Annotated in this window: 62 protein-coding genes, 3 tRNA genes and 3 pseudogenes (2 of these 68 cut by a window edge); 42 read left to right on the plus strand and 26 right to left on the minus strand. The window is 49.3% G+C overall.

What is annotated here, in order from left to right; translation table 11 throughout:
- From AAE250_RS07645 to AAE250_RS07680, 8 genes and pseudogenes are all read right to left on the minus strand, one after another.
- Positions 1-1,321, minus strand: partial view of an alpha-L-fucosidase gene (locus tag AAE250_RS07645; RefSeq protein WP_446715744.1) — the 5' portion only. 347 nt of this gene lie to the left of the window's left edge; the window shows 1,321 of its 1,668 coding nt (coding positions 1-1,321); the start codon lies at positions 1,319-1,321; the stop codon falls past the left edge of the window.
- Positions 1,322-2,878: pseudogene (locus AAE250_RS07650) on the minus strand (sulfatase family protein); the annotation flags it as partial.
- A gap of 17 nt (positions 2,879-2,895) precedes the next feature.
- On the minus strand, positions 2,896-4,359 hold the full coding sequence (locus tag AAE250_RS07655) for a RagB/SusD family nutrient uptake outer membrane protein (RefSeq protein ID WP_342288837.1): 1,464 nt from the start codon (positions 4,357-4,359) through the stop codon (positions 2,896-2,898).
- 25 nt (positions 4,360-4,384) lie between these two features.
- Positions 4,385-7,390, minus strand: a complete 3,006-nt coding sequence (locus AAE250_RS07660; RefSeq protein ID WP_446715737.1) for a SusC/RagA family TonB-linked outer membrane protein — start codon at positions 7,388-7,390, stop codon at positions 4,385-4,387.
- 310 nt (positions 7,391-7,700) lie between these two features.
- Positions 7,701-10,535 (minus strand): triple tyrosine motif-containing protein, encoded by a 2,835-nt coding sequence (locus AAE250_RS07665; protein WP_342288839.1) that lies wholly within the window; start codon positions 10,533-10,535, stop codon positions 7,701-7,703.
- A 64-nt stretch (positions 10,536-10,599) separates the two neighbouring features.
- Positions 10,600-12,006 carry a DUF5723 family protein gene (locus tag AAE250_RS07670; protein WP_342288840.1) on the minus strand — a complete coding sequence of 469 codons (1,407 nt, stop codon included), beginning with the start codon at positions 12,004-12,006 and terminating at the stop codon, positions 10,600-10,602.
- Between the two features lie 250 nt (positions 12,007-12,256).
- Entirely contained in the window at positions 12,257-13,945 is a 1,689-nt protein-coding gene (locus AAE250_RS07675; RefSeq protein WP_342288841.1) for a S41 family peptidase, read from the minus strand.
- Position 13,946: 1 nt separating this feature from the next.
- Positions 13,947-14,930 (minus strand): adenosine kinase, encoded by a 984-nt coding sequence (locus AAE250_RS07680; RefSeq protein ID WP_342288842.1) that lies wholly within the window; start codon positions 14,928-14,930, stop codon positions 13,947-13,949.
- An 81-nt stretch (positions 14,931-15,011) separates the two neighbouring features.
- Here AAE250_RS07680 and AAE250_RS07685 point away from each other — a divergent pair.
- Positions 15,012-15,085 (plus strand) — tRNA-Asn (locus tag AAE250_RS07685).
- Positions 15,086-15,109: 24 nt separating this feature from the next.
- A tRNA-Asn gene (locus AAE250_RS07690) sits at positions 15,110-15,183 on the plus strand.
- 59 nt (positions 15,184-15,242) lie between these two features.
- Here the strand turns inward: AAE250_RS07690 and AAE250_RS07695 are convergent.
- Both AAE250_RS07695 and AAE250_RS07700 read right to left on the minus strand, forming a co-directional pair.
- Complete coding sequence (locus AAE250_RS07695) at positions 15,243-15,947, minus strand: ComF family protein (RefSeq protein ID WP_342288843.1); 705 nt, start codon at positions 15,945-15,947, stop codon at positions 15,243-15,245.
- A 14-nt stretch (positions 15,948-15,961) separates the two neighbouring features.
- Entirely contained in the window at positions 15,962-16,759 is a 798-nt protein-coding gene (locus AAE250_RS07700) for an inositol monophosphatase family protein (protein WP_342288844.1), read from the minus strand.
- A 178-nt stretch (positions 16,760-16,937) separates the two neighbouring features.
- On the opposite strand from AAE250_RS07700, the gene AAE250_RS07705 reads away from it, so the two are divergent.
- Entirely contained in the window at positions 16,938-17,720 is a 783-nt protein-coding gene (locus AAE250_RS07705) for an alpha/beta hydrolase (protein ID WP_342288845.1), read from the plus strand.
- A gap of 25 nt (positions 17,721-17,745) precedes the next feature.
- Here AAE250_RS07705 and AAE250_RS07710 read toward each other — a convergent pair.
- Positions 17,746-19,487 (minus strand): annotated as a pseudogene (locus AAE250_RS07710) (ATP-binding protein).
- Between the two features lie 73 nt (positions 19,488-19,560).
- Positions 19,561-20,076 carry a 3'-5' exonuclease gene (locus AAE250_RS07715; protein WP_342288846.1) on the minus strand — a complete coding sequence of 172 codons (516 nt, stop codon included), beginning with the start codon at positions 20,074-20,076 and terminating at the stop codon, positions 19,561-19,563.
- Positions 20,077-20,146: 70 nt separating this feature from the next.
- Here AAE250_RS07715 and AAE250_RS07720 point away from each other — a divergent pair, with 70 nt between their 5' ends.
- From AAE250_RS07720 to AAE250_RS07785, 14 genes are all read left to right on the plus strand, one after another.
- Positions 20,147-20,689: an NUDIX domain-containing protein gene (locus AAE250_RS07720; protein ID WP_342288847.1), complete on the plus strand. Its 543-nt coding sequence runs from the start codon at positions 20,147-20,149 to the stop codon at positions 20,687-20,689.
- Between the two features lie 38 nt (positions 20,690-20,727).
- A complete protein-coding gene (locus AAE250_RS07725) occupies positions 20,728-23,784 on the plus strand; it encodes a tetratricopeptide repeat protein (protein WP_342288848.1) in 3,057 nt (1,018 codons plus the stop codon).
- A gap of 39 nt (positions 23,785-23,823) precedes the next feature.
- A complete protein-coding gene (locus AAE250_RS07730; protein WP_342288849.1) occupies positions 23,824-25,431 on the plus strand; it encodes a TonB-dependent receptor in 1,608 nt (535 codons plus the stop codon).
- 146 nt (positions 25,432-25,577) lie between these two features.
- Positions 25,578-27,968 (plus strand): type I DNA topoisomerase, encoded by a 2,391-nt coding sequence (gene topA, locus AAE250_RS07735; RefSeq protein ID WP_342288850.1) that lies wholly within the window; start codon positions 25,578-25,580, stop codon positions 27,966-27,968.
- 235 nt (positions 27,969-28,203) lie between these two features.
- Positions 28,204-30,129 carry an LruC domain-containing protein gene (locus tag AAE250_RS07740; RefSeq protein WP_342288851.1) on the plus strand — a complete coding sequence of 642 codons (1,926 nt, stop codon included), beginning with the start codon at positions 28,204-28,206 and terminating at the stop codon, positions 30,127-30,129.
- A gap of 366 nt (positions 30,130-30,495) precedes the next feature.
- Positions 30,496-35,007 carry a hypothetical protein gene (locus AAE250_RS07745; protein ID WP_342288852.1) on the plus strand — a complete coding sequence of 1,504 codons (4,512 nt, stop codon included), beginning with the start codon at positions 30,496-30,498 and terminating at the stop codon, positions 35,005-35,007.
- 315 nt (positions 35,008-35,322) lie between these two features.
- Positions 35,323-37,788: a fimbrillin family protein gene (locus AAE250_RS07750; protein ID WP_342288853.1), complete on the plus strand. Its 2,466-nt coding sequence runs from the start codon at positions 35,323-35,325 to the stop codon at positions 37,786-37,788.
- Between the two features lie 111 nt (positions 37,789-37,899).
- Positions 37,900-40,527: a fimbrillin family protein gene (locus AAE250_RS07755; protein WP_342288854.1), complete on the plus strand. Its 2,628-nt coding sequence runs from the start codon at positions 37,900-37,902 to the stop codon at positions 40,525-40,527.
- Positions 40,528-40,566: 39 nt separating this feature from the next.
- The gene (locus AAE250_RS07760; RefSeq protein ID WP_342288855.1) at positions 40,567-42,513 is read left to right on the plus strand and encodes a fimbrillin family protein; all 1,947 of its coding nucleotides are present in this window, start codon (positions 40,567-40,569) and stop codon (positions 42,511-42,513) included.
- Positions 42,514-42,570: 57 nt separating this feature from the next.
- Complete coding sequence (locus AAE250_RS07765) at positions 42,571-44,706, plus strand: hypothetical protein (protein ID WP_342288856.1); 2,136 nt, start codon at positions 42,571-42,573, stop codon at positions 44,704-44,706.
- A gap of 4,256 nt (positions 44,707-48,962) precedes the next feature.
- On the plus strand, positions 48,963-49,226 hold the full coding sequence (locus AAE250_RS07770) for a hypothetical protein (protein ID WP_342288857.1): 264 nt from the start codon (positions 48,963-48,965) through the stop codon (positions 49,224-49,226).
- Between the two features lie 71 nt (positions 49,227-49,297).
- Positions 49,298-50,518 (plus strand): hypothetical protein, encoded by a 1,221-nt coding sequence (locus tag AAE250_RS07775; protein ID WP_342288858.1) that lies wholly within the window; start codon positions 49,298-49,300, stop codon positions 50,516-50,518.
- Between the two features lie 92 nt (positions 50,519-50,610).
- The gene (locus AAE250_RS07780) at positions 50,611-51,654 is read left to right on the plus strand and encodes a hypothetical protein (protein ID WP_342288859.1); all 1,044 of its coding nucleotides are present in this window, start codon (positions 50,611-50,613) and stop codon (positions 51,652-51,654) included.
- A 401-nt stretch (positions 51,655-52,055) separates the two neighbouring features.
- Positions 52,056-53,918 (plus strand): helix-turn-helix transcriptional regulator, encoded by a 1,863-nt coding sequence (locus AAE250_RS07785; protein ID WP_342288860.1) that lies wholly within the window; start codon positions 52,056-52,058, stop codon positions 53,916-53,918.
- 156 nt (positions 53,919-54,074) lie between these two features.
- Here the strand turns inward: AAE250_RS07785 and argS are convergent, their stop codons facing one another.
- Together argS and AAE250_RS07795 are read right to left on the minus strand one after the other, a co-directional pair.
- The gene (gene argS / locus AAE250_RS07790; RefSeq protein WP_294602655.1) at positions 54,075-55,892 is read right to left on the minus strand and encodes an arginine--tRNA ligase; all 1,818 of its coding nucleotides are present in this window, start codon (positions 55,890-55,892) and stop codon (positions 54,075-54,077) included.
- A 122-nt stretch (positions 55,893-56,014) separates the two neighbouring features.
- Positions 56,015-56,281, minus strand: coding sequence for an HU family DNA-binding protein (locus AAE250_RS07795; RefSeq protein WP_294602658.1), 267 nt, complete (start codon positions 56,279-56,281; stop codon positions 56,015-56,017).
- Positions 56,282-56,496: 215 nt separating this feature from the next.
- Between AAE250_RS07795 and AAE250_RS07800 the strand changes: the two genes are divergently transcribed.
- The 7 genes and pseudogenes from AAE250_RS07800 (at position 56,497) to AAE250_RS07830 (ending at position 69,392) form a co-directional block, all read left to right on the plus strand.
- The gene (locus tag AAE250_RS07800) at positions 56,497-57,180 is read left to right on the plus strand and encodes a rhomboid family intramembrane serine protease (RefSeq protein WP_294602661.1); all 684 of its coding nucleotides are present in this window, start codon (positions 56,497-56,499) and stop codon (positions 57,178-57,180) included.
- A complete protein-coding gene (locus AAE250_RS07805) occupies positions 57,161-58,051 on the plus strand; it encodes a rhomboid family intramembrane serine protease (RefSeq protein ID WP_294602663.1) in 891 nt (296 codons plus the stop codon). Before AAE250_RS07800 ends, AAE250_RS07805 begins: the two co-directional genes overlap by 20 nt.
- Positions 58,052-58,076: 25 nt before the next feature.
- A complete protein-coding gene (locus tag AAE250_RS07810; protein ID WP_294602666.1) occupies positions 58,077-59,171 on the plus strand; it encodes an endonuclease/exonuclease/phosphatase family protein in 1,095 nt (364 codons plus the stop codon).
- Positions 59,172-59,200: 29 nt separating this feature from the next.
- Positions 59,201-61,285: a M3 family metallopeptidase gene (locus AAE250_RS07815; protein ID WP_294602669.1), complete on the plus strand. Its 2,085-nt coding sequence runs from the start codon at positions 59,201-59,203 to the stop codon at positions 61,283-61,285.
- A gap of 83 nt (positions 61,286-61,368) precedes the next feature.
- Entirely contained in the window at positions 61,369-64,380 is a 3,012-nt protein-coding gene (gene secDF, locus AAE250_RS07820; protein ID WP_294602671.1) for a protein translocase subunit SecDF, read from the plus strand.
- A 196-nt stretch (positions 64,381-64,576) separates the two neighbouring features.
- Positions 64,577-68,776: pseudogene (locus tag AAE250_RS07825) on the plus strand (acyl-CoA dehydratase activase-related protein).
- Positions 68,777-68,780: 4 nt separating this feature from the next.
- Positions 68,781-69,392 carry a TetR/AcrR family transcriptional regulator gene (locus AAE250_RS07830; RefSeq protein WP_294602677.1) on the plus strand — a complete coding sequence of 204 codons (612 nt, stop codon included), beginning with the start codon at positions 68,781-68,783 and terminating at the stop codon, positions 69,390-69,392.
- Positions 69,393-69,499: 107 nt separating this feature from the next.
- Here the strand turns inward: AAE250_RS07830 and AAE250_RS07835 are convergent, their stop codons facing one another.
- The 8 genes from AAE250_RS07835 to AAE250_RS07870 all read right to left on the minus strand — a co-directional run bounded on the left by AAE250_RS07835 (position 69,500) and on the right by AAE250_RS07870 (position 83,993).
- On the minus strand, positions 69,500-71,053 hold the full coding sequence (locus AAE250_RS07835; protein ID WP_294602680.1) for a Gfo/Idh/MocA family protein: 1,554 nt from the start codon (positions 71,051-71,053) through the stop codon (positions 69,500-69,502).
- Positions 71,054-71,205: 152 nt separating this feature from the next.
- The gene (locus AAE250_RS07840) at positions 71,206-73,485 is read right to left on the minus strand and encodes a beta-galactosidase (RefSeq protein WP_294602702.1); all 2,280 of its coding nucleotides are present in this window, start codon (positions 73,483-73,485) and stop codon (positions 71,206-71,208) included.
- Between the two features lie 77 nt (positions 73,486-73,562).
- A complete protein-coding gene (locus AAE250_RS07845; RefSeq protein WP_294602684.1) occupies positions 73,563-76,013 on the minus strand; it encodes a glycoside hydrolase family 2 protein in 2,451 nt (816 codons plus the stop codon).
- Positions 76,014-76,269: 256 nt separating this feature from the next.
- The gene (locus tag AAE250_RS07850; protein ID WP_294602687.1) at positions 76,270-78,282 is read right to left on the minus strand and encodes a RagB/SusD family nutrient uptake outer membrane protein; all 2,013 of its coding nucleotides are present in this window, start codon (positions 78,280-78,282) and stop codon (positions 76,270-76,272) included.
- A gap of 16 nt (positions 78,283-78,298) precedes the next feature.
- Positions 78,299-81,631 (minus strand): TonB-dependent receptor, encoded by a 3,333-nt coding sequence (locus AAE250_RS07855; protein WP_342288861.1) that lies wholly within the window; start codon positions 81,629-81,631, stop codon positions 78,299-78,301.
- Between the two features lie 358 nt (positions 81,632-81,989).
- Positions 81,990-83,006, minus strand: a complete 1,017-nt coding sequence (locus tag AAE250_RS07860) for a FecR family protein (RefSeq protein ID WP_294602693.1) — start codon at positions 83,004-83,006, stop codon at positions 81,990-81,992.
- 102 nt (positions 83,007-83,108) lie between these two features.
- Positions 83,109-83,708: an RNA polymerase sigma-70 factor gene (locus tag AAE250_RS07865; RefSeq protein ID WP_294602695.1), complete on the minus strand. Its 600-nt coding sequence runs from the start codon at positions 83,706-83,708 to the stop codon at positions 83,109-83,111.
- A gap of 213 nt (positions 83,709-83,921) precedes the next feature.
- A tRNA-Arg gene (locus AAE250_RS07870) sits at positions 83,922-83,993 on the minus strand.
- A 164-nt stretch (positions 83,994-84,157) separates the two neighbouring features.
- On the opposite strand from AAE250_RS07870, the gene AAE250_RS07875 reads away from it, so the two are divergent.
- The 4 genes from AAE250_RS07875 to AAE250_RS07890 all read left to right on the plus strand — a co-directional run bounded on the left by AAE250_RS07875 (position 84,158) and on the right by AAE250_RS07890 (position 92,367).
- Positions 84,158-86,005: a 2-oxoacid:acceptor oxidoreductase subunit alpha gene (locus AAE250_RS07875; RefSeq protein ID WP_294602697.1), complete on the plus strand. Its 1,848-nt coding sequence runs from the start codon at positions 84,158-84,160 to the stop codon at positions 86,003-86,005.
- Positions 86,006-86,029: 24 nt separating this feature from the next.
- Positions 86,030-87,034, plus strand: a complete 1,005-nt coding sequence (locus AAE250_RS07880) for a 2-oxoacid:ferredoxin oxidoreductase subunit beta (protein ID WP_294602700.1) — start codon at positions 86,030-86,032, stop codon at positions 87,032-87,034.
- A gap of 596 nt (positions 87,035-87,630) precedes the next feature.
- Positions 87,631-91,062, plus strand: coding sequence for a bifunctional proline dehydrogenase/L-glutamate gamma-semialdehyde dehydrogenase (locus AAE250_RS07885; RefSeq protein WP_294603584.1), 3,432 nt, complete (start codon positions 87,631-87,633; stop codon positions 91,060-91,062).
- 114 nt (positions 91,063-91,176) lie between these two features.
- Positions 91,177-92,367 carry an ATP-binding protein gene (locus AAE250_RS07890; RefSeq protein WP_294603588.1) on the plus strand — a complete coding sequence of 397 codons (1,191 nt, stop codon included), beginning with the start codon at positions 91,177-91,179 and terminating at the stop codon, positions 92,365-92,367.
- Positions 92,368-93,317: 950 nt separating this feature from the next.
- Here AAE250_RS07890 and AAE250_RS07895 read toward each other — a convergent pair.
- Positions 93,318-94,529: a sensor histidine kinase gene (locus AAE250_RS07895; RefSeq protein ID WP_294596015.1), complete on the minus strand. Its 1,212-nt coding sequence runs from the start codon at positions 94,527-94,529 to the stop codon at positions 93,318-93,320.
- A gap of 132 nt (positions 94,530-94,661) precedes the next feature.
- Here AAE250_RS07895 and AAE250_RS07900 point away from each other — a divergent pair, with 132 nt between their 5' ends.
- From AAE250_RS07900 to AAE250_RS07920, 5 genes are all read left to right on the plus strand, one after another.
- A complete protein-coding gene (locus AAE250_RS07900) occupies positions 94,662-95,270 on the plus strand; it encodes a hypothetical protein (RefSeq protein WP_294596017.1) in 609 nt (202 codons plus the stop codon).
- Positions 95,271-95,401: 131 nt separating this feature from the next.
- A complete protein-coding gene (locus AAE250_RS07905; protein WP_294596019.1) occupies positions 95,402-96,841 on the plus strand; it encodes an amino acid adenylation domain-containing protein in 1,440 nt (479 codons plus the stop codon).
- Between the two features lie 8 nt (positions 96,842-96,849).
- Entirely contained in the window at positions 96,850-97,092 is a 243-nt protein-coding gene (locus AAE250_RS07910) for an acyl carrier protein (RefSeq protein WP_294596022.1), read from the plus strand.
- Between the two features lie 3 nt (positions 97,093-97,095).
- Positions 97,096-98,484: an MBOAT family O-acyltransferase gene (locus AAE250_RS07915; RefSeq protein WP_294596023.1), complete on the plus strand. Its 1,389-nt coding sequence runs from the start codon at positions 97,096-97,098 to the stop codon at positions 98,482-98,484.
- Between the two features lie 13 nt (positions 98,485-98,497).
- Positions 98,498-99,532, plus strand: a complete 1,035-nt coding sequence (locus AAE250_RS07920) for a histidine kinase (protein WP_294596026.1) — start codon at positions 98,498-98,500, stop codon at positions 99,530-99,532.
- Here AAE250_RS07920 and upp read toward each other — a convergent pair.
- The gene (gene upp / locus AAE250_RS07925; RefSeq protein ID WP_294596029.1) at positions 99,529-100,188 is read right to left on the minus strand and encodes a uracil phosphoribosyltransferase; all 660 of its coding nucleotides are present in this window, start codon (positions 100,186-100,188) and stop codon (positions 99,529-99,531) included. The genes AAE250_RS07920 and upp overlap by 4 nt on opposite strands.
- Positions 100,189-100,469: 281 nt before the next feature.
- Between upp and pckA the strand changes: the two genes are divergently transcribed.
- Together pckA and AAE250_RS07935 are read left to right on the plus strand one after the other, a co-directional pair.
- Positions 100,470-102,077, plus strand: a complete 1,608-nt coding sequence (pckA, locus tag AAE250_RS07930; RefSeq protein WP_294596032.1) for a phosphoenolpyruvate carboxykinase (ATP) — start codon at positions 100,470-100,472, stop codon at positions 102,075-102,077.
- A gap of 96 nt (positions 102,078-102,173) precedes the next feature.
- The gene (locus AAE250_RS07935; protein ID WP_294596036.1) at positions 102,174-102,821 is read left to right on the plus strand and encodes a nitroreductase family protein; all 648 of its coding nucleotides are present in this window, start codon (positions 102,174-102,176) and stop codon (positions 102,819-102,821) included.
- Positions 102,822-102,922: 101 nt separating this feature from the next.
- Here AAE250_RS07935 and typA read toward each other — a convergent pair whose 3' ends face one another.
- Positions 102,923-104,722, minus strand: a complete 1,800-nt coding sequence (typA, locus tag AAE250_RS07940; protein ID WP_294596039.1) for a translational GTPase TypA — start codon at positions 104,720-104,722, stop codon at positions 102,923-102,925.
- A gap of 157 nt (positions 104,723-104,879) precedes the next feature.
- Here typA and rpsO point away from each other — a divergent pair, with 157 nt between their 5' ends.
- From rpsO to AAE250_RS07970, 6 genes are all read left to right on the plus strand, one after another.
- Entirely contained in the window at positions 104,880-105,149 is a 270-nt protein-coding gene (gene rpsO / locus AAE250_RS07945; protein WP_294596042.1) for a 30S ribosomal protein S15, read from the plus strand.
- A 75-nt stretch (positions 105,150-105,224) separates the two neighbouring features.
- Positions 105,225-106,121, plus strand: a complete 897-nt coding sequence (locus AAE250_RS07950) for a helix-turn-helix domain-containing protein (protein WP_294596044.1) — start codon at positions 105,225-105,227, stop codon at positions 106,119-106,121.
- A 316-nt stretch (positions 106,122-106,437) separates the two neighbouring features.
- Positions 106,438-108,774 carry an outer membrane beta-barrel family protein gene (locus tag AAE250_RS07955; protein WP_294596047.1) on the plus strand — a complete coding sequence of 779 codons (2,337 nt, stop codon included), beginning with the start codon at positions 106,438-106,440 and terminating at the stop codon, positions 108,772-108,774.
- A gap of 130 nt (positions 108,775-108,904) precedes the next feature.
- Positions 108,905-109,480 (plus strand): helix-turn-helix domain-containing protein, encoded by a 576-nt coding sequence (locus tag AAE250_RS07960; RefSeq protein ID WP_294596050.1) that lies wholly within the window; start codon positions 108,905-108,907, stop codon positions 109,478-109,480.
- A 13-nt stretch (positions 109,481-109,493) separates the two neighbouring features.
- Positions 109,494-111,140, plus strand: a complete 1,647-nt coding sequence (locus AAE250_RS07965; RefSeq protein WP_294596052.1) for an AMP-binding protein — start codon at positions 109,494-109,496, stop codon at positions 111,138-111,140.
- A gap of 137 nt (positions 111,141-111,277) precedes the next feature.
- Complete coding sequence (locus tag AAE250_RS07970; protein ID WP_294596055.1) at positions 111,278-112,885, plus strand: DUF5597 domain-containing protein; 1,608 nt, start codon at positions 111,278-111,280, stop codon at positions 112,883-112,885.
- 101 nt (positions 112,886-112,986) lie between these two features.
- On the opposite strand, the gene AAE250_RS07975 is transcribed toward AAE250_RS07970, so the two are convergent.
- On the minus strand, positions 112,987-113,772 hold the full coding sequence (locus tag AAE250_RS07975) for a class I SAM-dependent methyltransferase (RefSeq protein ID WP_294596058.1): 786 nt from the start codon (positions 113,770-113,772) through the stop codon (positions 112,987-112,989).
- A gap of 317 nt (positions 113,773-114,089) precedes the next feature.
- Between AAE250_RS07975 and ahcY the strand changes: the two genes are divergently transcribed.
- Positions 114,090-115,343, plus strand: the 5' portion of a protein-coding gene (gene ahcY / locus AAE250_RS07980) for an adenosylhomocysteinase (protein ID WP_294596061.1). The gene runs 165 nt beyond the window's last position; the window shows 1,254 of its 1,419 coding nt (coding positions 1-1,254); it begins with the start codon at positions 114,090-114,092; its stop codon lies beyond the right edge, outside the window.

The following is a 115,343-nucleotide window of genomic DNA, read 5'->3' on the forward strand; positions in this document are numbered from 1 at the left end:
TTTCCGTCGGAAAGGTACCATCTGCTTTTGGGCCGATATTCAGCAGATAATTACCTCCTTTACTCGTTATGTCTATGAGCTTCTGTACTACATCCTCTGTGGTCTTCCACCTCGAATCGTGTGCAGCGTACCCCCAATTGTCATTTAAGGTCATACAGGTTTCCCAGTCTGTACCATCCCCATTAGATGGCATGTCCGGTATACTTTGCTCCGGAGTTTTAAAATCACCGGTCAGTCCATCCTCCATGCGGTTATTGAATATCAAATGTTCCGTTCCGGGCATATTCTTAATAGCCTTCACCATCCGATATCTGAATTCAGGTGTACTGCTTCCTCCCATATCCCACCAGATGAGGTCTACTTTATAATCTTCAATAATGGTGCGTAAATGAGGAATTACAATCTCATCCGTATATCTCGCTTTGTCATCATAAGAAGCCTCCTTATTGGCTGTTTCATTCTGGGGAATCCACCCCATGCCACCAGGATTATTCCAGTCTAATGCCTGAGAATAATAAAAGCCTATCTTCAACCCCGCTGCTCTTGCCTCATCTACTAATTCTTTCAACAGATCTCGACGGATATCAGTATCTTTGAAGATTGTATGGCCTACGGAGGTGTTTAGAAGAGTGATGCCATCATGATGCTTCGAAGTGATAACAATATATCTCATCCCTGCATCTTTTGCCATTCTAACCCACTCTTTTGCATTGAACTTTTCGGCCTTAAAACCTTCCTTTGCACGTTTCAAGTACTCACTCCTCGGTATCTGTGCCGCAAACATTATCCATTCCGCATATTGCCCTCTCCGGTATGGTTTTCCTGTAGAAACGTCTATTTTTAGAGAACCATCAGGTGCAATCCACTCAGGACGGATACACGAATAGTAGTCTTCAATCATCCCATTCTCTTTTATCCATGGGCAGTCCGCATTCTGCTTCAACAAGGTAGGACCGCTATAGTGACCCGCTAATGCAGCATATGCTCCCCAAGTGATAAACATGCCAAAGTGAGCCTCACGCCACCAGGCCATTCGTCTATCTTTTTGTTCTTTGGTTTCAGCAGTAGTGACATAAAGTTTCTCACTTTCGCCACTATACTGCCCTTGGGCATTTCTTGCTTTAACCGAAAAAAAGTAAATATCAAATGGCTTTAAGCCCTTTATTGTCATACTGCTTTCCTTTGTTGTTTCATAGAAACAGCCCTCTTTGTAAACATCATAGTCCACAGCTCCTTCTACCGTATCCCATGAGATTTCTACGCTGTTTGTACCAATGTGATCAGTCTTTACATGGCAAGGTACCCGATCTGCAAAATCTATAGGGACCTCATATTCTTTCTGTAAGCGGGCCAATTCTGCCTTCAACTCAGCTGTAATTTTCTCCATGCCCTTCTTTCCATACAGATTATGCATTTCTGTAGGGTCCGTCTTCAAGTCATAAAGTTCCCATTTATCATCTACATAAAAATGCATCAACTTATAGCGCTCCATTTTCACGCCATAATGCGCACGTACACTATGAAAACCAGGAAATTCATAGTAATGATAGTAAAGTGACTTACGCCAATCGTGCGGCGTTTTACCTTCCTCTACCAGTTTGCGAAATGAAACTCCCTGCATATCCTCTGGTATAGCAATATTACACATATCAAGGAAAGTTGGGGCGAAATCAATATTTTGAGTCAGTCCGGTGACTTGTGTTCCCGGTTTAATGTGCCCCGGCCAACGCATCACCATTGGCATACCGAAAGATTCTTCATACATAAAGCGTTTGTCAAACCAGCCATGTTCACCCAGATAAAACCCTTGGTCGGTAGTATAAACTACAATGGTATTTTTGTCGAGTCCCGTGCGTTTCAAATAATCCAATATCTCGCCAACACTCTCGTCCACACTTGCCACAACACCCATATAGTCTTGCAGGTAACGTTGATACTTCCATTCCGCCACTTCCCTAAAAGAGCGTTTCTTTGAGTAGAATTCATTATTACGATCACGATAAGCATCGAGGAAACGACGACGCTCATCCGGCTCCATCGTACCAAGGAAGGCATGTGGCCAAGGGTCGAATAATAAACTGTCACTATCAATCCCGGCAACCATCTTCAAATCGTGACCTTCGTACATGTCACGGTATATATTCATTTTCTGCATTTGTGCAGCATAACGTCCTTCATAATCATCATAATAATTATCGGGCAGCGGGAACTTAGCGTGCTCGTACAAATGATAATGCCGTTCAGCAGGCACCCAGTTCCGATGAATAGCTTTGTGATGCATCATCAGAAAGAAAGGTTTATCCTTGTCTTTACGGGCATCAAGCCATTCTTCTGTATATTGGGTTATCAAGTCCGTCACATAACCCATATGCCGGGTAGTATCTTTCTCTGTAATGAAATGAGGATTGCAGTATTCTCCCTGATCATCCAGAATCATCCAATGATCAAAACCCGTAGGTTTGGAAACAAGATGCCACTTACCAATAACAGCCGTTTCATAGCCGTTCGCTTGCAGGATTTTGGGCAGCGTCTGTTGCGAGCCATCAAATCCTTTCGCCCAATTCCTCATAAAACCATTCTTGTGACTATGCTTGCCCGTAAGTATAGCCGCACGGCTTGGACCTGAGATAGAATTGCAGCAATAATTGTTCTGGAACACTGCACCTTCATACCCAATCCGATCAATATTAGGAGTAGGAGCAACCTGGCCAATAGGATGACCATATATACTCATTGCCTGACGAGCATGGTCATCACTCATGATAAAAATAATATTAGGACGTTCATTCTGGACTTCTCGCTTTTGATCTTGTCCTTGAATTGCAACCCAAGGCATAAAGGGAAGTGCAGCAAGTCCTAAGGAAAGTTTATGATTCATATCTTTTATTTTTATAGTTATTCATCTTTAGGATCAAGCAGCAAATCTGAGATCTGAGTATATTGGTTGAAAGGAATCGGAAAATACTGATTCTCTTCAGTCCAATTCAGGTCTTTCAGTTCTGTAGCTGCCAAACCGGTACGAAGAAGGTCAGCATATCGTTCCCCCCATTCAAAAAACAACTCCATACGACGCTCATCAAGCACTTGATCAACAGTAACCCGTGTAAGTTCCGGCATTTGAGCGCGCCTTCTCACTTCATTGAAAGGAGCGTCACCACTCTTACCGTTTCTAATTTTAGCCTCAGCATTCATAAGAAGAACATCTGCATAACGGAAAATACGGACATTGTTATTTGTTCCATATTTTGTGCGACCGGGCGTAAGTTGATTTTCCGGAGTATAAGCCTTGCCATTCCAGCAGTCCGGGTTTGCCGGATTTTCTTGCGGATTGATATAATCGCCACTCGGAGTAGTCTCACCCGCCATCAAAAATGAAGTAGTGGCACGTACAGTCTCTCCACGGTCATAGGCCCAGTCACGGAAGGACTTATAAATTCCACAATGCCCCCATCCGGAAATATTACCCGCATTGTTAGGTCCTTGACAAACAAACCATTCACCCGGTTCTATCAAATCACCGGAACCATTACCGAAATCAGTGCATTGGCATTCGAAGATTGACTCATCACAAAGTTTTCCCGGAATCTTGAACAGTTGATAAAAATCAGGATAAAGTGAGAAATTACCATTCTCAATAATATCATTCGTAAGCTCTTCCACTTTCTCATAATTCCCCATATTCATATAAATCTTGGCTGCCAAGGTAGCAGCCGAAAAAGCAGTTACCGCCCCTTTATGTTCGCTTTGATTAGGACGAACCCGCGGCATATTGTCAATACCATACTGCAAATCGTCCAATGCATACTTGTAAACAGCATCAACCGTAGAGCGCTGCAAATCTGTCTGGTTATTATCACGAAGAATCGTTACCGGTCCGAATGCCTGAACCATACGGAAATAAGCATAGGCGCGCATAAACATAACTTCACCACGATATGCTCTATAATTCTTCATATCATTATCACTCTTTATGTTCTCCGCATATAAGTCCAAGGTCTCTATGGCAGAATTGGCAACCTTTATAATATCGTAGTACTGTTTCCAAATCTCATCAATTCCCCAAAAAGAGTCATCGTATTTGTAGAAACCTACGTTCTTGAAAATATCATTCTGAACTCCATATATATCTTGTTCACGAATGACAGTAAGTTCCCAAATAACCCAATGCATACCACTGGTCCGAACTTTTGCATATACACCGGACACCGGCTGATACATATTCTCAAGGTTTGTATAATCCACTTTTTCTTCAGGCACTTTACCTTCAGGCTCTTTGTCTAAGAAATCGTTACAAGATGTTATCGAAAGCATCACTAAAGCAGACACTATATATATCAAAGGTTTTACTAGAGTTTTCATTATATCTCATTTTTAGATGTTATTTTTAGAAATCAATTCTCAAGCCGAAAGTATAAGTCGATGTCAAAGGGTATACTTCCGTATCCCAGCCTTCGTTATCTGACAATTCCGGAGTGAATGTATTGGCTTTAAACGTTGTGAATGGACGGTCAGCTGTTACGCTCAAACGTATACCCGGCAATATATAGCCGCCCATCCTGATGTTACGGAATGTATAGCCAAGAGTAATATTCTGAATGCGGAAATAATCTGCACTCTCAACAAAGTACGAACTATAGCGCTGGTCACTTACGTTCCAAGTCTTTAGTAAAGCGGCAGCCGACGGATTTGAATTTGTTGACCCGGGACCGGTCCATCGATTTTCATATTGGGCAAGATCGAAGTTATAGTTCTGAGAGGCATAACGAAGTGCCCGTTTACGATTGAACATCTGAGCGCCGGTTTGCCCATAAGTAGTCAACTCAAAATCGAGGTTCTTGTAATTAAAACCAAGATTGATGCCATAAGTGAAGTTAGGAATATAAGAACCCAAACACACGCGATCATTGCCATCAAGTACACCATTCCCGTCTATATCTGCATATTTCAAATCACCGGGTACACAGCCGTTGGCAACTGCAATAGGATCGCCGGCACATTCTTCGGCTGTCTGATAGACACCTATCATCTTAAAGCCATAAAATGAGTTCATTTCTTTTCCTACGATATTGACAGTTTTACCACCTTTAATGACGCTGTTGCCACTTAAATCCTTAATGCGGTTTCTCAAAGTAGAAATATTCACTCCAATATTATAGGTAAAATCCTTTCCTATCCGATCGTTCCAATTAGCACTTACATCTATACCCGAATTAAGAATCTTACCGTAATTACCGGCAAGTGTTGTAATACTGAATGGAAGAAGCGGAGAAATGACAGCATTCTTAGTCATTCGATGATAGTAATCAAGATCCACATTCAAATGATTGTTAAGAGTAACAAAATTCAAACCTGCATTCCACTCTTCAACAACCTCCCATTTCAGCCAGCTAAAATATGTACTATTCTGAAAACCGGCAAATGTAGTATTTCCGAACACACCGGATGCAGTATTACCAGTCGAGATAGAGGCAAAACCATCACTCGCAGCCACATGGTCATTGCCCAGTTTGCCCCAACTTGCACGCAGTTTCAGATAGTCAACCCATTTCAGGTCTTTCATAAACGGTTCTTCTGAAAGAACCCAAGCTGCACCAATAGAAGGAAAGTAGCCCCAATGTTCCTGATATTTGCTGGAACCATCGGCACGCATAGTGAACATCAATAGATACCTGTCATCATAGTTATAATTTAGACGGGCAAAATATGAAAGCCCTCTGTAGCAAGAGCCGTTGTCTGTCACTGTAGCACCCGTCGCATCACCATTTTTGATATACCAGTATTCATCCGCGCCATCGGGAACATTAGCGGCCGTACCCTTAGAATAACGCCATTGCTCCTGGCGCATCGAATATCCAAGCATGGCCCCAAACTTGTGTTTGTCCCATTGATCATTATAAGTCAATGTATTATCCCATATATAGTTGTAATATTTATTTTCAGTCTTACTTAATTGAGTAGTAGCCGATTGCTGCCAACTGCTTACATAATAAGCCGGTGTAAATTCACGGCCTTGTGTGGAAAGAAAACTATAGGAATAGTTCGTCTTAAAATTCAATTTCTGGGGAATCAAGTTAAACTGTGCATAGAAGTTACTCAGCACCTGATAATTTTCATTCTGAGAATCAAAATACTTAGCAGCTGCAACGGGATTATGAAAATTCGAGCTATAGCCGATTGCATCCGGAGAACCGAACTTGTCAGGAAATGCCTTGTCGTTATTCTCGTCATAAAGAGCTACGATTGGAGGACAGTTAAAAGCTTTTTGCCATGCCGTATTATTAGGTACTTGTTGGGTGGAGTTACTGAATACTCCATTAAAACCGACTTTCAACCAATCTGCTGCATCAAAATCGACAGAACCGCGAAAATTAAGGCGCTTGTAGTTATTGTCAACGTCCATAATGCCATCCTGATACAGATAACTTACGCCAACAGAATAAATAGCCTTATCGGAACCTCCGTTTATATTCATACTGTGATTCGTAATAAGAGCCGTGCGTAATAACCGGTCATACCAATCATTATCAGCTGCAAATGTCCAGTTATGGAAGTCAGAATCCGTATAGCTTCCACCATACCGATCAATCGATTGCTTAAAGTGTGCCTGGTAGGCATCATAATTTCCTTCAAGAAGCATTGTTGCATATTGATGCGCATCACAGAGTTCAAGTACATTCGACGCTTTCTGCATACCAATATATCCATCATACGTAATCTTTACCTTCTGGTTAGGAGTACCTTTTTTAGTAGTAATAATAACAACACCATTGGCAGCACGTACACCATAAATAGCTGCTGCCGAAGCATCTTTCAGAATCGTCATATCCTGAATATCTGCATTATTCAAGAAATTAATGTTATCATAGAACATGCCATCGACAACAAACAGCGGTTTACTATTGGAAAAAGAACCGACACCGCGAATTTGCACAGTAGGCCCTTCGCCAGGTGCACCATTATTAACGACATTGACCCCGGGGACTTTTCCTTGAAGCGCCGCCATTGGCGTTGTTGAAGGACTGGACATCAAAGCTTCCCCTTTAACCACTGTAATAGGTGCCGTCAAATCTTTAGCTTTTGCCGCCCCATAACCGATAACGACAATCTCATCCAGTTGCTGTGAGTCTTCTTTCAAGGTTACATTAATAACCGAACGCCCGTTAACCTTTACATTTTGTGACAACATACCTATGTAACTTAATGTAAGAGTTCCATTTTCCGGAACATCCTTCAGTGTATATTTACCGTCTATATCGGTAACTACACCATTACTGGTACCTTGTACGAGAATAGATACCCCGATTAAAGGATCACCTAATACATCGGTTACAATACCTGTCACTGTTTTCGTTTGGGAGAATACCGGCATTGCCGCCAGTAAACATACCATTAAGAATAAGTTCTTGAGCCATAAGCTCTTTTTTGAAGATGTGTTTTTGTTCTTCATTGTACCAAATTTTAAATAAATAATGCGAATAAACAGATGGAATCAATTACCTGTTACGCTGCAAATATATCCCGAAAACGATTTTTGAACTAAAAAGGCCTTACTACAAGAGTACCACCACCTATCAGAGTAGTACATCATAGTTACTATGGGCATTGCTAGGAGTCTGATTATCAACAATCTGAAAAAGGAATAAATAAAGAAGGAAGTACTTTTCGTAGCACTTCCTTCTTCTTATAAAACAGAATATCTATTAGCTGAAATTTATCATAAAGTCAGTCAGACTGTCTTCCGGCAGAAGATTAAACTTCTTTCGTAACCGATATCTTGCCGCATCTACTCCGCGTGTCGATATATTCAGTAACTTCGCAATCTCCTTTGTCGGCATATTCAATCGAAGCAAAGCGCAGAAACGCAAATCTCCCGAAGTTAAATCTGGGTATTTCTGTTTCAAATTACGGAAATAGTTTTCATGTATCCTGTCGAAGTTAGCCTGAAATATAGCCCAATTCTCTTCATCAGACACAATATTATTATTAACTAAAGCAAGCAACTTATCCAAATTCTTGCGGGTATATTGCCCGGAAAGCTTCTGCTTCTGTATCTCTTCTTTCAATGAATTAAGAAATTCCTGATGAGCAATATTGGTCATTACCACACTAGATAGCTCCTTGCTCTTGAAACGCAAATCAGCTTCAAGCTGTTCTTTCTCCAATTCTATGATTTTCTTCTCTTGCTGTTCAAGCTCTGCCAAGTGAGCAATACGCTGCTGCTCAATTACACGGTCTTTCTTCTTTCTCACAGAATGATAAACAATATATTGCAACAGAGCCAACAAACACAACCCTATCAGAATATAGCTTCCTATAGCCCAATATGACAAATACCAAGGACGTAATATTTCAAACGGAAATTCTGTTGACGCTAATACTCCGTTCGCATTATATATCTCTGCTTGGAAAATGTAGCGTCCATAAGGCAAGCGGGTATATTCTTTTTGTAAACTACGTCCTCCCAATGTCCATTGGCCGGAAAATCCCTCCAGTCTATACCTCACCTTATAAGTATAATCGTCATAGACCGGATACCCCAAAGTAAAACTTACCGTATTAAACTCCGGTTCTATCCTGACTCCCGGCTGCACAGCCATTACCCTAAACTCATCACTCAACTCCTTTATAGTTCTGATCTCGGAAATATACAAGGAACGTTTGACATGAGATTTATATAAAGAGGAACTATCCGATTCTATACGGGCAATCGCATTATTCAAACAAAGATAAGAACAATTATTTCTCCCGTCATAAGATATACTTCCTCGCTCTTCTATTGCCAAGCCATCGAACAAAGCATATGGAATTCTACACCGGACTTGAAAAACATTTGCCTCACACTTTACCAGATACGCCATCCTGCTACCAACGAACCAGTAACAGTTCCCACTCGCACGGGTCACTGCATTTATTTCTTTCAATTCTGATAGCTGTTCATTCATCGTTTCATAAGGAACTATCGAATCATTCATATCTTCATAAGTATAAAAAGCCTCCCCATTAGAGAAAACAACCCGTCCGTTGATTTTAAAAAGAGTGAAACTGCCACCCTTAACATCCCCCAAGTTCTCATACTTCTTCACATTCTCCACATATTTCAGATCTGAATCAATCTGAAAACGGTACAAACCGTTCCTCAAATGTTTAGCCCAGACATTACCCTGATGATCGACTTCTATATTACGAACCAAATGGCTGAATCCATCCAGCGAACGAGTGAAACGATACTTACCTGAGGCATCCTTCAGGTACAAATTCAAAAAAGTATAGGTTCCTTCCAGTATAAACGACTGCTCCTTCATTTCAATCCGTCTCATACACATTCCTCCCTCTATACCGGAAACTTTGGAAGAGTTCAACCCTGACACCAGAAAAGTACCTCTGTTATGTCCGCAGAATACTTCTCCTCCCCATTCATCGACAAACCATGCCTGCTCTTCCAAACCGGGAATCAACTCAACATTTCCAGCCTTCGATCGATAAAGTCCTTGATTAGAGGCTATATATGCTTCATCATCTTTCATTACTACATCATAGACCATGCCAATTTTGCCATACGACGGTTTATAGTAATATATCAATGAATTGCTGTGTATATAGGCAATTCCTTCATCCAATGCAGTCCAAAGATTATTATCTGTATCACAATATAACCCTAACACTGTATTATTCAGAAGTTTATTGTCTGTGTTTACTTCCCAAAGCAATTGTCCCTTTTTATTCAAAGCATAAATACCATTGGATATTGTACCAATGATATAGCAACTATCCTTAGTTGCTACTGCCCGATTGATGGTACGGTTCCTAAAAATGTCATCACATTCTGTTTGCCACTTTTTAATGATGCCGTCTTGATATAAGAAACCTCCCCGATTGCGGGTCAACAGCAAGATAGCATTCCCATAAGGAAGTACAGCCATCACATCACTATTATCAAGCAGTCTCCTGGGGATAAGCTCTTTCAGGGCTCTTCCTGTAAGAACACAAAGTGCCCCATTCCGCATTTGGGAGTAAAATGTATTTCCTACGCAAAACAGATTAAGGGGGGATTCTTTTAAACGAACACCTTCCACTGAATGCCCGTCATAAAAGAAAAGAGAAAAGAATGACTGAAATACGATTTCGCCGTGTACACAAACAATATTCCATATTTCATCATTATGAAAAGTAAAGTTCTTCACTTCACTTTTTAAAGAATGGTATTCAAGAGAGTTGAAAGGAGTACGGACAAAATACCCAAATTCTTCATAAGAACCTACGTAAATTTTCCCATCGTCACCTATATATACCGCGCGTACAATCCCTTTAGTTGGCAGTTCATATAATTGCCAATTGTTACCATCATATTCCAGTAATCCTTTACTATTACCGAAATACATCACTCCTCCTTCGTCTTGGGTAACAGACCAATTTTGAATACCGGCATTATAATCCGAAACCGAATAATTCCTCACTATAGGAGAAAACGGGATAGGCGCACTTTGCAGCAAACTACTGAAAACAAAAGACAAGAAAAACACTAATGTTATTCTCATAAGTACTATTTATAGGTATGTGCCGACAAAGATACGCCTTTGTATGATAATATACAGATTTTCTCTACAAGTTTTTAGCAGTCTTTTGTTTGGACAAAGGAATAGAAACGCCCAGATAAGCATTGACATTCTTCGTATTCTTGCCAAAGAACATATAGTCCGTTCCCACAAAGAAAGAGCCCAGTTTCACCGCCAGACCCATAGTTTTACCCGCACCTTGAAGTACAGAATAGCTGGCTGCTACATTGAAATAGTTCTTCGGACGGATGCAAGCAGAGAAAGTCAGTTCGTTCAAGGTTTTCGGCTTAGCAAAACGGCCTGTATATAAGGCACCAACTACCAGCCAGTCATTCAACAAAGCATATTCGGCACCGAGCACCAATGTAGACGTCAGGCTGCGGGTACGGCTTTTGGCATCGCTTTCCTCTGTTTTCAACTGCAACATGTCGAAATTAAGAACCTCACCACTATTTACAACATCAACAAACTCCTGCAAAGACGATGGATCGAGAAGGTCATAAGTCTGATTGGAAGTAGCTCGTGCCACGCTGGTGTTGGATTTGGACCATTTAATGAAACCCAAGTCGAGGATAGAAGCCGAAAGAGTCAATTTATCCGTCAGCTTGTAGGATGCCCCCAGGTCGATGGCACCACCATACCCGGCAAAGCCAAAGCTACCAAAATCAATATCATCAATATAGCGGTCATCACCATATTCGTTTTCAGGAAGTTCCAACAGTTTAGATGAATTCTCCAAAGTGGCATCTACTTGGATGGAAGCTTTCGTCGTGATTCCCGAAGAACTGACAGAAGGAGTTTCTACATGAATTTTATCTATATTCAACTTCAGGTTACCAATACCCAGCAACATCTTGACTTTACCACCGACAGCCAGCCGGTCGTTAATATTCCGTGCAAAGCCAAGACCTATTTCTGCATAAGAGTTAATTTCAAGTTTCTCACCATTGATAGTATGATCAATGCCCAGATAATCAGTAATATTATCGCCAAACTCCCTGCTATTCATGTCATTCAGGAACTGAAACATGGTTTTAGGTATGGAAGCTCCGATATCATTGCGCACTCCTACATTGACCGACCAAAAATTGCGCCCTTTATACCAACCGGCCGACAAGATATCAGTACTCAGATTCACATTCAAATTATTGGTAGCATCCAGCCTATTCATAAAGGCATTATTCATGAAGTAATCGCTATCGTCACTATTATCTATAATGTCCATAATGTCCTGATAGCCCAAAGAACCGGAGTTGACAGTAGCATTCAACGAACCTATCACAGGCAGGTTCACATAGCCACGTCCGGGCATCAGAGCCGGATTAAGTTGCATACGCTGGCTACTCCCTTCCATAAAATAGGAAGTACGCAAAAACTGGGCTTGTCCGGAAAGGGAGATACAAAGAAGCAGTGCGACAGACAGCCATACTTTCAGAGAGCTCAAATTTCTCATAACCTTGTCAGAATTTTGCCTATGGTTCCTTCGTTCGGCATAAAGGATAAAGAATAGAGCAGGAACCGGAGGAAAGACTATCCCCAACGCCCATTCATACTTATTACCCGCAAAAATATAAAATAAGTTAAGACCACGCAAACGGACTACCCTAAAAATTATACTAAAAAGTCCCGGATAAAGACTATCCGGGACAAATTAAGGATCAAATAAAAAATTCCTTTTAAGATCTCATTAAATATCTATGCTATCACTTCTCTTTCTTTATCGTTGAAACAGCAGGCGAGCTCAGCATTTCCTTATATTTCGGCTGGTCTCCCAACACTTTCACTGCTTCTTTCAAATCATCATCGTCCTTCAACTGCTGGATAATACTTCCGCGCTGGTAGTAGTAACGCTTGATGATTTCTACTGCAATCATGTTCTTGATATCTTTAGAGAAATGATCCAAGTCACGGTCCAGATTATGCGACAGTTTCTTTTCCAGAGCTTTAAACTCTTCGGATGAGTCCGCCAGATAACCTTCAAATTCAGCCATTTCCTTCAGGTTCTTCAATATCTTCTCCGTCTGCTGGTCGTACTTGAAGTCCGCCTTCTTCACCATCGCCTTGAAATCGGCGTAATCGGCATCTGTCACTTCAAACTGTTCGGGCGAAGGAATAGTAGGATGCTTCAGGCAATAATCGGTTGCATAATTAAAGATCAGATTGTCGTTGACAAGATAGTAAAGGATGTTCGGTAACTTGTCCTGCTTCACGCTGATGTCCGGAGTAACACCGCCACCATCACGCACTTCGCGGCCTGCTGCGGTGTGAAATACGTTTGTCAGACTGTCCGGGATGCGTTTTACGTTCCCATCCTCATTCCGGTGTTCGTAGTCAATGGCTTGTACACAACGTCCGCTGGGGATGTAGTATTTGGAAGTAGTCAGCTTCATGGTTCCTCCGTAAGGCAACGGGCGGGTAGTCTGCACCAATCCTTTGCCGAAAGTACGGCTGCCGACAATTACCGCGCGGTCAAGGTCTTGCAAGGAGCCTGCCAGAATTTCGGAAGAAGAAGCTGTTCCACCGTTTACCAAAACTGCCAAAGGAATCTCCAGATCCAACGGCTCGCGCAGAGTCTTATAGGTATTGCTGGCTTGTTGAATCTTACCTTTCGTCGTCACAAGCGTCTTGCCGCGGGGCAGGAAGAAGTTAGCAATCTCAATCGACTCTTCCAGCAGACCGCCGCCATTGTTACGCAAATCAATCACCAGCGAAGTAATTCCTTTCTTCTTCAAATCCAGAAAAGCTTGTTTGAACTCTTTGGAAGGATTTCCGGAGAAGGTACTCAGGTTGATATAACCTACATTATCGTCCAGCACCGCATAGTAAGGAATAAACGGCAACTGGATGGAACGGCGCACAATATCGAATTCCAGCGGTTTTTCCGTACCGGGACGTTGTACCTTCAGCTTGAAGCTCGTTCCCACCTGGCCGCGAAGCAACTTGCTCACATCCGTGTTTCCAAGAAGATCCTTGCCGTCAATCTCCAACAAAATATCCCCCGCCTTCAATCCTACGTTGGCAGCAGGCATATTCTCATACGGCTCGGCAATAACAGTACGTTTCAACTTCGGGTCATATCTGATAATAGAACCGATGCCACCATACGAATTCTTCAGCATCTGTTCCAATTCAGCCTGATCGTCTTCAGGGAAATACTCTGTATAGGGGTCCAGCGAATAGAGCATGGCATCGATACCTTCCCGAATCGTCTTATTGGGATCAATCGTATCCACATAAAACATATCCAGCTCTTTCACAATAGAATTGAATATATCCAAATTCTTGGCTATCTGAAAACTACGGCTGTCGCCACTCTTAAAACTCAGAAAACAGACAGCTCCTGCCACAACCAGCAAAGCAGCTATCCAGCGTATCTTAAAAAGTCGTCTCATATCATTCAATTAACATTATTTCTTCCTTTATCTTTTCCCATTGCGCCGCCGGAAGCTCCGTCCCTACCACCTGTATCACATCTCCGGCAAGGATTGAACCTATCTTGGCGCACTTCTCCAATGAATAACCACACGTCAGCCCGTACAAGAACCCGGCAGCAAAGAAATCTCCCGCCCCCGTGGTATCCACCACCTTCTCAACGGGAACTGCCTCCACCCGCACTTCCTCCGTACCTTTACGGATTAAGGAGCCGCGTGAGCCTATCTTCACAATAGCAATGCTACACATCTTGGCAATAACGTCCAGCGCCTCTTCCGGTTCCTTACCTGTGAAAGCTTTGGCTTCCTCTTCGTTGGCAAAAACAATATCCACATATTTATTGATCAACAAGGAGAAAAAGTCATGGTCTCCCTCTACGATGTTGTAACTTGCCATATCCAGGCACACCTGTAATCCGGCCTCCTTGGCCAGCTCTATGGCACGAAGAATCATATCATGGTCCTGCACCAGGTAGCCTTCAATAAACAAGTAAGCATAGCCTTTAAACATTTCCAGCGAGAGGTCTTCGGCCTTCAACGTAGAAGCTGCTCCCAGATAAGTGCCGAATGTACGCTCTCCGTCGGGAGAAATAAAAGTGGAGGCTACACCCGACGGCAATGTTGTGGAAAGCAACAAATTTGCTTCCGTGCCACGTTCCAGCAGACTGTTCCGGAAAAAGTTCCCATAAAAGTCGTTACTGACCTTTCCGATGAATCCTGTCCCCGCTCCGAGGCATGCCATGCCCCGAATGGCGTTTCCGGCAGAACCACCGGTGGCCAGATGCGTCTTCATCTGACTGAAACATTCGTTGATTTTCTGCAGTTTATCCTCATCAATGAGAGTCATACTTCCCTTCGGAAGTTGCATCTCCGTTAAAATCTCATCACTCTTTATGATTGCCAGCACATCGACCAAAGCGTTGCCCAATCCAATTATTTTGTCCATCTTTGATATTTTTTTTGCAAAGATATTGCATATTTCAAAATATCCTATTACTTTTGCACCGCATTTGAGAAAAAACAACATTCTTCCTTAGCTCAGTCGGTTAGAGCATCTGACTGTTAATCAGAGGGTCCTTGGTTCAAGTCCAAGAGGAAGAGCGAAAGAGAGACTTAAATGCATATTCTTCCTTAGCTCAGTCGGTTAGAGCATCTGACTGTTAATCAGAGGGTCCTTGGTTCAAGTCCAAGAGGAAGAGCAAAAAGGTTCGTCATTATGGCGAACCTTTTTTGTTTTCTCCCGAGGGATGCTTCTCGTTCACGAATCCGCCATCGCCAATGTCAGCACACTGATGCGTATTCCCTCTACCTCCTTAAGGGCATCAGCGCAAGCTGTGGTAGTAGCACCGGTAGTCAGCACATCATCTACGATCAGAATATGTTTTCCTGCAAAGCGCTCGGGCCGACGCAGACAAAAGATGCCATCTACATTCTCCCAACGCTCATAAGCAGATTTGCGCGTTTGCGTTTCCGTATGCTTCTTGCGGGAAATGGAAGAGACATCAAGAGGAATGCCCGTTACATCGGAAACACCGCGGGCAATGCATTCGCTCTGATTATAACCGCGCAGCTTCTGCTTGCGCGGATGCAAAGGCACAGGTACAATCACGTCTACTTCACGAAAGAAGTCCGTATCGGCCAGTTCTGCCGCCATAAAGCGCCCCATGATCTCCCCCAAGTCCTTCCTGCCGCCATACTTCAACTGATGGAGGATGCGACGAAAATCGCTCCCTTTATGATAGAAGAAATAAGAAGTAGCCCGTTCCAGAGGCATCTTCCCCCAAAACATACGCTCTACGGGATTATCTTTATGAGTATGGTAATTTGTCCGGGGCATATCCATATTGCACTTCATACAGATACCCTCTTCACCTTCCTGCAGAGAAGCCCCGCACACAGCACACTGACGCGGGAAGAACAGGTGAACAAAAGAAAAGAACCAGGTTTTAAGTGTGTTTTCCATAACAATATCATTTATCAGAACGGTGGAACCTCCTGCACAAGCTGCAAAAACAACGGATGCAGCGCTCCGTTGGTGGCTATGATATGATGTCCTTCTATAAAGTTCTCGTTTCCGTAAAAGTCGGTCACTTTGCCACCAGCTTCCAGTACCATAAGTGCAGCAGCAGAGAAATCCCACTTGCCGATGAAAGCTTCCAGCCAGGCATCAAATCGTCCGGCAGCCACGTAGCAAAGGGCAAGCGCTGCCGAACCATTCATGCGGATACCCGCTACTTTTCCATACAGTTCGTGTATCAGATGTTCTCCGGTACGGGCATATTGCTCAAAGTTATAGGGTAATTCAGTTACAACAAAAGCATCTTCGGCACATTGCACAGAGGAGACATGCATGGGTTCACCGTTTACATAAGCCCCTCCGCCTTGCCAGGCATAAAAACACTCGTCGCGGCACGGCTCGTAGACTACGCCCACTAGCAGGGATTGCTTGTTGCGGAGAGCAATGCTGACACAATAGGGTGGATTGTCATGGATATAATTCGTTGTACCGTCCAGCGGGTCCACTACCCAGCAATAAGGTTCATCCTGATAAACAGCAGAGCCTTCTTCTGTAATGAACCCAGCTTCGGGAAGAAGCGCCTTGAGAGCGGCAACAATCTTTTTCTCCGACTCCTTGTCTACATAAGAAACATAATCGTGTGCATGCTTCTTCTGCACTGCTTCCTGACGGAAACTCTTCCGTTCTTCTTTCAAAAAATGCCCGGCCTCGCGGGCTATACGGCAGACTGACTCTGTCAACGTTTTCAAATCTTCCATCTTCTTATATTATTGGGCGGCTTTATTTTCCACCCTGCCTACAAAGGTAAAAACAAATCGTCAAATAAAACAGATTCAACTACTTGTTTTAATTGGCGATAACTTTTTTATATAACCAAGTTAATCAACAAAAGTCTATCTTTGCCATTAGTTACAAAACTAGAAAGGAGATACAATTATGCTGAAGAAATTAATAGCCATCAACCTCGAAAACAACGATAGCCAGGAACTCGACCTGACTGCTGCCGCCCATAGCCATGTCATAGAATTTATGGAGAAAGCCCCGGGAGGTACACTGCTTGTTTTCCTTCCCGAAGCCGCAACCGAAAAAGCCATCGTCATGTGTCCGGGAGGAGGATTCCGACAAGTAAACATGCAACACGAAGGTTACGATTATGCAGAATGGTTTGATGCACAAAGTATTACATATTCCGTTCTGAAATACCGTTTGCCCGAAGGCAACAAACATACTCCGGCAGAAGACATAACCCGCGCCATCCGTCTTCTGCGCCAAGGCGAAACAGGAAGAGCGTTCAAGCAGGTAGGAAGCCTCGGTGCTTCCATTGGCGGATATATGGCTGCATATGCAGGCATTTCAGGCCTTGCAGACTTTCAAGTGCTACTCTATCCGGTCATCAGCATGGAAAAAGCCTGGACGCATCTGCCTTCCCGCGAACGGATGTTCGGTAAAGAATTGACCACAACAGAAGAACATGCCTATTCTTTACAATACCAAGTCAGCAGCGATACAACCCCTGCTTTCATCGCAGTGTCTGCTGACGATCCTGCCGTCAATCCGATGAACAGCCTCATCTACGGAGAAGCGTTATTGAAAAACAGTATTCCGTTTTCCCTGCATGTCTACCCCAATGGCGGACATAGCTTCGGATTCAAAGACAGTTTCCCTTATAAGAGGAATTATCTGGAAGAATTGGAGCGATGGTTGGCTACCATTCGTTAGACAGATACCCAACGAAAAGAAGATATTAAGAAAGGCATATCTCCTCGCATCTCACCATATCCCACCCACGGAACTGTAGGAGTAAACAATGAAGGGTTGTTCCTTCTGCCAGTCGTCGGGCTATTTTATCCTTACTGTATTGCAGGAGTTGTCGGCGCCCTTCCTCGGCTTGCACTTCCAGTTCTGCATCAGTGGCTGTACGTGCGGTGTATTTCAGTTCCAGGATATAACTGTGGTTTATATCCGGATAGCGCTGCTTGTCGGGCAAGAGGAAGAAGTCGCAATAACCGTAGTTCATTTCCAGTTCCGGCTCCATCAGGTAGTAGGAAGCAAGTGCAAGATAGGCTTTGAGGAAGCCTTGCAGGTTTCTTTCACCTTCCATGGCATCGCGCACGGAAGAATTTTCGCGATAGGCACGGGCAATGGCTTCAAAGAAAGGCTGCCAATGGCCATCGTAAGCAAAATCATCTATCAAATCTTTCAGATGAGAAAGATCAATTCTATGACTTTGCTGGTAATAATCACGAAGAAAACCAAAATATTGCTCGCGCACGCTATTATTAGGGATACACATCTTTAGACGATCTCCACGAGTACCGCATATTGTAAGTAGCCCGTAGTAATAGAGCAGACTACGGAAATTATCAATATCCACACCCGCTCTGCCGGAAATGAAGTATGAAGATTGACCAGAATCTCGCCTTTTGCAGCAATCTCTTCAATAGTACTCATACGGCTTCCTTCGTGCGCGCTGTCATGATCAATGCGCGCCAGCATTTTCAGTTTGCTGTAATCGGTACGGATGTTCTTGTCGACCATTTCTGTGGGAGCGCGATGAAAATCCAATTGGTTGCGCAAGTAGTATAAAGTCATGTCGCAGTTAAATACCCGGTCGTCATCCAGGCTCATCCGGGCAAAGCAGTAATTATCATACCAAGGCTTCATTTCTGTTATCATAGCCTCAATATCGCCTTGCAACAGATCGTTCTTCTGATAATAAAGCAACATCTCACGTACTTCCGATTCACTGAACCCCATCATTGCATTAAACCTCTCATCAGTCGAGATATTCCAATCGATATTATACCCACTGGATAAATCATCCAGCGTAACAGGGCTGACTCCCATCATGAAAATACGATCGAACATTCCCTTAAATTGCTTGAAATATTCCCGGTAGAAACCACTGGCATGGGTCAAATCACGAAACATCTTCTGTCCATGCTCGCTCAGTATAACATTTGTAAAATTATCGTATTCATCTACAATAAGATACAACGGATTGCCTTTTTCACGGGCTTTCACTTCGATATACGAGAGTTTAGCCTTGGCACTTTCGATACTGTTGATAGTAGCCTCGAAATCAGAATCGTAGTAGGGAGCATATTCGTGGGCGAACTGATTGATGATGATACTACAATAATCATTGAAACTGGTCATCAGATCGGTGCCCAACAGTGAATTACCCGCTTTGGAAAAGTCGAAATAAAGAACCTGAAAGCGGTTACGTTGGTCGGTCGGATGACTGCCGATCCATAAATCACCAAAATATTTTTCGAAATTATCTCGCTGCAATATATCGTAGTAAGTACGCATCATGCTCAGGAACAGACTCTTTCCGAAACGTCTCGGCCGGACCAGGGAAAGATAGCTGGGCATATTCTCAATCAGCGGCAGATACATGGTCTTGTCCACGAAATAGAAGTTTTCATTTCTCATCCGGTTGAAATCTGATATTCCGTATGGTATTCCTTTTATTTGATTCATATTGCAGACGTTTATCATTAATATAGGCAAAGTTAGTCTATTCTGTGAAATAAACCAACGGTTTAAAGGGGTATTAGTCTTTATACTCGTTTAGCAGATCGAACACTCGCCTCGCTATCCACGCACAAGCCTCCGCATCCGCCAATGCGTGGTGATGCTGTTCCAACCGGTAGCCACAGCAAGCGGCCACCGTATGCAGCTGATAATTGGGCAATCCCTTGATGACACGCCGCGATTCCTTCAAAGTACAGTAAAACTCATAATCAGGATAATCCATACTGTAAGTTCTGAATACCGCCTTCAGACAACTTTCATCAAAAGGCTTGTTATGGGCTACCAAAGGCAAGCCTTCAATGCGCGGAGCAATTTCCTGCCACACAGCAGGGAAAATAGGTGCACATTCCGTATCTGCCATAGTCAGGCCATGCACACGGGTATTCCAGTAGGTATAATATTCCGGTTCGGGACGAATCAGGCTGTAGTAATTATCCACAATCTCCCCATCCCGCACAATGACTACCCCTACGCTGCACACACTGCAACGCTGTTCGTTGGCAGTCTCAAAGTCAATGGCTGCAAAATCTTTCATCCGATATCGTTTTATCCTTCCAAAGATAGAAAGAAAAAACATATCTTTGCACCGGACAAAGACAAAAATCATGGAACATCCTCTTTCACAATTCAAATATTGCCCGAAATGCGGTTCTTCCCATTTCGAAATTCACAACGGCAAGTCCAAGCAATGTGCCGACTGCGGCTTCGTCTATTATTTCAACCCTTCCTCGGCCACAGTAGCCCTGATTCTGAACAAACAGAATGAATTGCTGGTATGCCGCCGCGCCAAAGAACCCGCCAAAGGGACGCTCGACCTTCCCGGTGGTTTCATCGACATGGCAGAAACGGGCGAAGAAGGCGTCATCCGCGAAGTAAAAGAAGAAACCGGCATGGTGGTGGAGCAAGCAGATTACCTGTTCTCGCTTCCCAACATCTACATCTACTCCGGCTTTCCCGTACATACACTGGACATGTTTTTCCGCTGCACGGTAGCAGACACCCAGCATTTCAAGGCAATGGACGATGCTGCAGACGCGTTCTTCCTTCCACTGAAAGATATCCGTACAGAAGACTTCGGCTTGGGTTCCATTCGCAAAGGACTGGAGATATTCCTAAAAAAGCCAAACGATTGTAACATATCCGAGTGAAAACTCGTATTTTTGTAAAAACACCTATTCTTAAGAAGATGAAACATAGAATCTCCCGAATATTATGCACGGCACTTTGCTGCGCACCATTGCTCGCTGCAGCGCAAACAAGCGAGAAAAGCACCTCCCCCCAACGGCTCTTCCAAGAAGGGAAAAGCCTGTTCCAGCAGAAAGCGTATTCCGCCGCCATCTCTCCGTTGCAGGCCTATGTCCGCCAAATGAATGCCGACGGCAAACCATTGCCCGATACCGGTGAACGACAGGAAGCCGAATATATGCTGGTCAGTGCCGCATACGAACTCAGAGATCCCCAAAGTGTAGACCTGCTGCGGGCTTTTCTGGACGAATACCCCGACACTCCCCATGCCAACCGCATCTATGCGCTTATCGCATCTACCTATTTCTTCGAAGAGAAATACGACGAAGCACTCGCCATGTTCAACTCCGCCCGCCTCGACCTGCTGGGTTCCGAGGAGCGCGACGACATGACCTACCGCCTGGCAACCTGCTACCTGAAAACCGGAAACGTAAAGGAAGCCGCCATCTGGTTCGAAACCCTGCGCAGCACGAGCAAGAAATATGCAGCGGACTGCGATTACTATATCTCCTACATCCGATATGCCCAAGGACGGTATGACGAAGCCCTCAGCGGTTTCCTTCCCTTGCAGGACAATGCCAAATACAAGGACTTAGTCCCCTATTACATCGCCGAGATCTACTTACTGAAAAAGCAGTACGACAAAGCAGAAATTGTGGCGCAAAATGCTCTGTCAGCTCATCCCGACGGTCTGAGCTACATACACACGGCTGAAATGAACCGCATCCTCGGTACGGCAGAATACCATTTCGGGAAATACCACGAAGCGATAAAATCCTTCGAGCAATATTTGGAACACAATTCTGAACCTACCCATAGAAGAGACGCCCTCTACATGCTGGGTATGTCCTGCTACCAATGCGGCGTATATTCCCAAGTACCCACCATCCTCGGCAGGGTAACCACCGGTAACGATGCCCTTTCCCAGAACGCCTACCTGCACATGGGTCTGGCTTACCTGCAACTGGCCGATAAGACCAAGGCACGCATGGCTTTCGAACAAGCCGCCGCATCCAATGCCGATCTGAAAATAAAAGAGCAAGCCGCTTATAACTACGCGCTCTGCATCCACGAAACCTCCTACTCCGCTTTCGGCGAGTCGGTAACCGTTTTCGAGAAGTTCCTGAACGAGTTCCCCAATTCCCCATACGCCGATAAAGTAAGCAACTATCTGGTGGAGGTTTACATGAATACACGCAGCTACGATGCCGCCCTCAAATCCATCGAACGCATCGCGCACCCCAGTCGTGCCATCCTGGAAGCCAAACAAAAGATATTGTTCCAGCTCGGCACACAGTCCTTTGCCAACACCCAATTCGAACAAGCCATCGGCTACTTCAACCAAAGCATCGCGCTGGGACAATACAACCTGCAAACCAAAGCAGACGCCCTCTACTGGCTCGGCGAATCTTACTACCGCATGGGCCGCATGCGTGAAGCTTCACGCAACTTCAACGAATACCTGTCCCTCACGCAACAGAGAAACACGGAGATGTTCGCCCTTGCCTATTACAACCTTGCCTACATAGCCTTCCATCAGAAAGACTATTCAACAGCAGAAAGCCGTTTCCGCAACTTTGCGCAGTTGGAGAAAGGCGAGAACCCCACCGCACTGGCCGATGCTTACAACCGCATCGGCGACTGCAACCTGCACGTCCGCCGCTTCGATGAAGCCAAACAGTACTACACCAAGGCAGAAAACCTGGGAACACCCGCCGGAGATTACTCTTACTACCAGTTGGCTTTGGTAGCCGGTCTTCAAAAAGACTATTCCGGCAAGGTGGCTTTGCTGGACCGCCTGTCCGCCAAGTACCCCAATTCTCCTTATGCCGTCAACGCCCTTTACGAAAAAGGACGCTCCTACGTACAGAGCAACAACAGCAACCAGGCCATCGCCACCTTCCGCGAGTTGCTGAACAAATACCCCGAAAGCCCCGTCAGCCGTAAAGCAGCTGCCGAAATCGGTCTGCTCTATTATCAGAACGACGATTTCGACCGTGCCATCGAAGCCTACAAGCATGTTGTCACCAAGTATCCGGGCAGTGCGGAAGCCCGCCTCGCCATGCGCGACCTAAAGTCCATCTATGTAGACGCCAACCGCGTAGAAGAGTTTGCCGCCCTTGCCGCACAGATGCCGGGAGAAATCCGCTTCGAACCCAACGAACAAGACTCCCTGACCTACATCGCCGCCGAAAAGGTATATATGAAGGGCGAAGCCATCCCTGCCAAAGCCAGCTTCACCCGCTACTTGCAGAGCTTCCCCAACGGCGCTTTCAGCCTGAATGCCCATTACTACCTCAGCGTCATCGGCAAGGATCAGAAGGACGAAGAAGCCGTACTGGAACATGCCGGCAAACTGCTGGAATATCCCGACAACCCGTATTCGGAAGAAGCCCTGCTGATGCACGGAGAAATCCTCTTCAACCGCCGTCAGTACGACCAGGCACTTGCCGACTACAAGCAATTGCAAGCCAAAGCCACCACTGCAGAACGTCGCCAACTCGGCGCTATCGGCGTGCTTCGCTGTGCCGCACTGATGCACGATGATACAGAAGTAATAAATGCTGCTACCACCCTGCTGGCCGAAGCCAAGCTGTCTCCCGAACTCCGCAGCGAAGCCTTGTACTACCGCGCCAAAGCCTACCTGAATGAGAAAGCAGACAAGAAGGCGATGGACGACCTCCAACTCTTGGCCAAAGACACCCGTACCCTCTACGGTGCAGAAGCCAAATACCTCGTGGCACAGCAATGGTACAACGCCGGCAACTACGCCGCTGCCGAAAAAGAGATACTCAACTTCATCGACCAAAGCACGCCGCACGCCTACTGGCTGGCACGCAGTTTCATCCTTTTGTCGGACGTATACGTAGCCATGAACAAGAACCTTGATGCACGCCAATACCTGCTGAGCCTGCAACAGAATTACCATGCCGATGATGACATCGAAGGAATGATAAACGAACGGCTGGAAAAGCTGAAAGGAGAGCAGGGGGAGTAGTTAGTAGATAGTAGTTAGTAGAAAGTAGAACAGAGTAATATGAAAAAGATACAATATATCCTCGGAGGAATGGCACTGATAGCCTTCCCTATAGCCGCCCAGGCACAGACGCAGGTCAAAGACACCACCGTGAACCGTACAGTGGTCGTAGAGCAAGAATACAACCCGGACATCATGGATGCCTCGAAAGTAAACGTACTGCCCAAAGTAGAACCTCCTACCGTCAGTAAGAAGGAGGTGGAATATGATGCTACGCTCGCACCTGCCGCCGCAATTCCTGCAACCACCATGCAGGCCTACACCGGAATAGAAACGCAGGCCAAAGCCCTGCCGGGCTACGTCCGCCTGGGATATGGCAACTATGGCAACCTCGATGCCCGCGCCAACTACCTCTTCACAATGTCAGCCCGAGACCGCCTCAACCTGACACTCCACATGAACGGTATGGACGGCAAACTGGAGATGCCCGAAGACGGCAGCGACTGGAACTCATACTACTATCGCACCCATGCCGGCATGGACTATGTACACGCCTTCAACAAAGTAGACCTGAACGTAGCCGGCAACTTCGACCTGAGCAACTTCAACTTCCGGCCGGATTACCAGAACAGCAAGCAGAAGTTCACCTCCGGCGGCATGCATTTCGGTGTAAAGTCTACCAGTGACGACCTGCCGCTCCAATTCCGCGCAGAAACCAACCTGCTGTTCTATGAGCGCCAGCACGATATATCTTTAACCGATACCAAAGAAGGCATCGTACGTACCAAAGCCGATGTTTCCGGCTCCATCTCCGACGAGCAGTCCATCGGACTGGCACTCGGCATGGACAATGTATTCTACAATGGCGACTGGTTCGAGAACTACACTGCCCTGAACCTGAATCCATACTACCTCTTCCGCAACGATGACTGGAAAATCCGTCTCGGCGCACATGTCGACCTGGCTTTCGGCTTCGGCAAGGAGTTCCGCGTTGCCCCGGACGTAATGGCCGAATATACCTTCTCCGACAGTTACACCCTCTATGCCCAAGCCAAAGGAGGAAAGTTGCAGAACGACTTCCGCCGCCTCGAAATCGTCAATCCTTACGGGCAAATGATGCAGCAGACAGATGCCACTTACGAACAGCTGAATGCCGCCCTCGGCTTCAAGGCAAGTCCTGCTCCCGGTGTGTGGTTCAACATCTACGGAGGGTATCAGGACCTGAAGAACGATCTGCTTCAAGCCCCTATCCTTTATATGCAGAACACCCATAACATCTATGCCGGTGCCGAAGTGAGCTACTCCTACAAAGACCTTATTTCTTTCTCCGCTTCCGGCGTCTATCGCGACTGGCAGGTATCCGGTGAGGAGACAAGCAAACAGCTGCTCGCCTACAAGCCCGCCCTCGAAGCCAACCTCCGCATGGATCTTCGCCCCATTCCTTCCGTTCTTGTCAGCCTCGGTTACCAGAACATTTCCCGCATGAAGGTGGAAGGCGAGAAGGAAGATCCCGTCAGCAACCTCTACCTGGGGGGAAGCTACAATATTTTCGAGGGTATCTCGATATACGTGCGTGCAAATAATTTATTGAACAAAGATTATCAGTACTACTGGGGATTTCCCGCCAAAGGTATCAACTTTGTAGGAGGAGTAAGTTTCCAATTCTAAGCGAATCATAACAAGCCGGAGCAACTAATTTAACCAAAAAAGGTCATTTTTGCTAAATTCTCCTTATATTATAAGGTGGAAAGAATCTTTTTTTTCTACTTTTGCGGGCGAATTGAGTGGCGGGAGTCACTATAAAACAGAAATTTATGCAGAAAAACCTTGTCATTGTCGAGTCTCCGGCAAAAGCAAAAACCATTGAGAAATTCCTTGGGAAGGATTTCAAAGTCCTGTCCAGCTACGGGCACATACGTGACTTGAAGAAAAAAGAGTTCAGCATCGACGTAGATAAGAATTTCCAACCACACTACGAGATACCGGCAGATAAAAAGAAAATCGTAACCCAGTTGAAGGAAGAAGCCGACCAGGCAGAAACCGTATGGCTGGCTTCCGATGAGGATCGCGAAGGAGAGGCCATCGCCTGGCACTTGTACGAGGTACTGAAACTGAAACCGGAGCACACCAAGCGCATCGTATTCCATGAAATCACCAAAGGTGCTATATTGAGAGCCATTGAGCAACCCCGCGACATCGATATCAATCTGGTCGACGCCCAGCAGGCACGACGCATCCTGGACCGCATCGTAGGTTTCGAACTTTCACCGGTATTGTGGAAGAAGGTAAAACCCGCCCTCTCTGCCGGACGCGTGCAGTCCGTTGCCGTCCGCCTCATCGTGGAGCGCGAACGTGAGATACATGCATTCCAGACCGAGGCTTCCTACCGCGTCACCGCCGTATTCCTCGTACCGGATGCCGACGGCAAGACAGTGGAAATGAAAGCCGAATTGCCGCACCGCCTCAAGACGAAAGCAGAAGCCCGGAAATTCCTGGAAAGCTGCAAGTCCGCCACATTCACCATCAGCGACATCAACACCCGTCCGCTGAAGAAAGGCCCTGCCGCTCCATTCACCACCTCTACCTTGCAGCAGGAAGCTGCTCGCAAGCTGGGCTTTACGGTAGCTCAAACCATGATGGTGGCGCAACGTCTGTACGAATCGGGATTAATCACCTACATGCGTACCGACTCCGTCAACCTCTCTGAATTTGCCGTAAACAGCAGCAAAGAAGCCATCACTAACATGATGGGCGAACGCTACGTATATCCGCGCCACTTTGCTACCAAAACCAAAGGAGCACAGGAAGCCCACGAAGCCATCCGCCCCACCTATATGGAGAACGCCAAGATAGAAGGCAGTCCGCAGGAACGCAAACTGTACGACCTCATCTGGAAGCGCACCATCGCCTCGCAGATGGCAGACGCCGAACTGGAAAAGACAACGGTAACCATCAGCATCAGCAACGAATCCGAGACCTTCACGGCTACCGGAGAAGTAGTGAAGTTCGACGGTTTCCTCCGCGTCTACCGTGAGTCCTACGACGATGATGCCGAAGCACAGGAAGACGAAGCCCACCTGCTTCCTCCGGTGAAGAAAGGCCAAATACTGCAACACGAAGATATCACCGCCACCGAACGCTTCACGCAACACCCGGCCCGCTATACCGAAGCAAGCCTGGTGCGCAAGCTGGAAGAGCTCGGCATAGGCCGTCCGTCTACCTACGCGCCTACCATCTCCACCATCCAGCAGCGCGAATATGTGATAAAGGGCGAGAAAGAAGGCGAAGAACGCACGTACAATGTACTCAGCCTGCAGAACAGCGAGATAACAGATACAACCCGCACCGAAATCACCGGAGCGGAGAAATCGAAGCTGATGCCTACCGACACCGGTACCGTGGTCAACGACTTCCTGATAGAATACTTCCCGGATATCCTGGACTACAATTTCACCGCCAGCGTTGAAAAGCAGTTCGACGAAATTGCCGAAGGCAACGAGCAGTGGAGCTCCATCCTGGGCACCTTCTACAAGCATTTCCATCCTGCTGTAGAAAAGACGCTTGCCACCAAGAGCGCTCACAAAGCAGGCGAACGTATCCTGGGAACAGATCCCGTCAACGGCAAACAAGTATCGGTCAAGATCGGTCGTTTTGGTCCCGTGGCACAAATAGGTACTGCCGAAGATGAGGAGAAGCCGCGCTTCGCCCAATTAAGGAAAGATATGTCTATCGAAACCATTACGCTGGAAGAAGCCCTGGAATTGTTCAAACTTCCCCGCACCCTGGGCGAATACGAAGGCAAAACGGTTGTTGTCGGCGTCGGACGCTTCGGTCCTTATGTCCAGAACAACGGCATCTACGCTTCATTGCCCAAGACCCTGGACCCGATGAGCATCACGCTGGAAGAAGCCATCGAGCTTTTGTTGAAGAAGAAGGAAGCGGAAGCCCAAAGACACATCAAGCAATTTGCCGAGGAGCCCGAACTGGAAATCCTGAACGGTCGCTATGGCCCGTACATCGCTTACAAAGGCAGCAATTACAAGATTCCCAAAGACATCGTTCCGCAAGACTTAAGTCTGCAAGCTTGCCTGGAGATTGTAAAACTGCAAAGCGACAAGGAAAGTAAACCGAAAAGAGCAACTGCAAAGGCCAAAACAACCAAGGCAACAAAAAGCAGTAAGACTGCTGCGGCTAAGAAGAAGTAAAATAACAGTATATGCCATAAAATCCTCGTTTATCGGGCAAGCATCCGATAAACGGGGATTTTTTGTTTCTTCTACCCCACTTACCCTGACTAAAGAGCATTTTAGCCCTATAAACAGCCGATATTTAGTTCATTTGACCAAAACAAATATGCTTCATATCCACTTTTCTAAAATTTATTATATATTTGTATTAAGAACAAGAGCAAGCAAACAAACAATTATAAATAAGGTATTTATGAACAAATCTTTCTTTACTAAATGTGCGTTCATCTTTTTATCTTCTGTATTCGCACTCAGTAGTTGTACAGAAAAAGATGTCTACCAAGGTGAAGTCAAGAACAAGCCTCTGAATCCCACAGAAGCATTCGACTTCAGCCTGACAAAGGAAGTCAAGTTAAGCATTGACTATGGTTTCACCAATGACTATTACATCTTGTTCCAACTCTATGACCAGAATCCCATGATTGTGGAAGAAGACTCTTGGATAAAGAATGAGGCACTTACCCCGATTTATTCTGCTGCCACAGATACGAAAGGACAGTATTCGGGTACCATCACCATCCCGTCGAGCCTCACGGCAGTATGGCTTTACAGTGACTACCTCGGAACCGTTTCTCCGGTCGAGTTAACCGTTTCGAACGATGCAATCAACTACAAGCAGAAGGATTACATTGCTTCCTTACAGGCTAAAACCAGAGCAGTGACTCCGGGAGGTTTCACCTATCTTGACGATAACATGCTAATGCCGGGAGTAGATTGGGACCAGTACGGACTACCTTCTAATATAGAACTCGATTTGACCATGCCTCCTGCAGATATACTGTACAGCATAAATGCTGCCTACAGCAAAGCTAGAGATGATAAAATCCCCAAAAAGCATCCGGAATGGATCAATGAGAATGCAACCTCTGAGTTAAAAATAACCAAGCCTACAGAAGTAAGCCTTGTATTCATGAAAAGTGGTGCCACTTGGAACAACACAGTGGGATATTTTACCTACCCGACCAATACTGTTCCTACAGAGAGTACTATAAAGAAAATACTTGCATTTCCGAATGCATCTCCCATATCCAAAGCCACCGGAGCATTACTTTGCGGACATGAAGTGAAACTGCAATACTGGAATGAAGCAGAACAGAAATTCGAAAGTAAATTTCCTGCAGGTGTCACTTTAGGATGGTACCTGGAAGGAGATGCTTTTCGCAATGGCAATATAGTCGAACAAAGTTATGCCCGTTCTACCCGCTATTCTTACAATTCTATGAACGAAAAAGACAAGGAAGGGAATCTAGTACAACGGGTAGTAGCATTACGACATGAAAGCACTGACCAGATTGTAGCCATAGGCTTTGAGGATAATGAAGATTACGACTATTGCGATGCAACCTTCTACTTAAAAATTGCGGAGAAAGGCGCTATTGAGGGAGGAGGGGAATTACCTCCGGTAAATCCGCCCAGCAACGTCGAAAACACTGTCATACGCAAAGGAACACTGACCTACGAAGACCAATGGCCTTCAGAAGGAGACTACGATATGAATGACGTTGTGGTAGAATATAAATCAACCCTCTACCGCCAGATAGTAGGTAATAAAGTCTATAAGATAGTAGATGAGTTTACTCCTGTCCACAATGGCGGTACCTACTCTTGTGGGTTCGGGTATCAACTGCACAACATTGATCCGAGCAGAATAACAAGCATTGATATCTCGGGGCCATCAGGCAGTAGAGTAGAATCAGACCAGCCTTACCGCACCATCATCTTGTTCGATGATGTGAGAAGCGTATTGGGACAAACATTCACCGTCACCATCGAAGTGCAGGATGCGGATGAGAGCCTTGTCACTCCTCCCTACAACCCATTCCTCTTTGTCAACGACCGGAGCAGAGAAGTACACTTAGTGAATTATCCGCCCACTGAGAAGGCCGATATGGATCTCTTCAACACCCAAGATGATGTATCGAATACTGCATCAAGCATTTACTACCTTGCCCGCTATGAGGAAGAAGGAATAAACCTGATGCCATTCGGAATAAATCTGCCCAATGTCCTTGATTTCAATATACCGGCCGAGGGCGTAAGGATATACAAAACTTATCCTGATTTCATCGGATGGGTAAAGTCAAACGGAAGCAACAATAAAGACTGGTATAAGAAATAGAAAAGTTACAGCAAAACCTCCTTTTTGCATGGCTACACCCTTTCCCCCGGATGGCTACACCCTTTAGTGGTGATGGCTACACCATCCGGGGAAAAGGGTGTAGCCATGTAAAAGCTGCCTCACAGACACTCCACATCCACATCACTCGGCAACCGCCTCGCATCCTTATATACTGCAGCATTGTGATAATACTGCAGCATTGTGCACACATTTACCCCCGCCAGAATACCTTCCAGGCCCGATGTCACAAACTTTCCCTAAAAATGTCACACGAAAATTAAGAAGAAATTGTCTCGAGTTGTAGTACGATTGTATTTTTACACCACCGATAAACAGACAATAATTAATAAACAAATAATGCCCCTTATGAAAGCAACAAAACACTTCTTGTTGTCCACAGCCATCGCACTGCTGGCACTGACAGCCTGTACGCCCAATGACGACGACCCGGGCAACGATCCCAACTCCACAAAAGGACAGCTCTCCATCTCCGCCCTCAGCCTGGACGGGCATAGTGTGCAGACGCGCAGCAGCGACGCCACCACCTACAGCACCAACACACCTATCACTGCCTTCCAGGCCGGAGCTGCAGTAGCCCTGCGCTACAACTTCAGCGGCGAGGCCTTTGCAGGATACGACTTTCAGGCCGACGGCGACGGCAGTCAAGCCGACGCGGCGAAGTATAGCACCAAGGTTACCTATGGCGACGGCAATTGGACGGTGGAAGGCTATAATGCTGCCACCAACCCGCTGCGGCCCAACAACAGTAGAGACAGCAATCCCAACCCCACCTCCACCGAGACGTGGGCCGGAGCCCAGGCCATGCTATGGTTTGCTCCCGGCCCCGACGCTACAGCAGACAATCTGCCTGCAGGTTTCCCCATCGAAGGCATTTCCGCGGACGACGTCAGTGTGGATCTGTGCGGCATGAAGTACCTCTCCGCGAGCGAGGTTAGCATTCCCGGTATTGAGAACGGAAAGTATCCCGTCCGCGCCTATGCCGATGCGCTGATGGCGGTTTCGACGGGGCAGAATGCAAACGGCGACGGCAATGCAAACAGCAATGCCTCCCCGGCCGCCGGCAGTATCGTCATCGACCGCGACTTGGACAGCTCCACGCTGGGCGCCATTCAGGCTAACCTGGTGCATCCGGGGGCGCTGATGCAATTGGCAGAGGCGGACATCACAATCAGCAGGAAGGGAATAGAAGAAGGAGAAGAGGTGGTGATACCGAATAGCGGCACCCTTGTGCAGCTATGGGCAGAGGTTACCGTCGACAGAACGGCTGCTGCAACGAAAGCTGCCGATGACACGGACGGCGCTACGACCAAAACCACCTCGAACGAAGCAACCTTCTTCGTCCCCTTCAGCAGGACAACCACGACAGGCGGCGGCACCTTGTGGCAAGCCATCGTCCCCGGAACCGGCACCGCCGGTAGCGCCTCGGCCGACATCACGGCCTGCGTGAAGCGCTTCGCTGCACAAGTGAAGTGGAATGGCGCATCAGGCATCAGCAGTACCCGGAGCTACATACTGCAACAGAAAGACGGCACCGCCACCACCAACGGTAAGTCCCTCGGCGCCAACCTGCGCTACCCCCTCAAACTGAACATCTCTGAAGAGGATGAAGCCCACAGCACCATCATCTTCATCCAGCCGGGCCGGCCGGGATGGGGAAACGCGGACAGTGAGACGGAACTGGTGAATCTGGAGAAGCAACTCAGCGTGGCCTATGACAGCGAGACCAGCGCCTACACCTACACCGTGAAGGGTGCCCATGCCCTGCAAACCGTGGCAAACTGGATGCAGAACGGCGGCACGCCGCCCTTACAGCCAGCAGACGCCCCTGCCTACGACACCGACGCCGACATCGCCGCAAGAATGAAAACCAACATCACCCTGACCAACGACATCAGCCTGCCCACCCCACCCACCGCTGACGGCAGCAACTGGACGCCGATAGGAACGAACAACATCCCTTATACCGGCACCTTCGACGGCGGAGGCCACCAAATCTCGAACCTCGTCTGCATCAAGGGGGGTATATATAACTATGACGGCCTCTTTCTCCGCATAGGCACAGCCGGTACGGTGAAGAATCTGATACTGAAAGATCTCGTCATCAACAATTGGCAGGAACGTAACATTTCCGGTGGTATAGCAGCAGTAAACAACGGTACCATCAAGAACGTGATACTGATAGATGCCGTCATCAACAGTGGGGGACGTGACCAAGCTCCATACTCTAATTGCGGCGGCATAGCAGGAACGAACAGCGGCACCATCAAGAACTGCCACCTTGTGGTATCGGGTATAGAAAGCAAGGGTATCGTAATGGCCGGTGACTATGGCAGCTACGCCGGTGGCATCGTGGGAGAGAATCAGAACGGCGGCACCATTACAGCATGCAGCTACAGCGGTATCATCATTGACGCCTATAATCAAGGTGCCGGTGGCGGCATCGTGGGATGGAACAAAAACACTTCCCCCTCCTCCATCCTTGCCTGCTGCTCCATGGCGGAGGGGATGAGTGTCGTGGGTAGGCTGGCTGACAATGCCCCCCTTCCGCAAGGCTGCTATCCTGCCAACAATGCCAAGCTCGGCTCCATTGCCGACCTGAACAACAATGTGCACTTAATGAATGCCATCATCTACGGTGGTAACAATATAGAGAACGAAGATAGACTCCCCTTCCACTACGAAGCCGACGGCGACAACAACACCCCGCCCACACTGACAACAGGAGCGTTTGAGCTCAAGAGAGACCTGGGCATCGATGTCCAGGACGACAATACCTGGCAGATAAGCACATCCAAAGGTCTGACAAGCTTTGCCTACGTCGTAAGCGCAGGCGGAAACAACGCCAAGCTGAATGCCAAGCTAATGGAAGACATCACCTTGGACGACCCGACCGACGCCGCCAACGGCAGCAACTGGACAACAATAGCCGGGACGAAAGCCGAACCCTACACCGGCACCTTCGACGGCGGAGGCTATAAGATAAAGAACCTCGTCATGCGCACCGCGACGAAAGACGTCAACAACGCCCTCTTCGCCTACATCGGCATCGGCGCCACGGTGAAGGACCTGGCGCTGGAAGATGCCGTCATCGTCAGCACCTATAGCGACGGCGCCACCTCCTGCGCCGGCATCGCGATAGAGAACAGCGGCATCATCGCAAACTGCCACTTCGTGGCTACGGGCATCGAGGGCAAGGGCGTCGTAACAAGCGACAACAATAATGGCAGCAATACCGCCGGCATCGTGGTGACCAACAGTGGTATCATCACGGGCTGCAGCAACAACGGCAAGGTAGCAGGAACAAGTGTCGGCGGTATCGCGCAAAAAAATGACGGCGGCACCATCATGAGATGCAGCAACAGTGGCACCATCATGGGCACTAACAGCGGCAGCAGCGGCGGCATCGTGCAATACAACAACGGCACCATCGTGGGATGCAGCAATAGCGGCACACTTACGGGAGACGACGCCCATGGCATTGCAGGATACGACAGCCCATATAGCAACGGCCAATTCATTGCCTGCTACACCACTACAGCCGGCAGCAATATAGCAAACACGAGCCTTGATAGAATCAAAGGTTGCTATCCCACCAACAACAAGAACTTCGGCGAAACAGGCGGTGACGCAGACGGCACCGGCTCGAGCTCCATCGAGGATCTGAACCAGAACTACGTGAAAGAGATGAATACCCTCATCTACGCCTACAACAGAAGCGCAGGAACGACGGCAGAGAAGAAGTTCCTTTACCACTACACGGCCGGCAGCAGCAGCGACCTGCCCACACTGGCGAGCGGAGAGCCCGGCGCCGGAGATATAAGCATCAACATCACGCCCGGCTCAGGCGGCAACGCCGACACCTGGCAGATAAGTACTCTCAAAGACTTGCAAGCCTTTGCTGCCGTCGTGAACCTGGGTGGAGACAACACCAAGCTGAATGCCACGCTGACAGACAACATCACCATGCCCTCCAACAGCAGCAGCTGGACGCCGATGAAAGACTATGCCGGCTGCTTCGACGGCAACGGCAAAGCCATCCAAGGTCTCAACGTCGATGGCAGAGAAGGCGATTTCGGCTTATTCGCCAACATCACCGACGATGGCAGCGTGAAGGATCTGACACTAGTGAATGCCATAATCAACGCCAGCTCCGGCTCCGCCACGGTGGGTGGCATTGCGGTAAGAAATCGTGGCACCATCACCAACTGTAACATCAGCGGCAGCTTGAATAACGACAAGGGTAAATGTGGTGGCATTGTGGCAGAGAATGTCGGCATCATCATGGCCTGCACCAACAGCAGCACCGTGACGAACAACAATGATAACTGCGGCGGCATAGCGGGAGACAATACCGGCAGCATCATAGCCTGCACCAACAGCGGCACAATAACGAGAAAGGACAGGACGGACTACGTAGGCGGCATAACAGGATACAGTAGCGGCGCTATCATAGCCTGCACCAACAACGGCAAAATAACAGGAAAAGACAGCACGGATGGCGCAGGCGGCGTGGTAGGGTACAACAACACTGACAACACTCGCAACGTTATATCCTGCTACACCATAACTTCAGATAGCCGCGTGTTAAATAGCAACACCAATGGCAGTTCTCCTGCCAGATACAGCTACCCCACCAACAACAATAAATTCGGCGATACAGGCGGCGCTGCAGACGGCACCGGCACAAGCTCCATCGAGGACCTGAACAATAACTACGTGAGCACGTTGAACGATGGCATCAAGGACTGGAACAACGACAAGCAGCCGACGGACGCCCAGTACTGCAACTACCACTTCGTGGTCGGCGACCCCGCCGACACCACCCCGCCCAAGCTGGTGGAGGACGCACCGCAGTAGCCGTAAGCAACGGAGTCCACAAGCCGCGGAGCCTGCAAGCAGCACTATCTCAGACTCTCCCGCCTGAAAGGGGGAGTACCCCGCACAGCGGGGGGAGGGAGTTTAGCGCAAAGCTATGCTGGCAGTGCTGAAGAACTCTGCAGCGTGGGAGACTCCTCCGGCCTGCGGCCACCTCCCCTTTCAGGCGGAGGAATTGAGATAGTGCTGCTGGCGGAGGAGTTGAGATACTCTCCGACTTACGGAGGAGTCCGAGACACTCCCAAGAAACAAAAAAAGTAATAAAACGTCATGAAAATAAACAAATCAATATCCCTTATGAAAGCAACAACAAGACACCTGGTGCTGCCCGCAGCCATCGCACTGCTGACATTGGCCGCCTGCTCCGACAAAGACCAGGACGGAAACAGCACCGAACCACGGACCGCCATCCGAATCACCACCGCAATCATCACCGGTAACAACCACGGTAGCAACCCCGCAGCACCGGCCCCGGCACCGACAGCAGCCCCGACAGCCGCCCCGGCCCCGGCCCAAACTCGCGCCACCGACGCCGCCTGGCAGCCCGATGACGCCATCGGCATCCTCCTCCTCAACGCCGGAACCAACACCCCGGCCGAAGGAAAAACAGCCTACCGATACCTCACTGCCAACACCACCGGAGCCTTCGCCCCCGCCGACGCGGACAACACCGCCTACTACCCCACACAGGGAGAAAAAGTCGACATCATAGCCTTCTACCCCTACTGCCAGCCCGACGAGGCACTCAACATACCCGTCAGCACCGCCCAGCAGTCCGCCCTCAGCCAGATAGACCTCATGGTGGCCGAACGAAGCACCGGGCATAGCATCAACAATCCCGACGTATCGCTCGCCTTCCGCCACAAGCTGGTGAAGCTCATCGTCAACGTAAGTCGCGAAGCCACCGCCGCCGATCTGGACCTGAACGGCGCCACCATCCTCTTGCAAGGCACCGCCACCGACGCCCGCTGGAGCCTGACCGAGCAGCAACTCATCACCGACCCCGATAGCCGCGCCGACATCAGTCTGCCCGCTACCTACGATGCCACCGAAGCCGCAGCCGACGCCACCGGCACCGACGACGACCTCCCCGGCCTGCTCACCGCCACCGCCATCGTGCTGCCCACCGCAGCCGATGCCAGCCTGAAGCTGGTCATCACCACCGCCGACGGAAAATCTCTCGACGCCCCACTCGCCGCCGGAACCGCCCTCCTGGAGGGAACCGTCAACACCCTGCGCGTACACCTGCGGCAGACCGCAGCCACCGTCAACGCCACCGTCAGCGACTGGACCACCGGCATCACCGCCCAGCTGCGCTCCCTCACCATGGACGTCACCGCCACCGACGGCACCGCAGCCTCCGTCCACAGCCTCACCCTCTGGAATGCTGCCACCCCCGATGCGAAAGCCCTCTATACGTATAGCGACGATGACGATGCCTGGACCAGTCCCACCCCCTTCTACCTGGAGAATCTGCTCCCGGACGCCACCTTCTACGCCCGCCACACCCCCACCGCACCCGACGGCACCCCGCTGACCGACCCCGTCAGCCTCCTGCCCGACCTGCTGGGCAACGTCACCCCCGCCCCGCTGCAAGGCGGCGGCATCGACATCGCCCTGAAGCACCTCTACACCCGCCTCGACATCGCCCTGCTGAAGGGAGCCGACTTCCCCGCCTCCACCAGCCTGGCGGGTGCCACCCTGACGCTGAACGGATTTAATAAAAAGGCCGACGTCAGCGACAAGAACCTCGTGACCTCCCAAGACCCCGGCTCCTACACCCTGACCACGGATGACGCCGGCAACGCCTCGCTCATCGTCCTGCCCCAGACCGTGCCCGCCGCCACCACCTTCACCCTCCGGCTGAAGAACACCGGCACCGCCGCCACCAACTACACCGCCACCCTGACCGAAGCTCTGGAGCTGAAGTCCGGACAGATAGCCACCCTCAAACTGACGCTCACCCCCAGCCGTATGGGCATATCCGTCAGCCCGGCTCCCTGGACCACCGGCGACGAAACCCCGCAAAGCATCCACGTGGATGACCTGGCCGACGGAAGCGGCAAAGATAATATAGCCCTCAACGCCGCCCAGGGCGACCTCCTGAGGCTGACGTACCTGACTGACGACGACGACGCCCTCGCCGCCACCTACCTCTACACCGACGACGCCTGGACCTGCACCGCCCCCCTCTACTGGGATCAGGTACCGCAGTCCGCCACCCGGCCCCTCCGCTTCGCCGCCCTCTTCACCCCCGCCGCTGCACCGGTGGGACAGAATGAGACGGACTACCTGGCCGGCACCGCCACCACGCCCTTCGGCACCGCGCCCGCCTTCGTCCTGACGCACGCCCTGGCACGCATCGAGCTGCAACTCACCGCCCCTGAGTTCACCCCGGCCGAGCTGGCCGCCGCTACCGTGGAATTACACGCCGTGCTGCCACTGGCCGCCATCGATGCCGACGGCACCACCACTACCGACCCCAACGCGCAGCCCCGCACCCTGAACGCCGACCAGCCCGGACAGAGCTTCTCGCTCATCCTGGCCCCGCAGTCCTTCAGTCCCGGCAGCCGACTGGCCACCATCACCCTGGCGAACCACACCTACGGAATCAGCACCCCCGACGGCATGAAGGCCGAAGCCGGAAAGACCACCCTGCTGAAGATAGGCATCAGCAAGAGCGAACTGAACAGCATCACCGTGGGCACCACGCCCTGGACGCCGGGCGAGACACATGAGGGGGATGCAGGGTATGATGACTGAGAAGACATAAAAAGAGTAGAAGAGCAGAGAGAAGACAGAAGAACAAAAGAACAGAAGGAGAACCTACGCGGCTACGTGGCTCTGGGTTCGGCCTGTTAAATAAAGAAAGATATGAAGAAGATTAAGACGATAACGACAATGATGCTGACGGCAGCCCTGATGGCAGCATGCAGCACCGAAGAGAACGGAATGGAAACCGGCAGAGAGGCCGTCAGCATACAGACACGCATCACGCAGAGCAGTGCCAAGACACGCGCCAACGACGACGCCACCACCCCCTACTCCCCCACCAACGGCGCCACGCTTACCCTGTGCTACAGCAGCATGGAGAGCGGCCCGCGGAGCACCTTCACCTGCACCGACGGCAGTTGGAGCACCGCAGCACCCCTCTACTGGCAAGACCTGAAGCCGAACCAGGCAGCCCCGGCAGCAGAGCGATACGCCTTCTTCGCCGTGGCTCCGCAGATGCCGACCGACGGCAACACCGGAACGGTGGAAGCCAATCAAAGCGCCTCGGCCGAGCAGAGCACCCGCGCAGCAGCCGATGCCCTCAGCGCCTTCGAGGCCTCCGACCTGCTGATGGCCTACCAGACCACCGAGAAGAGCGGCACGCTAGACCTCAACCTGAAGCATCTCCTCAGCCAGCTGCAAGTGAAGCTGGTGAGCGACCCCAACGCCCCCGATGCGCTGACCGATGCTGAACTGGCCACCGCCAGCCTCAGCATCAACGGCCTGCAGACGGACTACGTCGTGCTCTACTCCGACCCCAACCCCACACCGGCACAGCCCGACCCCGTGCCCAGCATCGAACGCCCCGCCGTGGCCATGACGACCGGCGGCAACAGCACAGGCCTGAAACCTTACGTCGATGGCACCAGCGCCACACGCAGCTTCCGCTTCATCGCCCCACCGCAGACGCTGGTCACCGGAGAGCTGAAGCTGAAGTTCACCCTCATCGTGGCCGGCGTGGAGCGCTCCTACACCTACACTTCGGCTGAGGAAATAGGCTTCAACGCAGGAGCCATCACCCAGATAACAGTTACCGCCAACCGCACCGACGTGGTCCTGGGCAGCATCGTCGTGACGGACTGGACCACTCCAGACCCCATCGCCGCCACCGTCTCTATCGACATCAGCGGCACACCGGACGACATCAGCGGCAGCGCCCCCGCCTTCAGCACCATGAAGCTATGGAAGGGACAGGAAGACTTCACCGCCAATAGCAACGACCCGACGGACAACCTGCTCACCCAAGCCCCCGTCGCCGCACGGGCCTACAGCAAGGACGCCGGCACCGGCACCTGGACCGCCGACGCCACCCCCTTCTACGTGGACGATGTGGTGCCTGCCGACCGCTTCTACGCCCTGACCCTGAACACCACCGGGCCCACCCCCGGCGGCAGCACCATCGTAGACGCCACCACCCAGCTGAACGACCCCCTGGCCGCCGGCCCCGCCGAGATGAAAGCCGGCACCCTGGCCCTGAACTACCGCCACCTGCTGGCTAAGCTGCGCATCACGCTCACCGCCGCCACCAACTTCACCGCCAGCCTGCTGACGAACGCCACCATCGCCACCCCGGCCATGCTGCCCGCCTACACCCTGGCCTACAGCACCGTGCCCGAAGACAACAACGCCATCCGAGCCAACGCCACCGGCACCCCGGCCGCATATCCGGTACTGAGTCCTGCCACGGACTACATCGTAGCACCGCAAATCATAGCCACCGGAGCCAAGTTCGTCGTGAAGCTGACAAACGGTAATACCTACACCGCCACCCTGACCAGCGACCTGGAGCTGGCCCCAGGCGAAATCACCACCCTGGCCCTGACCCTGAACCCCACGCAGACTGCCATCACCGTCGGCACAGCAGAGTGGGCAGTCAACGGAAGCAGCACCTCGAAGACCATCAGCATCGACGGCATCACCGACGCCTCGGGCAGCATCCTGGCCGGTGACAACCCGACCGACGGAGACCGGCTGGACATCAGCGCCGACGGCAGCACCGCCACCGGAGCCTACCTCTACGACGCCAACGCCACTGCCTGGACCTCCACCGCCCCCTTCTACTGGGACGCACTGCTCAGCAGCAACAGCCCCTACACTTTCTACGCCCTGTTCACCCCCACCGACGGCACTAACACCGACACCGGACTGGTGAAGGACTACCGGGGAGGCACCGCCACCGGCGTCGCCTTCGGCAGCAAGATCTCCTTCAGCGCCACGCACCTCATGGCGCAAGTCCGCTTCACCCTGCAGCCGGGCACGGGCTACGATGCCTTGACGGCCGGCGAGGTCAGCGTCAAGCTGCACAACCTGCACCCGCTCACCGGCATCGCCACCGACGGTAGCATCACCCTCAGCGATGATGCCAACGCCGTGCTGCCGCTGACGCTGACGGACGACAACGCCTCCAACTCCAACGAAGGTCCCGCTGTCCCGCCCGTCGACAAGTCCTTCAGCGCCACCGCCCTGGTAGCGCCGCAAACCGTGCAGGCCGGGCAGCTGCTGGTCACCGTCACCATCGGCGCCAACACCTACAACTACAAGGCTCCCACCGCCACCGGCTTCGCCTACCAGCCCGGACAGCAGAACAACATCATCCTGACCGTGGACAAGACCGGAGTAGCCATCAGCTTCACCCTGGAAGACTGGGGCAGCGAGGGCAGCACCACCACCGGCGGCGGAGAACTGGTGGACCCGGCCGGCACGCCCGACACCTCCGACACCAACCCCTAAACAGAAGCAATAACGATAACCATTATAAAGTATAAGAAGATGAAAACGAAAAGCTATATATGGGCCGCCCTGAGCGCCGCCGCCATCATCAGCCTGAGCGCCTGCCAGGACAACGATTCGCCCGAAGACAACACCCCCCACGAGGTGATGCTGAACTTCCACGTGGAAGCTGCCACCGGTACACGAGCCGCTGCCACACAAGCCGCCGCCACCGGCTTTGCCACACGAGGCTCCACCACCGGTAACCTTTCCAGCTTTGCCGACGGCGCCCAGGTGGGCGTGTACTTCGCCCCCAAGAATGCCAACGCCCTCGATGCCAACAGCGGCGTAAGCGGCAACAGTGCCAACCACCTCTACGACGTCGATGGCACCACCGCCACGCCCGTCTATTGGAACGACTACCCCACTGCCCTCGACCTCTATGCCTACAGCCCCTACGACGCCACCGCCCCGCTGAACACCGGTGCCACCGGCATCAGCTGGAGCATACAGGCCGACCAAAGCGGCAACATCGCCGGTACCGGCACCGATGCCTTCGTCGCCAGCGACCTGCTCATCAGCAACAATGTGCGCGGCCTGACGTACACCGCAAACAAGCAAACCACCCAGCTCAACTTCACCCACGCCCTGGCCAAGCTGCGCGTCAACATCGTGGATAACTCCACAGACGGCACCAGCACCTACACCACCCAAGAGCTGGCCGCCGCCACCGTCTCCATCCTCGGGCTGAACACGCAGTGCGACGTCGCCTTCGTCAGTCCAACAACTGCCGGCACCAAGACCATCAGCAGCCCCGCCAGCCCGCAGGCCATCACCCCGAAGAAGCTGACCACCCCCGCCGACATCGCCACCAAGCCCGAAGAAAGCCCGCTGACCGCAGCCGCCACCCACGAAGCCATCTGCATCCCGCAGACCGTAGCTGCCAGCACGGACATCGTCACCGTCAGCGTCACCTCCGGGGGAGTAAAGCAGAGCTACACCATGAAGACTGATGACAGCTATCAATTGGTACAAAGCGCCACCAACGTCCTCAACGTCAGCATCGGCAAGACTGACGTTGGTCTCTCCTTCTCCGTGACAGAATGGGATGAGAGCGGAACCAGCGCCTCGAAGGCCATCACCATCGACGGCATCACCGATGCCGGCACGCCGGGTATCACGGTGAACGGCGGCGATACCTACAAGCCCGCCGCAGGCGACAAACTGAAGCTGACGTACATCACCAGCAACGACGGTGTCGACGCCCTGAGCACGGACGCCGTCCACGCTGCCACCTACACCTACAATGGCTCCACCGCCTGGACCACCGACGCCCCCCTCTATTGGGACGCCATCGCCCAGAGCAGCTACTCCGGCAAGTTTGCCGCGCTCTTCACCTATAATAATGCAGGCACCACACCCGAGACGGATTTCCTGACGGGGCTTGCCACCGCCAGCAATGGATACGGCACCGCCCTCAGCCTGACGCTGGGCCACGCCATGAGCCAAATCGCCGTCACGCTGGTGCCCGGCGAGGGATATAAGACCGCCGACGCCATGCTCGCCGCCCTCACCACGCGCATCATCCGCCTGAAGAAAGTCACGAGCACTGCCCCCGCCGTAGATACCGAAGGAAAAGCCGTCATCACCCTGGCCAATGCCGTCAGCGACCTGATAGGCGGAGCCAACACGACAGCCGACGCCGCGGACGCCCCCTTCGGAAACGGCACCGTCTACACCGTGGCCCCGCAGACGCTGGGCGACGACGCCGTCATCGTGCTGAAACTGGACAACGGGAACTCGTACACGCTGAAGCTGGCGGACATCAAGACCGGCACTGACCCCACAAGCGACAACCTCTTCGGCACCCCCGCCAAGATAGAGCCCGGCAAGAAGTACGCCATCACCATCACCGTAGACGATACCGCCGTCTCCCTCTCGGGCAGCATCAACGACTGGACAGAGATCGCGGGCAGCGGCAGTATGAAGCCCGACTGGGAGAAGTGAGATACCTCCGAAACCTCCTTTATAAACTAATTATTCAGACCCTCAATGGACAACAATATGAAAACAATAAACGTCACAGAAAGAACGAAAGTGAACGGTAGATTGCTGACGGCCCTGGTAGTCATCACCACCGTACTGTCCGTCCTCACCTTCATCATTGCCCTGTCGATACTGCTCGGCGCGTGTACCGATGCCAACGACCCCGACGGCCCCGGCTCCGCCCGCACCCCGCTGACCGCCAACGCCACCCTGCCCGCCACCGCCGGCGGAACACTGACGCGCAACGCCACCACCACCCGTACCCTGGGCACCGGCCTGAGCGACCTCACCCTCTACTATCCCGCTGCCGACGATGCCCTGAGCATCTACAACGTGGCCAGCGCCGACGTCACGATGGGCGCCGATGCCAAGAGCTTCTCCTTCCTCACCACCCAGGGGAGCTTCGGCACCGCCACCACCCCCGCGCCCCTCTACTGGCAGCAGATAGCCGGCAAAGGACTTACCGAGCAGCAGTTCTACCTCACGGTGAAGCAGACGGAAAGGCTAAATGATATCATCTCTGCCGGCATTCTCAACACCGCCAGCAGCCTATTCCAGGATGACAACGTACTGTGGGCTACCGCCACCAGCACCGCCGGCGCCAATGCCGATGCCGACCGACCCGCCCTCGCCTTCGGAGCACTGAAGAGCCGATTTGCGCGCCTGACGCTCATCATCAACTGCAAAGGCTGCCAGCTGAAGAGTAACTTGCTGAAAGCCTACATCTACACGCTGCCGGAAGCCGACGAAGCCACCGCCAATGCTGCCGACGCCACCGCCAAGACCAACGCCACCGGCATCTACCGCCAGGCATGGCCCACCATCGGCACCGACCCCACGGAGAAGGCGCTGATAGATCCCGCCAAGGCCGTCAGCAGCACCGGCACCTCCTTCTCCACCCACATCGGCAGCCACCTCATCGCCCCGCAGGCACTGCCCGCCATCGGCAATTCCGGTGTCAACAAGCAGCTGCTCACCATTCGCTACAACATGGACGACACCACCGACGCCTCCGAGCCCAAGCACGAGTGGACGCTCGACCTCAGCCAGGTCCCCGTATCCCGCACCGGCGACAGCGAGTTTGCCCGCCAGCCCACCACCGGCGCCACCGGCTATGCCTACGGCAACGCCTTCGGCTACAACCCCGGCGAGCAAATCACCCTCACCGTCTCCCTCTCGCTGATGAACCTGGCGCCCGGCGAGGTGCAGAGCCAGATTGACAGCTACCAGGCCACCGCCGACACCGACTTCGGCAACATCGACGTGCCCCTCACCGCAGGCACCGCCAGCCCCGAGGGAGGCAACCAGCCCGGTGTCAGCCTCGTGCTGAACCACCCCGTCATCACCATCAGCGGAATGGGAGCCACGACAACCACACGCAACGGCAGCACCATCAGCGCCGACGGCATCTCCGCCATCGACCTCTACGTGGACATGCTGACCGCAGCCGGCACCGCAACACAGAGCAGCCACTACACCTACAACGGCGGCAGCTGGAGCACCGCCCCAGGCACCGCCCCCATCACCGTGCATGGCGGAACGGGCAACTACCGCATGCGGGCAGCAGCCGCAGTGACACTGGCCGGTGGCGCCCCCACCATCTACGTCTGCTACACCGGCATGGGCATAGTGGCCGGCTCCACCACCGGAACATTCAGCTTCGACGAGCACCTGGCCCCCTACACCGCCGCCGTAAAGGTGGTGCTGAAGGATGCCGACGGACAGGAGTTGGACAGCAGCAGTAACTACACGACGACTCTGCTCGGCATGTCCGCCACTACCGGCTTCATAATGTCCGACGACGGCAAGGTGAACTGGACTACCACCGCTCCCTTCCACCCCGAGTACACCACCACTGCCATCAGCCCCATCCAGGCTGCAGCTAACGGCAGCACCACCTTCTATAATCTGGTGCCCGGCACGCTGGGCGACGACACCGGCATCTTCAGTATCAGCAGGCAGAGCGGTGGCAGCGCCATCAACGTGGCGTCCACCAAGAGCTACCCCCTCGACGCCGGCAAGCTCTACACCTTCAGCCTGACGCTGAACGGCGACAAGCGCGTCAACATCACCAAGATCGACATCACGGAATTCGACACCGCCAAGAAGGACGACGGCACCGACGACGATGACATCATCGAGATAGGCAACTAATCCCCCTAACCCATAAAGAAGAATAACAACGATATGAACAGCAAGAATATACTCCACCTGGCTACTCTGATGGCTCTAATGGCTCTGACCGGCGCCTGCACCCCCGACGCCATCGACCCGGGCACGGATCCCGACGGACAAGTCTCCCTCGAAGGAATGGCTCCCGAAACACCCGTAAGCATCCGCACTACCGTCCAAGCCTTCGGAAGCAACAGCAATGTGACAAGAATCACAGACACGGACCTGGCCAAGATACCGGCCTGGAATGAGATTACGGAGGAGACGGAGATAAAAGAATCGGACTTCAGTGCCATTCTCTATCTGCCCGGTGCATCCGATCCAGGCAACCGCGGGCTATATCCAGATGGAAATATCACTATCAACGGGCTGAGTGAAGCAAAATTCAAAGCCGAGGAAGGCGATCCCTTCAACCTGCGCTTGTACCACTTCAACCTGAACGGCAAGAATGCCAACGGCACCGCACAGCCCCACAGCCGATTGGCCATCATGGAAATTAGCAACGAAAACAGAGAAGACCAACTCCTCGCCATAACTCCCCTTGCCCCCGCCAGTGGTAGTAGTACTCCCTGCTTCAACTTACAGCTACGCCATGCCTCGGCCAAGCTTTCTATACTGGTAGAGACAACTACCGGCGATAAATTGGATATGAACAGCAGTAGTGGCATACTGACAGAAGCCTACGTCAGCACAAGGCTGAGATGGGCTTACTCCGTCTATACCGGTGGGAACCCCACCAATGGTAGCAACGGCAACCCGACGTATCCCGACCTATACAATTATCTGACTATCGCCGGTACCGACAATCTCTATCCCGATGATCCCACCAACTTGGAGGAACAGACAGAGGTCGTGATCTGCACCAACAAAAGACCCTATAGAGAGTTCTCCTTGACCCACCCCGATGTTGCCGACGCTCCTATCAACCTGCTGAACGCCATCGTGCCCGTCAGCGCCACACATGCAGAAGAGAAAGCAGGAGAAGACGAGGAAGGCTATGAAATCTATTCCTACACCCTGCTGAACGCCGACGGCATCCCCGAGTACTATAACACCTCCACCACCAAGGAAGATAAGGACAAAGACGTCCTCGTCCTCAAGCTGAACGACATTGTGCCCAGCACCGACGGTAGCAACACCGCCGCCAGCAATATCTATCGCCTCAAGCTCTCCTCCATCGTCCTCACCGGCCTGTCTGCCGACGACCCGAGGCGCGGCAAAAACGCCGACGGCAGCACCAACAACAACGCCGCCCCCGGCACCGGCCATCTCCTCTTCCTACGCCCCGGCGAGCACCTGACGCTCACCGTCACCGTGGACCGCAACCGCATCGTCTCCGCCACCGGAACTATAGATGGCTGGAGCAATGCTACGGCGGACGAGGACTTGACGAAAATCGACGAAGTCGACATCGACGCCAACGGCATATATAACTACAAAGTGAAGAATGCCCGTACCCTGCAAGCCATAGTAAACTGGATGCGGAACGGCGGCACGCCGCCCTTACTGCCGGCAGGCACCAACGACGAAGTGCCCCACTGGACAAGAATGGCAACCAACATCACCCTGACCGACGACATCACCCTGACCGACCCGGCCACCGCTGACGGCAGCAACTGGATGCCGTTAGGGGAGCCCAACAGCTACTACACCGGCACCTTCGACGGTGGAGGCCACCAAATCTCGAACCTCGTCATCCGCACCCCAGGATATAATTCTAAAAGCGGCCTCTTCACCCAACTAGAGCAATACAGCACGGTGAAGAACCTGATACTGAAAGATGCCGTCATCGAAACCAATGACAGGAACACTTGCTGCGGCAGCATAGCGGGAACGAACTACGGCACTATCAAGAACTGCCACTTCGTGACATCGGGCACAGAAGGCAAGGGCCGCATCACAATGAATACCGGGGGCTTATACGGTGGCATCGCGGGAGAGAACATGTCCTACGGCACCATTATAGCATGCAGCTACGACGGTGTCTTCATTAATAACAAGGGCAATGCTAGCATTGGCAGCATCGTGGGCATCAATAAAAACAGCGACCCCTCCACCATCCTTGGCTGCTACTCTACAGCAGAGAATGTAAATGTTGCGGGTAGCGTGGCTCTAGGTGCCTCCCTCCCACAAGGCTGCTTCCCTGCCTACAATACCAAGTTCGGCTCCATTGCCGACCTGAATAACAATGTGCACCTACTGAATGCCACCATCTACGGCAACAACAACAGGGGGAAAGCGAACGAAGATAAATTCCCCTTCCACTACGTGGCCGGCGGCGACGGCAACACCCCACCCGTGCTGACAGCAGGAGCGCCCGAGCTCGAGAGCGACCTGGGGGGCATCAAGATCCAGGACGATGTCTGGCAGATAAGTACGCACGAAGACCTGATGACCTTTGCCTACGTCGCAAGCACAGGCGGAAACAACGCCAAGCTGAACGCCAAGCTGACAACCGACATCGCCCTGCCCGAACCGATCGACGCCGCCGACGGCAGCAACGCCAACGGTAACGGCAGCAACTGGACGCCGATAGCCGGAACGAAGGCCGAACCCTACATCGGCACCTTCGACGGCGGAGGCTATAAGATAAAGAACCTCGTCATGCGCACCGCGGCAGCAGATGTCAACAACGCCCTCTTCGCCTACATCGGCACCAGCGGCATGGTGAAGAACCTGACGCTGGAAGATGCCGAAATCGTCAGCACCTATGTAGACTACTCCACCTACTGCGCCGGCATCGCGGTAGAGAACAGAGGCATCATCGCAAACTGCCACTTCGTGGCTACGGGCGTCAAGGGCAAGGGCGTAGTAACAAGCAAAAGCTGCTATAACAACGCCGCCGCCGGCATCGCGAGGAGTAACTATGGCACCATCATAGGCTGCAGCAACAGTGGCACCATCACGGGTGCTCCCGGCGGTACCGCCAGCACCACCGCCGGCATCGTGCAAAGCAACAGCGGCGGCACCATCGTAGGATGCAGCAATAGCGGCACAGTTACGGGCTGCGATGCCCATGGCATCGCAGGATACGACAGTCCATATAGCAGTAGCCAATTCATTGCCTGCTACACCACTGCAGAAGGCAGCAATATAGCAAGCACGAGCCTTGATAGAATCAAAGGTTGCTACCCCCCCTGCAACAGCGCCTTCGGCAGCGAGGGCAGCGCAGCAGACGGCACCAACAAAAGCTCCATCGAGGATATGAACCAGAGTTACATAGGCCACATGAACCTCGCCATCTATGCCTACAACGAAGGCATCGGAATGGCGGCAGAGAAGAAGTTCCCCTACCAGTACACGATCGGCAGCGGCAGCAATCTGCCCACGATGAAGAATGAAGCACCCACGTACCAAAGTGCCATTTCCCAATTCAGTGTCAGCATCACACCCGGCACAGGCGGCAGCTCCGACACCTGGCAGATAAGCACCCTCAAAGACCTGCAAGCCTTTGCTGCCGTCGTGAACCTGGGTGGAGACTACGCCAAGCTGAACGCCACGCTGACGGACAACATCACCATGCCCTCCAACAGCAGCAGCTGGACGCCGATGAAAAACTATGCCGGCTGCTTCGACGGCAAAGGCTACTCCATCCAAGGTCTCAACATCAATGGCAGAGAAGGTGATTTCGGCTTCTTCGTCAACATCACCGAGTACGGCAGCGTGAAGGATCTGACACTAGTGGATGCCATAATCAACGCCAGTTCCGGCTCCGCCGCGGTGGGTGGCATTGCGGTAAGAAATCGTGGCACCATCACCAACTGTAACATCAGCGGTAGCTTGAATAACGACAAGGGTAAATGTGGTGGCATTGTGGCAGAGAATGTCGGCATCATCATGACCTGCACCAACAGCAGCACCGTGACGAACAACAATGATAACTGCGGCGGCATAGCGGGAGACAATACCGGCAGCATCATAGCCTGCACCAACAGCGGCACAATAACGAGAAAGGACAGGACGGACTACGTAGGCGGTATAACAGGATACAGTAGCGGCGCTATCATAGCCTGCACCAACAGCGGCATAGTAAATAACAGCACGGATGGCGCAGGCGGCGTGGTAGGGTACAACAACACTGGCNTATAACAGGATACAGTAGCGGCGATATCATAGCCTGCACCAACAGCGGCATAGTAAATAACAGCACGGATGGCGCAGGCGGCGTGGTAGGGTACAACAACACTGGCAACACTCGCAACGTTATATCCTGCTACACCATAACTCAAAAGAGTCGTGTGTTAAATACCAACAGCAATGGCAGTTCTCCTGCCATAAACTGCTATCCTCCAAACGACGACGAAGGCAAACAAAATAATTTCGACGACAGCCAGTACACCATCACCGGGCTGAACAGCTACGTGAGCACGCTGAACGAGGGCATCACGGGCTGGAACAAGGACAAGCAGACGACGGACGCCAAGTACTGCAACTACCACTTCGATGCCGGCAGCTCCTCCGACAGCACTCCGCCCAAGCTGGTGGAGGGTGCGCCGGAGTAGCAGATTTGAAATCCAAAACCGCGTCTGCCACACCCAAAACAGAAACAATGAACCTAATAAAAAGATAAACAATGAAGAAGACTTATATACATCAACCGGAAATAATGAGCTTCGTCAACCTCATCAGCCTACTGCTCGTCAGCCTACTGACGAGCACCGCCTGCACCGACTCGCTGACCGACGACACCCTGCCCTTGGACGGCGCTCGCACCATCAGCCTAGGCCTCTGCCCACCCGCCAAGCCCGGCTTTGAGGAAAAGGGAATCGGCACCCGCTCCGACATCCCCGGATTTATCGTCCCCACCACCGATTGGCAGGAAGACGACCGGATACTAGCACAAATCTCCCTCCAATGTCTGGACGCCAGCCCCAAAATGACTGACGTCTACACCATCTACACCACCCTGCAATACACCAAGGCCGACGAGGCCGGCACCGACTTCTTCTGGAAACCGGACCTCAACAACACCGGCAGCATCTACTGCAAGCCCGGTAGTATCCCCAACTTCTACCACAGCAACATCAATTTGCCCTTGCTGACCATCGGCGACAACAACCAACTCCTCCTCAACCTGCCGCAAGAAGTCATCAATGCCAATCAACTTAAGGTGGAGGTTAACCTGAGCTATGCACCCGGCATGGAGTGGAACATCGTAAGCAGCACGAACCCCGAAAACGCCACCATCAACATTGTCCGTAGCACCGGCACCGACACCGGCAACACCGAATTCTGGACATCCACCTTCAATCACACCTACACCCTCACCACCAACAACCTATCTTCCCTCACCATCGGCGGCAGCGGCAACGACGCGCCCGTCTTCACCCCCATCGGCTCCCGCCTGCGCATCTATACCGGACAGGGAGGAGACCAAGTCACCCTCACCTGCCCTCTCTTCACCCCCGCCAACAAAAATAAAACGATCGTCAGTTCCGAAGCCGTCACCGGCCCCACCAACCCCGCCACCGCCGACGACGCCACCGATGTCACCGGCTCCACCTACACCGCCACCACCGACGACAACGGCAACGCCTACTTCTACGGCTTCACCCCCGCCGACACACCGCTGGACGGCATCATCGGCAACAGCAACACCGACACCGACAAGAGCTTCACCGTCATCGTTCAGCTCAAACAGCAGGGCGGCACCTTCACCGACCCGGGAATCCTCATATTCAAAGCCAGCCACAACTCCACCGTACAGCTGCCCAACCCTGCCACCGAGGCCAACGCCGCCCGAACCTTCGTCATCGACGCCAGCTTTGCCCGTCCGGCAGACGGGGTAGAGTGAGAGAGTGATAGGGCGATAGGGCGAGCATCAGGGCCTGAAACCCGCCAACGAAAGAATCAGAACTTATAGTAATAACGAAAAGAATCAGAACAATGAAAACGAACAGAATCATCAGTAGCAGTAGCTTCGGCAATAGTAATAGCTTCGGCAGCAGCTTCGTCCTGCTGTTTGCCGCCGCCCTCGTCCAGCTCCTCAGCCTGAGCGCCTGCAGCAAAGACAAAGAAGAATACTTCAACCCCGACGGCACTCTCATCAAGCACCCCGGCCAAGTCACCATCAACCTAGACGGAGTGCCGCAAGACCACACCGCCACCATCGCTCTGGCCTCCGCCAATGGCACACCCTACACCCTGCAGTCCGCCACTCCCACCTACGTGGAAGCAGGCTCCTACACCATCACCATCGTCAGCCACCCCACCACCTCTACCCTGCCCCAGCAGCTGGAAATACTACATGCCAGACCGGCAGAGGGTGGCAGCAACATCGCGTCCGGCACCGGCCTCCTCCGAATCACCCCCGACGACGACGGCTCACTCATCAACCTTCCCCCCATCAGCGGTGCCATCGCCCCCGTCAGCATCCTCCACAACGACAACACCCCGATCAGCCTCTCCCTACGTCCCCTGACCCGCGAAGTCACCATCAACGGACTGCTGCAAGGCCTTGACCCCACCACCGTCTCCACCCTGCATGCCACCCTCTACGGCCTCAGCAACGAACGTCCCATAGACCAACCCTTTGAAGGTATAACAAAAAGGGCGGCAGCAGCCGTCGGAAACATCGGAGGAGCAGCAGCCATCGAAAACGCCGGAACAACCCGCTCCTCCTCCCCCGACTACTCCCTCAGCACCCCCTTCACCCCCGCCGCCGACGGCACCTTCACCCTCTCCCTCCGCCTGCTGGGCATCGACCCCTCCCTGCCCCAGCGCCTCCGCCTCACCCTGACCTACCGCGACCCATCCGCCGCCCCCTACACCTACGAAGCCGACATCACCTCCCTGCTCACCGACTTCAACACCGGCCCCGCCAACCAGCCCGCACACCTCAACGCCACCCTCAGCTTCGGCCTGGGCGACATCACCACCACCATCACCAACTGGACACCCGGAACAGACCAGGACATCACCGGACAATAGCGCACCCGGAACAGCAGCACAAGGGTGGGTTAAAACAGACCTCATATAATGAAAGGCTTTCAACGATGATAGAAATGAATGAAATGATAAACATGAGTATCTCAAACTCTCCCGCCTGAAAGGGGGAGTACCCCGTAGGGGGGGAGGGGGTCTTATATAAGCAGAGAGTAACTTTGCAATAGATAAGTCCCTTCGGATGTAAGACCCCTCCGCCCTACGGGCACCTCCCCTTTCAGGCGGAGGAGTTTGAGATACTCTTGCTCATATCCTGTCAGGAAAGAAGAAAAGATTAGGAGAGATTGCTCAAAATATTATTCGCTTATTTTACGTAACTTATACAGTTTGCGTCCATTTTTTCTATCTTTGTCGCCAAAAGAGCACACGCCAATACGATGATAAAGATGAAAACGACTCACCCACGGCTCACCAACATCCCGACATTGATCGTCGCCCTGTTGCTACTACTGCTCACCGCCTGCCAGCACCGGCAACGCGCCACCAGCACCCCACAACACTACACCGCCGACACCCTGACGCAGCTCGACCGCCAAGCCCTGCAAAGCCCTCAAGCCGCCGAAGAAGTACTGCAACAACTAGACCAGCTCCACCGCAACAGCCAAGGTCCTCTCTTCAAACTGGAATGGGTGGAAGGAAACATCCTCATGAGACAACAGAAATACCTGCAAGCCGCCGAAGCCTACCGCAACGCCCTGGCCACCGACAGCGTGCAGGCCACCCCCCAATACTACATCAACCTCTGCAAAAACATCATGCTCCTCTACCACCGCCAGGAGCGAATGGACAGCGCCATGTACTACGCTGACCTCCTGCTGCGCCGCATAGACCGCGACGCCCTGCCCGAACGTGCCAAGCAGGACGCCTACTGGTGCATGAGCCAAATATACCACACCTACGGCGACACCCTGAACCGCAACGAAACCGCCCGAAAAGCCACCCAACTGGCCTGGCTCACCCTGGACGAACGCATCCGGACCCAATCGTACATGGCCCGCGCCCTGAACAATCTCTTCAACATCTACAGTCAAAACCTGGACTACGCCCTGCAAGAGAACAACCTCCCCGCCGCCGACACCCTGGCCCAACGGATGCAATGGCTCAGCGCCGGACTCGACACCCTTGTCCTCGGCCCCCATCACCCCGACGGAATCCCCCAATGGACCCTCCGGGAAAACCATCACCTGCTCTGTCACCAGCTGATCCGCCTCTGCCACGCCACCAACCATACCACCCAGGAGCGCCAGTGGATAAAACGCCTCGAAGCCGATGCCGATATCCACAACGCCGATGCTGCCACTACGACCGATGCCGAAGCAGCCGACGCCCAACTCCACCTGGCCGAATGCTACATACAAACCCGCCGCTACGACCGCGCCCTGCCCCTGCTCAGCGCCATCCGCCACCGCTACCAGCAAGCCCCGGACAGCATCAGCCAGGCCAATGCCGACGTCTGCCGCCAACTGTCCGAAGCGCTCCAGGCACTGGACCGCCCCGCCGAAGCCCTCTTGTGGCAACGCCGTAGCGAAACCCTGCAAGACAGCCTTCGCGCCCGCAGCAGCCACAGCGAAGCCCTGCAGTTGGCCGCCATCAGCCACATCAGCGAGCAACGCCTGCAGATAGACCGCCAGCAAAGCACCATCAGTCGCCAGCGCACCCGCCTCATCCTGCTTGCCGTCCTGTCGCTGCTCATCAGCATCGTCGCCGCCATCGTCGCCCTCCACTTGCGCAAAGTCAAACGCCGCAACATCGAAATGGTCCGCCAGATAAAGCAACAGCAAAAGCTGAACAAAGAATTACAACCAATTCCAGAGCCCGTTCTCTACTCCCCCCTCAACGACAACGAGCTGCCCCAGTGGTTGAAAGAAAAAGAAGAAAAACTGGACCGGCAGTATGTGCTCCAAAAACACTTCAGCGCCCTGCAGACGCTGATGCAGGAAGAAAAGCCTTATCTCCACTCCGACCTCAAGCCGAGCGACATCTGCACCCGACTGGACATCTCCGCCGCCGAACTGAACGCCGCCACCCAGGAAATGGCGCAACTGTCCCTCGGGGACTACATCAACCACCTGCGCCTGGAACATGCCCTCTTCCTGCTCGAAAGCTCGGAGTACATTAAAATTGCAGTCGTGGCCGAAGAATCAGGCTTCGGCAGCGCACGCCACTTCTACCGCCTCTTCCAGAAAGAGTACAACATGTCTCCGGCAGACTATCGCAATGGGGCAAAAGGAATGAACGCAACCTCATAAAAGCAAATCCAAGGCACAAAAAAAAGCGAAGCGTAATCAGGCACCCCTCCCGACACGCTTCGCTTCCATCAACAAAACAACCAACAAAAAAAACAGAAAAACAAAAAACAAAAAAAACAAGAAAGCAAACACAAACCAATACGACAAAACAATTATTTACATTCTATCAGGCACTTCGATACCCAGCAATCCCATCGCCAGGCGCACCACCTTCGCCACATTCTCCGAGAGTGTCAGGCGGAACACCTTCACCGCCTCGTCTGCCTCGCGCAGAATGCTGAAGTCGTGATAGAACTGATTATATTCTTTCACCAAATCGTATGTATAATTAGCTATAATAGACGGGCTATAGTCCTCGCCTGCCTGACGGACAACGGCAGCAAAATCCGCTACCATCTGTATCAAGCCTTCTTCCTTCTCGCTCAGTTCGATGCCTGTAGGCAACTGTGCCGGAATAGCAATACCGGCCTCGGCAGCCTTGCGCAGCACGGACTGAATACGTGCATAAGTATATTGTATGAACGGTCCCGTATTACCATTAAAGTCGATGGACTCCTTCGGGTTGAACGTCATGTTCTTGCGCGCATCTACCTTCAGGATGAAATACTTCAGTGCACCTAAGCCCACGATGCGGGCAATATTGTCCGCTTCTTCCTGTGTCAGGCCATCCAGTTTGCCCAACTCGGCGGAAGTCTCCTTCGCAGTGGCAATCATTTCCGCCATCAGGTCGTCGGCATCTACCACCGTACCTTCGCGGCTCTTCATCTTGCCTTCGGGCAGTTCCACCATGCCGTAGGAGAAGTGCACCAAGCCTTTTCCCCACTCAAATCCCAACTTGTCGAGCAAGATGGACAGCACCTGGAAATGATAATTCTGCTCATTGCCCACCACATAAATCATCTTATCGATGGGGTAATCGGCAAAACGAAGTTTGGCGGTACCGATGTCCTGCGTCATGTAGACGGAAGTACCGTCGGCACGGAGCAGCAACTTATGGTCCAGACCCTCACCAGTGAGATCGGCCCATACGGAGCCGTCTTCTTTCTTATAGAAGAAACCTTTCTCCAGCCCCTCCATTACCTTCTCTTTACCTTCGAGATAGGTATTGGATTCATAATAAATCTTATCAAATGTCACTCCCATCATGCGGTAAGTTTCGTCGAAACCGGCATATACCCAGTCGTTCATTTTCTTCCATAAAGCACGCACTTCAGGGTCGTTGGCCTCCCACTTCACCAGCATTTCGCGGGCTTCCTTCATCAGGGAAGATTCGGCTTCAGCCTTTGCCTTGGCTTCTTCCTCGTTCAGACCTTCGCTCTGATATTTCGTCGTCAGTTCTTTCACTTCTGCCTTGTAATGCTTGTCGAAGGCTACGTAGTAATCACCAATCAGATGGTCGCCCTTCTTGCCGGAACTCTCGGGGGTCTCGCCATTACCATACTTCTGCCATGCCAACATGGACTTGCAGATATGTATGCCGCGGTCGTTTACAATATTCGTCTTCACTACCCGGTTTCCGTTGGCCTCCATGATGTTGGCGAGCGCACAGCCCAACAGGTTGTTGCGCACATGTCCCAGGTGAAGCGGTTTGTTGGTATTGGGCGAGGAATACTCGATCATCACCAGCGGAGAAGCATCGGTGGCAGCCACTACGCCGTACTGCTTGTCTGCATGAATACCGTTCAGCAGTTCGATCCACGCGGAAGAAGCAATTGTCAGGTTCAGGAATCCCTTGATAACGTTGAATGCCGCTACCGAAGGCTCGTTGGCCTGCAAATACTCGCCTATTTCTTGTGCCGTCTGTTCCGGTCCTTTCTTCGACATACGCAGAAAAGGAAAAACGACCAGCGTGAGGTGTCCCTCAAATTCTTTCTTGGTCTTCTGCAACTGCACTTGTGCGGCAGGCACATCCTGTCCGTACAGCGCTTTCAGCCCGCTGATGACGGACTCTACCAGTTTTTGTTCTATATTCATGATTCCAAATGTATTTTCCGGGGGCAAAGATAGCGTAAACCAAAATCAGTACAAAACAATAAACCAAAAAAGGAGGCACTTTATAGCACCTCCTTTCTTTTTTACTTGAGTATACTTAACGCTTATTCAGCTGTCAGTTCTGCTCCCGGTTTGAATTTAACCACTTTCTTTGCCGCAATGTGAAGCGGCTGTTTAGTTGAAGGGTTAATACCCGTACGTGCAGCTCTTTCTGCAACAGAGAATGTTCCGAAACCTACCAATGAAACCTTTTCGCCGGTTTTCATTGCTTTACTTACTGATGCAACAAATGCATCCAATGCCTTCTTTGAATCAGCTTTCGTCAAGCCGGATTCAGCAGCCATGGCGTTAATAAGCTCTGCTTTATTCATAATGCTCAAATTAATTAATTATATGTTACACAAAAGATATTCTCTCTCTGCTTTCACAAACTTCCACAAAAATAGAGCAATATTTCTGAATATCAAATAAAAACATTAAAAAAAGATTGGAAATCAACGAAAAAAGAGGATTAGAACCGGCATTTTCTGTTATGGAACAGAATTTATTTGTACTTTTGCCACAAATTAGAATAAAGCAACAGATTATGAATACGATACCAACCGTTACTAAAAACCTCTTAATCATCAATGTGCTGATGTTTCTGGGCACCATTGTCGCCCAAAGTTACGGCATTGACCTGGCCAAATACTTGGGCTTGCACTTTTTCCTTGCCGGTGACTTCAATGCAGCGCAGCTGATTACATACATGTTTATGCATGCCGGATTTGCACACATATTCTTCAATATGTTTGCCGTGTGGATGTTCGGACGCATACTGGAACAAGTGTGGGGGCCGAAACGCTTCCTTTTCTATTATCTGGTGTGCGGTATCGGTGCCGGTGTGGTTCAGGAAATCGTACAATACATACATTACGAAACAGTGCTCTCTGCCTATGACAGCGTAAATACCGGGTTGTCCATCATTCCGATGAAGGAATATCTCAACATGATGACTACGGTGGGTGCTTCGGGCGCAGTATATGCCATTCTGCTGGCATTCGGAATGTTGTTCCCTAACCAGCAAATGTTCATCTTCCCGCTGCCGTTTCCCATCAAAGCAAAGTATTTCGTCATCGGATATGCCTTGATTGAACTGTATGCCGGATTTGCGAACAGTGCAGGAGACAATGTGGCTCACTTTGCACACTTGGGAGGTATGATATTCGGTTTTATCCTGATTATGTATTGGAGAAGAAAGAACAGAGGAAATGGCTACTATTATAACTGATCTGAAAGAGAAATTCCGCAAAGGGAATATATATATCCAACTGATTTACATCAATGTGGCGGTATTCGTCCTCACCACGCTGACGGAGGTCATGCTCCAGCTCTTCAACCGGAGTCTGGGAGGAGTATTCGAATGGCTGGAACTGCCGGCATCCCTTACACGCTTCATCTTGCAACCGTGGTCGCTGCTGACATACATGTTCATGCATGCCGGACTGATGCACATACTGTTCAACATGCTGTGGCTCTATTGGTTCGGAGCGCTGTTCCTGAACTTCTTCTCGGCCAAACATCTGCGGGGAACATACATTCTGGGAGGCATCTGCGGCGGATTGCTCTACATGGCAGCCTATAACATCTTTCCGTATTTCCGTCCCATGACGGACTACTCCTTCATGCTGGGTGCTTCGGCCTCCGTGCTTGCCATCGTGGCTGCCACGGCCTATCGCGAACCCAATTACCCGATACGCCTTTTCCTCTTCGGTACCCTTCGCCTCAAGTATCTGGCGCTGATCGTAATCGGCACCGATTTACTGTTCATCACTTCCAGCAATGCCGGCGGACACATCGCCCATCTGGGTGGTGCACTGGCAGGTTTGTGGTTTGCTGCCTCACTCAGCAAGGGGAAAGACATCACTGCCTGGATCAACAAATCGCTGGATGCACTTATTTCCTGGCTCAGTTTTAAACCCCGGAAGCCAAAAATGAAGGTGCACTACGGTGAGAACCGACAGAAGGATTACGATTATAACGCCCGGAAGAAAGCTCAATCCGATGAAATAGACCGCATCCTCGACAAATTGAAAAAGTCCGGATACGAAAGTCTGAGCACAGCGGAAAAGAAAAGCTTGTTCGATGCGAGCAAACGATAATCAACTATCAATCATCAACTAAATAGTGAAGCATCTCGGTACTTTTGTCGCTCTACTGATCTTGGCGGTCAATGCCCTGTTTACGGGCTTGCTGCTTTTCACCGCCTATAGCCCGCACATCCAGCCGGTCACGCATCCGGTGCAGTCGTGCCTGGGACTGGCATTTCCCATTTTCCTGGTGATAAACGGATGTTTCTTTATTTTCTGGCTGGTCATTCAGCGTTATAAATCGGCATTGCTACCTTTGATAGGCTTCCTGCTCTGCTACCCACAGATACGCACTTATCTGCCCATCAACTTCCGCACGGACCATTTGCCCGAAAATAGCATCAAACTGCTCTCCTATAACATTATGGGCTTTGATGGTGCCGTTAAGCAGGACGGCAAGAATCCGATACTGACTTATCTGAAAGAAAGCGATGCCGACATCCTTTGCCTGCAAGAATATGTCACGGTAGAATCGTCCCGCCATCTTTCGCAAAAGGATGTGGAACGGGAACTGAAAGCATATCCCTATCACCGCATCAATCAAATAGGCAAGGGGCATACCAATAAAATAGCCTGCTATTCCAAATACCCTATCCTCTCGGCGCGCGTACTCGATTATCCCAGCGAATACAACGGTTCAGTAGTATACGAATTGAAGATAGAGGGAGATACCGTTATGGTCATCAACAACCATCTGGAATCCAACAAACTGACCAAGGCCGACAAAGTAGTGTACGAAGACATGCTGAAATCTCCCGAGAAAGAGAAAGTGAAAAGCGGCGCGCGCCTGCTGGTACGAAAACTTGCAGAAGCTTCTGCAATCCGTGCCCCGCAAGCTGATACCATTGCACGCGAAATAGCCACCTCACCGCACCCTTACATCATAGTCTGCGGCGACTTCAACGATACGCCCATCTCCTACGCCCATCGCGTCATTGCCCAAGACCTGGACGACGCTTTTACCAAGTCGGGACGGGGGCTCGGTATCTCTTACAACCAGAACAAATTCTATTTCCGGATAGACAATATATTGATAAGCAAGAATCTGAAAGCCTACAACTGCACTGTAGACCGCTCCATCAAAGATTCCGACCATTACCCGATATGGTGCTATATCGCCAAAGAAAAGTGAAACAATTAATATCTAATACTTAAAGCATTATGTTCAAGAAAAGTATTCTAATTTTAGCAGCAAGTTGTATGATGTACTCCTGTGCCACACAGACGGAAAGCAATCCGTTCTTTACCGAGTTCCAAACCCCTAACGGCGTGCCTCCGTTCGACCAAATCAAGCTGGAGCACTACGAGCCTGCCTTCCAGAAAGGTATGGAAGAACAAAATGCCAATATCCAGGCTATCATTGACAACACCGAAGCACCCAGCTTCGAAAACGTAATTGCAGCCTACGACAATAGTTCGCCCATGCTGAGCCGCGTTAAAGGAGTGTTCGACAACCTGACGGAAGCCGAGACAACAGACGAACTGACTGCCCTCTCTATAAAACTTGCTCCGGTACTGTCGGAACACGAAGACAACATCTCACTCAACAAAGAGCTTTTCAAAAAGATAGATGCCGTCTATCAGCAGAAGGATGCACTGGGGCTGACCTCCGAGCAACAGCGTCTTTTGGACAAAACCTATAAGAACTTTGTCCGCGCAGGTGCCAACCTCCCCGCAGACAAGCAAGCCCGCCTGCGCGAAATCAACAAACAGCTTTCTACGCTTGGCATCACATTCAGTAACAATGTCCTGAACGAGAACAATGCATTCCAGCTCTTTGTTGACAAGGAAGAAGACCTTGCCGGCCTTCCCCAATGGTTCTGCCAAAGCGCCGCCGAAGAAGCAAAAGTTGCCGGACAAGAGGGCAAATGGCTGTTCACCCTGCACAATGCCAGTCGTCTCCCCTTCTTGCAATACTCCGCCAACCGCCCCTTGCGCGAGAAGATGTACAAAGCCTACATCAACCGTGGCAACAACAATGATAAAAACGATAATAAGAAGAATATCACCGATATCGTCAGCCTGCGCCTCGAAAAAGCACAACTGATGGGCTTCGACTGTTACTCCAATTTTGAACTTGACGTCAAGATGGCCAAGAATTCCGCTACCGTCATGGATTTCCTGAACAATCTGTGGAGCTATGCCCTGCCCAAAGCCAAAGCCGAAGCTGCCGAACTGCAAAAGCTGATGGATAAAGAAGGTAAAGGTGAGAAACTCGAAGCATGGGACTGGTGGTACTACACCGAGAAACTGCGCAAAGAGAAATATGACTTGGAAGAAGACCAGATAAAGCCCTACTTTAAACTTGAAAATGTACGCGAAGGCGCTTTCACCGCTGCCAACAAGTTATACGGCATTACCCTGACCAAGCTCAACGGCATCCCCGTTTATCATCCCGACGTAGAAGTGTTCGAAGTAAAAGACGCTGCCGGCAAACAGCTGGGCATTTTCTATACAGACTACTTCCCACGCCCCGGCAAGAGCGGCGGTGCCTGGATGAGTAACTACCGCGAACAGCAAGGTAACATCCGTCCGCTGGTATGCAATGTATGCAGTTTCACGAAACCCGTTGGCGACACACCTTCCCTGCTTACTATCGACGAAGTGGAAACACTGTTCCACGAATTCGGCCATGCCTTGCACGGACTGCTGACACAATGCCAATATAAAGGCACCTCCGGTACCAGCGTTGCCCAGGACTTCGTAGAACTTCCTTCCCAAATCAACGAACATTGGGCTACCGAACCCGAAGTGCTGAAAATGTATGCCAAGCACTACCAGACCGGCGAAGTCATCCCCGACAGCCTCATCGAAAAGATACTGAACCAGAAAACATTCAATCAAGGATTCATGACCACCGAACTGCTTGCAGCCGCCATCCTCGACATGAACCTGCACAACCTGACAAGCACTGAAGGTCTGGACGTAGTAGCCTACGAAAAAGAAGCAATGGACAAACTCGGATTAATCCCCGAAATAGCTCCGCGTTACCGCACTACTTACTTCACACATATCATCGGCGGATATGCAGCCGGTTACTATGGCTACCTCTGGGCCAATGTTCTGGACAACGACGCCTTCGAAGCCTTCAAGGAACATGGTATCTTCGACAAGCAAACCGCCGACCTTTTCCGTAGCAACGTCTTGGAAAGAGGAGACAGCGAGGACCCGATGACTCTCTATAAGAAGTTCAGAGGTGCTGAGCCTCAATTAGACCCGATGTTAAAAAATCGCGGTATGAAGTAAGATTTGTGAAAAAAAAGCTATATTTGCACCCTTGTATGCAACAGAAATTAATTAAAAAAGTAATCATAATAAACTAAAGTAACATGCAAAACAAAGGATTTGTAAGGGTTTTTGCGATATTGCTCACACTGGTGTGTGTGTTCTATCTCTCCTTCTCTTTTGTGACTCGCCACTATACCAATAAGGCAAAAGAGTTCGCAAAAGGAGATGTGAAAGTAGAACAGGACTACCTCGATTCTCTGGCTAATGAGAAAGTGTATTTTGGCAATTGGACGCTGAAACAATGTCGTGAGATGGAAATCAGTTTAGGTTTGGACTTAAAGGGTGGTATGAACGTCATCCTCGAAGTTTCAGTACCCGACGTAATCAAGGTACTGGCTGACAACAAACCGGACGAAGCATTCAACCAAGCATTGGCAACTGCCGCCAAACAGGCTACTACAAGCCAGGATGACGTCATCACCCTGTTCATAAGAGAGTATCACAAGATAGCTCCGGGTGCCAGTCTCTCCGAATTGTTCGCAACCCAACAATTAAAAGACAAAGTTAATCAGAAGTCTACCGATGCTGAAGTAGAGAAAGTACTTCGCGAGGAAGTAAAAGCCGCCGTCGAAAACTCATACAACGTACTTCGTACACGTATCGACCGCTTCGGTGTGGTTCAGCCCAACATCCAGAGTCTGGAAGATAAAATGGGGCGTATCATGGTGGAACTTCCGGGTATCAAAGAACCAGAGCGTGTAAGAAAATTGCTACAGGGTTCTGCAAATTTGGAATTCTGGGAAACATACACAGCAAAGGATGCCGCTCCCTACCTGCAAGCAGCCGACAGCAGATTGCGCGCCATACTGGCTAACGAAACACCGGCCGACAGCACTGCAACAGACAACGCAGCTACCGAAGCTCCTGCCGTAGCACAAGCTACCAGCACTGCCGACAGCCTCGCCGCTGCCTTGAAAGGTGAAAGCAAATCACAAGCTGCCGACCTTGCACAAATCAAGAAAGAACATCCGTTGCTGGCCATATTGCAAATCAACCCGAGCGGACAAGGTCCGGTTGTAGCTTATGCCAACTATAAGGATACTGCTGAAGTCAACAAATACCTTTCTATGCCGGAAGTTCTGGCAGAAATGCCGAAAGACTTGCGTCTGAAATGGAGTGTTTCTCCTTATGAGTACGACCCGAAAGGACAAACCTTCGAACTTTATGCCATCAAGTCTACCGAACGTAACGGTAAAGCTCCGTTGGAAGGTGATGTAGTGGTAAATGCAAAAGACGAATATGACCACTTCGGCAAACCTGCCGTTAGTATGTCTATGAATACAGACGGTGCACGCCGTTGGGCTCAGCTCACCAAGCAGAACATCAACAGAAGCATCGCTATCGTATTGGATGGTTATGTATATTCTGCACCGAACGTAAATAGCGAAATTACCGGCGGTAATTCACAAATCACCGGTCACTTCACTCCCGAACAGGCAAAAGACTTGGCGAACGTGCTGAAATCAGGTAAGATGCCTGCTCCCGCACATATCGTACAGGAAGATATCGTAGGTCCGTCATTGGGACAGGCTTCTATCAACGCCGGTATCATGTCATTCGTTGTGGCATTGATCCTGTTGATGATTTACATGTGCTCCATGTATGGATTCATCCCGGGTATGGTTGCCAACGGTGCCTTGATTCTGAACTTGTTCTTCACACTGGGTATTCTTTCGTCCTTCCAGGCTGCATTGACTATGTCCGGTATTGCCGGTATGGTATTGTCACTCGGTATGGCTGTGGATGCCAACGTGTTGATCTATGAACGTACCAAAGAAGAGTTGCGTGCCGGCAAGGGCGTGAAGAAAGCATTGGCCGACGGTTATGCCAACGCCTTCTCTGCTATCTTCGACTCCAACTTAACGTCTATCATCACCGGTATTATCCTGTTCAACTTCGGTACAGGTCCGATCCGTGGTTTTGCCACTACGTTGATTATCGGTATCCTGATTTCGTTCTTTACAGCTGTGTTCATGACACGTCTGTTCTACGAGCACTTCATGAGCAAGGATAAACTGTTGAACCTGACATTCTCTTCCAAGATCTCCAAGAACCTGATGGCGAACGTACACTTCGACTTCATGGGCAGAAATAAATTATGGTTGACCGTTACGGGTATTGCTGTAGTAGTTTGCCTCGGCTTCCTTACTACTCGCGGATTAAGCCAGAGTATCGACTTCACCGGTGGACGTAACTTCAAGGTACAGTTCGAGAACAAGGTAGAACCGGAACAAGTACGTGAGTTGATTGCAAGCAAGTTCGGTGACGCCAACGTAAGCGTTATCGCCATCGGTACAGACGGCAAGACAGTACGTATCAGTACCAACTACCGCATCGAAGAAGAAGGCAACAACGTTGACTCTGAAATCGAAGCATACCTGTATGAGACTCTGAAACCGGTACTGACTCAGAACATTACGCTGGAAACCTTCATCGACCGCGAGAACCACACCGGTGGTAGTATCGTCAGCTCACAGAAGGTAGGTCCAAGTATCGCTGATGACATTAAGGTTTCCGCTATCTGGTCCGTTGTACTTGCATTGATTGCTATCGGTATCTATATCTTGATCCGTTTCCGCAACATTGCATACAGTATCGGTTCTGTAGCTGCATTGGCTTGTGATACCATTATTATTCTGGGTGCTTACTCCATCTGCTGGGGTTGGATGCCGTTCTCTCTGGAAATCGACCAGACGTTTATCGGTGCTATCCTGACAGCTATCGGTTACTCTATCAATGATAAGGTGGTAATCTTCGACCGTGTGCGCGAGTTCTTCGGTCTCTACCCGAAGCGTCCTAAGTTCCAGTTGTTCAACGACTCTCTGAATACGACTCTGGCACGTACCATCAATACTTCACTGAGTACCTTGATTGTGTTGCTGTGTATCTTCATCTTGGGTGGTGATTCTATCCGCAGCTTCGCATTCGCTATGATTCTGGGTGTTGTATTCGGTACAATGTCTTCTCTGTTCGTTGCATCTCCTATCGCTTATATGCTGATGAAGAACAAGAAGGATGTTGAGCCGGTTACTGCTGAAGTAGCTGAAAAATAAGATTCTCCAAAGAATATAAATAAAAAAAGAAGGTATGCCTCACGGTGTACCTTCTTTTTTATTCCCATCGCTCTAACCGTGAAAGTTAGTTAAATATAGGAATACATAGGCTACAAGATATCAGATATTCTTTGTTTCTTTGCATTTGACTACCGTGTCAGACACAAAAGTTAAGCTATATAAACTTCAAAAGAATATGTTCAGAATAGGTCTTGATATTGGCTCTACCACCGCGAAACTGGTTGTACTTGATGAATATGACAATATCGTATTCTCCAAATATGAAAGACATAGCGCAAAGGCCAAAGAAACGGTTTTATCCTTTTTAAAGGAACTGCTCCCCATCATTGGAGACAAGGAGGTATCTGTCGGTATCACCGGTTCTATCGGAATGGGAATCTCAGAAAAATGCTCTCTCTTATTTGTGCAGGAAGTAGTAGCTGCAACAAAAGCCATACAAAAAAGCCATTCTTCCATAAATGCCATGATAGACATTGGCGGAGAAGATGCCAAAATAGTATTCTTCAAAAACGGTGAAGCCACAGACCTGCGGATGAACGGTAACTGCGCAGGAGGTACAGGAGCTTTCATCGACCAGATGGCAATTATTCTGGGAGTGGACATCGAAAAACTGAACGAGCTCGCCATGCATGCTGATCAGGTCTACCCGATAGCTTCACGCTGCGGCGTTTTTTGCAAAACGGATATTCAGAATCTGATAGCCAAAAACGTAAGCCGGGAGAATATTGCAGCTTCCATATTCCATGCCGTAGCAGTACAAACCACAGTTACTCTGGCTCATGGCTATGACATCAAAACGCCCGTTTTGTTTTGCGGTGGTCCGCTGACCTTTATTCCTGCATTGCGTAAGGCTTTTATCGATTATTTGTCCCTCAACGAAAAAGAGGTTATCTTACCGGCTCATGGCACACTACTGCCTGCTTTCGGCACTGCCCTGTCATGTACCGGCAGCGACAGGCACTTCAAACTTCCCCTGCTGATTGACTATATAGATACGAGTCTGAATGCAACCACCCATATATCCACCGGAGTAGAAACTCTATTCAGTAACGAAACCGAATATACCGAATGGATAAAACGAATTTCAGGCAAGGAAATTGTGCAGGCAGAACTGAAATCCGGAGAACAGGATGTATTCATTGGAATAGACTCCGGCTCCACCACCACCAAGATTGTGGTGACGGACACAGACTCCCGAATCCTCTATTCCTATTATAACGCCAACGGTGGCAACGCTATAAAGACTGTAGAAGAAGGATTAGAAAAACTGCGTGATGCATGCAATAAGTACGGTGCAGTACTCAACATCAAAGGAAGCTGTTCCACCGGCTACGGTGAGGACCTGATAAAATGCGCCTACCAACTCCATTCGGGTATCATCGAAACGATAGCCCACTACATGGCTGCGCACTATCTGGACAAAGATGTTTCTTTTATCCTCGACATCGGCGGACAAGATATGAAGGCCATCTTCGTAAATAAAGGAATCATAGACCGGATAGAAATAAACGAAGCCTGTTCATCCGGTTGCGGTTCATTCATCGAAACATTTGCAAACTCACTGGGGTATACCGCCGAAGAGTTTTCCGAAGCCGCTTGCCGTTCAACAGCTCCGTGCAATCTGGGGACAAGGTGCACCGTGTTCATGAATTCGAAAGTGAAGCAAGTGCTACGTGACGGGGCTACCGTCAACGACATCGCCGCCGGCCTTGCATATTCGGTAGTAAAGAACTGTCTCTATAAAGTATTGAAACTGAAAGACACATCCGTCCTGGGCAAAAACATCGTAGTGCAAGGCGGAGCCATGCGCAATGATGCCCTGGTACGGGCTTTGGAGATACTGACCGAAACCAAAGTATCCAGATGCAATGTACCGGAGCTGATGGGAGCTTTCGGATGTGCACTGTATGCCATGAAGCATCAGGGAACAGCAGTCCGTCTGGACGAAATGCTTGACAAGGCAAAGTATACTTCCCGCTTTCTCCGCTGCAAAGGATGCGACAACCAATGCCTCGTGACATGCTACAAATTTGGGAACGGAAAGAAATACTATTCGGGCAACAGATGCGAAAAGGTATTTACGAACGGAGAAAGCAGCGCCTGCAAAGGCAAGAATATCTATGAGTATAAGAACAGGCTCCTCTTCGACCGCCATGCCGAAATCGACTCTCCCCGAATGAGCATCGGCATCCCCAGATGCCTGAACATGTACGAAGAATACCCTTTCTGGCACACTCTTTTTACATCCTGCGGCATACAAGTCTATCTGTCCGATGCGTCCAACTTCCTAAGTTACGAACGCAATGCGCGCATGGTAATGTCCGATAACATCTGCTTTCCGGCCAAATTGGTACATAGCCACATCAGCAACCTGATACAAAAGAAAGTAAACCGCATTTTCATGCCTTTCGTCGTGTTTGAGAAAAAAGGGAAAGAAGCAAACAGCTACAACTGTCCCATCGTCTCGGGCTACTCGGAAGTGATAAAAAGCGTAACTTACAGCAACATCCCCGTCGATTCCCCTGCCATCACCTTCAAAGACCGCAAACTGCTGCTCAAGCAATGCCAAGAACTGCTCGGCAGCCTGGGTATTGATGACAGCACCATTCATACAGCTTTCAGCAAAGCCGAACAGGAGCAGGCGGCTTTCGAACAGGAAATGATTTCATGCAACGAGAAAGTATTGTCTGAAACGAGCGATCATGAAGCATTGACCATCATGCTTGCCGGACGACCTTACCACAGCGACCCTCTGATACAGCATAAGATATCAGACATGATTGCCGACTTGGGAGTGAATGTCATTACCGACGATCTGGTCAGAGACAAAGAAATAGATGTCTCCGATTCTCACTTCGTGACGCAATGAGCTTATGCCAACCGCATTCTGAAAGCTGCTAAATGGTGTGCCACCCAGGGCCGGGACATGCAGTTTGTAGAGATGACCTCCTTCGGTTGCGGCCCGGATGCTTTTCTGGCAGACGAAGTACGCGACTTGCTGATGCGCTACAACAAACCGCTTACACTGCTGAAGCTGGACGACATAAGCAATATCGGTTCCATGAAGCTACGGGTGAGGTCTATGATTGAGAGTCTGAAACTGGCCGGTACTGAACAGGCTGCCAACCAGGACTTCCAGAAATTCACCACCGTACCGGTATACGACGACACCTACCGCAACCGCAAAATACTGGTACCTTTCTTCACTCCTTTCATTTCTCCGTTAGCTCCTGCTATCTTCCGATTGGCCGGGTACGAGGTAGAAAGCCTTCCTATAAGCAGCAATGACTCATGCGAATGGGGATTAAAGTACTCGAATAACGAAGTCTGCTATCCGGCCACGCTGATCGTAGGCGATATTATAAAAGCATTTAAAAGCGGACGTTACAACCCTGCAGAAACAGCCGTTGCCATCACCCAGACCGGAGGACAATGCCGTGCCAGCAGCTATATCTCTTTAATAAAAAAAGCATTGGTAGACGCCGGATATACAGATGTACCGGTCATTTCCGTATCACTGGGCAGCGGAATAGAAAACAACCAGCCGGGATTCAAAGTGAATTGGGCCAAAATCCTTATGCCGACACTACATGCTGTACTATACAGTGACTGCATTGCCAAATTTTATTATGCAGCAGCAGCTCGTGAGAAAGAAAGCGGTGCTTCCGCCCGGTTGCGCGACAAATATTTGCAGCTTGCTTTCGAGGCTATCGTCCGGAAAGAGAAGAAGCAACTGATTCCACTTCTGCACTCAGCCGCAGATGAGTTTAATTCCATCTGCCAGGATCGTCCTACCCCCAAAGTAGGAGTAGTCGGAGAAATTTTCCTGAAGTTCAACCCCTTTGCACAGAAAAACATTACCGATTGGCTTATAGAAAGAGGGATTGAAGTCATTCCTCCTATCCTGACCGACTTCTTCATGCAGAGTTTTGTAAATCGCAAGGTGAATGTCGAAGCACATCTTGAAAAACGGCAGATGTCAGACCTTGCCCTGAAGTGGTTTTATAAAATAGCTCAAAGGCAAATAGATAAAATAAATGCGGTAGCCAAGCGATTCCGCTATTTTGTTCCCTTCAGCAATATATTCAGCGAAGCGGAAGAAAGCAAAAACCTGATTACCCCTTATGCACAGTTCGGAGAGGGATGGCTTCTTCCTGCCGAAGTTGCTTCCTTTGCGCACCAAGGTGTGAACAATGTAGTCAGCCTGCAACCTTTCGGCTGCATTGCCAACCATATCGTTGCCAAAGGAATTGAAAAACGGATAAAGACTCTTTACCCCGATATCAATTTTCTATCTTTAGACTTCGACAGTGGAGTCAGTGACGTAAATATAGTCAACCGCATGTTACTCTTTATCGACAACCTAAAAAAATAAAGACATGGCAACAAACGACAACAACCTGGAAAAGAAAATCATTGAAACGGCACAGCAGCTGTTCATGAAGAACGGTTTCGCAGAAACCAATATGAGCGACATAGCCGCAGCAGCAGGCATCAACCGCCCTGCACTGCATTACTATTTTCGGACCAAGGACAAGATGTTTCAAGCTGTTTTCGGAAACATCATCCTCTCCCTGGCTCCTGAAATCCAAGGCATCATGCTGCAAGACAAGCCCATCTCCGAACGGATAGGAAAAATTATCGACGCTTATTTCAATACCTTTTTCCGTAATCCCTACCTGCCGATATTCATGGTTCGGGAAATTGAGCGCGATATGTCTCATCTGGTCAGCACTGCCCGTGAACTACGTCTGGAAGGCTACTTCCAGGAAATAGCCAACGGATTGCAAAGTGAAATGAACGCCGGCAAGTTGAAGCAAGTGCCGTTGCATGTTGTGTTCCTTACCTTCTATGGTCTTCTGGTATTTCCTTTCCTCACAAGGAAACTGAGTACCGCTGTTTTCTTTGACAAAGACGAAGATTTTGAAGAGATGCTTGCTGGATGGAAATCGCAAATAATTATGCAGATGGAGCATCTGTTGTGTAACTAAAGCGAAATATCAACTTTATAAAACTGTTCCTCCTCAAATTACATGAGGAAGAACAGTTTCTTACCCTTGAAAACTTTTTTACCTTTGATCTTTTCCAGAAGCAACTCTTATTTCTTTTCAGCAGCCCATTCCTTAGCCCCTTGTTCTTTTAGTTTGGCAGTAAATGACAGAGCCTTCTCCATACTTACTTTTTCATCTTCAGGACTTGCATACGCATGTTTATAGCCTTCCACTACATTCCATTCACCACGGGTGAAATCGGGGAATTCCACGGCAGCACAGCCGTTATCCATGGAGAGTTCACCCAGTTCTGCAAGACAGCACCATTCAGCCAAATCATAGACATCCATATCCAAAGGAAGACCATTTTGCAAACAATATACCAAACGGCTGTCCATTATGAAGTCCATACCGCCATGGCCACCGACTTCCTTAGCCATCTCACCATATTTCTTCAAAATCGGATGCTGGTATTTCCTGACCAAAGCCTCCATTTCTGATTGTGGCAGGAAACCGTGTGAACTCAAATCATCAATCTTAGGTTGTACGCCCGAAGCACTCAGTTGTTCTGCATCGAGTGCATACCCTTCAACCGGATATTTGTTGGCAAAACCTTTAGTACCTGTAAGTTGATACAAACGGTTGTAAGGCTGCGGTGTCATTACATCGTGCTGGATTTCGATAACCTTTCCATTGGCTGTACGAATCATCGTTGTAGTATGGTCGCCGTTACGGAAGTCCTTACATTCCTGACCGGTTCTTTGCTCTACCAGCTCTTTGCCGACAACAGACTTCGTGTCCATGGCAACCAAAGTCGTCATGCGGTCGCCGCGATGGATATCAAGAGCTTGCGCTACGGGGCCAAGGCCGTGAGTGGCATATACATCACCACGATGCTTCATATTGTAGTCCAGACGCCATCCTAATTTATCGTTTTCACCGTTTTTCCAATAATAATCCCAGAAACTATCCAGATTATGTATATATGCACCTTGCGCACGAATCACTTCACCAAAGACACCTTGCTGTGCCATATTCAGCGTATTCATTTCAAACCAGTCATAACAGCAGTTTTCCAGAATCATGCAGTGCCTGCGGGTAGTCTCACTCAAGTTAATTAACGCCCAGCACTCTTCCAGATTCATGGCAGAAGGTACTTCAATAGCTACATTCTTGCCATTCTCCAAGGCACATTTGGCTACGGGAAAGTGGTGCAACCAGTCGGCAGCGATATAAACCAGATCTATATCATCACGTTTGCAGAGTTCCTCATAACCGGTAGCACCCGAATAAACGGCAGCCTTAGGTAGAGAAGCATTCTCTAAGAATTTTTGGCATCTCTCAGCACGCTCCTGCTCATAATCACAAAGAGCCACTACTTGTGTCCCGGGAATATAAGTAAAGCGTTCTACCGCACCGGGACCACGCATACCCAAGCCTACAAAACCTACACGAACGACTTCCATCTTAGGAAGCGTCAGCCCGATAACACTCTGCTGGCCTGCCGGACGCTCGGGAGTCTCTACTACTATAGTCCCTTTGTTCCATTGCCACTGTGTACCTTTATCATTAGTTTGCACACTGGTCACTGATTGCGTAGAGCATGAATACAACAATCCTGCTGCACATATACTCACTAAAAAACTTTTTATCTTTTTCATATTGTTACAATATATATTATTAAAGTATTAAAGTTTTACGAGCTGCTTTAGCTCGTAAAACACCGTTTTTCCAAAGATCAATAGATAACATTAAGTGAGAATTAAATAGATTTTTAGATTATATTTTTTAAGGTAGATGAATTGTGTTGTTCTTATTTTATAAATGGTTTATCTTTTATATAAATCTTATACGTTTTGATTGCTCCCGGAGCATTTTCTTCTGCCCGCGGCAGATAACGGAACCCACTAATAGTACATTCCTCTTTTAAGTCGATTACCAAAGAATGCGGATAAGCAACTCCGTAAGCCGTACTCCAGTAGGTAGATTCCTGCAAATCGTAGACTTTATCAGCAGTAAAATTCCCCCAGTCCGTACTCTCGCTATCAGCATAAACCACCTGCCAGTTCTGGCGAGAGAGTGTTCTTCCATCACTGCCCAACAGATAAAGTTCTGCAATAGAGGCATTATCTTTCCCATCTTGTGCATCCAACGCCTCCAGACAGAAATAACGACCGCTTACCGGACGATTGAACTTTACTTCCTGCCAGCCGTTGGGCACTCCCATTTCTCCCACAGTAACCGGTACCTCACCATTCAAATTCAAGACTTCCCCTTCATTACGGTGAGTGAGCGGCTCTTCCAAACGAAGCATATCCAATATAGGCTGCTTCAAACCAACAATAACTGCGCTGTCCGGTCCTAAAAGGTCAAGAACCACAATTTCATTCTTGCCTTTCTTCAACCAGCATCCCGGCATGTACAGTGTCTGCTGAGGACCGATCTTCCAAAAACGCCCAATCGCTTTTCCATTAACCCATACCATACCTTTTCCCCAAGTTTTCATATCCAGAAATACATCACCGGTTTCTTCCAGTTCGAACGACGCACGATAGTAGGCAGGTCCTTCTGTCCTGTCGCCTTTCTGAAAATCTTTCCGTGAAGCAAACGCAGCATCAGTCGGGAAACTGTACACCTGCCAGCCCTTCAGCTCTTTGCGGCTATTTTCGGTCAGCAATTCCACTTTTTCCGTGATACCTTTTCGGTCGTGGATGGCATAATCGAAGTTGACACGTCCCATGGCTTCTACCAGAATATCCAGTTGCGTGCCCGCTTCCAGTTGCGGCAGCATCAAACTGCTTTCACCCCGACGACGGTCCAGGTATCCCAGCAATTGCCCGTCTATATACACCTGCGCCCAATCGTGCACTTCATCTATCAGCAGAACCGTTCCTTCCTTTACCTCGGGCAATGTGGTACGATATAAGATAGTTCCCCAGCCCTGTTCGAAATCCTCCATAGGTTTCACCGTTTCCGTTTTTTGGGCTTTCGGCAGATTCTTAAACAAGGGAGCTGTCTCTTCAAAACGGATAGCAGATATCTCAATCAGTGGATTAGCTTGCGGAACATCGGGTATCACCTGCCCGGAATCGGCATATTGCATCAGCAGTTCACGAAGTTTGTAATACTTTGGAGTAGCCCAACCGGCTTCACTTATTGGTGCATCATAGTCATAAGAGCTGCACATGGCAGAATATGGAGGGCAGTTGGCGCCTCCCCAATGACCGAAAGTAGTACCTCCGTGAGTCATATATAGAGAGAAGGAGATGTTGCGGTCTAGCATGTCTCGAATACCGGACACCATTGTTTCGGCATCACGCGTTTCATGTTTCCGTCCCCAATGGTCGAACCATCCACTCCAAAACTCGCTGCACATCAAGGGAGTTTCCGGACGCGCTTCACGCAAGGCTTTAAATTGTGCGTCAATATTGGCTCCAGTACCGAAGTTGATGGTCCAAAGCAAGTCGTTCAACCCGTTCAACTGAAAGGTGGAACTCCAGTCGCACTGGAATAGAGGAACGTCCGTGAATCCTGCCTCTTTCACCAAGTCACGAATGTTCGTGATGTATTCCTTGTCCACAGCATAGCCGCCGTATTCATTCTCTACTTGCACCATGATGATGTTTCCTCCGCGGCTCACCTGCATGTCCGCCAGTTGCTTCCCGATTTCGTTCATGAACAGTTTAGTCCGCTCCAGGAAATAGGCATTATTGGTGCGTAGCCGAATGTCTTTCTTCTTCAGCAGCCACCAGGGCAATCCACCCATCTCCCACTCGGCACAGACATACGGACCGGGACGCAGCATGATGTACATGCCATGCTTCTGCGCCAACCGGCAGAAGGCGGCGATGTCGTTTTGTCCTTCGAAATCGAACTCACCGGGACGCTGCTCATGAATATTCCAGAACACATAAAGGCAGATTGTATTCATGCCCAGCGATTTGCACATCCTGATGCGATGTTCCCAATACTCCGCCGGAATACGGGTATAGTGCATTTCGGCAGCTTTGATAAGGAAAGGCTTCCCATCGAGCAGGAATGTCTTGTTTCCTATTTCAAAGTTCTGCGGTTTACTGGATGTGAAGCACCCCATGAGCATGGCAACAGAGAGAACCGCCAGCCCAAAGATGCAGGACTTCAATAATTTCATAATGTGATAGTTTTAATGATTTATTTCAATTTCAGTTTACGGGTGGTCTCCAGGTTCCCCGATACGGCTCTCAGCACAAGCGTCAGAGAATCGGTGGTTTCTACCAGGAACGAGGCTACACCTGCTTCCACTTTTACCTTGGCCGGACCATGCAGTTCGCCACCTTGCAGCACTTCAAGCGCTACTTCACGCTTGTTTTCTCCGAAGCAATCGGTGCCTTGCCTATCTTTCAGGTTGACATAGACAATGAGCAAGTCACGGCGCGAAGCAGGTACACCACTTTCAAAATAGGTAATGTCCATGGCATCGACATCGCCCGGGGTGCGCACCACGTGTTCAGCTACTGCCTTGCCGTCCTTGTAGCCTACAGCTTTCAGTTCGCCTTGTTCCCACTTCAGATTAAAGAAGGTAAAGGGAGGGCAATCGATGTTCGTGGCATTGCCGCCATCCGGACGGGACACATAGGCTTCGGTAGTCGGTCCGCAGTCGGGACGTTGGCGTGCCACCATGCGTCCGTTCAGCCACAATTCCACTTCATCTACATTGCCATATACCTGCAAGGTGTCCGAAGCCCCCTTCATCCAATGACTATTGACAAATACTTCGTACGACATAGGTCCAGCCGGTGTATAGCTACCAGCCGATACTTGAGTACGGAAATAAAACAAACCGAACTTGGGCAGACGGAACACATCTGCCAAGCCACTGTAGCAAATATTGTCACAGCATCCTCGGTTGTAGTCGTGCATGCTCCATACAGCTCCGCCCATGGTCCACGGGTAATAGGCACGATAGCGGTTGTGACTCCATTGGGCATTCCATGCATTTTGTATCAAAGCATGGTCACCATCTCCACGAGTCACACGGGTGGTGCTATAGTGACCACCGAATTCATAATCGTAATACTCACGGATAAAGCCGGGTTTAGCAGTCTTATTGGGGCGGTTGAAGCCTTCTTCCCAGTCATTATAACAGACATCAAAACCATCGTAACCATAGGTATCTCCCGACGTATAGCACTGGTCGCCGGGATACTCTTCATGAGCGGTGCGGATAGCCTGGTCCTTCCATTCCTTAGGCGGTCGTGACTCATTCAACGTGGTTTCCCACATAATAATGGAGGGATGGTTGCGGTCGCGGCGCACCAAGTCGCGGACATCCTTATAGGTATGGTCTATGAAACTCTGCGTCTTATTGAAGAATTGCCAGCCAGGAATCGGCTCGATAGCCAGCAAGCCCAGTTCATCGCAAGCATCGAGCACAGACGGGTCTTGCGGATAATGCCCCAGGCGCACGACATTGAAACCGTTGCTACGAATCTGGTACATATCCCGGTATTGTGCCTGGTCGGAAATAGCATTGCCTACGTATGGATATTCTTGATGGCGATTGCTGCCTTCCAGTTTCAGCGGCTTACCGTTGATGACGAATCCTTTCTCGCGTGTCATTTCGATGCGGCGTATTCCAATACGAGTATCTTCGCTGTCCAGCCGCTTTTTGCCGTCCAGCACCTCCGTGCGAAGCACATAAAGGGTTGGGGAATCAGGATACCACAGTCGGGGGGCATTTACCGTAAGTTGCTGCGTGTTATACAAGGTTGCACCGGCTGACACACTGACCGTTTCTTCTGTAGAAGCCACTTTCTTACCGCACCCTTTCTCCTTGCTCCATTCGTAAAGTGTCTGGCGTATGGCAAGACGCATGGGGGCGGTGGTCTTGTTGGCTACTTGCGTTTTTACATCCACCTCAGCTTCTTGTTCCGACACTTTAGGGTAGGTGACGAAGATACCTCCGCCTGCCACGTCATCCGCCATGATAGGATGGGTGATATATACAGGCCCGTTCACAATGAGATTCACATCCCGGTACAATCCTCCGTAATAGCAGAAATCGAGCGTCTCCAAAGGTTTGCCGGGAGGGATAAGCGGATTGTTACGGTTATCGAGGCGTACCAGTACCTCATTGGCACGGTCGGCACAAAGCAGACCGGTGACATCTATCACAAACGGGGTATAACCACCGGAATGTTGCACCAAGTGTTGCCCATTCACCCACACGTCAGCCAGATGCATAGCTCCCTCAAATTCCAACCAAAGCTGCTTGTCGATATCCTGCTTATCGATACGGAGTTGCTTGCGATAATAGCACACGCCTTGCCACTGATGCAACACGACAAGCGGTTCGACAAAAGGAGTATGGGGCAGGCTGACACGCTCCCACTGCCCATCGGCAAGCAACGCAAATTCATATTTCAATGTATCAGACGGCACAGCCAACCCTTTGTCCGACTGACTGACGTGTTCCACATTATATTGCGAGTTCCAGTCAGAGCCTTGGTTCTTGATGTCGGCTTGCCACTGTATTTTGTCCAGTCGTTGGAACTCCCAGGCGGCATTTATATTCTTCTTCTGTGCTCCAACGGGGAGGTACAGCAAAAGCAGGCACAAGGCCGTGGTTATTTTCAAATTCATGTCGTTTTTTTGTTTCAAATTATTAATATTAAGCATACCTATTGTTACATGGTTCATTCCTTGCCAGAGTACCTTCTGAATGAGGCCTTTCTTCGGCACCGAGGAACACCCCCTCCGGCACCGAGGAACATAGCCTTCCTCGGTACCGAACAAACAAGAAGGTGCGGCATTTAAAGATTAGTCTCTTTCTTTCAAGAGAATTATCCCCGGGAAATGTCTTGACGGACAAATGCCCGGGGAAAAGCATGGTGGAATATTATTTCTCAGCCGGCATGTCAGCTTGTGCAGGCCAATAAGGATTCTGATAAAGAGGCGACAACTCTATCGACGCATGGTCATTGGCCGTAAGAAGGAACTGACGAATGGGGAGCGGTTCCAAGTAGTGCGCCATGTGCCAGGTTAAGCCATCCCTGTAGGGATTACCTGAAGTAAGATTCTTTTCATGCGGACGGATATATACACTACGTTCAGGACTCGAAATGGTAGCATCGGCAGTACCGTCATATCTCAAGTCGTTGGCATCATACCATTCCTGCATCGGAGTGCTCCAGAAATGAATACCTTCAATATGCACAGGCTCACTCATCAACTGATCGTAAGAACGCCAACGAGCCAAGTCCATATGGCGCATGTCTTCACCGATAAACTCGCAGCGGCGTTCGCGACGAATATTATAGAGCACGGGATCAGTCAGTTGCACACCGCCGGTATAGCTTCCCCAATCACCTTTTTCATTAAACATGACAGTGGCATTGATAGTCACTTGCGGGTCAATAGCATTCCCCTGGAAACCGGCAGCCTTACGTACAGCTCTCCAATATTCCAGAATATGACCGGAATGAAGATCGCCCGTGAGTTCATATTGTGCCTCCATATAGTTGAGCAGTGCCTCTGTAGCACGGAATACTATACAACCGTTATAACTCAGACCATTCTCACACAACTTGCGGTCGAATGTTCCCCCTTTACGCAAAGCATACCCTGTGGGATAAGTTTTGGAAGACGTCAAAATGTTCGGATAAGGTTCTATTTCTACTACATGTGTCTCAGAACCGTCCATATTCTTAAACGCATTCTTTTGTTTCGGATCTTTCAAGAAGATGTGCAGGCGGGGGTCGGCATTAGTACGTACACCTTTGATGGTGGTATCATCATATTCAAAGTCATCATGTAAGGCATAAATCGGTTTACCGTCCGCCATTACGAAACTTTCCACAAAATTGCGCGTAACACCTATATCACCGTTACTTTGCTGAATACTCACCTCCACATAATGTGTAAGTTTAAGATCCAAACCATATTGACGCCACAGCAAAATATCAGGGTAAGAACTCATATCTACCGCACCAAACATATAAAAATAGGGGTTAACATCGCTTTCTGTTTGCGGTACAATACCAGTGTTAATAGTGAGACTGTTTTTGTACTTCTCAGCCACTTCTTCAGAGCACTTGGCAGCAACATCATAAAAATACGTGATTTCCTTATCAATACTTCCCGAAGGATATTCATAGGAAGCATTATATTCTTTCTGCTTACCCGGCCAACCTTCGCCGTTGGGAACGAATGCTGTACCTTTGAAACTCTTCAGCCAAGCAGCTTCAAATAATGCCACACGCGACTTGAACAGTGTAACCACGTCAGGCGAAAGGCGGTTGCGATAAGCAAAGAGTCCGTCAGCCATGTTTTCCAAAGCCTCATCAAGGTCCTCTAAAATGAAGCGTGCCACTTCGTTGCGTGGACTACGTTTGTTGGCATCCACTAAAAGTTCTTTGTCCACCGGCAGCGGTTCTTTGACAATAGGCAAATCACCGAAAGCACGCAGCATTTTGAAATAAGCAAATGCACGCAAAAAGTAAAGTTCACCGATGTAATGGTTTATTTTTGTTTCATTTCCCGTCACCAATCCTTTTTCCTGATTAGCCAGCACTGTACTAAGTGTGTAGTTAATGTTGCGTACGTTTTCCCATGCCCAAGAACCGCCTGTCATACTCACCTTCCATAAGTCTTGCGAGAAACGTGTGCTGGGAGTTGTATAGGTCTGATTATCAGTATCACCATCTTGGCCAAAGACCCCGTAACTGCCACTGTGTCCGGGCAATATCTCATAAAGTTTGTTGACTGCTGCTTGTATCTGGTCTTCAGTCTGATAATACTCTTCAGGAGTGACACCTGAAATGGGTTCCCTATCTAAAAAGTCTTCGCAAGATACGAGTAATGTGGTAAGTGCAAATGCACCGCACAAGTATATTAGTTTATTCAGTTTCATAGTGGTTAATTTATTATTAAAGTGTAATGCTTATACCGCACGAAAGGGTAGTAGACAAAGGATATCCTATACCACCGTAATCTCCACCGGTAAGTGTCTCAGGATCAAACTGGTCGGACACTCCTGATATAGTCCAAAGATTCTCGCCCGAGAAAAACACGCGCAGATTCTGTACCCCCAGTCTCTGCGTGAATGAGGCAGGCAGCGTGTAACCTATGGTAAGATTCTTTAAGCGCATATAAGCAGCATTCTGTAGGTAGCGCGTCTGACACTGACGATTCTTATCATTGTAGAGTGGACGAGGTAGAAATGCATTAACATTAGCCTCACGATAACCATTCTGTACAGACCAAGTATTTTCGTCACGGAAGTAATCACTGACAGCAGTGATACCTGCCGAACTCCACTCCGAATAACTCGAACCGAACATATAAGCTCCCCCTTGCCACATATCACGTTTCATAACACCTTGGAAAAAAGCACGGAAATCAAAACCTTTCCAACTTGCATTCAAGTCAAGTCCAAAAAGGAAGCGCGGTGTGCTGTTGCCTATGACTGATAAATCGCCTGAGTCACCCAGTGTTTCGGTTCCTGTGGATATTTTACCATCTTTATTTATATCAGCATACATGATGTCTCCTGCACGCCAGTCCGAACCAAGTGAGCTTTGTCCACCATTGGGTAAAGTAGCAAGATGGTCTTGCATTTCCTGATCGGTACGCGCCAGCCCTTTAGTCGTGTAACCCCAGATTTCGCCCATATAGTGGCCTGCCATATAGCTCCACACACTATTAGTGGGATTGTTAGGATAACGAGTAATCTTGGTACGCGCATCCGAGAGGTTGAAGTTTACTGAGTAGTTCAGTCCATTTTTCAAACGGTCTCTCCAGCCAAGACTCAATTCCCAACCTTGGGTACGAAGGTCAGTATTGTTGATAACAGGCACTTTAGCGCCTAAAATATTAGGCAGTTCAGGAGCTAAGCCTACCATATCTTTAGTGTCACGAATATAATATTCGAATGAACCTGTCAAACGATTATACAATAGTCCCCAATCCAAGCCTATATTATAGTTCTGAATAGTCTCCCATCCCAAATCAGTGGATACTAAATCAGGAGCAACAGCCGTATTGGGCCGACTTCCTCCCATAGGCCAGTAACCGTTAGATGCACCTAAAGAAAGAATTTGGTAAGTCTGATACCAATTAGTCGTATTCTGATTGCCCAAAGTACCGAATGACCCACGCAGTTTCAAAGAACCAACTACTTCAGTCAGCGGTTCAAAAAATTCTTCCTGTGCAATGTTCCAACCAATAGACACCGAGGGAAATACACGCCAGCGATTGTCACTACGGAAACGCGAAGTTCCGTCAGCGCGAACATTAGCTTCGAAAAGGTAACGACCTTTGAAATCATAGTTAACGCGACCAAAAAAACCTGCTGTAGCCCAATCATTTTGATTTCCATATATCGCAGGATCAGTTTTGTTGCCATCATAATCAAGTCCTGAAGTAAGATCAAGGAATGGTTTGGTGGGGAACATGACCCCATCACGTTGTACACTAAAATTCTTCACATCCAATTCTTCGGCCTGAAAACCAGCAAGTACATGCAGATTATGACTTTCGTTAAAAGAGTAGGTGTATTCCGAATAAGCATTAAGACTCCAATAATTTTCCTTAGAATTCTGTTCATACACACTCGAGTTCTTGTTATAAATTACTGGGCTACCGTCTTTATCATGATTATAAAGGCGTTGTGTATCCCAATGACGATTGTAATTATTGATACGATAGTTGAAATCAATATGTGTAACCCAGTTTTTAACAGGCTCAATCTTAAAACCTATTTGATGGAACGTATTGTCATTCTGCATGCGGTCCGAACCGCCCTCAGCCAGTCCCAATGCAGGTGACGGTGAACTATAATAATAACCATTAGGATCATAGAGCGGTAATGTAGGCCACCCCTGCGTAGTCATCACCTCATAGATATTTCCTGAAAGAGTAGACGGACGATAATAATCTCTGCGAGTGAAACGCATAGAGTAGTTGAAACGCAGCCAATCGGTAATTTCCGAGTTAATTTTCACCATACCAAGATAGCGGTTCATACCATCATCACCCAACTTGACCATACCACCCTGATTGAGGTAATTGAACGAAGCATAATAATTGAACTTTTTGCTTCCGCCGTTTACACTGAAGCTATGTTCTTGAGCAAATGTATGATCGTTGAAAATAGCACCTATCCAGTCCACATCATCTACACCGTTACGATAACCATCATCCCAAGTTCCATTGCTACGAGGTGTAATATTATTCAAGATGGTGCCATCTTTCGTAATGCGTTGTCCTCGTCCATAAGGCTTGGCATTATGATATGCCATAATATTTTCCATGCGTTCTTGATTGAAAAACACTGAATAACCTGCATTAGCAAAGTGGTCGTTCATCCAGCTGGCAAAATCCACAGAATTCATCATCTTATTCATATTGATGGGTGTACCAAAGCGAAAGCTATTATTGTAATTAATAGAAACTTTACCCTCACTTCCTCCATTTTTAGTAGTAACCAGAATAACACCAAACGGAGCACGTGAACCGTAGATGGATGAAGCTGCAGCATCTTTCAAAACAGAAATATTGGCCACATCCTGAGGATTCACCATATTGAGATCACCCTCTACACCATCGATAAGTACCAACGGAGCACCATTCGAACCTTCACCAATAGTTGCTGTACCACGTACATTGATAGTAGGCGATTCTTCAAGGCTACCACTGGTCTGCGTAATCTGCAATCCCGGTACCACTCCCTGCAAAGCTTGTGACAAGTTGGAAACAGGGCGTTCTTGCAGTTCCTCTGCTGTAATCACAGCTACGGAACCAGTCAGATTTACCTTCCTCTGTGTACCAAAACCTACGACTACCACTTCATCCAACATTTTCAGATCTTCTGTCAGCACAATATCCGCTGATGATTTATTTCCGATATTGATTATTTGTGTCTTATATCCTATATAGCTTATCTGCAGTTGAGTATCACCATTTGACAACTCCAACGAAAAATTACCATCAATATCCGTAATGGTTCCATTAGTAGTTCCCACAACCGAGACTGAAGCTCCAATAATAGATTCCCTCATATCATCTGTCACCCGTCCGGTCATTTTCCGTTTGCCATTGGTTTGCTGTCTGACAGCCTTGTACACTGAGATGCGTTTTCCACTCACTTCATAATTGATACCCTTGCCATCGAAAAGCATTCCAAGTACTTCGGCAACGGTTTTATCCTTTGCGTCAACACTCACCTTCTGATTAATATCCACATCATTGTTGCGAACCAAAAAAGAATAATCCGTTTTCGCTTCTATATCTTTAAAGACTTTACCCAATGGCACATTCTTTTGCTGAATGGTAATCCGAATCTCTTGCAAAGGTGATGCTACTATGGAAAGCGGTAGTAAAAAAGCTAAAAGGATAAACAAAATCTGCGTCTTTACAGACAAAATATTAACTCCGGAATGACAAATTAGATATGTCACTCCGCCATTTAAATGATTTTTTTTCATACATTTGTACCGATTTAAAGATTTTCTTAAAAGATAACTTAAATTCTGAATCGGAGGACATACCCCAATATGTTTCTCCGATTTTTGTTTCTACGTGCAGTTCTTCATAATATTCTTTTTAAATGTTACTACTTCATTTGTCTGTAATGGTAATTATGTTACCATTACGAGTCCAGCTATATTTATTGTCGACATCTATATAGTCCAGTATTTCCTCAACTGTAAGTTTAGGGCTGATACTCCCTGAGAAGACCTCCTTATCCATATATTTACTATGGATAATAATCCGTACATCATACTTACGCTCAATATCTTTCATTATTTCAGGCAACGATACATTAACAAAGCTCAAACGCCCGGTAGTCCATTGCGATGCTTGTGAAACATCGGCATAATGATGATACATCTTACCGCTTTTCTTATCATACGTCAACTGTTCATCAGGTGCAAGAATTACATTCCCATTGGTCTCAGATTTAGAGAACACGTTTACTTTTCCTTCCAACAGGCTGACTTCTATCGAAGAATCCTCCGGGTAAGAACGTATATTGAAAATGGTGCCTAACACTTTGACGTTTATTTCATCGGCATGAACTATAAAAGGTTTCTCAGGATTCTTCTGTACTTCAAAGTACCCTTCACCTACTAAATAAACTTCCCGATTCTTTTTACGCATAAAAGCAGGATCATACTTCAATACCGAACCGGAATTCAAGGTTACTGTAGTTCCATCAGGCAGTATCAGCTTAGTCTGTGACCCCAAAGGCACTTCCATTTGGCACAGTGCACCGGCATGAGAGGCATCTGCTACATCTCTATAGATATAGAATGCCGCAACTGAGGTGGTAAGAACCAACAAAACGGCTGCCGCCACGCGTGAGAAAGTGCGCCATAACGAGATTCTCGCCTTTCCCACATCTTTCTTCAATCCCAACTTTGCAGACAAAACATCATAATTAGCCCATTTTTCTTTTTCAAACCGGCCAATAAACGATTTTGCCCGTGTTCGTGCCATCTCTTCATATCTCTGCCGATAAAGAACATCTGATTTCAAGAAATGAAGCAACTTACGCTCATCATCTTTCGACAGCGTTCCTGCCAGATAATCAAGCATTAATTCTTCAAATATTTCAAGTTCATTTTCCAACATATTCGGTTCATTTATATATAATACACGTCTCAGTAGAGAAACATTTAGTCTAATAGATATTTTTTTGAAAAATAATTCAAAACCTCCAATCAACAGATGAAGTTATAAGTTTTCTTTTAGGAGAAGTAAAAGCAATATTCCGGTTGAAGAGCCGAATTGAAGTTTTATACAATCCATCGCATTTTTTATATGAACGCGCACGGTATTTACCGAAATAGCCTGTTCGTCGGCTATTTCTTGAGGCGACATGCCTCCATACAGATACTTTTCAAAGACAAGACGGCATTTGGCAGGTAACGAATTTATGACTGTATCAACTTGTTTTCGCAATTCCTCTACCTCCAGTAACTGCAACGGATTATTATCGTTCTCGCAGAAATCTTCCTGAAAAGCAAGCAATTCCTCCCGATATTCATCAAGAACCCGTTCGCGAGTATGTAAAGCACGAATATAATTCAGACAACGATTTTGCACTCCCCGCAGCAAATAACTATGAATAGGAAAACTTAAATGCCCCCTATTATTCCAAATACTTATAAAAACATCATTTACGACTTCCTTCGCCTCATCCGGATCGAACACATAAGTACTAGCATAAGCACACAAATAGCTAAAATAACAATCGTACAGGACAGAAAAAGCATTCTCCTTTCCTTTATTTATATCTTCAATTAACTGCTCGCTTATCTTAATAGTAGTCATATTTAAGGTAGTGTGACATTTTAGCAATAACAAAGTTAGTATTTTAACAACGACACAAATGCTATTTAAATTTATTTAATAAACAATATTATTCACAGACACTATCTCCTCAGTTAGCTATAAAAAGGCTACTATTGGTATTCGGCTAATAAAAAATAGAAAAAAAGAAAAGGACTAACCATTCTTAATAAATGATTAATCCTTTCTTTACTGTAGCCTCGAGGGGAATCGAACCCCTATCTAAAGTTTAGGAAACTTCTATTCTATCCGTTGAACTACAAGGCCTTTTGCATATATTCTGCATATCACAGTGTATTGCGGGCACAAAGATAATGTATTCTGTTGATTTTACGAAAAAAGTTTTGTTAATCCGATTAACTTTACGAAATTTGTCGGCTAATGTAAACACGCATTAATCCTGAAAATTAATCTATAGTAAATCGTAAGTTATGGCAAACGACATGATGGTCAAAGAACTGGAGCAAGTGGTAGTCCGCTTCTCCGGAGACTCCGGTGATGGTATGCAACTCGCCGGCAACATCTTTTCAACAGTTTCGGCTACTGTGGGCAATGACATTAGTACATTCCCCGACTATCCGGCAGATATCCGCGCCCCGCAAGGTTCACTCACCGGTGTTTCCGGTTTCCAGGTGCACATCGGTGCAGACAGAGTATATACGCCGGGAGACAAATGCGACGTATTGGTAGCAATGAACGCCGCCGCACTGAAAACACAATACAAGTTTGCTAAGTCCACCGCCTGCATCATTATCGACACAGACGCTTTCCAGAAATCAGACCTGGAAAAAGCAGCGTTCAAGACCGATAATCCTATTGAGGAAATGGGCATCAAGCAAGATGTTATTGCCGCTCCTATCTCCAAAATGGTGAAAGATTGCCTGGCCGATACAGGAATGGACAACAAATCCATGCTGAAATGCCGCAATATGTTCGCCGTAGGCTTGGTATGCTGGTTGTTCAACCGCGACCTGAAAATCGCTGAAGACTTTATCCGTGAGAAATTTGCCAAGAAGCCCGAAATTGCCGAAGCAAACATCAAGGTTATCCATGCAGGATACGACTACGGACACAATACGCATGCTTCCGTAGCCCATACTTATAAGATTGAAAGCAAAACCACCGTTCCCGGCCGCTACATGGACATCACGGGAAACAAGGCTACCGCTTACGGTTTCATTGCCGCCGCCGAAAAGGCCGGTCTGAAACTGTTCCTCGGTTCCTACCCCATCACTCCGGCAACGGACGTATTGCACGAACTTTCCAAGCATAAATCACTGGGCGTAATGACCGTACAGTGCGAAGACGAGATTTCAGGTTGTGCCACTTCCATCGGTGCTGCGTTTGCAGGCGCGCTGGCTGTGACTTCCACTTCCGGTCCCGGTGTTTGCCTGAAGTCAGAGGCCATGAACCTGGCTGTAATTACCGAACTTCCGCTCGTTGTCCTCAACGTACAGCGTGGTGGCCCTTCTACCGGCCTGCCTACCAAGTCCGAACAAACCGACTTACTGCAAGCCCTGTTCGGCCGCAACGGTGAAAGCCCGATGCCTGTCATTGCCGCCACCTCACCCACCAACTGTTTCGATGCTGCCTTCATGGCAAGTAAGATTGCTTTGGAGCACATGACTCCGGTTGTGTTGCTGACCGACGGTTTCGTTGCCAACGGTTCCGGTGCATGGATGTTGCCGAAGTTGGCAGACTATCCCGCCATCAACCCTCCGTATGTAACTCCGGAAATGAAGGACAACTATACTCCATACAAACGTAACCCGGAAACCGGTGTACGCTACTGGGCCATCCCGGGACAAGAAGGCTATATGCACATCCTCGGCGGTCTGGAGAAAGACAGCAATACCGGCGCCATCTCTACCGACCCGGAAAACCACAACCTGATGTGCCACTTGCGTGCCGAGAAGGTTGCCAAGATTCCCGTACCCGATATAGAAGTACAAGGCTGCGTAGACGATGCCGACCTGCTGATTGTTGGTTTCGGCGGTACTTACGGCCACTTGTATTCGGCTATGGACGAGATGATAAAGGCAGGCAAAAAAGTTGCCCTGGCTCACTTCACCTACCTCAATCCGCTGCCTAAAAACACGGAAGCCGTATTGAAGAAATACAAGAAGGTAGTGGTGGCCGAGCAGAACCTCGGACAATTCGCAGGCTATCTGCGCATGAAGGTAGATAACTTCACGCCGTATCAATTCAATGAAGTCAAGGGACAACCGTTCGTCGTAGCCGAACTGGTGGCTGCCTTCACTGAGATTTTAAACAAGTAATAACCCCGTAAAGAACGAAACATCATGTGCGAATATACAGCAAAAGATTTCAAAAAAGGACAACCTCGTTGGTGTCCGGGTTGCGGTGACCACTTCTTCCTGGCTTCACTGCACAAAGCAATGGCAGAAATTGGTATAGCTCCTTGGGAAACAGCCGTTATCTCCGGTATCGGTTGTTCCAGCCGCTTGCCCTATTACATGAATACGTATGCGATGCAGACTGTCCACGGACGTGCTGCCGCTATCTCTACGGGTGCCAAGGTTGCCAATCCCAACCTGAAGGTATGGCAGATTTCGGGCGACGGCGACGGCCTGGCCATTGGTGGTAACCACTTTATCCACGCCGTACGTCGTAACATCGACATGAACATGATTCTGCTGAACAACCGCATCTACGGTTTGACGAAAGGTCAATACTCACCGACTTCTCCGCGCGGTTTCGTCAGCAAATCGTCTCCTTACGGTACGGTAGAAGATCCGTTCCACCCGGCAGAACTCTGCTTCGGTGCCCGCGGCCGCTTCTTTGCCCGTGCGGTAGCTACCGATGCTGCCGGTACGGTAGAAGTATTGAAAGCAGCCTACAATCATAAGGGTGCCAGCGTCTGCGAGATTCTGCAGAACTGTGTTATCTTCAACAACGGTACGCACGACTCCGTAGCCAAGAAAGAAGACCGCGCCAAGAACGCCATCTACTTGGAACATGGCAAACCGATGATCTTCGGCGAGAACAACGAGTACGGACTGATGCAGGAAGGCTTCGGACTGAAAGTTGTGAAGCTGGGCGAAAACGGTATCACGGAGAAGGACATCCTCGTTCACGACGCTCACTGCATGGACAACACCCTGCAACTGAAGCTCGCCCTGATGGAAGGTCCCGACTTCCCGATTGCGCTCGGTGTAATCCGCGATGTAGAAGCGCCGACTTACGACGATGCCGTTCACGAACAAATCGAAGAAGTAACTGCCAAGAAGAAGTATCATAACTTCGAAGAATTGCTGATGACGAACGATACGTGGGAAGTGAAATAACGAACTTGCAATAATCACTTTGTCCCCCCTCACGACATTGAGACTATCCCTCAATACAGTGAGGGGGGATTTTGTTTTGAAAAAGCCACTGTCTGCCTTGAGTTTCATCCGGGGAATGAGCAGATAAATGATAATTTAGCGGCGTGTGATAACAAGTGTATCTCAAACTCCTCCGCCTGAAAGGGGAGGTGCCCGCTTGCGGGCGGAGGGGTCTTACATAAATAGAAAGTAACTTTGTGCAAGTCCCTTCGGATGTGAAACCCCTCCGCCCTACGGGCACCTCCCCTTTCAGGCGGAGGAATTTAAGATACTCCGCAAATTCCTATTTACCCCTTATGAGAATGCTGATAATCATTCAAAATAAATATCGACTTTCTCTTTGATAATAAAAGGATTATCGTATATTTGCACTTACAGTTCACCTCCTTATTATTGATGCTATGGGCCAAGAACATCCTTTTGACCGGTTTTCGCAGCAAGCTCTCCAGACCTTGCACCGGTATCGTGCCGTCATGTTCAGCCCTCCCCGTGTTTCCGATGTTTTAATGCCTTTATATTAGTGCCTTTCATTCAGAATCTAAAAACATGGAAACAATATGGAAAATAAACCCACTATCGCCGAAGTACACGACTGGGTACTGAAGCTCTATAACACTTGTGAACAAACCATCACGAACGAAGAACGGAAAGAACAACATAAGTACGCCGTCATGGTGCAACGCCCCCAGGACAAACGCTTCCTGGTGAAGATGCTCGACGAATCCTCGCAGATACGCGACCGCAAGAAACTCGCCGCCCGCATCAAAACCCTGATAGACCGCTACGGCGTGCCCGAGTTCCTGAACAAGCGCGATGCCTTCCTCTTCAAGATGTACCAAGCCTTCGGACATCACTTCGACTTCGTCGCCATACCTATTATAAAGAAGCGCCTCCGCATGGACACCTCCAAAGTGATCCTCGACGAAGCGCGTCCGCAACTGACGAAACACCTTGCCGAACGCTTCAAGCAGAAGATAGGCCAGAACGTAAACCTGCTGGGCGAAGTCGTACTGGGCAACGGAGAAGCCGACCACCGCTATCAGCACTACCTCGAAGCACTCGAAGCTCCCGACATCAACTACATCTCCGTCAAGATATCCGGCATCTACGCCCAGACGCATGCCCTGAATTACGAAGAGAGTTTCCCCGAACTGGTACGCCGCATGTCCGCCCTCTACCAACGGGCGATAGACTACCCTTACGTAGACGAGAACGGTGTGAAACGCGCCAAGTTCGTCAACCTCGACATGGAGGAGTACAAAGACGCGCACTTCACCCTGCGCCTCTTCAAGACCGTACTCAGCCTGCCCGAGTTCAAGAACTACGAAGCGGGTATCGTAGTGCAAGCCTACCTGCCCGACGCTTACGACTTCCAGACCGAACTGCTGGAATTTGCCCGTGCACGCGTAGCCGACGGAGGCGCTCCGCTCAAGATGCGCCTCGTGAAGGGCTGTAACCTCGAAATGGAAACCGTCATCTCCTCCCTGCGCGGCTGGCCCAACCCGATACGTACCTCCAAGACCGAAGTAGACGCCAACTACCTGCACATCCTGGAGCGCGCCCTGTTGCCCGAAAACGCACAGGCGCTCCACGTCGGCGTAGCTTCGCACAATCTGTTTACTATCGCATACGCCTATCTGCTGAGTCAGAAGTACGGCTCGGCCGAATACATGACCTTCGAAATGCTGGAAGGTATGGCCGACCACGTATGGCGTGCACAATCCATCCTCGGCAACCACGTCATCCTCTACGCCCCCGTAGTAAAGGACGAGCACTTCCTGAACGCCGTATCTTACCTGGTGCGCCGCATGGACGAGAACACCGCGCCCGACAACTTCCTGACGCACTCCTTCAACCTGAAACCGAACACCGAGACCTGGGACTTCCTCGAAAAGCAGTTCGAAGATGCCTATCGCATGAAAGATACCATCACCCACTTCCCCACACGCACACAGAACCGTCTGAACGACTACGCCCCCGTACCTCCCACCGAGCCGATGCAGAACGAACCGGACACAGACTTCGACCTGCCTCAGAACCAGGAATGGGTACGGAACATCTTCGCCCGATGGAAGAAGTCGCCCACTGATACTCCCGAAATCATCCCCTTGCAGATAGGCACCGAAACCGTAGTCTGCGAGAAGCGCCACAAATACATGGACCGCTGCCAGGACGACGAAGTATGCATCTGCGAAATGTCTCAAGCCGACAGTGAGCAAGTCCGGCAGATTATCGACATCGCCGAGAAAGACCCGGCAGGCTGGCGCAACACCACCCTCGAAGAACGTCACCGGATTATGTACGAAGCCGCCAACCGCCTGGGGCAGTTGCGTGGTGACCTGATAGGCTGCATGTGCGCCGTCACCGGCAAGACCGTAGTCGAAGGCGACGTAGAAGTTTCCGAAGGCATCGACTACGCCCGCTTCTACACCAACTCCATGAAGACCTTTGCCGGACTGACCGACGTAGACATCGCCCCCAAAGGCACCATTCTCGTCATCTCTCCCTGGAACTTCCCGTGCGCCATTCCTATCGGCGGCATCGTGGCAGGACTGGCGGGCGGAAACACCGTGATACTGAAACCGGCAACCGTAGCCGCCCCCGTAGCATGGATGTTTGCACAAGCCTTCTGGGATGCAGGCGTGCCGAAGGAAGCCCTGCAGGTCATCATCACCGATCGCGAAGCCCTGAAAGTGCTCACCACCGCACCGGCCATCAAGCATATCATCCTGACCGGCGGCACCGACACCGCTCAAAACATAGCCCGCAGCAATCCTTCCACTCCTCTTTCTGCCGAAACCGGAGGAAAGAATGCCATCATCCTTACCGCCTCGGGCGACCGTGACCATGCCATCATGAACATCGTCACTTCCGCCTTCGGTAATGCCGGACAGAAGTGTTCGGCCTGCTCACTGCTGCTGGTAGAACGTTCCGTCTACGAAGACAAAAACTTCCAGGACAAACTGAAAGATGCCGCCACCAGCCTGAAGGTAGGCAGCGTATGGAATCCCGGCAACATCGTAGGCCCGATGATAACCAACAAGAACGAAAAGCTGATCCAGGCACTGACGCTCGAACCGGGAGAGTCGTGGCTCGTCCCGCCCCGCTTCCTCGACAAGAAGGAATACATCCTGGCCCCCACCGTGAAGTGGGGAGTGAAGCCCGGCAGTTACTCGTTCCGCACGGAGTTGTTCGGCCCGATGCTCAGTGTAGTCTGCATTGAGAACCTGCAACAAGGCATCGAACTGGTAAACAGCCTCGACTACGGTCTGACTTCCGGTTTGCAGAGCCTCGATGAAACGGAACAAAAACTTTGGAAGAACTCCATCCAGGCAGGCAATCTGTACATCAACCGCGGCATTACGGGTGCCATTGTCAACCGCCAGCCCTTCGGCGGTATGAAGGCATCTGCCTTCGGCGGTGGCGTAAAGGCAGGCGGTCCCAACTACTGCGCCTGCTTTGTGAAGATTACCGACAAGCCCGGCAGCGACACCAACTATCAGAAGAGCTATGCCGAAGCTTACGAAAAAGAGTTTGCCCATGCCCGCGACATCAACAATCTCTACGGCGAACAGAACGCTTTCCGCTATCTTCCGTTGAAGAACATGGTACTCCGTCTCTTCCCGGGCGACAGCAACGAACAGGCCCAAATGATTGCCTTAGCCGCCAAAACCTGCCATACCCCGCTCGTCATCAGCTTCGACACCGACGACCGCACGGCAGCTCTGGCCTCAACCGGCTGTCAGCTGAAGAAGGAAACCTTCAAGGAATTCCTTGCCACAATGAAGGACTACGAACGCATCCGCACCTGCCGCGCCGACATCCCGATGGAGATGTACGAAGAAGCTGCCCGCATCGACAAGCACATCGCCACCGCCCCACCGGTGAAGGATGGACGCGTAGAGCTGATTCATTACATAAAGGAACAAAGTATCTCGTTCGAGTACCACCGGTATGGCAGTATATCGGAGGTTCCGCCGGTAGAATAAGAATGAACCAATTCCCAAAAAGTTATATAGAACTTTGGGATTATGAATAGAATAACTATTTTTGCACAATGCACTGAGTAAAATTACTCAGTGCATTGAGTAATTTGTAGAAGTATGTATAAAAGAGAACAGTATCAGACGATTACAAAGCGGATGAAAGAGCGCAGAAACTTCCTGCAAGTCGTATTAGGGCCACGTCAAGTGGGCAAGACTACAGTTGTCAAACAAGCTCTGAAGGATTTGGATATGCCTTTCCTTATCTATTCCGCCGACAATGTACCGGCTACTCAAACCTCCTGGATAGCAGATTGTTGGAGCACTGCCCGTACACAAATGCGTATAGAGAAACACTCTGAATTTGTTCTTGCCATCGATGAAATCCAGAAAATCAGGAATTGGAGTGAAGCCGTAAAGAAAGAATGGGATGCCGACACATTCAACGATATCAATATAAAAGTCATCCTGCTCGGTTCTTCGCGTGTTCTACTAGAGAAAGGCCTGTCGGACTCCATGATGGGACGTTTCGAAGAAATCCGTATGACCCATTGGTCGTATCCTGAAATGCACGATGCATTCGGCATGTCATTGGAACAATATATCTTCTTCGGAGGATATCCCGGTGCCGCAGTACTGATTGAAGATGAAGAACGTTGGGAACAGTACATCAGCAGTGCAATTATTGATGCCACTATCAATAAAGACATCCTATATGACTCTCCAATAAGCAAACCAGCCCTATTGAGACAAACCTTCGAGCTAGGTTCATCCTATTCCGGCGAAATCGTCTCTCTCACCAAAATGGTGGGTTCGCTACAAGATGCAGGTAATACGACAACCCTATCAGGCTATCTGAACTTGCTTAACGACAGCGGCCTGCTCACCGGATTACAGAAATTTGCCATAGACCGCTCACGCCAACGGGCCAGCGCACCGAAGTTCCAAGTTTATAACAGTGCCTTAAAGAATATCTATAGTAATCTCACATTCAAAGAAGCCATCCTGAATCCTAAAGAATGGGGACGTATCTTTGAATCTGCGATTGGGGCACATATCATCAGCAATGCTTTCATCAGTGGCTATGAAGTATTTTATTGGCGCGAACGCGACAAGGAAGTAGACTATATTCTTAAAAAGAAAAACCGCATCGTAGCCATTGAAGTGAAAAGCAATGAAGAAAAGTATAATGCAGGCTTGGAAGAAGTACGCCGAATGTACAACCCCTATGCAACAATGATAGTTGGTAAGGGAGGAATGAAAGCTGAAGATTTTCTAAGCGTCAACCCCACAAGGCTGTTCGAATCTTAAATTCACATCCTTGCTTCCACACCACCACCAACTCTTTGAAATCCTTTATTCATCGGCATTAGAGAAGGTGTGGAAGCAGTTTTAAAAGGTGGAAGCAAATTTTGCTTCCACCTTTTCATATAACTATAATATCGGCACAACAAGAAACTAATACTTTGCTGTACAATATATTAACTGCGTGTATCACATTCTATTAATATCGTGTCAGCACGAAGTCAATATCCTGTAAACACGATATTAATTTCCTATTTCTATCTTCAAATACACTCAAAGCGAATGCATGCAACTTACAAAAGCCAAGTCTTCAATATGTCTTTCCCCTATACTTTGTACGAAGAACACAAGTACTTTCCACGCTGAATGCAAAGAGTTAGCAGCATATCAACGGCCATGAGGCAATCGCTTTACGGCCATCAGCAGATTGCTTAACAGCCATCAAGCGATCGATTCATGGCCGTTAAACGCAGACAAATTCAAGCATATAGCAAGACAACTCTCTATGTATAAGCGGATAAGGCCATGTAGACAAGCTAAGAAATGCCATTGTATAATCTCCCTAAAAGCTTCTATCTACAATTCCTTTGCATACCAAGTTCGAAGAATAGAGGATCAGTCGCAAAACCTGGTGGATATCTTTCTATGAGTTATGTGATGCTTACTATTATTCATAGCGATGATAGAAATGAATGAAATGATAAACATGAGTATCTCAAACTCTCCCGCCTGAAAGGGGGAGTACCCCGTAGGGGGGAGGGGGTCTTACATAAGCAGAGAGTAACTTTGTAATACATAAGTCCCTGCGGATGTGAAACCCCTCCGCCCTACGGGCACCTCCCCTTTCAGGCGGAGGAGTTTGAGATACTCTTGCTCATATCCTGTCAGAAGTGAATGAAATGTCAACCAGTAGTAGCTTAAAACACCAGGTTTCGCGGCTGATCCAGAATAGGCATTTAAAAGTCCATATTTGCATTGGAATCAAACGGAGGCAGCGAAACCGTGAATTCGCTGTACTTCCCTTCCCGGCTTTCTACACTGACGTAGCCTCCGTGCGCACGGGCTACGTTCATCACATAGTTCAATCCCAGTCCGAAGCCGGAAACCTTTTTGGTATTTTCACCGGGTTTGGCAACCACACGTTCGAACTTGTCGAAGATGGTGCGCTGGGCAGCAAGAGGAATGCCGATACCGTTATCTCTGACTTTGATTTGAGTGTAGTTGTTGTAAAGACAAGAAGAAATTTGTATGTCAACGGTCTCTTTGGAGTATTTTATGGCATTGTCTATCAGATTGCTTAATGCTTCTTTCAAGTATTCTTCATCAGCGTACACACCTGTTTCTGCCAGGTCGAGACGGAACGAAATGGGTTTGCCGGCTTTGGCTGTGAAGGTATCTATCAGCGGCTCCAATATGGGACGAAGCTCTATCCAGTTCTTATCCAAAAGCAACTGACCGTGCTCCAGTTTGGAGATAGTCAGCACCTTGTTGGCAAGAGCAAGCAGATGCTGGGATTCGGTTTCGAGTATGTCGAAGTACTTTTCACGTTTCTCGGGTTTGTCGTCTACTTTGCCGCTACGCAGCACTTTGAGTCCCATCAGGATGGAACTGATAGGGTTCTTCATGTCGTGAATCATGGCATAAGAGAAATCTTCGCGTATTCGTGCCAGTTCGTCTTGCCGCTGGATGATGTTGACTTGTTTGCGGATGGCATACAAAAGGATGCACAAAGCCAGTATCGTTGCAAAGAAATAATAAAGCAACTTACCTATAAACTCGGCACGGAAGTTAAGAATATGCGCACGCACACCTTGAGTAGCATTAATAGGACATACAAAGGTATAATGCCGGTCTATCAACTTCTGATAATCGGCAAAGTAGTACAAGTCTTGTTTCAATACGACGGAACTGCCTTGAAGTGACACCGTATCCATGCGGAACTTGATTCGATTCAGTTTGACTTTGCTCAGTTCATCGCGGAAGAGGGAGGAAAGATTCTTTGCGCTGTCAGTTTCGTAAGCATCCGTAGCATGGCAATAGGCCTCGTGTATGCCACGTATCACTTGTTGTTTGTTTAGCGCAATGCTTCGCCCCATCCAGTTGCCCAGCATGAACAGAACAGCAGCGGTTGCAACAAAAGTCAAAAGTATATAATAGGATTTCTTCATTGCACATCCAGTATTTGGAGGCAAATATAAACAAACTTTTCCGTTCGTCTTAACATAAAGATAACATTCCGATAACCTGATATTATTTCGGAGGTACGTATCTTTGCAAAGTAGAAACTAATAAGAAGAAAGATGGAAAACCAAGAAACAAATACAGAAGTACTCAGCCGCCCGGAAGGAGTGGAAGTGAAACTCTCGGCAAAGGGTATTAATATAGTAGCATTCATTGGGGGCCTCTTCTTACTCTTGGTAGGAACCCTGCTATTTGTATATATATGGGGAGAATTTTCGGCCTACGGCGTAGGATATGAAATAGGTGATGCAGCCAAAAAGATCTACGGCGCAAATATATTGTTCTATGTGGTTTTACTTTTCATTGCTTACATATTTCTCCAGGCAGGAATCCTCTACTGGTTCAGCGGAAAAGATAGAAAGCTATTCCGCTGGCTGAACAGCTGGACCGCAATGGGTTTCTATCTGACTTGCCCGATTGCCTTAAAGTACTATCGGATTTCTCTATTGCTACCGGGCATATTGGTGGGAGCATTTCCCGCTATCCATGGTTTCTGCACCGGGAATGCAAGCATTTTCTACATAGGATTATGCGGAATAATAAGTGCCTCGGCCGATATTACTTTCTGGTACAAACTCCGTGCTTTTGATGACGAAGATCTGCTTCAGTTGCGCAAAGACAGTGGCTTTCAGGCCACTATTATCAAGCGCAATTACAGGAAAGGATAACCGGGTACATCATCTTACCCCCTTCATACCACCGACATTTTAATATATCTTAAGACTCCTCCGATAGGGAGATTGCCGGATGCGGCTGTCTTTAATGAAACAGATTAACTAAACTATAAATATCGGTTTCAATGAAAGACTATCGAAACGACCTGACAGGCGATATTGTCAAAGCCCTGGACAAGTATGCGGAACGCCCTGCATTTGTCATCAACGACACAACCTATACCTATAGGCAGCTGTCGGCAACCATACAACGAATATCCTCCTTCCTAAGCAGCAGGGAAGATAAAATCATCGGCATCGTGGCTGAAGACAAACTGGAAACCTACGCCTCCATACTGTCCGTATTGATTTGCGGCAAGACATACGTCATTCTTCATCCCGCCTACCCCAAGCACAGAAACAAAAAGATTTCCGACCTTGCAGGCATCCGCCTGGTGCTTGACTCAACTTCCTGCATTCAGCAAGCAGCAACGCTCCCTACCGTTCCCCACGTTGCAGAAGATGAAAACGCATACATCATCTTCACCTCCGGCAGTACCGGCGAACCCAAAGGCGTACCCATCTCCCGCCGCAACCTCAACGCATTCTACGCTGCCTACAGCCGCCTGGGCTGGCAACTGGACGAGCACGACCGCATGTTACAAATGTTCGAGCTCACTTTCGACGTATCCGTCGTATCCTTCTTATACCCTCTGACTTTGGGAGCATGTATATATACGGTATCTCCTGAAGGTGTGAAGTACGTCAATGTCATCGAAGTCCTCGAAAAGTACAACCTTACATTTGCCGCCGTAGCGCCTTCCTTGCTTCAGCTGCTGTTGCCCTACTTCCCGGAAATAAACCTGCCCGCACTGCGATACCTGATAGTCACCGCCGAGGCTTCGGACGTAGAACTGCTGTCGGCTTTCAGAAGATGCGCCCCCAATGCATCTTTTGTCAACCTGTACGGACCCACGGAAGGAACCATTTATTGCACCGCCTACCAGATACCCGCCTCTGCATGCAAGCACCACAACGGAATGGCTGCCATCGGCAAGCCCTTCTACGGAATAGATGCCGTGATAATGGACAGCAACGCCACTCCGCTACCCACAGGAGAAACCGGAGAGCTCTGGATCAGCGGTAACCAGGTGATGAGCGGCTATTGGAACAACCCGGAGAAAAGCAGGGAATGCCTTGTGCAGACTGCCGGCGGAAAGACCTATTACAAGACCGGCGACCTCTGCCGGATGGATGCCGACGGAGATATCATCTACTGCGGACGTAAAGACTCGCAGATAAAAATGCAGGGATTCCGCATAGAACTGAGCGAGATAGAGCACGTGGCGAAGAACTTCTTCAACGGTGAACACCGCGTGGTAGTCATCCCCAAATACAACGAGAGCAACCAGTGCGAGCTGCATCTGGTGATAGAGAAAAGAGACCTCGACAAGCAGCGCATGGAAGAGTATATGTGCAGCAGGCTACCCTTCTACATGATTCCCAAGTACATACACTGCTTGGAACAATTCCCGCTGAACACCAGCAGCAAGACGGACAGAAAGAAAATACAAGAACTAATTTAGACTTAACAATGGATACACAGACTATTTTGAACGAACTGGAACTGATCTTCCGCGAAGTACTGAAGCGAGACAACATCGCCCTTGCAGACAACACCACCGCCCAGGATGTGGAAGGCTGGGACTCACTGACCAATATGCAGCTGATAAGCAAGATAGAGAAGCGGTTCAACGTCCGCTTCACCTTCAGGGACATCATGAAGTTGAAGAATGTAGGAGATATCTGCAACGCCATTCTAACCAAAGCCCAATAAAAGATGTCGTTCATATCCCTGAATTTCGTCGCGCTGTTTGCGTGTACTTTCATCTTATATCACGTACTGCCTCCCCGATGCAAGAAAGCGGTATTGCTGGCGGCAAGTTTCGTTTTCATCGGTTTCTATCACGTTGCCTTCCTGGGGGTAGCACTGCTGATATCGATTGCCACTTACCTCTTCGGCCTATGGATGGGGCGGGTGAAAGATGAAAGGGAAGTAAAGAGAATCTATTTTTCAAGTGTGTGTTTTTTAGTTGCGAGTTGGCTGGCATCCCGGTATGCCGGCCAGCTTATCGGCTGCAACTTCATCTTTCCGCTGGGTATTTCGTTCTATACCTTCCAAGCCATCTCCTACCTGACGGAAATCTACTGGCAGGAAGAAGAACCGGAACGCAACCTGCCCGACTTCCTGGTGTATATGCTCTTCTTTATGAAGTTCCTTTCGGGACCTATCGAGAGAGCCGGGGATATGCTTCCCCAACTGAAGTCCGGCAAGGCAGTGGACTATCAGTCCATGGTCTACGGGCTGGAGCTGATTGTAGTGGGGCTGGTGAAGAAACTGATGCTTGCCGATTCTATAGGTTCCTATATAGACGGCATCTTCAACTCCCCGCATACCGCCTCGGGCATACAGTTGCTGACGGCATGCCTGCTATATCCGATAGAACTATACGGAGACTTCTCGGGATATACCGACATTGCGCTGGGAGGGGCGCGGATGCTGGGATTCAGACTCAGTCCCAACTTCAACCGTCCGTTCATTGCGCAGACCACTGCCGACTTTTGGAGAAGGTGGCACATGTCGCTTTCGTTCTGGGTGAGGGATTACCTGTATCTTCCTCTGTCTTCGGTCATGCGGGGATGGGGACAGTGGGGCGTGTTTCTTAGCCTGGTCCTGACATTCACCGGATTGGGCATCTGGCACGGCGCCGGATGGAACTTTGCCGTCTACGGACTGATACAAGGCATCATCATCTTCTATGAAATGAAGACTATGGCATTCCGCAATAAAGCAAGAAGCCGGTTGGGGAGACCGTTGTTTTCAACGCTGTCCGTCGTCAGGACGTATCTTATCTTTGCCCTTTCACTGATATTCTTCCGGGCAGCGTCTCTTTCCGAAGCATTCTATTACATCAGCCACATATCCTTCGATGTTCATTACAGCTGGAAAGAGATGGACTTGGGAATGCCGGACCACAACTGCATAGTGGCAGGCGGCGCCCTTGTACTGATTCTGGCCTATGAGTATTTTATGTCCAAGCGCGATCTGCTGGAAGCTTTGGGAAGACAGCCTGCGGTGGTGAGATGGAGCGTATATTACTTGCTGGCTATCATGCTTTTCACATTGGGGCAGTTCAACTCGGACAGCTTTATATATTTACAATTCTGACAACCGAAACAACATGATAAAGAAATACAGCGAACGAAAGGCAGCAGTACGTTTCGTAATGAAACTCTCCCTACTCTTCATACCTTTTATTGCCATATTAGCGGTGTACTTGCTGACCGATCCTTTTATGGTTCTGAAGCATTACAACCGATACGACCAGTCTCCGGTAATGTTAAACGAGGGCTATGTAGGATGGCAAACGTATATGAACAATCGGGATTCCATCCCCTTCGATTCCTTCATCATGGGGAACTCCTGCACAATGGCCTATCCCTGCCGGGAATGGGAGAAGTATCTCAATGGCGGTCGTGCCATCCGTCTCTTCGGGAATGCAGAAGGTATAGCTGCCGTTTCCCTGAAGTTACAGGCTCTGGATAAGGTCGGTGCAGACATCAAAAACCTGCTATTGATTGTAGACAAAGGAGCATTGCAGACCGACAGACTGCTGTCGGGGCACACCAATATACTGCCGCCTACCCTGTCGGGCATGAGCAACCTGGCATTTCAGGAGAAGTTCTGCCAGGCATTCTGTTTCCCGGATGTTCTGTTTCCGTACCTTGACTACAGGCTGTTCCATCAATACCGTCCTTATATGAAAGGAGTGATAAATCCTTATGGGCCTATCCGCGACCCTATAACCAATGACATGCTGAATCCCAGAGAGGAAATAATAAAAAAGGAAGGAGAAAAGTACTGGGAGAACCGGAAGAATGAATTTACCAAGAAAAGAGAGAAAGATTACAGAAACGGAAAGTACAAAGAAGACCTGAAAGTAATTGGGGACAAACAGCTTGAGTACCTGAAAGAGATAGCACAAATCTGCCAAACACACGGCACTGCTGTAAAAATCATCGTCAGCCCCAACTACAACCAAATCAATCTGAACCCCGCAGATGTACAGATACTCAAAAACCTTTTCGGCACCGGAAACGTCTTTGATTTCAGCGGCATCAACGAGTACACCGAGGACATCCACAACTACTATGAGAAGGGACATTACAGGCCTGTGCTCGGTGTACGGTTGATGGAAAGAATCTATTCTCTTTAAATCTTATCGCCGAACGCCAGGTCTCCCGCATCTCCCAAGCCGGGGACAATGTAGGAATGCTCGTTCATCTCCGGATCGATGGCTGCGCACCACAGTGTTACGTCATCTCCGGGGAAGAGATTCTTCAAATGGTCTACTCCCTGTTGGCTGGCAATGACACAGGCTATCTGCAACTTGGCAGGCATGCCCTTCGTGATAAAAGCCTTCCAGGCAAGTTCCATGCTCTCGCCCGTGGCAAGCATTGGGTCTACCAGCAGCAAGGTCTTCTTCGACAAATCCGGAGTGGCAATGTACTCGATGTGCACATCCACCGTGCGGCATTCCTTGTCCTTATAATAACGATAGGCAGAAACGAATGCATTCCCGGCACGGTCGAACATGTTGAGGAAGCCGGTATGCAGAGGCAGTCCGGCACGGAACACCGTAGCAATCACTACCTCGTCATCGGGTGTGCTGGCCGGCGCTACCCCCAGCGGAGTCTGCACCTGCTTGACGGAGTACGTCAGTTCCTTACTCATTTCATACGCCATAATCTCTCCGATGCGCTCGATGTTACGGCGGAAACGCATCCGGTCGCGCTGTATTTCCACGTCACGAATCTCCGCCACGTATTGGTTCAAGACAGAGTTTGTCTCGGCAAAGTTGATAACTTTCATATAAATGTAATGTATTTGTGTGCAAAGTAAACGATTTCCACTTAATTTGCAACGTTCAGTTTGCAGATATTGTTACGGTTTAATAAAAGATTTCCCATTAAAGAAAAATTTCTCTAATACGGCTTTTCTTTAAAAAGAAAGTATTACTTTTGTAGTCGAAAAACGAGGGGCCTACTAAAAGGCAACCGAAAAGAGAGCTTTTTCAGGCAGATTTCCTTCCCCTTGTAAGGCAAACAAAGAGAGATTATAAACCAAAATACCAATTTAAAATCTTAAAAAAAATGGCAAATTTAGATTTAAGCAAGTACGGTATCAAAGACGTAGTGGAAATCATCCACAACCCGTCTTATGATGTATTGTTCGCTGAAGAGACCAAACCGGGTCTGGAAGGCTTCGAAAAAGGTCAAGTAACTGAACTGGGTGCTGTGAACGTAATGACTGGTATCTATACCGGACGTTCTCCTAAAGATAAATTCTTCGTTATGAATGAAGCCAGCAAGGATTCTGTATGGTGGACTTCAGACGAATACAAAAACGACAACAAACCTTGCTCTGAAGAAGCTTGGGCTGACCTGAAAGAGAAAGCTGTTAAGCAGCTGAGCGGCAAGCGTCTGTTCGTTGTTGATACTTTCTGCGGTGCTAACGAAGCTACTCGTATGAAAGTACGTTTCATCATGGAAGTAGCATGGCAGGCTCACTTCGTAACTAACATGTTCATCCGCCCGACTGCTGAAGAACTTGCTAACTACGGAGAACCTGATTTCGTATCATTCAACGCTTCTAAAGCAAAAGTTGACAACTACAAGGAACTGGGTCTGAACTCTGAAACAGCTACTGTATTCAACTTGAAGACTAACGAACAAGTTATCCTGAACACTTGGTACGGTGGTGAAATGAAGAAGGGTATGTTCTCTATCATGAACTACAAGAACCCGCTTCGTGGCATCGCTTCTATGCACTGCTCTGCCAACACTAACATGGAAGGCACTGACTCTGCTATCTTCTTCGGTCTGTCCGGTACAGGTAAGACTACTTTGTCTACCGACCCGAAACGTAAGTTGATCGGTGACGACGAACACGGATGGGACGACGAAGGTGTATTCAACTACGAAGGTGGTTGCTACGCTAAGACTATCAACCTGGATAAAGAAAGCGAACCCGATATCTACGCTGCTATCAAACGTGACGCTCTGTTGGAGAACGTAACAGTTGATGCTAACGGTAAGATTGACTTCGCAGACAAGAGCGTAACTGAAAACACTCGTGTTTCTTATCCTATCTACCACATCGAGAATATCGTTAAGCCTATCTCTAAGGGTCCTCACGCTCACCAAGTAATCTTCTTGTCAGCTGACGCCTTTGGTGTATTGCCTCCGGTATCTATCCTGAACCCGGAACAAGCTCAGTACTACTTCCTGTCTGGTTTCACTGCTAAGTTGGCTGGTACAGAACGTGGTATCACTGAACCGACTCCGACATTCTCTGCTTGCTTTGGTGCTGCTTTCTTGAGCTTGCATCCTACTAAATATGCAGAAGAACTGGTTAAGAAGATGAATAAGGTTGGTGCTAAGGCATACTTGGTTAACACTGGTTGGAACGGTAGCGGCAAGCGTATCTCTATCAAAGATACTCGTGGTATCATCGACGCTATCCTTGACGGTTCTATCGACAAGGCTCCGACTAAGGTTATTCCTTACTTCGATTTCGTTGTTCCGACTGAATTGCCGAACGTTGATCCGAAGATCCTTGATCCTCGCGACACTTACGAATGTGCTTGCAAGTGGGAAGAAAAAGCTAAAGACTTGGCTGGCCGCTTCATCAAGAACTTCTCTAAGTTCACCGGTAACGAAGCTGGTAAAGCTTTGGTTGCTGCTGGTCCGAAACTCTAATAGAACCAGATTACATATTTTTAAGGCGGCTTCCGGCAACGGAAGCCGCTTTTTTTGTTAGATTTGCAGTGAAGCAAATCTAATATACAACAGATTATGAAGAGTTTAAAGTTAATGTTACTAGGCGCAAGCCTGCTATTGTGTGCCGGATGCGGCGCACAGGCACAAAAAGGAAGTGAAAGCACAAGTGCGGAAAACAGTAAAGAAAATGCAGTGGTAGAAACCATCATGTCACGCCGCAGCATCCGCAAGTACAAACCGCAAGCAGTGAACCGGGACACTATGCAGATTATCCTGGATTGCGGTATCAATGCCCCCAACGGACAGAACAAACAATCCTGGGAAATACGCGTAGTGGATAATCCGGAGTTCATCAACGGCATTACGGAAATCTACAAGAAGGAAAATCCGAATGCTGCCAGCGATCCTGACTTCAAGAATATGTTCCGCAACGCCTCTACGGTAGTATTCATTGCCAACGATCCTTCGTATGACCTTTCGCAGATAGACTGCGGCCTGCTGGGCGAGAATATGATTCTTTCGGCATGGTCCATGGGTATCGGCTCCTGTTGTTTGGGAGGTCCTACACGCTTTATGACTTCTACCCCGGCCGCTGCCGAATACATCAAGAAGCTCGATATCCCCGAAGGGTACCAACTGCTTTACTGCATTGCCTTCGGCTATCCGGACGAAGCGCCTGCTGCCAGACCGAGAAATGCAGCAAAAGCGAAGTTCATCGACTGATACATTCGTTCTCATTCCGAATGATGGAAAATTAAGAAGGAGTGCTCCACCTTGCGGCGGGGCACTCCTTCTATTTATATAACAACTAAAAAATGTACTTATCAGTTCTTATTGGCACGTTTGCGCTCTATCTCATCCAGAATTACTTTGCGCATACGCATTGATTTAGGCGTCACCTCTACGTACTCATCTTCCTTGATATACTCCAAGGCCTCTTCGAGTGAGAACTGCACGGGAGGTATCAGACGGACTTTGTCATCCGAACCGGAAGCGCGCATATTGGTCAACTTCTTAGACTTAGTCACGTTCACCACCAGGTCATTCTCATGAGAATGTTCACCTACCACCTGACCGGCATAAACTTCCTCTTGCGGGAAGACAAAGAACTTACCACGGTCCTGCAGTTTGTCGATGGCGTATGCAAAAGCTGTACCCGACTCCATAGCAATCATAGAGCCATTGGTACGACGTTCTATCTCACCCTTGTACGGCTGATATTCCTTAAAGCGATGCGCCATGATGGCCTCACCGGCAGAAGCAGTCAACACATTGGTACGCAAACCGATGATACCACGTGAAGGCATGTCAAATTCCAGGTTCACACGTTCGCCTGCACTTTCCATTTTCACCATCTCACCTTTGCGACGAGTCACCATATCAATCATCTTGCTGGAATACTCTTCGGGAACATTGATTGTCAGTTCCTCGATAGGTTCGCATTTCACGCCATCAATCTCCTTGAAGATTACCTGCGGCTGACCTACCTGCAACTCATATCCTTCGCGGCGCATTGTCTCTATCAATACGGAAAGATGAAGCACACCGCGACCGGAAACAACCCATTTGCCGTCTTCTTCACTCTTGCGCACACGCAAAGCAAGGTTTTTATCCAACTCCTTCATCAGGCGGTCATGAATATGACGGGAAGTCACAAACTTACCTTCCTTGCCGAAGAACGGAGAATCGTTGATAGTGAAGAGCATACTCATGGTAGGCTCGTCAATGGCGATAGGCGGCAATGCTTCGGGATTCTCAAAATCGCAGATTGTATCTCCGATTTCGAATCCTTCGATACCGACCAAAGCACAGATGTCACCGGAAGATACTTCCTGCACCTTCACGCGGCCCATACCTTCGAAGGTATGCAGTTCCTTGATTTTTGATTTTGTAATGCGTCCGTCGCGTTTGGCCAAAGACACGTTCATGCCTTCTCTCAAAGTACCGCGATGCACACGTCCTACGGCAATACGACCGGTATAGGAAGAATAATCCAAAGATGTAACCAACATCTGCGGAGTACCTTCCAACTGTGTGGGCGCAGGAATGTTTTCCAGAATGCAGTCCAGCAAAGCGTAGATATTATCGGTCGGCTTCTGCCAGTCCGTACTCATCCAGCCGTTCTTGGCGGAACCGTAGATTACCGGGAAGTCCAACTGATCTTCGGTAGCCTCCAGGCTGAACATCAAGTCGAACACCATTTCGTAAACTTCTTCCGGACGGCAATTCGGTTTATCTACCTTGTTCACCACAACGATAGGCTTCAGACCTATCTGCAATGCCTTTTGCAATACAAAGCGTGTCTGCGGCATGGGGCCTTCGAAGGCATCCACAAGCAAGATACAGCCGTCGGCCATATTCAGCACACGTTCCACTTCTCCTCCGAAGTCACTATGTCCCGGAGTATCAATAATGTTAATCTTGGTGTCTTTGTAATTGATTGAAACGTTCTTGGATAGAATCGTTATACCTCGTTCACGTTCCAGGTCGTTGTTATCCAGCATTAATTCACCTGTGCTCTGGTTACTGCGGAAGAGGTTTCCTGCCAGAAGCATCTTGTCAACGAGCGTCGTTTTCCCATGGTCGACATGGGCAATGATTGCAATGTTTCTAATATTTTGCATATAATACCTATTATTTCGGCAACAAAGGTACGAATTTTGCATTAGATATACAGTATAGAGGAGAAAAAATTGCTGAATATCATTGCCGTATAAAAGATAATGTCTATCTTTGCACGCTCGAAAGAGAGAAATATTATCAACTTTTTAATTAAACATTATGTATTTAGACGCTGCTAAAAAGCAAGAAATCTTTGGCAAGTACGGAAAGTCTAACTCTGATACTGGCTCAGCTGAGGCCCAGATAGCTTTGTTTTCATACCGTATTTCCCACCTGACTGAGCACCTTAAGCTCAACAGAAAAGATTATAGTACTGAAAGAGCTTTGACAATGTTGGTAGGTAAACGCCGTGCGTTGCTGACTTACCTGAAAGACCGCGACATCAACAGATATCGTGCCATCGTTAAAGAACTCGGCTTGCGTAAGTAATCACTTACGGGCAAAAACATTAAAAAGAGGTTTCCTTTTCAAGAAGGAAGCCTCTTTTTTTATAACTTTGTCTCCATGAAACGGATTATTTCAGCAGCAAACCTATCCACGGCACTCACATTCTTGCTGGTGGTGCTTGCATTCGGCTTCGGATATCGCAGTTATTCGCAGGCAGAGCGGCGCGTCGTTTCGGACTTGAACCAGGCACTGCGGCGCACCGTGCTGCAAAACGAAGATTTGTGGCTGAATGCAGATACCGTCCGCACCTACGCCAAGTTGCAGGAAGTGATGGGCGCTCCCGTCTCCGTCAGCAGTTCCAACCGGAAATTTGCGGCGGCATTGTATCTGCCGAAGTTAAGGGATGTTTCTACGCTATCGCTGCATATCTTAAAGAAAGATGATCCGGGCACTGTATTCAATGAGATTCCCGCCGGTTATCTGGCCAGTGACACCTTGATATGGCTTTCCACCACTGCCGATGCTTCGGGGCTGACGCTCTCCTTCCGGGGATATGCACGCTGCTCGACCACACTGATTTTCAGTATCTCCAAGCAGACGATTCCCGCTTTATTGCTGTTGGCAGCACTGATTTGGGGAACTTTCTCCTTCTTTTACTTCCACTACAGAAAACCTGCAGCCCAAGGCAACGGGCAGGAAAGTATCATCACTTTCGGCAATCTCTCACTCTCCCTCCGAGAAGCTTGTTTCTACAATGAACATCGGGAAAGGCTAAAACTCACCCCCATGCAATATGCACTGATGGAGATGTTTTATCTTTCGTCCTCGCATCTGCTCCCTAAACCCGATATCTGCCAATCCTTATGGCCGGGAAAAGACAACGCAGATGAAACCCTCTATACACTGATACGACGGTTGAAACCCATCGTTGAAGCGAACAGCAACCTGAAGATTATTACCGACCGCGGACGAGCCTATGGTCTGGCAATCGCAACTCCCTTACCCACCCTCTGAAACACTATTCCCTTTGATGCACAAGATGCCATCTTGTGTAGCATAAGATGCCATCTTGAACAGCACAAGATGCCATCTTGTGCATCATGACAATAAAGCTTCGGGATGACAACAAAGGGAGATACACCCGAAAGGAGTGTATGTTTCAGACGGCAGTAACCTGCGATTGAGTAGATAAGCACTAATAAAAGGCCTGCCAGACGGCATTGTCAGACTATTGTCAGGCAAATGTCAGACAATTATCCGCCTTTTGTTTCTGTTGTCTTCTCCAGAAGCCGATACCTTCGTGTCCCGAAAACAAAAAACAATTCGGAACATGAAACAGACAGTATGTATCATCACCCTACTCATAGGGTATATCGCAACCGCAATGGCACAAAAGGAACCGGTAACAGCAAGTATCCGGGGAAGAGTATTCACGGAAGACCGGCAACCGATAGAATTCGCCAACATCGCATTGCTGGCACCGGACTCCGCCTTCGTGCAAGGCACTTGCAGCCGCAGTGACGGAAGCTTTGAAATCATTCCCGCCACTCCCGGAGATTATCTGCTTCAAATCTCATCCATCGGTTACAAAACCCTTTGCCGCCCCTGCCGGACGAGCAGCACCGGCGAAGCAAGCAACTGGACATTGGAAACCGATGCCGTGCTACTGGACGAAACAGTGATAACCGCCGCCCGCCCCGTCTTCAAACTGAAAGGCGGCCGACTCGAAACGAAAATACAACAAACCCTGCTCGCCTCCCTGAACAATGCCAATGACGTGCTGAAGCACATCCCCGGACTCCGCTCTTCGGAAGAAGAAGGCTACACTGTCTTCGGAAAAGGTGCACCTATTATATACATAGACAACCGCCTCCTGCAAGACAACACCGAACTGGAGCGCCTCTCCGCCGCCGACATCGAGAAGGTGGAGCTCATCACCAACCCGGGAGCCGAGTACGACGCCACCGTAAAGGCCGTTGTCCGCATCCGCACCGTGCGGGGCCGCAACGACGGTTTCGGCGGAAACCTCCGTGCAGGCATCATGCAGCGCCGACGCACCAGCCATAACGAGCAACTCAGCATGAACTATCAGAAGAAGGGACTTTCCCTGCTGGGTATGCTCTACACAAATTATCAGAATACCAAGCGACTGCAGGATGTACGTTATCAGATACCGGCGGATGTGCAATGGGACATCAACAACCACGTGAACCTGGTCAACAAAGGACTCCTTGCCGGCGGAAGGGCGAGCATCAGCTACGACTTCAATCCGAAACACAGCCTCGGTGCTTCCTATGAATTCCGCCGCACCCCCGACTTCCATTCCAGCGACCACTCCGAATATACCGTCCGCGCAGACGACAACCTGACCGATCTCACCGCCTACACCTCCCAAAGTTTGCAACAAGACAGCAGGCATCAACTGAACGCCTATTATCAAGGAAATATCAAGCAACTGCAAATCAACTTCACCGCCGACCTGGTGCGCGGCCAAAGCTACAATCATCAGGAGGCACACGAAGAGAGCCGGACGGAAGGCAACCGCGACATCAGCTCCTTCAACCATGCCAAGAACCGCTTCTACGCCGCCAAACTAATCCTGACGCATCCCCTCTGGAAAGGCGAACTGAAAGCCGGTGCCGACTACACCTTCATCCGCCGCGAAGACAACTTCCTGAACCTGCAGGATATCCTCCCCAATACCGACAGCCGCATTGACGAAAACAAATCCGCCGCCTTCGCCGAGTACTCCCTGCCGCTGGGCAAGGTCAGCCTTCTTGCAGGGCTCCGCTTCGAACACGCCGTGTCCGACTATTGGGAACAGGGCGAATACATCCCCGGACAAAGCCGCATCTACAACGACTGGTGTCCCAGTCTTTCAATAGATTTCCCCGTCGGGCAGCTCCAAACCAGCCTCAGCTACACAACAAAAACCAATCGTCCCGTTTTCTCCCAACTGCGCAGCACACTGAACTACAACAACCGCTTCATCTACGAAGGCGGTAATCCGCTGCTCATCCCCGAAACCAACCACGACCTGCAACTGACCACCCTCTACAAATGGGTACAGTTCAGCTTCAACTACCAATACCGCCGCAACGCCATCGCCTTCATGACCAAAGAGTACGAAGAAAATCCGGATGTCGTCATCTTCACCACCGGCAACTTCAAGCGGATGCAGTACCTCACCGCCTCCGTCCATCTCTCCCCTACCATCAATTTCTGGAAACCGGAGCTCGGCATCTACTTTGCCCAACCTTTCTTCAAAGTAACCAATCAAGGAGTCAGCAAAAACATGAACCGTTCCAGCATTTACCTTTTCTGGCAGAACAGCCTGAGCCTGCCGAACGAATGGATTCTCTCTTTTGATATCGACTACCAAAGCGAAGGCAACTTCGGCGCCATGCTGCAACGTTCCTATTGGGGAGTGGATGCGGGTATCCGCAAGACATTCTTCAACAAGAAGCTCACCCTCAACCTGCAAGCCAACGACTTGTGGAACTCCCGCTACAGTTCTTTTATGCTGTTCGGTCCCCGGCTGACTTATACAAAGGAAGCCAATCCGGACTCGCGCAGCTTCTCGGTAAATATTAGTTATCGTTTCAACGCTACTGGCAAGGCTTATAAAGGGAGGCATGCTTCGGAGGAAGATTTGAGGAGATTATAGCATGAAAGGACTTATCAAAACATAAAACCAAACTTTTCACCAAAGATAGTTGCATCAAGTAAAACTTTATCTTATTTTTGCGGTTTAGCAACTATAAATCATAACCTTTTAGACTGAAAATACTATCATTATGGATACAAGTAAGATTGTAGGAGAAAAGATCAAGTCGCTCCGCGAAAGCCAATCCATCAGCATGGAAGAGCTGGCACAACGTTCGGGACTCGCCATCGAACAGATTGAACGTATTGAAACCAACATCGACCTTCCGTCGTTGGCTCCCCTCATCAAGATAGCACGCGTGCTGGGCGTCCGTCTGGGCACCTTCCTCGACGACCAGGACGAAAACGGCCCTGTAGTCTGCCGCAAGAACGAAGCGCAAAACAGCATCAGCTTCTCCAACAATGCCATCCAGAGCCGACGCCACATGGTCTATCACTCCCTCTCAAAGTCCAAAGCCGACCGCCACATGGAACCGTTCATCATCGACGTAGCTCCTACAGACGACAGTGACTTCGTACTCTCTTCCCATGAAGGCGAAGAATTCATCATGGTGATGGAAGGCACGATGGAAATCAGCTACGGCAAGCATACCTACTTGCTCGAAGAGGGCGACAGCATCTATTACGACTCCATCGTCCCCCATCATGTACATGCTTACGAAGGAAAAGCGGCAAAAATACTTGCAGTAATATATACACCCATTTAATTGACCGACACACATGCTATACGAAAGAACGCTCGGCCAGTGGTTGGAGCATTGGGCGGAGACAACGCCGGATAAAGAATACATTGTTTACTCCGACCGCAACCTGCGTTTCACCTGGAGCCAATTCAACCGTCGTGTAGACGACATGGCCAAAGGACTTATCGCCATTGGCGTGGAACGCGGAACGCACGTCGGCATTTGGGCAGCCAATGTACCCGACTGGCTTACGTTGTTGTATGCCTGCGCCAAGATAGGCGCCGTTTATGTAACTGTAAACACGAACTACAAACAAGCCGAGTTGGAATATCTCTGCCAGAACTCGGACATGCATACCCTTTGCATCGTCAACGGCGAAAAGGACAGTGACTTTGTGCAGATGACCTACGCCATGCTCCCCGAACTGAAGACCTGTGAGCGCGGACACCTGAAAAGTGAACGCTTCCCCTACATGAGGAACGTGGTATACGTAGGCCAGGAAAAGCACCGGGGCATGTACAACACTGCCGAGATACTACTGCTGGGCGACAATGTAGAAGAAAGCCGTCTGAGCGAACTCAAAAGCCAGGTTACCTGCCACGATGTGGTGAACATGCAATACACTTCCGGTACCACCGGCTTCCCGAAAGGCGTGATGCTGACGCACTATAACATAGCCAACAACGGCTTCCTGACGGGCGAACACATGAAGTTCACCGCCAATGACAAACTCTGTGTCTGCGTTCCGTTGTTCCACTGCTTCGGCGTGGTACTTGCCACGATGAACTGTCTGACGCACGGTTGCACGGAGGTGATGGTGGAACGCTTCGACCCGTTGGTAGTGCTGGCATCCATCCACAAAGAACGTTGTACGGCACTCTATGGTGTACCCACTATGTTCATAGCCGAACTGAATCATCCGATGTTCGATATGTTCGACATGTCCAGCCTGCGCACGGGCATCATGGCAGGCTCCCTCTGCCCGGTAGAGTTGATGAAACGTGTGGAAGAAAAGATGTATATGAAGGTAACCAGCGTCTACGGACTGACGGAAGCCTCTCCCGGTATGACTGCCAGCCGCATCGACGACCCGTTCGATGCACGTTGCAACACGGTAGGACGAGACTTTGAACATACCGAGGTTAGAGTCATCGACCCCGAAACCGGAGAAGAATGTCCCGTAGGCGTACAAGGAGAAATGTGCAACCGGGGTTACAATACCATGAAAGGTTATTATAAGAATCCGGAGGCTACTGCCGAAGTCATTGATAAAAACGGTTTCCTGCATTCCGGTGATTTGGGAATAAAAGACGAAGACGGATATTACCGCATTACCGGACGCATCAAGGATATGATTATCCGCGGCGGCGAAAATATCTATCCTCGCGAGATAGAGGAATTCCTCTACAAGCTGGAAGGCGTGAAAGACGTACAGGTGGCCGGTATTCCTTCCAAGAAATACGGCGAAGCTGTCGGTGCTTTCATCATCCTGCACGAGGGAGCGGATCTGCACGAATCGGATGTCCGCGACTTCTGCATCGGCAAGATATCGCGCTACAAAATACCGAAGTATATCTTCTTTGTCGACGAGTTCCCAATGACGGGAAGCGGTAAGATACAGAAGTTCAGACTGAAAGATCTGGGATTGCAACTTTGCAAGGAGCAAGGGATCGAAATCATATAATTCGACCTGTAGATAGAATAGAGGTTCTATTATTCACCCATGCAACATAATGACCCGTCTTTGGAAACTATTGATATGGGCATAACGGGCATAATGCGCTAATTTTGCAAACATAAACTTAATTCAAAACAAGATTTATGAAAAACAATGCAAAATGGCTAATCTGCCAAATGCTCGTAGCAATGATGGTAGCAGGGCAGTATGTTCAGGCACAGACCTCTACTCCGGTGCCCCGGATCATCCGGAAAGGCAATCATCACACTCTCGAAGTTGATGGAAAACCGTTTTTTATGTTAGGTGGCCAGGTTGGAAACTCATCCAACTGGCCCAGCATGCTCCCCGGTGTATGGGATACCATGAAAACGATGCATGCCAATACGCTGGAAATTCCTATTTATTGGGAAGAAGTAGAACCGGTGCAAGGGAGTTATGACTTCTCATCTGTCCAGCGCATACTGGACCAAGCAAGAGAGAACAAGGTACGCCTGATATTGCTTTGGTTCGCAACATGGAAGAACGGAAGCAACCACTATATGCCGGAGTGGATGAAGAAGGATTCGAAGCAATATTATAATGTAACTTCCATAAAAGGAACTCCGGTAGACTCTCCAAGTCCTCATGCCAAAGCAACCATGGAGGCTGATGCAAAAGCCTTCAGGGAATTTATGGCCTATCTCAAGGAAAAAGATCCGCAACATACCGTTATCATGGTTCAGGTAGAAAATGAACCGGGGACATGGGGAAGTATTCGTGACTATGGCAAAGAAGCCCAAAAGCTTTTCGCACAGCAGGTTCCTTCAGAAGTGTTCACTACATCTGTCTGCAAAGAACTGGGAGTAGATAAAAATGCAAAGGGTTCATGGGCACAAGTTTTCGGCGAAAGAGCTGACGAATATTTCCATGCATGGCATGTTGCCAAATACATCAACTATGTAGCACAAGCCGGCAAAGAAGTTAATCCTTTGCCACTATTTGTAAATGTAGCCTTGCGTGACCCGCTGACCAATCCTACGGCAGACAATTATGAAAGCGGAGGTGCCACAGACAATGTTATCTCACTCTGGAAAGCGGCAGCACCATGCATCGACATGGTTAGCCCCGACATTTACCTCAGAGGAGACGAGACAGTACTCAAGGTGATTGATCTTTATGCAAGAGATGATAATGCACTGATGGTTCCGGAAACCGGAAGCGCTAATTCAAAATACTTGTATAAGGTAATAGAAAAAGGCATCGGTTTCTCGCCTTTCGGCGTTGACAAAAGGAGACAGGCGCTTGGTAACGCCACACGAGACGCCCTTTCCTACGAATATGAATTGCTCGATCCGATGAATCAGGAACTGGCCCGCTGGGCAGCTGAAGGGAGAATACAGACTGTAATCGAACCGGAAGACCACAGCGAACAACATATCTCACTGGGAGAATGGGAGGCCATAATCATTTTTGGCGGCGGTCGTGGAAACAACAGTGCACAGTCGGCAGAGCGTGCTGCTAATGGTAAAGCCATGATCATCCGGCTTTCGGATAATGAATTCCTTGGCATCGGGACAAACTGCCGCTTCACCTTCAATACAGCAGGAAAGAACAAAGGTCGTGCATGGCAGTACCTGAAGGTCAAAGAAGGGAAATGGGAAAACGGGGAATTCAAAATGAGCCGGATTCTTAACGGTGACGAAACCGATTGGGGAGGGCCTCAAGTTGGTGAAATTCCTAATCTGCTTCACTTCACTCTCGTTGCACGATAAAGTATCTGAAACTTATATCTGATTTTTGTATGAAGAAAGAGGGCTGCCTAACTTTGTATTGTTAGACAGCCCCCTCGTTTAAAGTTCAGCCTTGCCTTTCTTTACTTCGCTTGCTCTATCTTCTTTGCAATATAGAACACATAACCGTAGAACTCCTTATACTTGGCGTATAATTCTTCTTCATAATGCTGAAACTTCACCAATTCTTCGGCTGTATCGTTTCCTGCATACTTATCAAGAAATAGTTCGCGGGCTCCGGCCAGCGGAGCAAAGTAATGTTCGGTCCAGCACGTTTCCGGCAAAACGAAGGTAGCAACGGGAAGATAACCCGCTTTCTGCACTTGAGCCACCTTATTGGGAATCGTATCTACCTCCGGGTAACTCTCCATCCAGAAATTATGAATCTCTGCCGGACGTTCTTCGGTAAACCATGAACATTCGGAAACGGCGATATATCCGCCTGTTTTCAGATAGTTACGCCATTCGTTCAGTCCCCGTTCAAAGCCGATGTTGTAAATGGCCCCTTCCGACCAAATCAAGTCCAAAGACTCCTCTTCGAAAGGAAGGTTATCCATTGAGCCGACGATACCTTTCACCCTGTCCTGAAGATTCAGCTTTCCGGCATTGCAATTGAACCGGTCAACGAACCCCGGAAAAAAGTCAAGACCGGTGATATGTCCCGGCGCATGCTGAGCCAGTACCATCGTCTGTCCACCCGTTCCGCAGCCCAGGTCGGCAATGAGGGAATCCTTGGTAAGATTATCTATAAAGCTTAAAGCCTTAAGGGTGACCTCGGGACTTCCGGGTCCTTGCCGTTCTGTATTCAAAAAGAAATTGCAGATTAAATCAACGTCGATTCCGAAAATAGTATTGTTATCGTTATTCATTATCTTAATGTATATAGCGTACATGCTCCAAGCACACCAATGCTTCCGGGCACTGCACACTGGTTAAAAATTAAATTTATAAAGACATAGAAATTCCTCCCAAAAAGAATCATCCGGGAGTAAACGAAAGGACAATCTGCATCAAAAGAACAGATTGTTTACAACACCAAATCCGATAATGTAGTTCTTAGCATGGCGCAAATATACAGAATCTATTGTTTAGTTGAAAGCTTTTCTTTAAAAAATGACAAAGCTTTTGCCCTACTAATCAGAATGCTCTATCTTTGCATCACTTTTTATTTTAAAATCAAATAGATATGTCTAAAGAATTATTCTCTACTCTGCCCTATAAGGTGGCAGACATTACGCTTGCCGACTTCGGTCGCAAGGAAATCGATCTGGCAGAAAAAGAAATGCCCGGCCTTATGGCTCTTCGCGAAAAGTATGGAGAAACAAAGCCGTTGAAAGGTGCACGCATCATGGGTTCGCTGCACATGACCATCCAGACGGCGGTATTGATTGAAACTCTCGTAGCACTGGGTGCCGAAGTACGCTGGTGCTCTTGCAATATTTATTCCACCCAAGACCATGCCGCTGCTGCCATTGCCGCAAGCGGCGTACCGGTATTTGCCTGGAAGGGCGAAACGCTGGCCGAATATTGGTGGTGCACACTCCAGGCACTGAGCTTTGCCGGCGGCAAAGGTCCTACGGTGATTGTAGACGATGGTGGCGATGCAACCATGATGATACACGTAGGCTACGAAGCCGAAAGCAATGCAGCCGTACTGGACAAGGAAGTACATGCCGAAGACGAAATTGAACTGAACGCCATCCTGAAGCAGGTGTTGGCCGAAGACCAGGACCGCTGGCATCGTGTAGCCGCCGAAGTCCGCGGTGTATCGGAAGAAACGACCACCGGCGTACACCGCCTCTACCAGATGCAGGAAGAAGGCAAACTGCTGTTTCCGGCATTCAACGTAAACGACTCCGTAACGAAGTCCAAGTTCGACAACCTGTACGGCTGCCGCGAGTCTTTGGCCGACGGCATCAAGCGTGCCACGGACGTGATGATAGCCGGCAAGGTAGTGGTAGTCTGCGGCTATGGCGACGTGGGCAAAGGCTGCTCCCACTCCATGCGCTCTTACGGTGCCCGTGTATTGGTGACCGAAGTAGACCCCATCTGCGCCCTGCAGGCTGCCATGGAAGGCTTCGAAGTCGTTACAATGGAAGAAGCCTGCACAGAAGGCAATATCTTCGTGACGACAACAGGTAACATCGACATCATCCGCATCGACCACATGGAGAAGATGAAGGACCAGGCCATTGTCTGCAACATCGGTCACTTCGACAACGAAATCCAGGTAGATGCCCTGAAGCACTACCCCGGCATCCGCTGCGTCAACATCAAGCCGCAGGTAGACCGCTACTACTTCCCGGACGGACACAGCATCATCCTGCTCGCCGACGGTCGTCTGGTAAACCTGGGCTGCGCCACCGGCCACCCGTCTTTCGTCATGAGCAACTCCTTCACCAACCAGACGCTGGCACAAATCGAACTCTTCAACAAGAAG

This window comes from Bacteroides sp. GD17 (assembly GCF_038448625.1).
GTDB lineage: Bacteria > Bacteroidota > Bacteroidia > Bacteroidales > Bacteroidaceae > Bacteroides.

What these genes read in the sequence shown, in the direction of transcription:
- topA (WP_342288850.1), top strand. Translation starts at nt 25,578, where the DNA reads ATGCAGAAAAACCTTGTCATTGTCGAGTCTCCGGCAAAAGCAAAAACC.
- AAE250_RS07910 (WP_294596022.1), top strand. Translation starts at nt 96,850, where the DNA reads ATGGATACACAGACTATTTTGAACGAACTGGAACTGATCTTCCGCGAA.
- AAE250_RS07680 (WP_342288842.1), bottom strand. Translation starts at nt 14,930, where the DNA reads ATGGACAAAATAATTGGATTGGGCAACGCTTTGGTCGATGTGCTGGCA.
- secDF (WP_294602671.1), top strand. Translation starts at nt 61,369, where the DNA reads ATGCAAAACAAAGGATTTGTAAGGGTTTTTGCGATATTGCTCACACTG.
- AAE250_RS07725 (WP_342288848.1), top strand. Translation starts at nt 20,728, where the DNA reads ATGAAACATAGAATCTCCCGAATATTATGCACGGCACTTTGCTGCGCA.
- AAE250_RS07890 (WP_294603588.1), top strand. Translation starts at nt 91,177, where the DNA reads ATGTATAAAAGAGAACAGTATCAGACGATTACAAAGCGGATGAAAGAG.
- AAE250_RS07655 (WP_342288837.1), bottom strand. Translation starts at nt 4,359, where the DNA reads ATGAAAACTCTAGTAAAACCTTTGATATATATAGTGTCTGCTTTAGTG.
- AAE250_RS07965 (WP_294596052.1), top strand. Translation starts at nt 109,494, where the DNA reads ATGCTATACGAAAGAACGCTCGGCCAGTGGTTGGAGCATTGGGCGGAG.
- AAE250_RS07875 (WP_294602697.1), top strand. Translation starts at nt 84,158, where the DNA reads ATGGCAAACGACATGATGGTCAAAGAACTGGAGCAAGTGGTAGTCCGC.
- AAE250_RS07730 (WP_342288849.1), top strand. Translation starts at nt 23,824, where the DNA reads ATGAAAAAGATACAATATATCCTCGGAGGAATGGCACTGATAGCCTTC.
- AAE250_RS07670 (WP_342288840.1), bottom strand. Translation starts at nt 12,006, where the DNA reads ATGAGAAATTTGAGCTCTCTGAAAGTATGGCTGTCTGTCGCACTGCTT.
- AAE250_RS07750 (WP_342288853.1), top strand. Translation starts at nt 35,323, where the DNA reads ATGAAAGCAACAACAAGACACCTGGTGCTGCCCGCAGCCATCGCACTG.
- AAE250_RS07720 (WP_342288847.1), top strand. Translation starts at nt 20,147, where the DNA reads ATGGAACATCCTCTTTCACAATTCAAATATTGCCCGAAATGCGGTTCT.
- AAE250_RS07815 (WP_294602669.1), top strand. Translation starts at nt 59,201, where the DNA reads ATGTTCAAGAAAAGTATTCTAATTTTAGCAGCAAGTTGTATGATGTAC.
- AAE250_RS07915 (WP_294596023.1), top strand. Translation starts at nt 97,096, where the DNA reads ATGTCGTTCATATCCCTGAATTTCGTCGCGCTGTTTGCGTGTACTTTC.
- AAE250_RS07975 (WP_294596058.1), bottom strand. Translation starts at nt 113,772, where the DNA reads ATGAATAACGATAACAATACTATTTTCGGAATCGACGTTGATTTAATC.
- AAE250_RS07860 (WP_294602693.1), bottom strand. Translation starts at nt 83,006, where the DNA reads ATGTTGGAAAATGAACTTGAAATATTTGAAGAATTAATGCTTGATTAT.
- AAE250_RS07700 (WP_342288844.1), bottom strand. Translation starts at nt 16,759, where the DNA reads ATGGAAGATTTGAAAACGTTGACAGAGTCAGTCTGCCGTATAGCCCGC.
- AAE250_RS07775 (WP_342288858.1), top strand. Translation starts at nt 49,298, where the DNA reads ATGAAGAAGACTTATATACATCAACCGGAAATAATGAGCTTCGTCAAC.
- AAE250_RS07780 (WP_342288859.1), top strand. Translation starts at nt 50,611, where the DNA reads ATGAAAACGAACAGAATCATCAGTAGCAGTAGCTTCGGCAATAGTAAT.
- AAE250_RS07665 (WP_342288839.1), bottom strand. Translation starts at nt 10,535, where the DNA reads ATGAGAATAACATTAGTGTTTTTCTTGTCTTTTGTTTTCAGTAGTTTG.
- AAE250_RS07950 (WP_294596044.1), top strand. Translation starts at nt 105,225, where the DNA reads ATGAAACGGATTATTTCAGCAGCAAACCTATCCACGGCACTCACATTC.
- AAE250_RS07765 (WP_342288856.1), top strand. Translation starts at nt 42,571, where the DNA reads ATGAAAACAATAAACGTCACAGAAAGAACGAAAGTGAACGGTAGATTG.
- AAE250_RS07755 (WP_342288854.1), top strand. Translation starts at nt 37,900, where the DNA reads ATGAAGAAGATTAAGACGATAACGACAATGATGCTGACGGCAGCCCTG.
- typA (WP_294596039.1), bottom strand. Translation starts at nt 104,722, where the DNA reads ATGCAAAATATTAGAAACATTGCAATCATTGCCCATGTCGACCATGGG.
- AAE250_RS07935 (WP_294596036.1), top strand. Translation starts at nt 102,174, where the DNA reads ATGAAGAGTTTAAAGTTAATGTTACTAGGCGCAAGCCTGCTATTGTGT.
- AAE250_RS07800 (WP_294602661.1), top strand. Translation starts at nt 56,497, where the DNA reads ATGAATACGATACCAACCGTTACTAAAAACCTCTTAATCATCAATGTG.
- AAE250_RS07695 (WP_342288843.1), bottom strand. Translation starts at nt 15,947, where the DNA reads ATGGAAAACACACTTAAAACCTGGTTCTTTTCTTTTGTTCACCTGTTC.
- AAE250_RS07865 (WP_294602695.1), bottom strand. Translation starts at nt 83,708, where the DNA reads ATGACTACTATTAAGATAAGCGAGCAGTTAATTGAAGATATAAATAAA.
- AAE250_RS07905 (WP_294596019.1), top strand. Translation starts at nt 95,402, where the DNA reads ATGAAAGACTATCGAAACGACCTGACAGGCGATATTGTCAAAGCCCTG.
- AAE250_RS07895 (WP_294596015.1), bottom strand. Translation starts at nt 94,529, where the DNA reads ATGAAGAAATCCTATTATATACTTTTGACTTTTGTTGCAACCGCTGCT.
- AAE250_RS07830 (WP_294602677.1), top strand. Translation starts at nt 68,781, where the DNA reads ATGGCAACAAACGACAACAACCTGGAAAAGAAAATCATTGAAACGGCA.
- AAE250_RS07660 (WP_446715737.1), bottom strand. Translation starts at nt 7,390, where the DNA reads ATGGTATGTTTACTGGCGGCAATGCCGGTATTCTCCCAAACGAAAACA.
- AAE250_RS07835 (WP_294602680.1), bottom strand. Translation starts at nt 71,053, where the DNA reads ATGAAAAAGATAAAAAGTTTTTTAGTGAGTATATGTGCAGCAGGATTG.
- AAE250_RS07795 (WP_294602658.1), bottom strand. Translation starts at nt 56,281, where the DNA reads ATGAATAAAGCAGAGCTTATTAACGCCATGGCTGCTGAATCCGGCTTG.
- AAE250_RS07960 (WP_294596050.1), top strand. Translation starts at nt 108,905, where the DNA reads ATGGATACAAGTAAGATTGTAGGAGAAAAGATCAAGTCGCTCCGCGAA.
- upp (WP_294596029.1), bottom strand. Translation starts at nt 100,188, where the DNA reads ATGAAAGTTATCAACTTTGCCGAGACAAACTCTGTCTTGAACCAATAC.
- AAE250_RS07880 (WP_294602700.1), top strand. Translation starts at nt 86,030, where the DNA reads ATGTGCGAATATACAGCAAAAGATTTCAAAAAAGGACAACCTCGTTGG.
- AAE250_RS07845 (WP_294602684.1), bottom strand. Translation starts at nt 76,013, where the DNA reads ATGAATTTGAAAATAACCACGGCCTTGTGCCTGCTTTTGCTGTACCTC.
- AAE250_RS07715 (WP_342288846.1), bottom strand. Translation starts at nt 20,076, where the DNA reads ATGAAAGATTTTGCAGCCATTGACTTTGAGACTGCCAACGAACAGCGT.
- AAE250_RS07970 (WP_294596055.1), top strand. Translation starts at nt 111,278, where the DNA reads ATGAAAAACAATGCAAAATGGCTAATCTGCCAAATGCTCGTAGCAATG.
- AAE250_RS07675 (WP_342288841.1), bottom strand. Translation starts at nt 13,945, where the DNA reads ATGAGACGACTTTTTAAGATACGCTGGATAGCTGCTTTGCTGGTTGTG.
- AAE250_RS07900 (WP_294596017.1), top strand. Translation starts at nt 94,662, where the DNA reads ATGGAAAACCAAGAAACAAATACAGAAGTACTCAGCCGCCCGGAAGGA.
- AAE250_RS07745 (WP_342288852.1), top strand. Translation starts at nt 30,496, where the DNA reads ATGAAAGCAACAAAACACTTCTTGTTGTCCACAGCCATCGCACTGCTG.
- pckA (WP_294596032.1), top strand. Translation starts at nt 100,470, where the DNA reads ATGGCAAATTTAGATTTAAGCAAGTACGGTATCAAAGACGTAGTGGAA.
- AAE250_RS07920 (WP_294596026.1), top strand. Translation starts at nt 98,498, where the DNA reads ATGATAAAGAAATACAGCGAACGAAAGGCAGCAGTACGTTTCGTAATG.
- AAE250_RS07805 (WP_294602663.1), top strand. Translation starts at nt 57,161, where the DNA reads ATGGCTACTATTATAACTGATCTGAAAGAGAAATTCCGCAAAGGGAAT.
- AAE250_RS07760 (WP_342288855.1), top strand. Translation starts at nt 40,567, where the DNA reads ATGAAAACGAAAAGCTATATATGGGCCGCCCTGAGCGCCGCCGCCATC.
- rpsO (WP_294596042.1), top strand. Translation starts at nt 104,880, where the DNA reads ATGTATTTAGACGCTGCTAAAAAGCAAGAAATCTTTGGCAAGTACGGA.
- AAE250_RS07840 (WP_294602702.1), bottom strand. Translation starts at nt 73,485, where the DNA reads ATGGGGTGCTTCACATCCAGTAAACCGCAGAACTTTGAAATAGGAAAC.
- AAE250_RS07885 (WP_294603584.1), top strand. Translation starts at nt 87,631, where the DNA reads ATGGAAAATAAACCCACTATCGCCGAAGTACACGACTGGGTACTGAAG.
- AAE250_RS07740 (WP_342288851.1), top strand. Translation starts at nt 28,204, where the DNA reads ATGAACAAATCTTTCTTTACTAAATGTGCGTTCATCTTTTTATCTTCT.
- AAE250_RS07955 (WP_294596047.1), top strand. Translation starts at nt 106,438, where the DNA reads ATGAAACAGACAGTATGTATCATCACCCTACTCATAGGGTATATCGCA.
- AAE250_RS07850 (WP_294602687.1), bottom strand. Translation starts at nt 78,282, where the DNA reads ATGAAACTGAATAAACTAATATACTTGTGCGGTGCATTTGCACTTACC.
- argS (WP_294602655.1), bottom strand. Translation starts at nt 55,892, where the DNA reads ATGAATATAGAACAAAAACTGGTAGAGTCCGTCATCAGCGGGCTGAAA.
- AAE250_RS07705 (WP_342288845.1), top strand. Translation starts at nt 16,938, where the DNA reads ATGCTGAAGAAATTAATAGCCATCAACCTCGAAAACAACGATAGCCAG.
- AAE250_RS07785 (WP_342288860.1), top strand. Translation starts at nt 52,056, where the DNA reads ATGAAAACGACTCACCCACGGCTCACCAACATCCCGACATTGATCGTC.